General features: G+C 63.5%; 119 protein-coding genes, 2 pseudogenes and 2 riboswitches (2 of these 123 only partly in view). Of the genes and pseudogenes, 55 read left to right on the top strand and 66 right to left on the bottom strand.

All coding sequences use genetic code 11. The annotated features are described in order from the left end of the window. On the top strand, positions 1-25 hold the 3' portion of the coding sequence (gene greA, locus ABVQ20_RS01230) for a transcription elongation factor GreA (RefSeq protein ID WP_354457682.1). The gene continues 458 nt to the left of window position 1, outside the view; only the last 25 of its 483 coding nucleotides appear in the window; the start codon falls outside the window, past its left edge; the stop codon is at positions 23-25. A gap of 203 nt (positions 26-228) precedes the next feature. After that, positions 229-669 (top strand): lipid-binding SYLF domain-containing protein, encoded by a 441-nt coding sequence (locus ABVQ20_RS01225; RefSeq protein ID WP_354457681.1) that lies wholly within the window; start codon positions 229-231, stop codon positions 667-669. 99 nt (positions 670-768) lie between these two features. On the opposite strand, the gene ABVQ20_RS01220 is transcribed toward ABVQ20_RS01225, so the two are convergent. Continuing rightward, positions 769-1,527: an alpha/beta fold hydrolase gene (locus ABVQ20_RS01220; RefSeq protein WP_354457680.1), complete on the bottom strand. Its 759-nt coding sequence runs from the start codon at positions 1,525-1,527 to the stop codon at positions 769-771. A gap of 119 nt (positions 1,528-1,646) precedes the next feature. Here ABVQ20_RS01220 and ABVQ20_RS01215 point away from each other — a divergent pair, with 119 nt between their 5' ends. After that, the gene (locus tag ABVQ20_RS01215; RefSeq protein ID WP_354457679.1) at positions 1,647-2,039 is read left to right on the top strand and encodes an ArsR/SmtB family transcription factor; all 393 of its coding nucleotides are present in this window, start codon (positions 1,647-1,649) and stop codon (positions 2,037-2,039) included. Beyond that, positions 2,026-2,475 (top strand): SRPBCC family protein, encoded by a 450-nt coding sequence (locus ABVQ20_RS01210; RefSeq protein ID WP_354457678.1) that lies wholly within the window; start codon positions 2,026-2,028, stop codon positions 2,473-2,475. Before ABVQ20_RS01215 ends, ABVQ20_RS01210 begins: the two co-directional genes overlap by 14 nt. 211 nt (positions 2,476-2,686) lie before the next feature. Here the strand turns inward: ABVQ20_RS01210 and ABVQ20_RS01205 are convergent, their stop codons facing one another. Continuing rightward, the gene (locus tag ABVQ20_RS01205) at positions 2,687-3,433 is read right to left on the bottom strand and encodes an MEDS domain-containing protein (RefSeq protein WP_354462080.1); all 747 of its coding nucleotides are present in this window, start codon (positions 3,431-3,433) and stop codon (positions 2,687-2,689) included. On the opposite strand from ABVQ20_RS01205, the gene ABVQ20_RS01200 reads away from it, so the two are divergent. Further along, positions 3,320-5,443: a putative bifunctional diguanylate cyclase/phosphodiesterase gene (locus ABVQ20_RS01200; protein WP_354457677.1), complete on the top strand. Its 2,124-nt coding sequence runs from the start codon at positions 3,320-3,322 to the stop codon at positions 5,441-5,443. The two genes, ABVQ20_RS01205 and ABVQ20_RS01200, sit on opposite strands and share 114 nt — an antisense overlap. 987 nt (positions 5,444-6,430) lie before the next feature. Here ABVQ20_RS01200 and ABVQ20_RS01190 read toward each other — a convergent pair. The 3 genes and pseudogenes from ABVQ20_RS01190 to ABVQ20_RS01180 all read right to left on the bottom strand — a co-directional run bounded on the left by ABVQ20_RS01190 (position 6,431) and on the right by ABVQ20_RS01180 (position 8,328). Beyond that, entirely contained in the window at positions 6,431-6,664 is a 234-nt protein-coding gene (locus tag ABVQ20_RS01190) for a hypothetical protein (RefSeq protein ID WP_354457675.1), read from the bottom strand. Between the two features lie 176 nt (positions 6,665-6,840). Beyond that, positions 6,841-7,188: pseudogene (locus tag ABVQ20_RS01185) on the bottom strand (LysR substrate-binding domain-containing protein); the annotation flags it as partial. Between the two features lie 165 nt (positions 7,189-7,353). Then, positions 7,354-8,328, bottom strand: coding sequence for a helix-turn-helix domain-containing protein (locus tag ABVQ20_RS01180; RefSeq protein ID WP_354457674.1), 975 nt, complete (start codon positions 8,326-8,328; stop codon positions 7,354-7,356). Positions 8,329-8,681: 353 nt separating this feature from the next. Between ABVQ20_RS01180 and ABVQ20_RS01175 the strand changes: the two genes are divergently transcribed. From ABVQ20_RS01175 to ABVQ20_RS01165, 3 genes and pseudogenes are all read left to right on the top strand, one after another. Continuing rightward, complete coding sequence (locus tag ABVQ20_RS01175; protein ID WP_354457673.1) at positions 8,682-9,506, top strand: hypothetical protein; 825 nt, start codon at positions 8,682-8,684, stop codon at positions 9,504-9,506. 57 nt (positions 9,507-9,563) lie between these two features. Further along, positions 9,564-9,758, top strand: a pseudogene (locus ABVQ20_RS01170) (SRPBCC family protein); the annotation flags it as partial. Positions 9,759-10,121: 363 nt separating this feature from the next. Further along, the gene (locus ABVQ20_RS01165) at positions 10,122-11,096 is read left to right on the top strand and encodes a nucleoside hydrolase (protein ID WP_354462079.1); all 975 of its coding nucleotides are present in this window, start codon (positions 10,122-10,124) and stop codon (positions 11,094-11,096) included. Between the two features lie 327 nt (positions 11,097-11,423). On the opposite strand, the gene ABVQ20_RS01160 is transcribed toward ABVQ20_RS01165, so the two are convergent. The 5 genes from ABVQ20_RS01160 to ABVQ20_RS01140 form a co-directional block, all read right to left on the bottom strand. Continuing rightward, a complete protein-coding gene (locus ABVQ20_RS01160; RefSeq protein ID WP_354457672.1) occupies positions 11,424-12,056 on the bottom strand; it encodes a class I SAM-dependent methyltransferase in 633 nt (210 codons plus the stop codon). 107 nt (positions 12,057-12,163) lie between these two features. Beyond that, a complete protein-coding gene (locus ABVQ20_RS01155; RefSeq protein ID WP_354457671.1) occupies positions 12,164-12,577 on the bottom strand; it encodes a nuclear transport factor 2 family protein in 414 nt (137 codons plus the stop codon). A gap of 75 nt (positions 12,578-12,652) precedes the next feature. Beyond that, complete coding sequence (locus ABVQ20_RS01150; RefSeq protein ID WP_354457670.1) at positions 12,653-13,252, bottom strand: NADPH-dependent F420 reductase; 600 nt, start codon at positions 13,250-13,252, stop codon at positions 12,653-12,655. Between the two features lie 31 nt (positions 13,253-13,283). Then, positions 13,284-14,036, bottom strand: a complete 753-nt coding sequence (locus tag ABVQ20_RS01145; protein ID WP_354457669.1) for an SDR family NAD(P)-dependent oxidoreductase — start codon at positions 14,034-14,036, stop codon at positions 13,284-13,286. Positions 14,037-14,084: 48 nt separating this feature from the next. Next, complete coding sequence (locus ABVQ20_RS01140; RefSeq protein WP_354462078.1) at positions 14,085-14,819, bottom strand: SDR family NAD(P)-dependent oxidoreductase; 735 nt, start codon at positions 14,817-14,819, stop codon at positions 14,085-14,087. Between the two features lie 221 nt (positions 14,820-15,040). Here ABVQ20_RS01140 and ABVQ20_RS01135 point away from each other — a divergent pair, with 221 nt between their 5' ends. Beyond that, positions 15,041-15,964 (top strand): LysR family transcriptional regulator, encoded by a 924-nt coding sequence (locus tag ABVQ20_RS01135; protein ID WP_354457668.1) that lies wholly within the window; start codon positions 15,041-15,043, stop codon positions 15,962-15,964. Positions 15,965-16,328: 364 nt separating this feature from the next. Then, positions 16,329-16,709 carry a hypothetical protein gene (locus tag ABVQ20_RS01130; RefSeq protein ID WP_354457667.1) on the top strand — a complete coding sequence of 127 codons (381 nt, stop codon included), beginning with the start codon at positions 16,329-16,331 and terminating at the stop codon, positions 16,707-16,709. A 110-nt stretch (positions 16,710-16,819) separates the two neighbouring features. On the opposite strand, the gene ABVQ20_RS01125 is transcribed toward ABVQ20_RS01130, so the two are convergent. From ABVQ20_RS01125 to ABVQ20_RS01110, 4 genes are all read right to left on the bottom strand, one after another. Next, positions 16,820-17,734 (bottom strand): nucleoside hydrolase, encoded by a 915-nt coding sequence (locus tag ABVQ20_RS01125; RefSeq protein WP_354457666.1) that lies wholly within the window; start codon positions 17,732-17,734, stop codon positions 16,820-16,822. 78 nt (positions 17,735-17,812) lie between these two features. Further along, complete coding sequence (locus tag ABVQ20_RS01120) at positions 17,813-18,796, bottom strand: ABC transporter substrate-binding protein (RefSeq protein WP_354457665.1); 984 nt, start codon at positions 18,794-18,796, stop codon at positions 17,813-17,815. Between the two features lie 53 nt (positions 18,797-18,849). Further along, positions 18,850-19,662: an ABC transporter permease gene (locus ABVQ20_RS01115; RefSeq protein ID WP_354457664.1), complete on the bottom strand. Its 813-nt coding sequence runs from the start codon at positions 19,660-19,662 to the stop codon at positions 18,850-18,852. A 19-nt stretch (positions 19,663-19,681) separates the two neighbouring features. Beyond that, complete coding sequence (locus ABVQ20_RS01110; protein WP_354457663.1) at positions 19,682-20,485, bottom strand: ABC transporter ATP-binding protein; 804 nt, start codon at positions 20,483-20,485, stop codon at positions 19,682-19,684. A gap of 297 nt (positions 20,486-20,782) precedes the next feature. Here ABVQ20_RS01110 and ABVQ20_RS01105 point away from each other — a divergent pair, with 297 nt between their 5' ends. Further along, complete coding sequence (locus ABVQ20_RS01105; RefSeq protein ID WP_354457662.1) at positions 20,783-21,778, top strand: LacI family DNA-binding transcriptional regulator; 996 nt, start codon at positions 20,783-20,785, stop codon at positions 21,776-21,778. A gap of 39 nt (positions 21,779-21,817) precedes the next feature. On the opposite strand, the gene ABVQ20_RS01100 is transcribed toward ABVQ20_RS01105, so the two are convergent. Further along, positions 21,818-22,531 (bottom strand): helix-turn-helix transcriptional regulator, encoded by a 714-nt coding sequence (locus ABVQ20_RS01100; protein WP_354457661.1) that lies wholly within the window; start codon positions 22,529-22,531, stop codon positions 21,818-21,820. Positions 22,532-22,626: 95 nt separating this feature from the next. Between ABVQ20_RS01100 and ABVQ20_RS01095 the strand changes: the two genes are divergently transcribed. The 3 genes from ABVQ20_RS01095 (at position 22,627) to ABVQ20_RS01085 (ending at position 25,696) form a co-directional block, all read left to right on the top strand. Further along, a complete protein-coding gene (locus tag ABVQ20_RS01095; RefSeq protein WP_354457660.1) occupies positions 22,627-23,037 on the top strand; it encodes a VOC family protein in 411 nt (136 codons plus the stop codon). A 114-nt stretch (positions 23,038-23,151) separates the two neighbouring features. Then, entirely contained in the window at positions 23,152-24,543 is a 1,392-nt protein-coding gene (locus ABVQ20_RS01090) for a DUF1800 domain-containing protein (protein ID WP_354457659.1), read from the top strand. A 4-nt stretch (positions 24,544-24,547) separates the two neighbouring features. Next, positions 24,548-25,696 (top strand): DUF1501 domain-containing protein, encoded by a 1,149-nt coding sequence (locus tag ABVQ20_RS01085; RefSeq protein WP_354457658.1) that lies wholly within the window; start codon positions 24,548-24,550, stop codon positions 25,694-25,696. On the opposite strand, the gene ABVQ20_RS01080 is transcribed toward ABVQ20_RS01085, so the two are convergent. After that, on the bottom strand, positions 25,674-27,125 hold the full coding sequence (locus ABVQ20_RS01080; protein WP_354457657.1) for an amidase: 1,452 nt from the start codon (positions 27,123-27,125) through the stop codon (positions 25,674-25,676). The genes ABVQ20_RS01085 and ABVQ20_RS01080 overlap by 23 nt on opposite strands. 128 nt (positions 27,126-27,253) lie before the next feature. Here ABVQ20_RS01080 and ABVQ20_RS01075 point away from each other — a divergent pair, with 128 nt between their 5' ends. After that, on the top strand, positions 27,254-28,030 hold the full coding sequence (locus ABVQ20_RS01075; RefSeq protein WP_354457656.1) for a helix-turn-helix transcriptional regulator: 777 nt from the start codon (positions 27,254-27,256) through the stop codon (positions 28,028-28,030). A 415-nt stretch (positions 28,031-28,445) separates the two neighbouring features. On the opposite strand, the gene ABVQ20_RS01070 is transcribed toward ABVQ20_RS01075, so the two are convergent. After that, positions 28,446-29,777: an APC family permease gene (locus ABVQ20_RS01070; protein WP_354457655.1), complete on the bottom strand. Its 1,332-nt coding sequence runs from the start codon at positions 29,775-29,777 to the stop codon at positions 28,446-28,448. Between the two features lie 452 nt (positions 29,778-30,229). Between ABVQ20_RS01070 and ABVQ20_RS01065 the strand changes: the two genes are divergently transcribed. Together ABVQ20_RS01065 and ABVQ20_RS01060 are read left to right on the top strand one after the other, a co-directional pair. Continuing rightward, positions 30,230-31,108: a protein-L-isoaspartate O-methyltransferase family protein gene (locus ABVQ20_RS01065; RefSeq protein ID WP_354457654.1), complete on the top strand. Its 879-nt coding sequence runs from the start codon at positions 30,230-30,232 to the stop codon at positions 31,106-31,108. Positions 31,109-31,309: 201 nt separating this feature from the next. After that, on the top strand, positions 31,310-32,446 hold the full coding sequence (locus ABVQ20_RS01060) for a flavin-containing monooxygenase (protein WP_354457653.1): 1,137 nt from the start codon (positions 31,310-31,312) through the stop codon (positions 32,444-32,446). 25 nt (positions 32,447-32,471) lie between these two features. Here ABVQ20_RS01060 and ABVQ20_RS01055 read toward each other — a convergent pair whose 3' ends face one another. Next, positions 32,472-32,672 carry a hypothetical protein gene (locus ABVQ20_RS01055; protein WP_354457652.1) on the bottom strand — a complete coding sequence of 67 codons (201 nt, stop codon included), beginning with the start codon at positions 32,670-32,672 and terminating at the stop codon, positions 32,472-32,474. 418 nt (positions 32,673-33,090) lie between these two features. On the opposite strand from ABVQ20_RS01055, the gene ABVQ20_RS01050 reads away from it, so the two are divergent. After that, a complete protein-coding gene (locus tag ABVQ20_RS01050) occupies positions 33,091-33,813 on the top strand; it encodes a Crp/Fnr family transcriptional regulator (RefSeq protein ID WP_354457651.1) in 723 nt (240 codons plus the stop codon). Between the two features lie 120 nt (positions 33,814-33,933). On the opposite strand, the gene ABVQ20_RS01045 is transcribed toward ABVQ20_RS01050, so the two are convergent. Further along, positions 33,934-34,353 (bottom strand): hypothetical protein, encoded by a 420-nt coding sequence (locus ABVQ20_RS01045; RefSeq protein WP_354457650.1) that lies wholly within the window; start codon positions 34,351-34,353, stop codon positions 33,934-33,936. Next, the gene (locus tag ABVQ20_RS01040; protein WP_354457649.1) at positions 34,350-34,637 is read right to left on the bottom strand and encodes a hypothetical protein; all 288 of its coding nucleotides are present in this window, start codon (positions 34,635-34,637) and stop codon (positions 34,350-34,352) included. The genes ABVQ20_RS01045 and ABVQ20_RS01040 overlap by 4 nt, the downstream gene beginning before the upstream one ends. Positions 34,638-34,900: 263 nt before the next feature. Here ABVQ20_RS01040 and ABVQ20_RS01035 point away from each other — a divergent pair, with 263 nt between their 5' ends. Further along, on the top strand, positions 34,901-35,662 hold the full coding sequence (locus ABVQ20_RS01035) for a helix-turn-helix transcriptional regulator (protein ID WP_354457648.1): 762 nt from the start codon (positions 34,901-34,903) through the stop codon (positions 35,660-35,662). A gap of 238 nt (positions 35,663-35,900) precedes the next feature. Here the strand turns inward: ABVQ20_RS01035 and ABVQ20_RS01030 are convergent, their stop codons facing one another. The 3 genes from ABVQ20_RS01030 to ABVQ20_RS01020 form a co-directional block, all read right to left on the bottom strand. Beyond that, a complete protein-coding gene (locus ABVQ20_RS01030; protein WP_354457647.1) occupies positions 35,901-36,497 on the bottom strand; it encodes a YdeI/OmpD-associated family protein in 597 nt (198 codons plus the stop codon). A gap of 32 nt (positions 36,498-36,529) precedes the next feature. After that, entirely contained in the window at positions 36,530-37,759 is a 1,230-nt protein-coding gene (locus ABVQ20_RS01025) for an aromatic ring-hydroxylating oxygenase subunit alpha (protein WP_354457646.1), read from the bottom strand. Between the two features lie 173 nt (positions 37,760-37,932). Next, on the bottom strand, positions 37,933-39,639 hold the full coding sequence (locus tag ABVQ20_RS01020) for a peptidoglycan D,D-transpeptidase FtsI family protein (RefSeq protein ID WP_354457645.1): 1,707 nt from the start codon (positions 39,637-39,639) through the stop codon (positions 37,933-37,935). A 90-nt stretch (positions 39,640-39,729) separates the two neighbouring features. Here ABVQ20_RS01020 and ABVQ20_RS01015 point away from each other — a divergent pair, with 90 nt between their 5' ends. Next, positions 39,730-40,287 carry a TetR/AcrR family transcriptional regulator gene (locus ABVQ20_RS01015; RefSeq protein ID WP_354457644.1) on the top strand — a complete coding sequence of 186 codons (558 nt, stop codon included), beginning with the start codon at positions 39,730-39,732 and terminating at the stop codon, positions 40,285-40,287. Positions 40,288-40,364: 77 nt separating this feature from the next. On the opposite strand, the gene ABVQ20_RS01010 is transcribed toward ABVQ20_RS01015, so the two are convergent. The 3 genes from ABVQ20_RS01010 to ABVQ20_RS01000 all read right to left on the bottom strand — a co-directional run bounded on the left by ABVQ20_RS01010 (position 40,365) and on the right by ABVQ20_RS01000 (position 42,774). After that, positions 40,365-41,426, bottom strand: coding sequence for a homocysteine S-methyltransferase family protein (locus ABVQ20_RS01010; protein WP_354457643.1), 1,062 nt, complete (start codon positions 41,424-41,426; stop codon positions 40,365-40,367). A 13-nt stretch (positions 41,427-41,439) separates the two neighbouring features. Next, a complete protein-coding gene (locus ABVQ20_RS01005) occupies positions 41,440-41,745 on the bottom strand; it encodes a hypothetical protein (protein ID WP_354457642.1) in 306 nt (101 codons plus the stop codon). A 115-nt stretch (positions 41,746-41,860) separates the two neighbouring features. Then, positions 41,861-42,067, bottom strand: a riboswitch (cobalamin riboswitch). A 74-nt stretch (positions 42,068-42,141) separates the two neighbouring features. After that, a complete protein-coding gene (locus tag ABVQ20_RS01000; protein WP_354457641.1) occupies positions 42,142-42,774 on the bottom strand; it encodes a TetR/AcrR family transcriptional regulator in 633 nt (210 codons plus the stop codon). 103 nt (positions 42,775-42,877) lie between these two features. On the opposite strand from ABVQ20_RS01000, the gene ABVQ20_RS00995 reads away from it, so the two are divergent. The 3 genes from ABVQ20_RS00995 (at position 42,878) to map (ending at position 44,620) form a co-directional block, all read left to right on the top strand. Continuing rightward, positions 42,878-43,282, top strand: a complete 405-nt coding sequence (locus tag ABVQ20_RS00995) for a VOC family protein (protein ID WP_354457640.1) — start codon at positions 42,878-42,880, stop codon at positions 43,280-43,282. A gap of 358 nt (positions 43,283-43,640) precedes the next feature. Then, the gene (locus ABVQ20_RS00990) at positions 43,641-43,847 is read left to right on the top strand and encodes a ParD-like family protein (RefSeq protein WP_354457639.1); all 207 of its coding nucleotides are present in this window, start codon (positions 43,641-43,643) and stop codon (positions 43,845-43,847) included. Continuing rightward, positions 43,844-44,620, top strand: coding sequence for a type I methionyl aminopeptidase (map, locus tag ABVQ20_RS00985; protein ID WP_354457638.1), 777 nt, complete (start codon positions 43,844-43,846; stop codon positions 44,618-44,620). The genes ABVQ20_RS00990 and map overlap by 4 nt, the downstream gene beginning before the upstream one ends. Before the next feature lie 115 nt (positions 44,621-44,735). On the opposite strand, the gene ABVQ20_RS00980 is transcribed toward map, so the two are convergent. From ABVQ20_RS00980 to ABVQ20_RS00970, 3 genes are all read right to left on the bottom strand, one after another. Next, positions 44,736-46,250: an FAD-dependent monooxygenase gene (locus tag ABVQ20_RS00980; RefSeq protein ID WP_354462077.1), complete on the bottom strand. Its 1,515-nt coding sequence runs from the start codon at positions 46,248-46,250 to the stop codon at positions 44,736-44,738. A 336-nt stretch (positions 46,251-46,586) separates the two neighbouring features. Continuing rightward, positions 46,587-50,396, bottom strand: coding sequence for a methionine synthase (metH, locus tag ABVQ20_RS00975; RefSeq protein ID WP_354457637.1), 3,810 nt, complete (start codon positions 50,394-50,396; stop codon positions 46,587-46,589). A 115-nt stretch (positions 50,397-50,511) separates the two neighbouring features. Next, positions 50,512-51,084, bottom strand: a complete 573-nt coding sequence (locus ABVQ20_RS00970) for a histidine phosphatase family protein (protein WP_354457636.1) — start codon at positions 51,082-51,084, stop codon at positions 50,512-50,514. 408 nt (positions 51,085-51,492) lie between these two features. Then, a riboswitch (adenosylcobalamin (AdoCbl) riboswitch) is annotated at positions 51,493-51,579 on the top strand. Positions 51,580-51,624: 45 nt separating this feature from the next. Here ABVQ20_RS00970 and ABVQ20_RS00965 point away from each other — a divergent pair. The 3 genes from ABVQ20_RS00965 to ABVQ20_RS00955 all read left to right on the top strand — a co-directional run bounded on the left by ABVQ20_RS00965 (position 51,625) and on the right by ABVQ20_RS00955 (position 53,478). Continuing rightward, on the top strand, positions 51,625-51,834 hold the full coding sequence (locus ABVQ20_RS00965; protein WP_354457635.1) for a CbtB domain-containing protein: 210 nt from the start codon (positions 51,625-51,627) through the stop codon (positions 51,832-51,834). Between the two features lie 161 nt (positions 51,835-51,995). Then, positions 51,996-52,742: a CbtA family protein gene (locus ABVQ20_RS00960; protein ID WP_354457634.1), complete on the top strand. Its 747-nt coding sequence runs from the start codon at positions 51,996-51,998 to the stop codon at positions 52,740-52,742. 130 nt (positions 52,743-52,872) lie between these two features. Beyond that, positions 52,873-53,478, top strand: a complete 606-nt coding sequence (locus ABVQ20_RS00955) for a hypothetical protein (protein WP_354457633.1) — start codon at positions 52,873-52,875, stop codon at positions 53,476-53,478. Here the strand turns inward: ABVQ20_RS00955 and ABVQ20_RS00950 are convergent. After that, entirely contained in the window at positions 53,465-54,799 is a 1,335-nt protein-coding gene (locus ABVQ20_RS00950; RefSeq protein ID WP_354457632.1) for an aromatic ring-hydroxylating oxygenase subunit alpha, read from the bottom strand. The two genes, ABVQ20_RS00955 and ABVQ20_RS00950, sit on opposite strands and share 14 nt — an antisense overlap. A 107-nt stretch (positions 54,800-54,906) precedes the next feature. On the opposite strand from ABVQ20_RS00950, the gene ABVQ20_RS00945 reads away from it, so the two are divergent. The 3 genes from ABVQ20_RS00945 to ABVQ20_RS00935 all read left to right on the top strand — a co-directional run bounded on the left by ABVQ20_RS00945 (position 54,907) and on the right by ABVQ20_RS00935 (position 56,910). Further along, positions 54,907-55,932, top strand: a complete 1,026-nt coding sequence (locus tag ABVQ20_RS00945; RefSeq protein WP_354457631.1) for a LysR family transcriptional regulator — start codon at positions 54,907-54,909, stop codon at positions 55,930-55,932. Between the two features lie 332 nt (positions 55,933-56,264). Next, a complete protein-coding gene (locus ABVQ20_RS00940) occupies positions 56,265-56,537 on the top strand; it encodes a hypothetical protein (RefSeq protein ID WP_354457630.1) in 273 nt (90 codons plus the stop codon). 37 nt (positions 56,538-56,574) lie between these two features. Further along, complete coding sequence (locus tag ABVQ20_RS00935; RefSeq protein ID WP_354457629.1) at positions 56,575-56,910, top strand: hypothetical protein; 336 nt, start codon at positions 56,575-56,577, stop codon at positions 56,908-56,910. A 149-nt stretch (positions 56,911-57,059) separates the two neighbouring features. Here ABVQ20_RS00935 and ABVQ20_RS00930 read toward each other — a convergent pair whose 3' ends face one another. Further along, positions 57,060-58,166, bottom strand: a complete 1,107-nt coding sequence (locus ABVQ20_RS00930) for a transporter substrate-binding domain-containing protein (protein ID WP_354457628.1) — start codon at positions 58,164-58,166, stop codon at positions 57,060-57,062. Positions 58,167-58,585: 419 nt separating this feature from the next. Between ABVQ20_RS00930 and ABVQ20_RS00925 the strand changes: the two genes are divergently transcribed. Next, complete coding sequence (locus ABVQ20_RS00925; protein ID WP_354457627.1) at positions 58,586-59,314, top strand: SDR family oxidoreductase; 729 nt, start codon at positions 58,586-58,588, stop codon at positions 59,312-59,314. Positions 59,315-59,328: 14 nt separating this feature from the next. On the opposite strand, the gene ABVQ20_RS00920 is transcribed toward ABVQ20_RS00925, so the two are convergent. After that, on the bottom strand, positions 59,329-60,303 hold the full coding sequence (locus ABVQ20_RS00920) for a LysR family transcriptional regulator (protein ID WP_354457626.1): 975 nt from the start codon (positions 60,301-60,303) through the stop codon (positions 59,329-59,331). Between the two features lie 17 nt (positions 60,304-60,320). Beyond that, positions 60,321-61,226: a S1C family serine protease gene (locus ABVQ20_RS00915; RefSeq protein WP_354457625.1), complete on the bottom strand. Its 906-nt coding sequence runs from the start codon at positions 61,224-61,226 to the stop codon at positions 60,321-60,323. A gap of 405 nt (positions 61,227-61,631) precedes the next feature. On the opposite strand from ABVQ20_RS00915, the gene yghU reads away from it, so the two are divergent. Both yghU and ABVQ20_RS00905 read left to right on the top strand, forming a co-directional pair. Then, a complete protein-coding gene (yghU, locus tag ABVQ20_RS00910; RefSeq protein ID WP_354457624.1) occupies positions 61,632-62,498 on the top strand; it encodes a glutathione-dependent disulfide-bond oxidoreductase in 867 nt (288 codons plus the stop codon). A 320-nt stretch (positions 62,499-62,818) separates the two neighbouring features. Then, positions 62,819-63,097: a hypothetical protein gene (locus ABVQ20_RS00905; protein ID WP_354457623.1), complete on the top strand. Its 279-nt coding sequence runs from the start codon at positions 62,819-62,821 to the stop codon at positions 63,095-63,097. Positions 63,098-63,150: 53 nt separating this feature from the next. Here ABVQ20_RS00905 and ABVQ20_RS00900 read toward each other — a convergent pair whose 3' ends face one another. Beyond that, complete coding sequence (locus ABVQ20_RS00900; RefSeq protein WP_354457622.1) at positions 63,151-63,915, bottom strand: hypothetical protein; 765 nt, start codon at positions 63,913-63,915, stop codon at positions 63,151-63,153. 200 nt (positions 63,916-64,115) lie between these two features. Then, entirely contained in the window at positions 64,116-65,312 is a 1,197-nt protein-coding gene (locus ABVQ20_RS00895; RefSeq protein ID WP_354462076.1) for an aminotransferase-like domain-containing protein, read from the bottom strand. 186 nt (positions 65,313-65,498) lie between these two features. Here ABVQ20_RS00895 and ABVQ20_RS00890 point away from each other — a divergent pair, with 186 nt between their 5' ends. Continuing rightward, positions 65,499-66,719, top strand: a complete 1,221-nt coding sequence (locus ABVQ20_RS00890; protein ID WP_354457621.1) for a lipase family protein — start codon at positions 65,499-65,501, stop codon at positions 66,717-66,719. Positions 66,720-66,932: 213 nt separating this feature from the next. Beyond that, positions 66,933-67,673: a sulfotransferase family protein gene (locus ABVQ20_RS00885; RefSeq protein ID WP_354457620.1), complete on the top strand. Its 741-nt coding sequence runs from the start codon at positions 66,933-66,935 to the stop codon at positions 67,671-67,673. Between the two features lie 317 nt (positions 67,674-67,990). Here ABVQ20_RS00885 and ABVQ20_RS00875 read toward each other — a convergent pair whose 3' ends face one another. Next, positions 67,991-68,083, bottom strand: coding sequence for a putative RiPP precursor (locus ABVQ20_RS00875; protein WP_354457618.1), 93 nt, complete (start codon positions 68,081-68,083; stop codon positions 67,991-67,993). A 592-nt stretch (positions 68,084-68,675) separates the two neighbouring features. Here ABVQ20_RS00875 and ABVQ20_RS00870 point away from each other — a divergent pair. The 5 genes from ABVQ20_RS00870 to ABVQ20_RS00850 all read left to right on the top strand — a co-directional run bounded on the left by ABVQ20_RS00870 (position 68,676) and on the right by ABVQ20_RS00850 (position 71,478). Continuing rightward, positions 68,676-68,975, top strand: a complete 300-nt coding sequence (locus ABVQ20_RS00870; protein WP_354457617.1) for a DUF982 domain-containing protein — start codon at positions 68,676-68,678, stop codon at positions 68,973-68,975. 62 nt (positions 68,976-69,037) lie between these two features. Continuing rightward, positions 69,038-69,490 carry a GNAT family N-acetyltransferase gene (locus tag ABVQ20_RS00865; protein ID WP_354457616.1) on the top strand — a complete coding sequence of 151 codons (453 nt, stop codon included), beginning with the start codon at positions 69,038-69,040 and terminating at the stop codon, positions 69,488-69,490. A 267-nt stretch (positions 69,491-69,757) separates the two neighbouring features. Continuing rightward, the gene (locus ABVQ20_RS00860) at positions 69,758-70,750 is read left to right on the top strand and encodes a DUF535 family protein (protein WP_354457615.1); all 993 of its coding nucleotides are present in this window, start codon (positions 69,758-69,760) and stop codon (positions 70,748-70,750) included. Positions 70,751-70,848: 98 nt separating this feature from the next. Continuing rightward, the gene (locus ABVQ20_RS00855; protein WP_354457614.1) at positions 70,849-71,073 is read left to right on the top strand and encodes a hypothetical protein; all 225 of its coding nucleotides are present in this window, start codon (positions 70,849-70,851) and stop codon (positions 71,071-71,073) included. Between the two features lie 192 nt (positions 71,074-71,265). Next, the gene (locus ABVQ20_RS00850; RefSeq protein ID WP_354457613.1) at positions 71,266-71,478 is read left to right on the top strand and encodes a hypothetical protein; all 213 of its coding nucleotides are present in this window, start codon (positions 71,266-71,268) and stop codon (positions 71,476-71,478) included. Between the two features lie 162 nt (positions 71,479-71,640). Here ABVQ20_RS00850 and ABVQ20_RS00845 read toward each other — a convergent pair whose 3' ends face one another. The 3 genes from ABVQ20_RS00845 to ABVQ20_RS00835 all read right to left on the bottom strand — a co-directional run bounded on the left by ABVQ20_RS00845 (position 71,641) and on the right by ABVQ20_RS00835 (position 74,196). Continuing rightward, the gene (locus ABVQ20_RS00845; RefSeq protein WP_354457612.1) at positions 71,641-71,898 is read right to left on the bottom strand and encodes a type II toxin-antitoxin system Phd/YefM family antitoxin; all 258 of its coding nucleotides are present in this window, start codon (positions 71,896-71,898) and stop codon (positions 71,641-71,643) included. Positions 71,899-71,989: 91 nt separating this feature from the next. After that, positions 71,990-73,207, bottom strand: coding sequence for an amidohydrolase family protein (locus ABVQ20_RS00840; protein WP_354457611.1), 1,218 nt, complete (start codon positions 73,205-73,207; stop codon positions 71,990-71,992). 437 nt (positions 73,208-73,644) lie between these two features. Next, a complete protein-coding gene (locus ABVQ20_RS00835) occupies positions 73,645-74,196 on the bottom strand; it encodes an isochorismatase family protein (protein WP_354457610.1) in 552 nt (183 codons plus the stop codon). 131 nt (positions 74,197-74,327) lie between these two features. Here ABVQ20_RS00835 and ABVQ20_RS00830 point away from each other — a divergent pair, with 131 nt between their 5' ends. Beyond that, the gene (locus ABVQ20_RS00830) at positions 74,328-74,738 is read left to right on the top strand and encodes a hypothetical protein (protein ID WP_354457609.1); all 411 of its coding nucleotides are present in this window, start codon (positions 74,328-74,330) and stop codon (positions 74,736-74,738) included. Positions 74,739-74,899: 161 nt separating this feature from the next. Continuing rightward, entirely contained in the window at positions 74,900-75,043 is a 144-nt protein-coding gene (locus ABVQ20_RS00825) for a hypothetical protein (RefSeq protein WP_354457608.1), read from the top strand. 48 nt (positions 75,044-75,091) lie between these two features. Here ABVQ20_RS00825 and ABVQ20_RS00820 read toward each other — a convergent pair whose 3' ends face one another. The 5 genes from ABVQ20_RS00820 to ABVQ20_RS00800 all read right to left on the bottom strand — a co-directional run bounded on the left by ABVQ20_RS00820 (position 75,092) and on the right by ABVQ20_RS00800 (position 81,713). Beyond that, the gene (locus ABVQ20_RS00820; RefSeq protein WP_354457607.1) at positions 75,092-75,730 is read right to left on the bottom strand and encodes a transglycosylase SLT domain-containing protein; all 639 of its coding nucleotides are present in this window, start codon (positions 75,728-75,730) and stop codon (positions 75,092-75,094) included. 211 nt (positions 75,731-75,941) lie between these two features. Beyond that, positions 75,942-77,987, bottom strand: a complete 2,046-nt coding sequence (locus ABVQ20_RS00815) for an amidase (protein WP_354457606.1) — start codon at positions 77,985-77,987, stop codon at positions 75,942-75,944. A 149-nt stretch (positions 77,988-78,136) separates the two neighbouring features. Continuing rightward, positions 78,137-80,554 carry a choice-of-anchor D domain-containing protein gene (locus ABVQ20_RS00810; protein ID WP_354457605.1) on the bottom strand — a complete coding sequence of 806 codons (2,418 nt, stop codon included), beginning with the start codon at positions 80,552-80,554 and terminating at the stop codon, positions 78,137-78,139. A 1-nt stretch (position 80,555) separates the two neighbouring features. Beyond that, entirely contained in the window at positions 80,556-81,317 is a 762-nt protein-coding gene (locus tag ABVQ20_RS00805) for a hypothetical protein (RefSeq protein ID WP_354457604.1), read from the bottom strand. A gap of 123 nt (positions 81,318-81,440) precedes the next feature. Next, on the bottom strand, positions 81,441-81,713 hold the full coding sequence (locus ABVQ20_RS00800; RefSeq protein ID WP_354457603.1) for a hypothetical protein: 273 nt from the start codon (positions 81,711-81,713) through the stop codon (positions 81,441-81,443). A gap of 451 nt (positions 81,714-82,164) precedes the next feature. Between ABVQ20_RS00800 and ABVQ20_RS00795 the strand changes: the two genes are divergently transcribed. After that, positions 82,165-82,851 (top strand): outer membrane protein, encoded by a 687-nt coding sequence (locus ABVQ20_RS00795; RefSeq protein WP_354457602.1) that lies wholly within the window; start codon positions 82,165-82,167, stop codon positions 82,849-82,851. A gap of 124 nt (positions 82,852-82,975) precedes the next feature. Further along, positions 82,976-83,827, top strand: a complete 852-nt coding sequence (locus ABVQ20_RS00790; protein WP_354457601.1) for a GNAT family N-acetyltransferase — start codon at positions 82,976-82,978, stop codon at positions 83,825-83,827. A 319-nt stretch (positions 83,828-84,146) separates the two neighbouring features. Here ABVQ20_RS00790 and ABVQ20_RS00785 read toward each other — a convergent pair whose 3' ends face one another. Both ABVQ20_RS00785 and ABVQ20_RS00780 read right to left on the bottom strand, forming a co-directional pair. After that, a complete protein-coding gene (locus ABVQ20_RS00785) occupies positions 84,147-85,721 on the bottom strand; it encodes a WD40 repeat domain-containing protein (RefSeq protein ID WP_354457600.1) in 1,575 nt (524 codons plus the stop codon). Continuing rightward, on the bottom strand, positions 85,718-85,966 hold the full coding sequence (locus ABVQ20_RS00780; RefSeq protein WP_354457599.1) for a hypothetical protein: 249 nt from the start codon (positions 85,964-85,966) through the stop codon (positions 85,718-85,720). The genes ABVQ20_RS00785 and ABVQ20_RS00780 overlap by 4 nt, the downstream gene beginning before the upstream one ends. A 223-nt stretch (positions 85,967-86,189) precedes the next feature. Between ABVQ20_RS00780 and ABVQ20_RS00775 the strand changes: the two genes are divergently transcribed. After that, positions 86,190-86,447 carry a hypothetical protein gene (locus ABVQ20_RS00775; RefSeq protein WP_354457598.1) on the top strand — a complete coding sequence of 86 codons (258 nt, stop codon included), beginning with the start codon at positions 86,190-86,192 and terminating at the stop codon, positions 86,445-86,447. 31 nt (positions 86,448-86,478) lie between these two features. Here ABVQ20_RS00775 and ABVQ20_RS00770 read toward each other — a convergent pair whose 3' ends face one another. The 7 genes from ABVQ20_RS00770 to ABVQ20_RS00740 form a co-directional block, all read right to left on the bottom strand. Next, positions 86,479-87,249 (bottom strand): exodeoxyribonuclease III, encoded by a 771-nt coding sequence (locus ABVQ20_RS00770; RefSeq protein ID WP_354457597.1) that lies wholly within the window; start codon positions 87,247-87,249, stop codon positions 86,479-86,481. Between the two features lie 305 nt (positions 87,250-87,554). Continuing rightward, complete coding sequence (locus ABVQ20_RS00765; RefSeq protein ID WP_354457596.1) at positions 87,555-88,196, bottom strand: alpha/beta hydrolase family protein; 642 nt, start codon at positions 88,194-88,196, stop codon at positions 87,555-87,557. 232 nt (positions 88,197-88,428) lie between these two features. Next, complete coding sequence (locus tag ABVQ20_RS00760; RefSeq protein WP_354457595.1) at positions 88,429-89,553, bottom strand: tetratricopeptide repeat protein; 1,125 nt, start codon at positions 89,551-89,553, stop codon at positions 88,429-88,431. After that, the gene (gene ku, locus ABVQ20_RS00755; protein ID WP_354457594.1) at positions 89,550-90,455 is read right to left on the bottom strand and encodes a non-homologous end joining protein Ku; all 906 of its coding nucleotides are present in this window, start codon (positions 90,453-90,455) and stop codon (positions 89,550-89,552) included. The genes ABVQ20_RS00760 and ku overlap by 4 nt, the downstream gene beginning before the upstream one ends. Positions 90,456-90,659: 204 nt before the next feature. After that, entirely contained in the window at positions 90,660-90,989 is a 330-nt protein-coding gene (locus tag ABVQ20_RS00750) for a hypothetical protein (RefSeq protein ID WP_354457593.1), read from the bottom strand. 87 nt (positions 90,990-91,076) lie between these two features. Further along, positions 91,077-93,578, bottom strand: a complete 2,502-nt coding sequence (gene ligD / locus ABVQ20_RS00745; protein WP_354457592.1) for a DNA ligase D — start codon at positions 93,576-93,578, stop codon at positions 91,077-91,079. Between the two features lie 264 nt (positions 93,579-93,842). Further along, a complete protein-coding gene (locus tag ABVQ20_RS00740) occupies positions 93,843-94,067 on the bottom strand; it encodes a hypothetical protein (RefSeq protein ID WP_354457591.1) in 225 nt (74 codons plus the stop codon). 185 nt (positions 94,068-94,252) lie between these two features. On the opposite strand from ABVQ20_RS00740, the gene ABVQ20_RS00735 reads away from it, so the two are divergent. Then, entirely contained in the window at positions 94,253-94,564 is a 312-nt protein-coding gene (locus tag ABVQ20_RS00735) for an EthD family reductase (RefSeq protein ID WP_354457590.1), read from the top strand. Between the two features lie 4 nt (positions 94,565-94,568). Here the strand turns inward: ABVQ20_RS00735 and ABVQ20_RS00730 are convergent, their stop codons facing one another. The 5 genes from ABVQ20_RS00730 to ABVQ20_RS00715 form a co-directional block, all read right to left on the bottom strand. After that, complete coding sequence (locus ABVQ20_RS00730; protein ID WP_354457589.1) at positions 94,569-94,895, bottom strand: hypothetical protein; 327 nt, start codon at positions 94,893-94,895, stop codon at positions 94,569-94,571. 109 nt (positions 94,896-95,004) lie between these two features. Continuing rightward, a complete protein-coding gene (locus tag ABVQ20_RS40455; RefSeq protein ID WP_435528313.1) occupies positions 95,005-95,094 on the bottom strand; it encodes a putative RiPP precursor in 90 nt (29 codons plus the stop codon). A gap of 385 nt (positions 95,095-95,479) precedes the next feature. Then, entirely contained in the window at positions 95,480-96,220 is a 741-nt protein-coding gene (locus ABVQ20_RS00725) for a Stf0 family sulfotransferase (RefSeq protein ID WP_354457588.1), read from the bottom strand. 30 nt (positions 96,221-96,250) lie between these two features. Next, the gene (locus ABVQ20_RS00720; protein WP_354457587.1) at positions 96,251-96,559 is read right to left on the bottom strand and encodes an EthD family reductase; all 309 of its coding nucleotides are present in this window, start codon (positions 96,557-96,559) and stop codon (positions 96,251-96,253) included. 90 nt (positions 96,560-96,649) lie between these two features. Then, complete coding sequence (locus ABVQ20_RS00715) at positions 96,650-96,997, bottom strand: hypothetical protein (RefSeq protein WP_354457586.1); 348 nt, start codon at positions 96,995-96,997, stop codon at positions 96,650-96,652. Between the two features lie 191 nt (positions 96,998-97,188). Between ABVQ20_RS00715 and ABVQ20_RS00710 the strand changes: the two genes are divergently transcribed. Next, positions 97,189-97,410, top strand: a complete 222-nt coding sequence (locus ABVQ20_RS00710; protein ID WP_354457585.1) for an alkylphosphonate utilization protein — start codon at positions 97,189-97,191, stop codon at positions 97,408-97,410. Between the two features lie 46 nt (positions 97,411-97,456). Here ABVQ20_RS00710 and ABVQ20_RS00705 read toward each other — a convergent pair whose 3' ends face one another. Continuing rightward, on the bottom strand, positions 97,457-97,687 hold the full coding sequence (locus ABVQ20_RS00705; RefSeq protein ID WP_354457584.1) for a hypothetical protein: 231 nt from the start codon (positions 97,685-97,687) through the stop codon (positions 97,457-97,459). 396 nt (positions 97,688-98,083) lie between these two features. Here ABVQ20_RS00705 and ABVQ20_RS00700 point away from each other — a divergent pair, with 396 nt between their 5' ends. Further along, the gene (locus tag ABVQ20_RS00700; RefSeq protein ID WP_354457583.1) at positions 98,084-98,398 is read left to right on the top strand and encodes a hypothetical protein; all 315 of its coding nucleotides are present in this window, start codon (positions 98,084-98,086) and stop codon (positions 98,396-98,398) included. A 167-nt stretch (positions 98,399-98,565) separates the two neighbouring features. Here the strand turns inward: ABVQ20_RS00700 and ABVQ20_RS00695 are convergent, their stop codons facing one another. Beyond that, positions 98,566-99,402: a hypothetical protein gene (locus ABVQ20_RS00695; RefSeq protein ID WP_354457582.1), complete on the bottom strand. Its 837-nt coding sequence runs from the start codon at positions 99,400-99,402 to the stop codon at positions 98,566-98,568. 227 nt (positions 99,403-99,629) lie between these two features. Here ABVQ20_RS00695 and ABVQ20_RS00690 point away from each other — a divergent pair, with 227 nt between their 5' ends. Beyond that, positions 99,630-100,313: an outer membrane protein gene (locus ABVQ20_RS00690; RefSeq protein ID WP_354457581.1), complete on the top strand. Its 684-nt coding sequence runs from the start codon at positions 99,630-99,632 to the stop codon at positions 100,311-100,313. Positions 100,314-100,901: 588 nt separating this feature from the next. On the opposite strand, the gene ABVQ20_RS00685 is transcribed toward ABVQ20_RS00690, so the two are convergent. The 3 genes from ABVQ20_RS00685 to ABVQ20_RS00675 all read right to left on the bottom strand — a co-directional run bounded on the left by ABVQ20_RS00685 (position 100,902) and on the right by ABVQ20_RS00675 (position 102,807). Next, positions 100,902-101,507, bottom strand: a complete 606-nt coding sequence (locus ABVQ20_RS00685) for a DUF6456 domain-containing protein (RefSeq protein ID WP_354457580.1) — start codon at positions 101,505-101,507, stop codon at positions 100,902-100,904. Between the two features lie 315 nt (positions 101,508-101,822). Beyond that, the gene (locus ABVQ20_RS00680) at positions 101,823-102,122 is read right to left on the bottom strand and encodes a hypothetical protein (protein WP_354457579.1); all 300 of its coding nucleotides are present in this window, start codon (positions 102,120-102,122) and stop codon (positions 101,823-101,825) included. After that, positions 102,043-102,807, bottom strand: a complete 765-nt coding sequence (locus tag ABVQ20_RS00675; protein WP_354457578.1) for a YdaU family protein — start codon at positions 102,805-102,807, stop codon at positions 102,043-102,045. Before ABVQ20_RS00675 ends, ABVQ20_RS00680 begins: the two co-directional genes overlap by 80 nt. 206 nt (positions 102,808-103,013) lie before the next feature. Here ABVQ20_RS00675 and ABVQ20_RS00670 point away from each other — a divergent pair, with 206 nt between their 5' ends. Both ABVQ20_RS00670 and ABVQ20_RS00665 read left to right on the top strand, forming a co-directional pair. Beyond that, entirely contained in the window at positions 103,014-103,292 is a 279-nt protein-coding gene (locus tag ABVQ20_RS00670; protein WP_354457577.1) for a DUF982 domain-containing protein, read from the top strand. A gap of 117 nt (positions 103,293-103,409) precedes the next feature. After that, positions 103,410-103,715 carry a DUF982 domain-containing protein gene (locus tag ABVQ20_RS00665; protein WP_354457576.1) on the top strand — a complete coding sequence of 102 codons (306 nt, stop codon included), beginning with the start codon at positions 103,410-103,412 and terminating at the stop codon, positions 103,713-103,715. A gap of 322 nt (positions 103,716-104,037) precedes the next feature. On the opposite strand, the gene ABVQ20_RS00660 is transcribed toward ABVQ20_RS00665, so the two are convergent. Together ABVQ20_RS00660 and ABVQ20_RS00655 are read right to left on the bottom strand one after the other, a co-directional pair. Next, positions 104,038-104,796, bottom strand: a complete 759-nt coding sequence (locus tag ABVQ20_RS00660) for a GcrA cell cycle regulator (protein ID WP_354457575.1) — start codon at positions 104,794-104,796, stop codon at positions 104,038-104,040. A 530-nt stretch (positions 104,797-105,326) separates the two neighbouring features. Beyond that, positions 105,327-105,581 carry a transcriptional regulator gene (locus ABVQ20_RS00655; protein ID WP_354457574.1) on the bottom strand — a complete coding sequence of 85 codons (255 nt, stop codon included), beginning with the start codon at positions 105,579-105,581 and terminating at the stop codon, positions 105,327-105,329. A 103-nt stretch (positions 105,582-105,684) separates the two neighbouring features. Between ABVQ20_RS00655 and ABVQ20_RS00650 the strand changes: the two genes are divergently transcribed. Both ABVQ20_RS00650 and ABVQ20_RS00645 read left to right on the top strand, forming a co-directional pair. Next, positions 105,685-106,380, top strand: a complete 696-nt coding sequence (locus ABVQ20_RS00650; RefSeq protein ID WP_354457573.1) for an XRE family transcriptional regulator — start codon at positions 105,685-105,687, stop codon at positions 106,378-106,380. A gap of 121 nt (positions 106,381-106,501) precedes the next feature. Then, on the top strand, positions 106,502-107,596 hold the full coding sequence (locus tag ABVQ20_RS00645) for a nucleotidyltransferase family protein (protein WP_354457572.1): 1,095 nt from the start codon (positions 106,502-106,504) through the stop codon (positions 107,594-107,596). Positions 107,597-107,678: 82 nt separating this feature from the next. On the opposite strand, the gene ABVQ20_RS00640 is transcribed toward ABVQ20_RS00645, so the two are convergent. After that, entirely contained in the window at positions 107,679-107,981 is a 303-nt protein-coding gene (locus ABVQ20_RS00640) for a hypothetical protein (RefSeq protein WP_354457571.1), read from the bottom strand. Between the two features lie 194 nt (positions 107,982-108,175). Here ABVQ20_RS00640 and ABVQ20_RS00635 point away from each other — a divergent pair, with 194 nt between their 5' ends. From ABVQ20_RS00635 to ABVQ20_RS00625, 3 genes are all read left to right on the top strand, one after another. Beyond that, entirely contained in the window at positions 108,176-108,316 is a 141-nt protein-coding gene (locus ABVQ20_RS00635; protein WP_354457570.1) for a hypothetical protein, read from the top strand. Next, positions 108,313-108,672 (top strand): hypothetical protein, encoded by a 360-nt coding sequence (locus ABVQ20_RS00630; protein WP_354457569.1) that lies wholly within the window; start codon positions 108,313-108,315, stop codon positions 108,670-108,672. Before ABVQ20_RS00635 ends, ABVQ20_RS00630 begins: the two co-directional genes overlap by 4 nt. 536 nt (positions 108,673-109,208) lie before the next feature. After that, a protein-coding gene (locus tag ABVQ20_RS00625) for a serine hydrolase domain-containing protein (protein ID WP_354457568.1) crosses the window boundary here: on the top strand, positions 109,209-109,550 show its 5' portion. It continues 792 nt past the right edge of the window; the window shows 342 of its 1,134 coding nt (coding positions 1-342); its start codon is at positions 109,209-109,211; its stop codon lies beyond the right edge, outside the window.

The following is a 109,550-nucleotide window of genomic DNA, read 5'->3' as shown; positions in this document are numbered from 1 at the left end:
ACTCGAGATCCTGTCGATTTCCTGAACGCGAGGCCATTGCACCCGCCGCTACTGCATCGAGAGTGCCAACTCTACCGCGAGCCCTTCATTCTGCGCCCGACGGCCGCGAGCCAGGGCCAGATTCAGGCCGCGCGATTGGAACCAATGACAGGCGAGATTGTTCCGTTGTAACTTTGCTACGACGCTGGCGAACCCGGCCGGGTAAGCGGCGACCTCGAGGAGCCCATCATGAAGATTTCGTCCAGTTTTCGTTCAGTCGCGGTTGCCGCCATCGCCACCGCGGGAGTTGGCTTTGCCAGCGCCGCGCATGCCGACAGCGGCACGATCAGCTTCGCCGTATACAAGGCGGCCTTCTTCGTCGGCGGCTCCGGCGGCGACGGCACGCTGACCTTCCATGGTCGCAAATATCCCATCTCGATCGGCGGCGTCTCGGGCGGCCTCGCCTTCGGCGTTTCCAAGACCTATTTCCACGGTACCGTGCGCCATATCCGCCGGGCCAGCGATGTGACAGGGGTGTACGGCGCGGCGGGCGGTGGCGGTGCGGTCGGCAAAGGCGCCCAGGTGATCGTCATGACCAATGACAAGGGCGCCCAGCTCGAACTCTCGGGCAGGCAGGTAGGCCTGCAGGTCAACGCCGATCTCAGCGGTATGGCCATCACGGTGAAGTAGGGGCTCACCCCAGTCAGCCTTGAGGGCTGGCGAAGCAGCCATCACGGCCGCCCGTGGCGCGGGCGACCGTTCAAGGCTCCCTGTCAATCGTGTTGGGGGTTACTGGGCGGACGCCTTGGCAGCCCGCTCGATCAAACCAGCCACTTCATCTGGCCTGGAAAGGTAGACCGCGTGGCTGGCTGGAACCTCGATGGTTTCACTGCCGGCCCGCTTGGCCATGCTGCGCTCAAGATCGGGATTGATGTTATGGTCGAGAGTAGCAACTAGCGCCCAGCTTTTCTTCTGGTGCCAGGCGGCGTCCGTCACTGCCGCGCCGCCGGCGGCCTTGGCCAGCATCTGCTGGGAATGTGCCATGAAGTTCGCCAGGACCGGCGTGACGTCGGCCGCGAAATCGGCAGGGAAAGCGGCCGGCTCAAGGTACAGGAAATCGTCCTTGGTGGCGCGCATGTCCTGGTTGGCGGCGGAGGCTTGCGACAGCAGCCCGACCGCACTCTCGCCCTTGTCGGGGATGAAAGCGGCGATGTAGACGAGGCCGACGACATTTGGTGCCTTGCCCGCTTCGGTGATGACCACCCCGCCATAGCTGTGGCCGACCAGAATTGTGGGGCCCTGCTGCAGATCCAGCACCCGTTTCGTCGCCGCGACGTCGTCGGCGAGTGATGTCAGCGGCTCCTGCACAACGCTGACGGAATAGCCGTCCCTGCCAAGAATGTCGGCGACATCCCGCCATCCGGAACCGTCGGCGAAGGCACCGTGGACCAGGACGACGTTCTTGACCGGCTCGGCCCGCGCCGGGGCGACGGCGGCTGACAGAAGTGCGACCGCAGCGGCTGCGGCGGCAAGGGGTTTATGTGGCATCGCGCTCTCCTTCACCATCAAATTGCTCAACCATCAGGTTGAATAAAGCGTTGCCTTGACAGATTGTCAACCGTTGGGTTGAATATTTTCAGAATGGAGAATCGAGCTGGCTAACCACCATGGTTGAGATCGAAGCGTCGAACGAAACAGCTTCGCGCACCGTCCGCCTCGACGCGGTATTCGCCGCGCTGGCCGATCCGACGCGGCGCGCGATTATCGAACGGCTCTCACAGGGTGAGGCGCGTGTGACCGAGATTGCCGAGCCCTTCGACATGTCCTTGAACGCGGTGTCGAAACACATCCGCGTGCTGGAAGCGAGCGGCGTGGTCGAGCGGCACCGGAAAGGCCGCGACCACATTCTCTCCATCAACGCCCGTTCTCTGGACGAGGTCGATGGCTGGATCGAGCGGACGCGCCGCTATTGGGAAGAGCGCCTGGACGGCATGGAGCGCCTGCTGCAGGAACTCAACAAGGATCACGCGCCAAAGGATCGCAAGCATGGTTCGCAGTGATACGACGGCCCCGACGGTGCAGATACGCCGGCGCGTGAGAGCCGGTGCGGAGCAGATCTTCGACCTGTGGACCAAGCCCGATCTGATGGTCCGGTGGATGAGCCCCTTCCCGGGTGCGGTCAATTGCGAGGCAAGCTCCGACCTGCGCCCCGGCGGAGCCTTCAGCCTCGTCATGTCATCGGGGGAAGCAAGCCGCGAAGTGTCCGGCACCTATGTGCAGGTCGACCGGCCACGCAAGCTCGTGTTCACGTGGATTGGCCCGCTGACGAACAATGTGAATACGCTGGTAACCCTCGAACTCAATCCGCACGGCGATGAAACCGACCTCGTGCTGACCCACGAGCGCCTGCCGACGACGGCAATTGTTGAAGGTCATACCAGGGGCTGGGGAACCATATTGGACCATCTGGCGGACGCGGTTTCAAAGGACTTCTAGGTCGAAAGCTCACATTTGGACCGACATGCTGGGTGAGAGCTTTGTGGAGCCAGCCTTCGGGTCGGGAACGGCCATGTCGGTTCGCCGATAGGACATACCTGGAACCTACCGCATAGTGCCGTGTCATCGCCGCCCAAAACAGCGCTCGCAGGCCGCGCTGAGCGCGGGCTCCGGTCCAGTTTCCCATCGCAAGAGCAAGTCCGGACTTGTGCTACTCGCCAAGAACCATGCGCAATAGGTGGACCGTGCTTCGTGCGTTGGTTTTCTTGAGGAGATTGGCCCTATGGAACTCGACCGTTCGCGGGGCAATTCCCAGGGTGCGGGCAATCTCCTTACTCGAATAACCCCTGACGATCTGCGCGAGCACGACACGCTCGCGGGCAGTGAACGCGGCATGGCCGGTATCCGCGAGGACATCCAGTGCGCCATTCAGCTTCCTGATTTCCTGCTTGGCGGCCTGAAGCTCCGGCGTCTCGAGAAATTCCCATTCCCCCTTTCGCCGGGTGATGGTGAATTGATGGGCGCGCGCGACATCGAGCAGGTCCACAGCCCTGCTCTTCGACAGGGAATAAGTGCATAACACGACCATCTTCTGGCCTGCCAGTGACCGGTCGAGTTCATGCTCATATTGGCAAAACTCCTTCCAGTGGCTTGTCCCGATCCAGAATGCGTTACCGCTCACTCTCATCCCAGCGAAGCCTTTTTCCAAGGCTGCGCGCAGCTTCTCATCCCAGCCTCCGGTGATGTGCTGCATGTCGAACTCCCCGCCCGGAAGATACCAGTCAGTGGCAGGGATCATCTCCATCTGGCCGGCCATCAGGCGTGCATCGATGTCGGGGATTGAGTGCCGCAACGCATCTTTCGCCGTCTCTGGATCGATCGGATCGGAGACCGCCCAGATGCAGAATTCGTTGTCCTCCAGGCCAGCCGCGAAATAGGAAGCATTGGTGGCAAGCAGGTCCTGTTCCGCTTCGTAGAAGACGCAGATATGTGTGCCCCAGGATATCTCGCCCATGACGCGGATGCCGGACTTGCGGGGCGCATAGGCAGGCTCATCGCTCATGTCGATGCCACTTTCCGGATGCACGAGTACTTCACCGACCCACTAGATCGGTCGCGGCCGACGCGGCCCCACGCTACGTCGACCATTCCGTTACGGAACCTGATGATCGTACCAGTAGAATGTGTGCGGCAGCTGGCCCTTTATGGGGCGTGCACCTCCGGAGAGGCTATCAGCTGTGGCACCAACATGACAGAGATTTTCAAGGCCGGGTTCGGCAGTCTGATCCGCAATGCCGCAGCCGACAACCCGCGTCGCTCAGGCGTGCCGGAAGCGATCGTGGCCCGGCTACCCAATCTATCGAGGGATGGTTTGGCCATCAGCGATCTGCGTGAAAGGGGTATGGCGCTCATCTATGTCAACAGCGCTTTCCAGGACATCACCGGCTATTCTAGTGACGAACTGATCGGGAGAAACTGCCGCTTCCTGCAGGGCAGCGATCGCCTTCAACCCGAAATCCAGTTCATCCGCGACGCAATCGCCCGGCGTGCGGATGTTGCGGTGACGCTGAAGAACTACCGCAAGGACGGTCGCTGGTTCTGGAACGAACTCCGGCTTGCGACCATGAGCATCGCTGGTGGCGAGCCGACGCACTATGTCGGACTGATCCGGGACGTGACGGCGAGCAGGGCCGCTGCCGCACAAATTGCCCAGAGCACCCGCGCCGACATGCTGACCGGTGTGCTCAACAGATATGCCTTCGTCGAGGACGTCGACATCCTGCTAAGTAAAGGGGAACGGCCGATCCTAATTGCGAAGATCGACATGGCCCGGTTCCATGACATCAACGAAGGTTACGGATATGACGTTGGCGACCAGGTGCTGATGCAGATTGCCCGACGCCTGACCAACACTGGCGCGGCACTGGTCTGCCGCACGGGATCCAACGAGTTTGCGCTCGCCCAGCCTCTAAGCCATGCCGACGAGGCTCGAGCGACAATTGAAATGATCCGGCAGTCCCTGGCGCCGCGGTATCTCGTTGCGGGCGCAACAATCAGGATACGTTTCGCAATGGGCTATGTCGTTGGCAACCAAACGACGGACGCCATGACGCTGGTTCGTCGTGCCGGCGCCGCTTTGCATCGGTCGAAGTCGTCCGCGTTCCTAGATGTCTGCGCATTCAGCTCCGAGGACGACAGGCGCGCGCGAAACCGACTGCGAATGACCAGCGAAATGCAACAGGCCCTGGAACATGACGAGTTCGATTTGCACTACCAGCCGCAGGTCGACCTCGCCACGGGAACTATTGTCGGCGCTGAGGCCCTATTGCGATGGCACCATGGCCTGTTTGGGATGCAGTCGCCGGACAAGTTCATCGGCCACGCCGAAGACACGGGTCTCATACTCGACATTGGCGCCCGTGGTCTTCGAACCGTCGCGGACTTTGCCGCGCGCATGAACAGGGACCGACAAGTGCCGATAGGCTTCTCGTTCAATGTTTCGCCGATCGAGTTCAAGCTTCGCGATATGCCGAAATTCGTCTCCGACGTGCTGACAGCCAGCGGCGCCGATGCCGCATCGATCAAGCTTGAGCTCACCGAGAGCTTGATGGTCGAGAGTTCCGCGGAAATGCTGTCGATCATGAGAGATTTGCGCGAACTGGGCGTCGGACTATCGATCGACGATTTCGGTACCGGTTACGCAAATCTGCGCTATCTCGAAGATTTCCCCCTCACGGAAATCAAGATCGATCGAGGCTTTGTCAAAGGGCTAGCGCAAAGCCGGTCCAAGCGGGTCATCATTGAGTCGATCATCAGGATTTCCAGAGAACTCGGCTTTCATGTCGTCGCCGAGGGAATAGAGACAGAGGTGGAACGCACGCTCTTGCGCGACATGGACTGCGATTTCGGGCAAGGATTTCTGTTCGGTCGGCCGGTCAACGCTGCAGGATTTGAATCGCTGGTTTGAGGACTCGCGCGGTGTTCCGGAGAGCGTCATGATCACCAAGCCCTTCTTCCAGCCTCAGATCATCACGGCCCTGTCGACACTACTGAATCAACAGCATACCGAACACAGCTGACTGCCTGCGCTTGATGACGCTGCGCTCTGACCGTTGCATGATACCCTTTGCGTGCCGACCTTGACTTGGACGAGGCGCTGCCACCGACCACCCAACCCGTCCCTGTCCACATAGCTCCTCCTGGCGTAGCAGGGACCTCCAGTGGTCGCCTTAGATGTCTGCTTTGCGGAAACCGCAAAGTTGGTCACTACGTCCAGGTTGAGGCGCATTGCTGCCATTCGCAACACGAACAATGGACAAGGTCACCGTTGGGTCGAACCCCGCCTTTCGGAGCGATTTGGGTTTTGGGGCGAGAGCCCTTCTATCACGGTGCTGAGCGTGAACGGCATGGGCGCCTGTTAGGGGCCTCACAAAGCCGCTACACCCCGCCGACAAACCCCGACAGGGCTGATGCCGAGGTAGCCTACGGTGACACTTGCCTGTACGTTCTTGCTCGCGCAGGTGTGGCCTTAAGTCGCAAACTATTGGCTTCTTATGGCAGGGCCTCGGGCTTCATTGATGCTGCGACCAACACCATATGGTGATCCAGCCTTTCAAAACGAAAGAAGCTCGCTTCGGCGCGGTCGCGCCGCGGCCGTCAGCCGGCATCGGCTTATGAACCAGGAACCTGAAAACCATCATGCCTGAAAATATCAGACTGACTTCGAGAGACGTCCCACTTATTCAGCTAGGCGTCTATCAGTGCCGCTTCCCGGTGAGCGAAGACCCATCAGTACCCGGCGGTTACCGTTTTTGTGCCGGGCCAACTTCGACGGATCGCGTCTACTGCGATCACCACCACAGCATCGTGACTGCCGTCGACCCTCGTCGAGCCCGTTCGGGTCCCCACTTCGCTCAACGGCGCGCCGCGTAGGTACGTTCGCCCGCGCGGGGTTCTACTGGCCCGAAAACGTCACGCTCACGCCGCGCTGCCGAAAATAAGCCTGCATCAACTTGCGGCCCGAGCGGTTGTTCTGCACCAGTTTGGTCGGATCGAACACCGCCTGTTTCATCCCCTCTCGGGTCAGCGCTGCCTTGAGCGACGCTATATGTGCGTCGATGTCGGCATTGTCCGCCCGGAGCGAGGCATAGATATTTTCGGTCGCCTCGGCCACTGTCAGTTCGCTCACGGATGTCGTCCTTTTAATTGGTTGGGCGGCGGCTTAGCACAGATTCGCCGCACGCCGATACCGATGAGACCATCAGTGCACAGTGCCCGGGTAGGCGACAACGGTGTCGCTTCGAACTTGCAGGGCTAGGACGCGCCGACTATGGCGATGGCTCCCGACTGGGACGCCGCCCCCGACTATCCCCTGAACCGCTGCACATGGTCGATCAGCGCTCTCAGCTTGGGCGCGATGTTGCGGCGGCTTGGATAGTAGAGATAGAAGCCGGCAAAGTATGGGCGATAGTCTTCCAGCACGGGCACGAGGTCGCCGCGCTCGAGCGGCGTGCGAAAGCTCTCTTCCATGCCGAAGGCGATGCCGGCGCCGGCTATCGCCAGCTTGATCATCAGCGCCATGTCGTTGGTGGTGATGTGCGGCGGCACGGTGACACTGAAATCCTTGCCGGCTTCCGTGAATTCCCAGCGATAGGGCTGCACCCTCGGCGCGCGGCGCCAGCCGATGCAACGGTGGGCGGCGAGGTCGCTCGGTCCGCAACACGACGCACAAGAACCGGGCAATCAACATGCTGTCGGGCTTCGCCGGGGCGACCCAGAACGCCCTGATTGGGGCCGGTTGCGGATCGTCCGGTTTCTGGAGCGATATGTACCTAAAGCGGCCGTTTTGTATCTGGCCTTGAGTGCACGTCGAGGCCGTCAGGAATGGACGTCCTGCCTCAGGTCGGAAGGTGTCATGGCATAGGCATTGCGGAATACGCGGTTGAACGTCACGAGGTTACGAAACCCGCATGCAAACGCTATGTCGATGATGCGATGCTGCCGAAAGGCCCCGTCACGCAGCATGGTCATGGCTCTATCCAGCCTCTGCTCGCGGATATAACCTGCGATGCCCAGACCTGCCCGCTCGAAGTCCTTTCGCAACTGGCTCGTCGATACACAGACATGGGTGGCAATGGCCTCTTCACCCAGGTGCGGATCGTCCAGACGCTGGGCGATGAAGCTGAGGGCGGACAGCAGACGCCCCCTGCTCGAGGCTCCAAAGCGGGCCGTGTCCTTTTCGAGAGAAGCGCACTCCATGGACACGGCGGCCGCGATGAGATCGGCAATGTGTTCCGGTGCGAAATGCCTGATAAGCGGAGAGGCGGACTGCTGTTCGATCAGGACATCCACGTAAGCGCGCAGCAACACACTCGACATCGACGGACCTGGCACTGGTTTCATCAAGCGATCTTCGACGTTGGCGCACCGTTGACGGATGCGCTCGCGCCCAGTCTGCACGGCCATGAGGTCACATCTGCCGCCAGCCACCCTTATCAAGGATGGTTCGCACTGTTCGATGAGCACGGCGCCTCCGGGCTGGAGCTCTACAGAACGGCCGGACTGATCAACGCAGACCGTGGATTCCCCCGCATTCGAGAGCAACACGACATTGTTGGTGTTCTGCGCGGCAATATCATCGGCGGTTCGCGATATCGATTTCACCGTGCCGCGAATGGTACCGACTGATACCTCACCGGTTCGGGCAATTCTCAGTTCACCCTCAAATGAAGTCTCGGCGACAGGATCGGCTTGTAGATGGACATAGCCCGACGAGAGCGAGGAAATCCATTGCTCCTTGCGCAATGCTTCGTCGCCGATGAGATCATCCGATCTGTAGACAATCCTCTCCACGGATTACACAGAGACGGCAGACGTGCGGTCAGCGACGACCGAAAGGTGAAATCGGATCTTCATGATTGCTGAAATCTTTTCTCGAGATTGTTGCCGAACCTGAGCAAGTTCTACAGGCAAGCTAGCAAAATTGCAGAGGCCGCTCAACTTGCGAATCTAATTTCGCCAATCTCTCGCCTGCGCAGTACAGCCTGCCCGGCGCGACAAGCCGCAGTTTTATTTTGGCCTCATTGGTCAATGCCGGCTGTAGCGATCGTGAGAAGTATGAGATTTGACTATGAAATTTGACACTTTTGATGAGATGGAAGCGACGTTCGCATCTATCGTCCCGCGGAATGTCGAATGGGGACTTCATGCATCGTTTTCTGATTGCAGCAATTTCATTTTCAGTGACGACTTCTGCTTTGGCAGCCGATGCTGTGCAGGCGACTACAGAAGCTCCAATTATGAAGCCGCAGATTTCCGGCTATGGGGAAATTTATCTAGGCGGGCTCAAATTCTCTGACGAAGGCGACACGCTTCGGACAGGGGGCGGCACGGCACGCGTCAATATTCCGTTTGCGCAACGCTGGAATATCCAGATCGACGGAACCTACGATCGCGTCTGGGATCGCTTCAATCGCACCGACGGGATTGGCGGCGCCGTCCACGCATACTACCGCGATCCAAACCTCTTCGCAGCCGGCCTGTTCGCGTCCATAAAAGATTTCGGCGGCAATATCGACGGGGTCTATGATTACGCTGGCGGACCCGAGGCGCAGCTCTATTTCGGCAATCTTACCCTTTACGGCCAGGCCTATTACGGCAAGGACCACGTCGGCGATTTCACCGACGATCTTGACGAATGGGGCGTGCGTGGGGTTGCACGCTACTTCGTGCAGAAGAACCTGCGGCTCGATGCCGAAATTGCCTATAACGTGACGGACGCCGGATCCGTGAGCTTCGATACTGTCGGCATGTCCGTGCAGGCGATGTACCGGTTCGACACCACGCCCTGGTCGGTATTCGGGCGATACCAATTCGACCGCTTGTCCATCGAGTCCAACGACATCGATACCAGCAAATTCCTGATTGGCATCCGCGCCAGCTTTGGCTCGAAATCTCTTTTCGACGAAGACCGCAACGGCGCGACGATGGACACTTACCATCCAAATATCCTGGCGATCTCTGTGAAGTAGTTGGCAATCGAAGAGTGCTTTCGGCAGCCGCGACGATTGGGCCAAAGGATCGCAAGCATGCTTCGCGGTGACACGACGGCCGCGACCGTGCGGATACGCCGCCGGGTGCGGGCCGGGGCGGAGCAGATCTTCGACCTGTGGACCAAACCCGATTTGATGGTTCGGTGGATGAGCCCCTTCCCGCGTACGGTCAATTGCGAGGCAAGCTCTGACCTGCGCCCTGGCGGAGCCTTCAGCCTTGTCTACCGACCACGGCAATTGTCGAAGGTCACACGAGGGGCTGGGGAACCATATTGGACCATCTGGCGGACGCGGTTTCAAAAGACTTCTGGGTCGATTTCACATCATGGACTGACCGTGCCGGACGACTGCTTTCTAGAAGCCGGTCGGGAACGACCGACAAGGGGCGCTTCTCAGACAGGCAGCCTCCGGGCCGGTAGTCGGCTATTTGCCGCGGCAATCGTTGGACGGACGTTCCGCCGACCCACCGTTGCGGGCCGTGCCACCATGCCTACGCAGGCAGCGGCTGGCCTGCCCAGGTCGAGCACCGGAACCTTGACTGCGCGGGCGCGGCGGTCTCTTGTCCACAGGCTCGGCGACAAGGGAGGTGCCACCGTGGAAAAAATCATCCTGGACTGCGACCCCGGCCACGATGACGCCATCGCCATCCTGCTGGCGGCAGGCAATCCAAAGATCGATCTCCTCGGCATCACCACGGTTTCGGGCAACCACAATGTCGAGAACACCACGCGCAATGCGCTCTCCGTATGCACCGCCTATGGCATCAAGGTGCCGGTGGCGAAGGGTTCTCCCGGCCCGCTCATTGTCGATCAGGTGCTGGCCGTCGAGATCCACGGCGACACCGGGCTCGACGGCCCCGTACTGCCGCCCGCCTCGTTCGAGCTCGACAAGCGGCATGCCGTCGACTTCATCATCGACACCGTCATGGCGCATGAGCCGAAGACCGTCACGCTCGTGCCGGTCGGTCCGTACACCAACATCGCGCTCGCCATCCGCAAGGAGCCGCGCATCATCGAGCGGGTGAAGCGGGTGGTCGCGATGGGCGGAAGCTTCACGCGGGGCAACATCACGCCCCCGGCCGAGTTCAACGTCTATAGCGACCCGGAGGCCGCCGACATCGTTTTCCGCGCCGGTTGGGACGTCACCATGGTGGGGCTCGACCTCACGCACCAGGCGCTGGCCACCCCCGAACTGCAGAACAGGGTGCGCGCCGTCGGCGGCCCGATCGCCAAGTTCATCCTCGATATCTGGGAGTTCATAGCGACCACGCATGGCGGCCTGCTGCAGATCGAGTATCCTGCCGTCCATGACGCATGCTGCGTCGCCGCGATGATCGACCCGACCGTCTTCACCACGGAGAAGGCCGACATCCGCGTCGAAATTGCCGGCCGCTGGACCAAGGGCATGACGGTCTGCAATTTCGAGAAGATGGGCGGCATGCATCATTTCGGCGGCACGGCGAGCGAGCAGGTCGACTTCCGCCACACCGTGGCGATGAAGCTCGACCATCCCAAATTCTGCGACCTGATCGTCGACGCGCTTGAGCGCCTTGCAAGGCAGAGGGCGTGATCCGGGCTTCGTCCGGACGACCTGGTTGAAACGAGCGGCTTGGCGCAGTCGAGCGTCCGCCTGCCAGGGCAGCCAGGTCGAGCAACTGGCGAAACACATCGGCAAGCGGCTCCCGGATGCGGGTCGCGACGAGGGAAAATCGCCTTGCATCAAAGGTCGCCATCCGAGCCCCGGATTGACCGCTGTGGGCTGGTTGTGGATCGTCCGGTTTCAATCAACTTTCTGCGGTAAGCTGTCGTTCCGAAACCGACCCACAATCGGTCATCGCGCTTGTCAAAGCCGCCTCCCATAAAAGAGCCGACCTCATCGTTGGGGAATGGGTCAATGTCAGATCTTCAAAAATCGATAGGCGAAGCGATCGGTCTCGCCCTTGATCGAGGGATCGAACACCTTGATCGAGTGCGGATCATCCTTGTTCGCGAGCATGGTGCTTTCCGCGTCCAGCACGAAGCCGGCAGCCTCCACCTCCTCGCGCACGGAGGCAGGGTCGATCCGATGCAGCGACTGGGCATCGCCCGTGCCTGCCCCGGCGGCGGCGGCGTGGTCGACGATGACGTAGGACCCACCGGGCTTCAGCCGCTCGTAGACAGCTCGATTGAAGAGGCCCGCGGTCGCGCCCCTGCCCTGGATCAGCGCGGTGTGGAGATCGTGATAGAACAGGTGCAACCACAGGACATCCGCTGGCTGCGTAACCTCCGGCATCGCCACGAGGTCTGCTGAGACGGCTTCGACGTTCTCTCGGCCCGGCTCCTTCGCGAGTGTCCGCATGCGGCCGACCGGATCGTTCTTGAAGTCGGCGACTTCGGCCGGCACGAAGCTGTAGACCCGTCCTTCGGGTCCCACGATGTCGGAGAAGAGACGGGTCCAGTCGCCGTCGCCTGGGTAAACGTCGATCACGGTGGAGCCGGCATCGATGCGTGCGAACCGGATCAACTCGGATAGCTTGGATCGGTCGTACATCGGAATCTCCCTTACGGTTAGGCATTCGACGAGCGGGCGGCGTGCGAGGGGGCAATCCACGGCTGATCCACAGTCTACCCCGACCCGATGGCCGCAGATGGCCGGCGCTACGCCAGCCCGGACGCGTCCATCTGCGCAGCCCGGGCCAGCGCTTGCGTGTCGACATACTCCCGGATGTTCGTCAGTCTGCCATCTCGAACGGTAATGGCGAAGACCCAATTGTCCTCGAACGTCTTATTCGTGGCTTTGACTTTCCCCTTCGCGAAGCCGAGCACGAGGACCCGGTCTCCTTGCGCCACGAACTCCCGGGGTTCCGTGGACGTTTCTATCGACTTGGATGCCGTCTCAAGCAAATCCGCCAGCCCGGCGTGTCCGTGGCGCGTTCCGGCCAGCGGCCAGTCCTCGCCCGGAATGATCCACTCGATGTCTTCGGCGACCAGCGCCAGCAGAGCCTCCCTGTCGCCGCGGCCGATCGCGGCGAAGAAGTCCTTCACGGTCTGGATGTTCTCCTCGATACTCATAGGAATTTCTCCATTTCGCACGGATCGCATCGCGCTCCGTGCATCGTGGCCCTGCCGGTTGGCACGTCGTGTTCATCAGTCGAACTTGACCAGGTCCTTGAAGATCAGATGCCCCCAGCTATTTCCGCGCGCCTGGACCAGCAGCCCACCTTCCGACAGCCCGCCAAGTTTGATCGGCGAGAAGCCGAGCTTTTCCGCGAGCGCACCAATCTCCGCTGCGGCAGCGTCATCGTCGCTCGCCAGGAACACGACTCTCCTGCCACCATGCACGGCCGGGTCCTGATCAAGGACGGTAGCGACCACATGGTTGAAGCCCTTGACTAGTTTTGCACCAGAAAATGCCTGTGAAACGAACTTGGAAGAAGGCTGTCCCCCCAGTTTTTCAGGAGGCACGCCGTAGGCATTGGTCACATCGATGATGGTCTTCCCCTGCCAGGTGGGCAGCGCCTTCGCGACCTCAGGGTGCGACTCGAAACGAACAGCCAAAAAGATGATGTCCGCCTTGACGGCTTCCGCCAGTGTTTTGGGAATGATCGTGGGGCCGATCGCGGCCGCGGCGGATGCAAAGCTCTCCGGGTCGCGCGTGGTTGCAACGGATACTTCGATGCCCTTACGGGCAAACGTCTTGGCCAGGGCCTTGCCGATGTTGCCGAAGCCGATAATTGAATAGCTCACAATGCTCTCCGATCTTGTTTTAACGCCGGGGTCAGACCTGCGCCATGCCTCCGTCGACGGCGAGATCCACGCCAGTGATGAAAGAACTTTCATCGGAGGCGAGGAACGTGACGGCAGCCGCGATTTCCTCTGGTTTGCCCCTGCGACCCATTGGGATCTGTGACGCAAACTGGGCGGCCGCTTGCTCGGCTTGCTCAGGGGTAAGGCCAGTCGTTGTCTCCAAGGCCGGCGTCTCGATTGCTCCGGGACTCATTGCATTGACGCGGATTTTGCGGTCTTTGAGCTCCAGTGTCCAAGCGCGCGCGAAGTTGCGTACAGCCGCCTTACTCGCGGCGTAGGCACTAAACCCTGGAAGCCCCAACACGTTCGACACTGAAGAGTTCAGGATGATCGAACCGCCGTCTTTGAACAGGGGAAGGGCCTTCTGCACCGTAAAGAACAGACCCTTCACGTTCACATCGAAGGTCTGATCAAAATGTGCCTCAGTGGCGACCGCGAGCGGTGCGATTGTCCCCGCGCCCGCGTTCGCGAAGAGAATGTCGATGTGACCATGTTTCTCCTTCACGACGGCATAGAGGCGATCCAGATCTCCCAAGAGCGACACGTCACCCACGACCGCCGTGACGTTTCTCATGATGAAACCCGCAGCCTCCTTCAACTCTTTCTCCCGTCGCCCGGTAATCACGACGTGCGCACCTTCCTCCACGAAGCGCTTGGCGGTGGCCAACCCGATCCCGCTGCTTCCGCCCGTGATGACTGCGACTTTGCCTTCAAGTTTTTTCATGATGTTCTATCCTTCGTTGTGTTGCCCAGACGCGGGACCGCGCTGGGGTCAAAGTTGCGCCAGGCCGCCGTCGACGGCGACCTCGCTGGCGGTCATGAAGCTGCTGTCCGGCGACGCGAGAAAGGCGGCCACGGCCCCGATCTCCGCCGGATCGGCCATGCGCTGGAGCGGAGTCATCGCGCCGTAGGCCTTCTGGCCCTCCTCGCCCAGCGCTTCCTTCGCGAGTTCGGTCGCCGTCGCCCCGGGCGACAACACATTTACCCGGATGCCGGTGCCCTTCAGGTCCTCCGCCCAGGTCCGCGCGAGATTGCGCACGGCCGCCTTGCTCGCGCTGTAGGCGGTGAATGCCGGGGCGCCCGTGGTACCGGCGCTCGATCCGGTCAGGATGATCGAACCGCCCGGGCCCAACAGCGGCAACGCCTTCTGGACCGTGAAGATCGTGCCCTTCACATTGGTGTCGAAGGTTTCGTCAATGTGCTCGGCGGTGATCTGGCCGAGCGGAAGCGGGCTTCCCGCCCCGGCATTGGCGAAGACGATATCGAGGCTTCCGCGCTCGGCCTTCACAGCCGCGTAGAGCCGGTCGAGGTCGGCCTCATTCGAGACCGAGCCTTTCACCGCGCGGGCATTGGGCCCGAGGTCCGCCACAGCGGCGTCGAGCACTTCCTGTCGGCGGCCGAAGATGAAGACGAAGGCGCCCTCCTCGACGAATCGCTTCGCTGCGGCGCGGCCGATGCCGGTGGCGCCGCCGGTGATGACGGCGGTCTTTCCATTCAGTCTGGTCATGTCGTGCATCCTTCCAGGCTTCCGCCTTGGTCATCCGGGAACGCCCCGAGACCCTCAAGATGGGTCTGCCGGGGTCAGGCGTTCAGTGAGGAAGCGCGCACATCGGTGGTGCGAAATAGATCCGGCTGGGCGACTGATGTCAGTGTGACGATCGCCATACCTCTGGTCGATGTGCTAGATACGGGCTTTGGAAGGCGCACCGTGCGGTGCCGGATTGCACCATGATCGACTGGGATGACGTTCGCTACTTTCTTGCCGTCGCACGCGGAGGCTCGGTGCGGGCCGCCGCCAAGCGCCTCGGTGTGAACCACGCGACCGTGCTGCGACGCATCGCCCAACTCGAGGACCGCCTCGGGGCGCACATGTTCGAAAAGCTGCCTTCGGGCTACCGCCTGACGACTGCGGGGGAGGAGGTCCTCGAACTCGCGGAACAGATGGAAGCGTCGTCGCACCAGCTGGAGACGCGCGTCTTGGGGCGCGACCAGAGCGTGCGCGGGCTTCTGCGCGTGACACTGGCACCGACCCTCGCGACACATCTGCTCATGCCGGACTTCGCCGATTTCGCGCGTCTGCATCGGGACATCGAGATGGAAATCTTGTCGTCCGGCGAACTGGCAAATCTGACCAACCGAGAGGCCGACGTCGCGATCCGCGTCGTCTACGACCGCAAAACCCTGCCGCTCAATCTTCACGGCCTGAAGGGACCGGAGCTGTTCGGCGGCGTCTACATGTCCCGGGATCGACTAGCCGCGTGGCGTGCGGGCGCGCCGGATCCCATCCGGTGGATCGTCATAAGCATTCATGACATCCCGGACTGGGCCAGCGAGGGTGAGGTTCGCACCACGGGGGTTCCATTCAGGACCACGGACGGCGAGGCGCAGATCGTTGCCGTACGGCAAGGGATCGGGATGACGACGCTGCCGTGCTTCATCGGCGATGCCGACCCCCTGCTGGTGAGGGTGCCGGGTACCGACCTGCACATGTACGGAACGGTTTGGCTTCTCACACAGGGGGAGACACGCAAGACGAAGCGTGTGCGGCTCTTCACCGAGTTCGTATCCCGCAGCCTCGCCGCGTACGCGCCGCTGCTCGGGGGACTGTCCGTATCGCGCGAGGCGACGGTGCAGCCGTCGCCGGCCAGATGACCGAATGGCGGCTTTTAGGAGCAAAGAAACTTTGGCACGAATGACCGAATGAGGGCGCGAAGCGGTCATCCATGCCTCGGCTGGTGTAAGTCAAGGCTCCCCACCCTGCCCCCCTGAACGCTGCACATGATCAATCGGGAGGGAAGACAGGTGTGGCATGCTGAACACGCCGGCATGATCCCTGTACCGGCGGTCATGGGCCGTGGCCGGTAGATGAGCTGGAACATGGCATCTCGCCGCCGGCGCATGGACGCGTTGGAATCCTCTTCGCCGACGACGAAGCGCTTTCGCCTGTCAGCCAGAGACCTTGTCAGCCAGGGACATAGATGGTTTCCTGACGTCCGGACCAAAGGAGGCGCACCAGATGAGCGATCGACGTCACTCGGGCCTGAAGTTGGCTGCCTTTGCAGGACTTTGTCTGGTGGTTGCAGGCTGCGCCACCAGCGCCAGACGGGATGACGGCTGGCTGACCACGGATCAGGCGAACGCCGAGAGCAAGCAGATGCAAGCAGATGGCATGATGCCTGTCGCCATCGACTGCTGGTCGGACAAAAGCACCTCACCCCCCGAATACCTGTTGCGTACCAAATGGGCGCCGAATCCCAGAAATCTCCTCTGGAGGTGGGATGTCGGCGACGCCAACTATATGAAACAACGCAAGATCGCCGCCGCCCGTGACAGATTGAAGATCGTCCAGTTCAGGTCCGACATCAATTCCTACTGCGCGATCTGGCGAAGCGCGTAACGCGGAAACTGTCCGAGGGGAGCGGCTTCGTCGGCGGCCCGGACGAAAGCCCGAAGCCTCCGACGCATCTTTTCCGAGGATAATGGCGGCCGCAGGCGCCTCAGCTGCAACTACAGAAGCCGCAGCCGCTGGTCGATGAGCTGGAACAGCCTGGAGTCATCCACCTCGGTGATGACATGGCAGACCGGAAGGCCCTGGCCCGCGCCATTCTCGACCGCCCGCGTGCGGCCATAGGCGCCCTTGGGATCGCAGTCGACCTCAACCACCGCATCGACGCCCTTGAACAGGGTGGGGTCGATCAGGAAGGCGGTCACGCAGGGGTCATGCAGGCTGGCGTCGCCGCTGCCATAGTAGCGCATCATGGCGATGGCCGTCTTCATGATCGGGCTGCTGTCGCGCTCCAGCTGGTCGAACCGCTCCTGGGTCAGCGTGGCATGCCGGGTCACGTCCAGTCCGAACATGGTCATCGGGATGCCCGACGACAGCACGATCTGCGCCGCGTGCGGATCGATCCAGATGTTGAACTCGGCATCGGTCGCGGTGTTGCCCGGATTGAAGACGGCGCCGCCCATGAGGACGATGGCCTTGATCTTGGCCGCAATGGACGGCTCCTTGATCAGCGCCAGCGCGATGTTGGTCAGCGGCCCGATCGGGCACAGCGTGATCTGGCCGGGCTCGCGCATCACGGTGTCGATGATGAAGTCGACGGCGTGCTGGCGCTCAGCCTCGTGGGTGGCATCGGCCACGCCGAGATCGCCAAGGCCGTCGAGCCCGTGCACCGAGGGCTCCCTCGGATGACCCGGCATGATCGGGCGGCTGCAGCCGGCATGGACCGGAATATCCTGGCGGCCGGCCATGGCGGTGATGCGCAAGGCGTTGCGCGTGGTCAACGGCAGCGAGACATTGCCGTTGACCGTCGTGATGCCGACGATCTCGATCTCGTCGGGCGAGGCAAACGCCAGGAGAAGCGCGATGGCGTCGTCCACGCCGGGGTCGCAATCAACGATAATTCTGCTCTTGGCCATGCAAGTCCATTTCCTGTGTAGCGGTAAAAAGGGTCACCCCGCTTGGGGTGACCCTTGTCGTGAGAGGCGATGTCGCGCCTATTTCAGCAGTTCGTTGGTGTAGTATTTCGAGGCTGGGAGGACGTCCTTGATCTGGTCGGTGTCCTTCAGCGCCTGGGCGATCGGCAGCCAGTTCTTGTCTTCCTGCATCATGTAGCCGGTGTCGCCCTTCATCAGCGCGGCGGTCAGCTTCCAGCCGGAGACGTTGTAGGCAAGGCTGCCGCCTTCCGGGTAAGCCTTGGTGAACATATCGGCTGCTTCGTCGGGATGTTCGACGGCCCATTCGGTCGCCTTGATCGTGGCGCGCATCCACTTCTTGGCGACGTCGCCATGAGCAGCCAGGTAGTCGGTGGAAGCGGTGTAGGTCCACACCGGCACGTCGGGCGCGCCGGCGGCCTTGCCGACAAGCGCGGTCGGGTCCTTCTTCAGCGTCTCCTGAACCTGCGGCACCAGGTAGTTCTCGGTGTTGGTGGCAATGTCGATCTTGCCGGCGAGCAGCAGGTTGGTGTCGGAATCCTGCGCGATGATCAGCTTGACGTCGTCCTCGGTCAGCTTGGCCGCCTTGAGCACGAAAGGCATCATCGCCTTGGTCCAGGAGTCGGTGTAGATGGCGATCGACTTGCCCTTCAGATTGTCGAGCGAAAGCGGCTCGCCGGGACGGCCGAACAGGCCCCAATTGTTGCTCTTCGTGTAGAGGCCGATCGAGGTGATTGGGATGCCCTGCGAAGCGCCGAACACGACGTCGGTGGTGGCCTCGAAGCCGATCTCGGCCTGGCCGACGGCGAGCAGCCGCGCGGTGGTCTGCGAGTCCGGCGGGAAGATGACATCGACCTTGAGGCCCTCGGCTTCATAAAAGCCCTTCTGCTGGCCGACCAGCGTCGGGATCAACTCGAAGTCGGCACTCGGCCAGTCATAGACGAAGCGAACCGTGGTGAGGTCGGCGGCAGCGGCTGGTGCCGCACCAAAGGCAGCACCCAAGGCAAGCAGGCCCACGGTTGCCGAGATCATCCTTGTATAGGTCATATCAACTAACTCCTCCGGTTATCGTTGGTGGTATTTCGAGATGGGTGGCCGCTTCACGCGGTCCGCGCTGGCTTCCACTGCGCCCATGCCGGTGCGGTGGAGCGCGAGCGCCATGGCGTCATCAGCACTTCGAGCCCGAACACCAGCAGGAACGAGCCGACGCCGATGACGGTCAAAAGCAGCATGGCCGCGTAGACGCCGACGGTGTTCATCTGCGCGTTGGCGGTCAGCAGATACGTGCCCAGGCCCTGCTTGGACGATGCCGTCCATTCGCCGATCACCGCGCCCGTCACCGCATAGGTGGCGCCGATCTTGAGGCCGGAAAACAGCGGGCCGATGCAGGCCGGCAGCTTGACGATGGCGAAGGTGCGCAACCCGCCGCCGCCCATCAGGCGGGCGAGGTTCAGCATGTCGCGGTCGACCGAAGCCAGTCCGTCGAGCACGTTGACGACGACCGGGAAGAACACGATCCAGGCGACGATGATCAGCTTTGGCGTCAGGCCGAAGCCGAAGACGATGACCAGGGGTGCTGCGATGGCGACGATCGGCACGGCCTGCGAGATGATCAGTGCCGGCATGACCAGCCGCTGCACCACGCGGATCTGCCCCATCGCGAGGGCGAGCAGGAAGCCGATGAGCGCGCCGAGCAGGTAACCAACAGCGGTTTCATAGAGCGTCTGGCCGGTCAGCACCGAAAGCCGGGGCCAATTGTCGAACAGCGTCGAGAAGGCAAGCGCCGGCGGCGGAATGACATAGGGCGGCAGCCCGGTGACCCATACCAGCACCTGCCAGGAGGCCAGGATCAGCACCATGGCCACGACCCAGATCATGAACGGCCCTGCGGCCGCTCCAAACCGTGTGTTCATTTCGGTGACCTTCCCTGGATCAGTGGTAGAGGTGCTTCATGATCTGCCGCTTCAGGCCGACGAAAACGTCGGTCGTCAACACTTCCAGCGGCCGTGGCCTGGGCAGGTCGACGGTCAGGATCTCGGCGATGCGGCCGGGGCGCGGCGTCATCACCACGATGCGGTCGGCAAGATAGATCGCCTCGTCGACGTCATGGGTGACGAACAGGATGGTGCGGTTGAGGTCGCGCCACAGCTGCAGCAGCCATTGCTGCATGCCAAGGCGCGTCTGCGCGTCGAGCGCGCCGAACGGTTCGTCGAGCAGCATCACCTGCCGTCCCGCGGCGATCGTGCGCATCATGGCGACGCGCTGGCGCATGCCGCCCGACAGTGCGTGCGGATAGTGGTTGAGGAAGTCGCCCAGGCCATAACGCGTCGCCAGTTCGGCTGCCTGTTCCTGGTCCCTGGCCGTGGCACCACGCGTCAGCGACGCCGCCAGCGTGATGTTGCCGAGCACGGTGCGCCAGGGCAGCATCAGATCCTTCTGCAGCATGTAGCCGACCTGGCCGGGACGGCTGCTGACGTCCTGGCCGTCGAGCACAATCTTGCCCGACGTCGCCTGCAGCAGTCCCGAGACGACATTGAACAGCGTGCTCTTGCCGCAGCCGGAGGCGCCGAGGATGCAGACGAATTCGCCATCGGCGATGTCGAGGCTGACATCGCTGAGCGCGGTCACCGACCCGAAACTGACATTGAGTTTCTCGATCGACAGTTTGGTCACGGGTGATGTTCGCAATCCGGTAGCCTCCTCGCCGACAGCGCCCGGCTCAAGCGTTTGTCGCATTCAGAAATCCCTTCGATGCAGGCAGGCGCCGTCTCGAAAAAGCATAAATCCCCCAAGACACACCCGACCCTCCCCGGATGTGCCTGGTAACCAACGGAAGCCTTCCGACGCGTAGAACGACGAAGAACTTGCGTAGGTAAACGTTTACCTAGATGCTAATATCGCGGTTGTCAATCGCGCGGCGAAGGCTGTCGATCGCGCGACCTGTTTCTCGGAATCGGTATCCGTGCTAATCGCGGATCGACGTTGCGATGGCGGCTGGAGACAGGCTGTCGCTGGTCGAGGTGGCGAGGGAATGTGGCAACGACGATCAAGGATATCGCCCGGCGGGCTGGTGTATCGACCGCAACGGTTTCAAAGGTCCTCAACCGGAAAGACCAGTTCATAAGCGAGGAGACCCGGGGAAAAATCCGGGCCCTGGTCAAGGAACTCAACTACACGCCCAACTCGATTGCCCGCTCGCTGATCACCCGCAGTTCGCGCGTCATCGGCATCATCGTGCCGGATATCCTCAATGCCTATTTCACCGAGCTGGTCCGCGCCTGCGACGAGGCCGCGCGCGAGCGCGGCTATTCGACAATCCTGTGCAATTCCGACAGCGACCCCGAAAAAGAGGCGTCGCATCTGACCTTCCTCGCCAGCCACGGTGTCGATGGCATCGTACTCGCCGCCAGCGACCTGATTCCGGATGCCGGGCTGCTGGAGAGGCTTCGCATCCCCCTGGTGTCGATGGACCGGGAGGTTCCCGACCTCGATTGCCTCGCCGCGCGCATCGACACCGATTACGAGATCGGCGCCTTCCTGTCGGCCAGCCATCTGATCGCCAACGGACACAGCCGCATCGCCTTCGTCAGCGGCAACCCCCTGGCCTCGAACACCCGGATCAGGCGCGCGGGGTTCGAGCGGGCGCATCGCGAGGCCGGGCTGCCGGTCGATCCCGACCTGATCGAGTGCGGCGCCTTCAACCATCGGTTCGGACTGCTGGCGACACGCACCCTGCTCGACCGCACCAGCTTCTCCGCCATGTGCTGCATGAGCGACATGCTGGCGATGGGCGCCACCGTGGCGCTTCGCGAACGAGGCCTGAGCGTTCCCGAAGACTGCGCGGTGATGGGCTTCGACAACATCTACATCGCGCCGCTTCTCGTCCGGCCCCTGTCGACGATCGAAAGGCGCATTTCGGAGGCCGGCCATCTGGCGATCGGCGCGCTCATCGATTTCCTGGATGATCCCACCCATCCGCGCCGGATGGTGCTGATGGAGCCAACGGTGATCCAGCGCGAGACGACATAGCGCGAAGAACCGGTCACCCGCCTCCCCGATCGCCTCGCGTCAGAACAGGCTGACGCGGCGCTCGGCCTCGAAGTGGCGCGTCCATTGCGCCTTGAGATCGACGGGCCGGCGGCCGTGGCGCTCGTCCAGGAATTCGGCGGCGATGATGCGATCCATCCGAAAATGCCGGAAGGTCGAGCGCAGCTCGCACCAGGCGGCGAGCAGCCGGACGGTTTCGGCATAGCCGATGATCACCGGCCAGATCGTCCGCTCGCTCTCCCTGCCCTGGTCGTCGCGGTAGCTTATATGGATCTTGCGGCCGCTGCGGATCCACTGCCGGGTGCGCGTGACATCGATGCCGTCCGGCGCGGTCCCTCTGCCCGGCGGCGCGCCCATGGTCGGGCCGATGGTCGGGTTGGCGATGAAGGGGCGTAGATGTTCGGGAACGCCTGCCGATATCTTGGCGATCAGGTCGCGCGCGGCCGCCGCCAGCACCGCGTCGCCCTTGTCCGCCACCCATTGCGCACCCAGCACGGCCGCCTCCAGCTCGTCGGGCGTCAGCATCAGCGGCGGCATGTCGAAATCCGGGTCGAGCACGTAGCCCAGACCCGCCGCGCCCTCGATCGGCACACGCTGTCCGATCAGGTCGGCGATGTCGCGGTACACCGAGCGCTTCGACACTTCGAGCTCCTCGGCCAGTTGACTGGCCGTCACCGGACGGCTGGAGCGCCGCATGATCTGGATGATCTGGAACAGTCGATCGGCGCGGCGCATTGCGTCCTCCTGTTGCCACTATGCTGGCAGCAGCCCCGGTTTACCAGTCGGTTACAGGCCCGGTCGCGGGCTTCAGCCAACAAGGGAAGACCATCATGAATTTCGTCTCGATCCGCGTCATCACCACCGACGTCCAGCGCCTGGCGCGCTTCTACGAGGAGATCACCGGCATGGCCGTGACGATGTACACGCCCGACTTCGGCGAGCTCGTGACACCGGCCTGCACGCTGGCCATCGGCAGCACGCGCACCCTGCAGCTGTTCGGCGGCGATATTGCCCGCCCCGCCGACAACCACACCGCCATCCTCGAATTCCGCGTCGGCGACGTCGATGCCGAATTCGACCGGCTGTCGGGAACCCTCGCCGGCGCCATCGTGCAGGAGCCGACCACCATGCCCTGGGGCAACCGCTCGCTCCTGTTTCGCGATCCCGACGGCAATCTGGTCAACTTCTTCACGCCTGTCACCGCCGAGGCAATCCGGAAGTTCGACAAGCAGGGTGCGTAGAATTCGCGCCTGCCGGCCCAGCCGAGACGCAAACTAAATTTGGCCCGCCGCGACGGATCGACCGCCACCATCCGTTCAACCTTGCAACAAGCCAACCTTGCAGGGATTGCACACATGGCCACTCCCCCCAATGCCGACCAGGCCATCGCGCTCAACCGCTTCGGGCTGGGCGCGCGCGCCGACGACACGGCGCCCGCCGACCCCAGGCAGTGGCTGCTTGGGCAGATGGACCACTATGAGGCGGCGCCGGCCGCCTTTGCCTCGGCCGACACCTCCGCCGCGATCGCATCGCAATACCGGGAGGATCGCGCCGACCTGAAGGCTGACGCGAAGGACGACGATGCCGACGCCAAGGCCGCGGCGCTGAAGGCGCTGCGCCAGAAGGGCCAGGAGCTCTACCGCACTGAGGTCGCCATGCGCGTCGCCTCGGCACTGACGACCCCTACCCCGTTCCTGGAACGGCTCGTCTATTTCTGGGCGAATCATTTCGCTGTCTCCGCCGACAAGCCGCAGGTGACGATCCTGGCCGGGGCCTTCGAGCGCGAGGCGATCCGGCCGCATGTGCTGGGACGTTTCGAGGACATGCTGATCGCTGTCGAGCGGCATCCGGCGATGCTGTTCTTCCTCGACCAGGTCCGATCGGCCGGGCCGAACAGCAAGCTGGCCGAGCGCGTCGAGCGCAACGGCAACAAGCGCAAGATCGGCATCAACGAGAACCTCGCCCGCGAGATCATGGAACTGCACACGCTGGGCGTCCGCACCGGCTACACGCAGGCCGACGTCACCCAGTTCGCGCTGGCGCTGAGCGGCTGGAGCATCGGCGGCCTCAATGCGAAAACCGAAGGCGACGAGACCGCCGGCTTCAAGTTCCGCCCGCCCATGCACGAGCCCGGCCCAAAAACCATCATCGGCAAGAGCTACCCGCAGCAGGGCGAAGGTCAGGCCCGCGCGGTGCTGCACGACCTGGCGTCTTCCGACGCCACGGCGCTGCATCTGGCGACCAAGCTCGCCCGCCATTTCATCGCCGACGATCCGCCCGATGAGGCGGTTGCCGCCCTGCAGGCCGCCTTCATCTCGTCGCGCGGCGATCTGCCGACGGTCTATCACACGCTGATCGATCTGAAGTCGGCGTGGACGCCGCAGCCGGTGAAATTCAAGACGCCATGGGAATGGACGATTTCCGCCTTGCGCGGACTTGGCATGACCGATGTGACCGACATGCCGGTGGCGCCGATGCTGAACCAGCTTGGCCAGCCCGTGTGGCGGCCGCGCTCGCCCGCCGGCTATGACGATATCGCCGCCAGTTGGGCCGCGCCGGACGCGCTGGTGCGCCGGGTCGAGGTCGCGCAGCGGCTGACCCGCAAACTCGACATCGATCCGCGCCAGCTCGCGCCACGCATCTTGCCTGCTGTCAGCACGATGACCGCCACCGAAGTCGGCCGCGCGGAATCGCTGCACACCGGCCTCGCGCTCCTGATCGTCTCGCCCGATTTCCAACGGAGGTAAGACCATGATCCACCGCCGCCAGTTCCTCCGCTTCGCCGCCGCCGGCGCCGGATCGCTGTTGCTTGCCCCGCACATCGTCTTCGCCAATGTCGCGACCGAGCGGCGCTTCGTCTTCATCATCCAGCGCGGTGCTGCCGACGGGCTGAACACCGTCGTCCCCTATGCCGACCCCGCCTATGCCGGTCTGCGCGGCGACCTCGCCATCGATCCGGCCACGGCGCTGAAACTCGACGGCACCTTCGCGCTGCATTCTTCGCTGGCCGAGCTTGCCAAGATGTATGCGGCCAAACAGGCGCTGTTCGTGCAGGCCGTCGCCTCGCCCTATCGAGACCGTTCGCATTTCGATGGCCAGAACGTGCTGGAGACCGGCGGCGTCAATCCCTACCAGCTCAAGGATGGCTGGCTGAACCGGCTGGTCTCGCTGATGCCGAAATCGAAGGGCGATGCGATTGCCTTCGCGCCGACCATTCCGCTCGCCTTGCGCGGCGGCGCCGAGGTCACCTCCTACGCGCCCTCCAACCTCAAGGAGGCCGACGACGACCTGCTGACGCGCGTCAGCACGCTCTACGATGCCGACCCGCAATTGCACGCGCTGTGGAGCGAGGCGATGCAAGCGCGCGGCCTTGCCGACCAGCAGAAGGCCGGCCAGAGCCCACAGGATGTCGGCCGCACCGCGGCGACCTTCCTTGGCCGCGCCGACGGACCGCGCATCGCCATGATCGAGACCAATGGCTGGGACACGCACAGCGCCCAGGCCGGGAGGCTCGGCAACCAGCTGCGCGGCCTCGACGCGTTGATCGCGGCACTGCGCGACGGCCTTGGCGACAACTGGGCCCAGACCACCGTGTTCGTGGCCACCGAGTTCGGCCGCACCGCCGCCGCCAACGGCACGCAAGGCACCGACCACGGCACGGCATCGGCCGCCATGGTGGTGGGCGGCGCCGTCAAGGGCGGCCGCATCCTCTCCGACTGGCCGGGCCTTTCGGCCAAGGCGCTCTATGAGGGCCGCGACCTCGCCCCGACCCTCGACCTCGACGCGCTGATCGCCACCGTCGCCGCCGAGAGCCTGCATCTCGACCCGGAACTGACCATGCGCACTTTGTTTCCGGACCGGCCGTTCAACAAGGCGCTCAGCGGGTTGATATCAGCCTGAGCGCTGCGTCAGTGTGAGTAGCTATCGGTGCCGCGCTGATGCTGGCGGCGGTGAGCCGCGCCTCCACGGCCGTCGCCATCGACAGCACCTGTTCGTCGGCAAAACGCCGGCCGACGATCTGCAGGCCGACCGGCAGTCCGTCCGCCGCGAAGCCGGCGGGCAGCGACAGCGCCGGCAGTTGCGGCAGCATGTTGAAGGGACAGGTGAGGTCCAGCCCCTTGAAACGGCCATCGGGCAGCGTTGCGGCATAGTCGTCGTCGTTCTCGGTCACCGGCGGCGCTGTGATGGCGCAGGTCGGGCACAGCAGCGCATCGTAGTTTTCGTAGAGCCGCGCCATATCCCGCCACATCGTGGTGCGCAGCAGCTCCACCCGCTTGTAGGTGGTCGCGTTCATCGCCAGGCCGCGTTCGATCATCGAAACCACCGACGGGTCCATGTGGTGGCGATGAACTGTGAGTTCGTCGCCGAAGAAGGCCGACATGAAGACGCACCAGAGATCGAACCACTCGTCGTTGACGGCGCGCGTCCAGCCCATCGGCACCTCGTCGACGACGGCCCCTGCCCGACGCATCTCCGCCACGGCCTGCCGGATGACGGCTTCGACCTGTGGCTGGATCTGGTAGTAGCCGAGATCGAGCGACAGCGCGAAACGCTTGCCTTCGAGCCCGCCAATGCCAGCCGCCGCGCCGTCAAAACCGATCGGCAGCGAGGCGATGTCCTCGTCGCTGCCGCCCGCCGCCGCTTCCATGAAGGCGACGGCGTCGCCGACGCTGCGCGCCAGCGGGCCGAAATGCGAGATGTTGTCGAACACGCTGGGCAGGATGGTCATCGGGATGCGACCGAGGCTGGGCTTCAGCCCGACGACGCCGCAGAAGGCGGCGGGAATGCGCACCGAGCCGCCCATGTCCGTGCCCTCGGCGAAGGGCACCACGCCCGTCGCCACCGCCACGCCGGCGCCACCGGAAGAACCGCCACTGGTGCGCTCCGGGTTCCACGGGTTGCGGGTCACGCCCCAGCGTGGGCTGTTGGTGAAGGAGGAGAAGGCGAATTCCGGCGTCGTCGTCTTGCCGATCAGGATCGCGCCGGCGGCTTGCAGGCGGCGGATGCACAGCGCCGTCTCCGTCGGCACCCAATCGCCCTTCGTCCATGACCCCAGCGTCGTCAGATCGCCGGCGGTCGGCGTCAGGTCCTTGGCCGCGAACGGTACGCCATGCAGCGGCCCGGTGGCCTCGCCCAGCGCTACGGCCCGGTCGGCTTGGGCAGCCGCTTCCAGCGCCTGCTCCTCGCGGATGACGGCAAAGGCGTTGAGCCTCTCGCCGACTGCCCTGGCGCGGCGGATGGACTCTTCAACCACCGTCTGCGCACTGAAGGCGCCGGATCGGACACCGTCGGCGATGGCGTTGGCGTTGAGGTCCAGCGGATGGGTCATGGTTCGGTTCTCCGGTGAATTCATGCCGGTTGGCTTTGGTTTTTGGAAGGAAACGGAAAGCATTCTTGCCCCGCGACGCCGGACCTGCACAATCTCGCCAACGCTGGAACAGAGGACCCGCCGTTGCCATGAAATCCGCCGACAAAGGCCCGCATCCGTCCTTCGATGCCTGGAATGCCGGCCTTGGCGCCGCGGCGGCCGCAATCGGCGCGCGCGGATTTCCCGATGCGCTGGCGGCGGCACTTCGCCTGCTGACGCCCTTCCAGATGATGAACGGTTTTATCTATTCGCCGGCCGGGCGCGCCTTCGACCTCTACAATGAGAAGATCGTCGCCGAGCGTTCGATCATCGTCGACCGCTACCTTGCCGGCGCCTATGTGCTGGACCCATTCTACGACGCGGTACGCGGCGACGGCACAGAGCGCATGATCGTAATGCGGGAACTCGCGCCCGACGATTTCGCGCACACCGAATATTATCGGCGCCACTATGCGACGACTGAGATCATCGACGAGATCGGTTTCGTGCTGAAGCTGGAGAACGGTTTTGCCGGCGTGCTGTCGCTGTCGCGAACAGGTTCCGCGCCGCTGTTTGCCGAAGACGAGCTGGAGCGGCTGAAATCCGCCGCGCCCATCGTCTGCGCGCTGGCGGCGCGGCACTGGTTTCATGTCCCCGGCCTCTCGCTCGACATCAAGAACGCCGCCCCGGCGGCGCGGATCGAACATCCACTGCTGACCAGGCGCGAGCTCGAAATCGTCACTTTGGTCCTCAAGGGCCATTCCAACCTCTCGCTCGCCGCAGTCCTGTCGCTGTCGCCCAACACGGTGAAGGTCCATCGCCGGCAGATCTATTCGAAACTTGCCATATCCAGCCAGGCGGAACTGTTCCGACTGTTTTTGGCCTAGGTTTGAACTCAAGCAGATGGCCGCCGCCAGCTTTGTGTGCACATTCTCGGAACGAATCGCTCAGCATCAGTGGGTTATGAATCGCGCTTTCGAGCCAGGAGTGATCGATGAGTAGTAGCTCTCAGATGGAAAGATATGTCTGGGCCTCTGTCCTGTATTACGCCGTGGTGATTGTTGCTTGCGTGCTTCTTGTCGCCATGGGTAATCTCGGTGTTCTGTGGAGCATGCTTGCCATATTGGGCTACGGTGCGTTGATGATAACTCTCAATGCATGGCGACGCAGGAGACATCCGCGAAGTGTCTATCAAGTAGAATTGGCCAAATCGGATGTCGAAACGAGAGCCGAAAATTCCGATTCCCGAACAAGCAGATAAAGCGGCGGCCTGACTCACTGTAAGAGGCCGCCGCTCGTGCCCTATTCGGCGAAATCCATCTCCGGCGGTGCGACCTGGAAGAAGCTGGTCAGGTAGGCGAGATAGACGATGCCGACCGCCAGCCAGACCAGGCCGAGCACCTTGGCATTGCCGTCGAGGTTCCACAGCAGGAAGAGGTCGCAGACCGCCGCCAGCGCCGGGATGATCAACCCGATCAGCATGCCGAGCGGACGCACCTGCTGGTCATGCTTCAGGTAGAGCGCGATCACCGAGACGTTGACGGCGGTGAAGGCGAGGAAGGCGCCGAAATTGATGAACGAGGTCGAGGTGGTGACGTCCATGGTCAGCGCCGCAAGGCCGACGATGCCGACAAGGATCAGGTTGAGGATCGGCGTTTGCCACTTCGGATGCAGATTGCCGAAGAACGAGACGGGCAGCACCGTGTCGCGCCCCATGGCGTAGAGCAGCCGGCCGACGCTCGCCTGCGCGGCAAGACCCGAGGTGAACTGCGCCACGACCAGCGTTGCCAGGAAGATGGTGACGAACAGGTCGCCGCCGATCGCCTTGGCGATTTCGGTGGCGGCGGCGTCGACCGAGACGAAATCCATGCCGGGATGGGCAAGCTGCGTGACATAGGCCGAGGCAATGAAGATCAGGCCGCCCGCCAGCGCGATGATCAGGATTGCCTTCGGCATGGTGCGCTTTGCATCCCTGGTCTCCTCGGTCAGCGTCGACACGGCGTCAAAGCCAAGGAACGAATAGGCGGCGATGGCCGCACCCGCGACCGAGGCCGAGAACGGCACGCCTTCCTTGAAGAAGGGCGTGACCGAAACGAGGCCGCCGGGTCCGTTCAGCGCCACCACATAGCGGGCGGCTAGGAACAGGAAGGCGGCGAGCACGCCGAGCTGCACCAGCATCAGGATGAAGTTGACGCGGTTGGCGAAGGCGATGCCGACGACATTGACCACCGTCGTCACCGCGATGAAGCTGACGATCCACACCCAGGTCGGAACCGCGGGGAAGGCCGAGGCGAGATAGGCGGCACCAATCAGCCAGATCACCATCGGCAGGAAGAAATAGTCGAGCAGCACCGCCCAGCCGACAAGGAAGCCGATGCTGGGGCTGATCGAGCGGCGGGCATAGGTGTAGGCCGAGCCGGCGACCGGATACACCCGCGCCATGACGCCGTAGCTGATGGCGGTGAGCAGGATGGCCGCGGCAGCTATGAGATAGGCCATGGCGGTCGTTCCCTGGCTTGCCGCCGCCAGCGCGCCAAAGGTGCCGAAGACGATCATCGGCGTCATGTAGGCCAGGCCGAAAAGCACGACGGACCAGAGTCCGAGCGTGCGGTCGAGTTTGACAGTGTCTTGCATGGTTCCGCCTCCGGAAAGATGTGTTCGATGCCTTTTCCGGAAACTGGCCGTAACGCAGGCCTCCGGTGGCATTTCTTGAAGTTGACGCAAAACATGACTTAGCCGGCGCAGCGCGACCATAACCCCAAGGTACTATGCGAAATCGCGCCTGTCCCAGGCGGCTGGCGCGCTCGCCGCCCCAAGGAAGATGGTGCGTATCGGAACCTCAAAAGCATCGGTCGGGGGTGCGTTCGACCTGTCGTGGAAGGCCGCGCGAGCCATCCGCGATTGAGCCGCCCGACTTCGCAAGCCTTACCCTTTTGTATGGTTGCGGCAATCTGGCCTCAAGCTACGCCATCTAGGCTTGGTTCAACGGACGATCTCCGTGGCCTGTCCGCGGCCGCGGCTGAAGCGGGTTGACCGACGGCATGTATTGCTTCACGCTGTCCGGGGACCAGAAAGGTCAAACGCCCATGGCACTGAGCCGGCGCGAATTGATGCTTTGCGGTGCGGGAGGCTTGGTTTCCGCAGCCTTTGCGACCAGCGCCGCCGCCAAGGTTCCGGCGCCCTTGAATACAGCCGACGGCCCTCCTCTGACCGGCAAGTCCGAATACATCCAGTGGATGCAGAAGAATCGCGGCGAAGCTGCTGATTTCCTGGGCCAGCGCTGGGACCGCTTCGAACAGCTGATCGCTCACAAGGACGTGTGGGATACCAGCAACAAGCGCGCCTACCTGCTGACCCCACGCGAACGCTTCGTCACCAAGGCGAACGTCGCGCGCGCCTATGAATGGCATTATCTCGACATCGGCTATGGCGTGACCATCACCGGCCCGCACACCGTTGCCCGCATGACCAATTCCATCGACGTGCGCCATGGCGACAAGGTGCTGGAGATCGGCACCGGCTCGGGATACCAGTCCGCCTATCTTTCCTATCTCACCGACAAGGTCTATTCGATCGAGATCATCAAGCCGCTGGCCGCCCGCACGCGCGGCATCTATGACGGGCTCATCGCCGAAGGCTACACCGAATACAAGCACATCTCGACCCATACGGGCGACGGCTATTACGGCCTGAAGGAAGAGGCGCCGTTCGACAGGATCATCGTCACCTGCGGCATCGACCACATCCCGCCACCCCTGCTGCAGCAACTGCGGCCCAACGGCATCATGGTCATCCCTGTCGGACCGCCGGGCGCCCAGCATGTGCTGAAGGTCACCAAGAAGCAGTCCGCGGATGGCAGCATCTCCGTCGCGCGTTCGGACATCTATCAGGGCGGGACCTTGTCCTTCGTACCGCTGACCAAACTCGGCGACGCCGGCATCAGCGGCACCCACAATGGCGATTGATGCAAGGCGGCCCGGATGCCTGCGCCCAGGGAGCACGGCTTCGGTGTCAGGTAACGGCAAATTGTACAGGACTGCCTGCCGCCACGCTGGCTGTCGCCACAAACTAGGCATATCAGCAACTTGACCGGTACTACCGGGCGGTTGTGCTTGATGAGGTTGGGTGGTCGAGCGCGGCTTTTTTTGTTGTTGCCGAGGCCACCCATGCATGGAACCAGGACTTTCGACGGAGTCATTGTGATCGGCGCGGGCGCGGCTGGTCTCGCCGCCACACACGCCCTGATCATGGCCGGCGTCTCGGTCCGGCTTCTGGAGAAGGAAGACCGCATCGGCGAGCCGTGGCGGCGTCGGCACCATGACCTGCATCTGAACACGCATCGCTCGCTTTCGCGCCTGCCCGGCGTCGACTACCCGGCGGGCACGCCGGCCTTCCCGGACAAATCCGTGGTTATCGATCACCTCGACCAGTTCCGCAGCCATCACCGGCTGCCGATCGAATTTGGCGTCTGCATCGACGAGATCGCCTTCACCGGCAGCCACTGGACGATCGCCACCAACATGGGGACGCGGACCGCCGCCCATGTCGTCATCGCCACCGGGCGCGACCGCACCCCTTACATTCCAAAGTGGAAAGGCATGGCGGAGTTTCCCGGCCGCATCATCCATTCGGCCGATTTCGGCAATGCCGGCGACTACGCCAACAAGAAGGTTCTGGTTGTTGGCGCCGGCAATTCGGGCTTCGACGTGCTCAACCATCTGGGCGGCATCGAGACCTCAGCCATCTGGCTGTCGGCGCGGCACGGGCCAACGCTGCTGCCCAAGCGCATCTTCAACATCCCGGTTCATCTGATGTCGCCCTATATAGCGCGCCTGCCGGTCCGGCTCGCGGACGCGCTGCTGCGGGCGACCCAGCGCATGGCCTTCGGCGACCTGACGCGGTTCAACCTGCCGGCCGCCTACGTCGGCGGCGCCAGCCGCCTGGCCGGCGACTATGTGGCGATCGCGTCCGATGACGGCGCGGTCGACGCCATCAAGGCCGGCAAGATCGAAGTGGTGGCGGAGGTCGGCCAGTTCGACCGCGATGGCGTGATCCTCGCCAATGGCCAGCGGGTACGCCCCGACATCGTCATCGCCGCCACCGGCTATCGCACGGGGCTCGAACAGATGGTTGGCAAGCTCGGCGTGCTCGACGCCAAGGGCTATCCGCTTTTCAACGGCGCCGGCAACGATCAGCGCCTGCCCGGCCTGTGGTTCATCGGCATGCGGCCGAGCATCCGCGGCTGCTTCGCCAATGCGCGGCTGCAGGCCCGTGCCATCGCGGCGGCGATCACGGCCGGCTGACGGGAACCATCCGCCGCCGGGGCGCTCAATCGTCGCGGATCACCAGGCGTATGTGCCATTCGCGCCAATGCGTTGGCTCGACGCCGATCGGCTCGTCGGTCACGGCATGCACCCAGCCGGCCCCGGAGAGCCGGCAGGGAAAACGCAATGGTGTCAGCTTGCCGGCACTGGCGACGGCCACTTGTACAAGCCGATCCGGCGGCGCGCTGGCGATAGGCTCCCACATTGATGCCGCGATAGCACATCAGGGAATGCTGAAATAGCGTGATGCCGCGATTGTGACGCAAGTTTTCGGGGGCTTGGCGGGGCCAGCGGCAGGCCGACAAAACCCGGGCCTGAGCGGCAAGCACCGGAGTGGCGAACGGCTATTCGCCATAACGGCAAGCCTTCTCGTAAGCCGGCTAATTTCCGGTGTGTTTGGCTCAGAACTATGTCGCTTTTATACCAATGGGGGTTGGTGCGATTCCAACACTAACGTTCAGATCGATCTTTTCGTATTCGGGCGATGGGGGTCGCCGTGAATCGAATTCAATGCCGCATTCTTGAGTCTTTCTGTTTCCATTCCCCATATGCCGAGGAGTGCCAACGCGTTGCGCCGGGCATGGCGGAGGTTGGACGGTTCGTGCCCCCTGTCGGACCGCGCCATGTCTGATCCCCGACCGTACCGGAACGAGCTGTTGCGGCGGATGATGCCAGACGATCTGGCGCTGATCGAACCTTATATGACGCGCCGCAACCTGCCGTTGCGGGCCATGCTCGTCACTCCCGACACCCCCATCGAAGCCGTGCATTTCATGGAGCACGGCATAGCCGCCGTGATTGCCAGGACAGCGAGCGGACATGGCGCGGAGGTGGGTTTCATCGGCTTCGAAGGCATGACCGGGGCTTCGCTGGTGATGGGGGACGACCGTGCGGCGCACGCATGCTCGATGCTGTTTGAAGGCGAAGCCATCCGCATCGACGCCGTCCATTTCAATGCCGCGCTGGCGGCAAGCCCGACCTTGCGTCTCTACCTGCTGCGCTTCGTCAACTACATGCAGACCCAGACCGGCTGCACCGCGCTGGCCAATGCCCAGTTGAAGCTCGAGGAACGCCTGGCCCGCTGGCTGCTCATGTGCGACGACAGGTTGCCCGACGAACGCATGGCCATCACCCATGAATTCCTCGCCAGCATGCTTGGCGTGAGACGGCCTGGCGTGACCATCACCCTGCAACTGCTCGAGGGTCGCTCACTCATCCGCTCGCGCCGTGGCGAGGTCATCATCCGCGACCGCGCCGGGCTCATCGAGCTGGCCAATGGCAGCTATGGCGAGGCGGAAGCCGAATATGCCAGGCTTATCGGAGACATCGGCGCCGCCCAGGCATGACTTCAAGTCAGGCCCCTGGCGTCTGATCCGGAGCGGATCGGATCTTCGGAAAGATCGCATCCAAGAGAACGGCGATTCCATCCAATGACGCAATCCGCGGACAAGCCGCCTGCGGCCAGGTCACTCTCCCGGTTCGCTTTCGGACTCTGCCGGAGCTGCCTCGGTGGGATCGGTCTCAGCCGAATCCCGAACAATCGGGTTCGGACCCGGCCAGAAAGGCAGGCTGATCTGCCCGCACAATCCTTCGAATTCCTCCAGCGGACCCGGATGCTCGAAGAAGGGGGCAGAAACCATCAGCGGCGTCACGTCGAACCGGACTCTTGTCCTGACCTGCTCGACGACGACATGCTTGTCGAGAATGGCGCCATGGAGGATCAGCCAGCCCCTCACCGCCTTGAAGCCCGCCCTTTCGGCGACGAAGGCTTTGACATTCTCATCGGGCTTGTCCGCTTTGGGAATGCCGGATTCCAAAAGCACGAATTTATAGGGGATCACACTTGCCGAAACGCTGCTGGCGCGAAGTCTCGTGAACAGGCTCAAGGGCACCGCCTTGGCCGTGGTGAAACACCCTGCCCTGCCCTGCCTGACGCAAGCTTGCCCGGCGCCGCCACGCCGTCATCGACTGCGTCAATACGACGGCCCATCGGCATGTCGCCGCCATTCAGGCCGGCAAGTTTGCATTTCGCCTGTTCGGCGGCGGCGCCAACCAGGCAATCGATGCTGAACATCGTCCTGGCATGCCCGCTTGCCGCGACAGCCTTGCGAATCGTGTTCAACTGGGTATGCGTAAATTCAAGAAGGTCGCGCAGGTTGGTATTGTCCACACCGCTCTCCATCCCACGATGTCGAGAGGCCGGTCCGCAAAAACGGGTCGCTCTTGCAACCGGAGATACGCCCATTCTGATCATTTGCCTAGCCAAAATGTCGGAAACGTACGGTTTCTCGCTCTTTTGCGGGTTGCAGACATATGCCCGGTCATTTTTTTTCGCGAGGCGATCGCAGTGGATGAAAATTGGTGCAATATTGGTTGGGGATTAGGCGAGTAAGTGGTTCGAGTTCGGACGTCTGTCGCGGCGGGGACGATGTCGTGCCAATTCGCAAGAATATTTCGGAAAACCTGAAACGGCTCTGCGAAAGCCATGCCTCCGTCAGTGCTGTCTGCCGCGAGCTTGATATAAATCGAACACAGTTCGAGCGATACCTGCAGGGCACCACCGTGCCCAACAGGAAGACCGCCAAACTGATCTGCGACTACTTCGGCATCGGCGAAGATCAACTCTACCAGAACCAGAGCGAGCCGGGAACGCGCATTCCGGGCCTGCCGCCGGTTTCCAGAAGCCTGTTCGAGAGCTTGACGCGGCCCCCAACTCCAGCGATCGCTGGCGGCCTCTATTTCACCTATTTTTCGATTCCGGGCCAGGCCGACCTCCTGATGCGATCGGTGACATTCGTGCGGCGCGACGCCGAGCTGGTCACGTTCCGGAGGGTCACCGGCTGGGTGGAGCGCCATGGGCCGGCCACGCTGGCGCGTGCGCGCGGCAACCATTATGGCGTGGCCATCTCGCGCCTGAACTGGGTCTATTTCAACGGCGTCAACCGCCGGCAGGTGGGGGAACCATCGCTGATGGCCGTGCAGTGGGCGCCGATCTCGGAACCGGTTCTCCGGGGCACGGCCATGGTGCTGACCGGCTCCGGCCCCGCCTTCGTGTCGGTGATCATGCGCCAGCACCTGACCAGGATCCGCCCGAGGGACGCGATCCGCATGGCCCATGTCGTCAGCCTTGACGATCCCGGCGTGGATCAGCTCGTGGTCAGCCTGACGCGGGAAAGCCAGGCATCAGGCAGCTAAGCGGCAGTCGCTAATATGCCTGAAACCGCGTTCTGTCGCGCCACCCTCTGTCCTGCCGGACATCTCCCCCTCAAGGGGGGAGATTGGCTGTCATTGCGGCTTTCGCCAATCATCAACGTTGAAGAATGTGCGACGACATTGAAGCCGCCAATCTCCCCCCTTGAGGGGGAGATGTCCGGCAGGACAGAGGGGGGCGCTCAAGCGCTAGCGATACAAATTGCATCGCCTGCCCAAAGCCTCACTTGCCCTGCGGATGGATCGTCTCGCCGCGCTTCAGCATCTCGACGAAAGCCTCGATCCTCTTCCTGCGGCCGGCCTCGGTCTTCAAATTGTGGATGCGAAACGCCAGCGAGAAACGGTTCTGCGCGCTGAGCCGCGCCAGCATCGCCCTGGCCTCCGGCACGGCATCGATGGCCGCCTGCAGGTCGTCGGGGATCTGCAGGCCCTTGCCGCTGCCATAGGCGCGGTCCCAGCGGCCGTCGGCCTTGGCCGCCTCGACCTGTTTGAGGCCATGGCCGGTCATGCGGCCTTCCTCGACCAGCCGGGCGACATTGTCGATGTTGATCTTGCTCCAGATGCTCTTCTTGCCGCGCGGCGTGTAGCGCTGCAGGAAGCTCTTGTCGTCGAACGACTTGCGCACCGCGTCGATCCAGCCGAAGCACAGCACCACGTCGATCGCCTGCTTGGCCGTGATCGACTTCAGGCCTGAATCCACCTTGTGGATCTTGATCCAGACTTCGCTTTCCGCGTCGTGGTTCCCCGCCAGCCAGGTGTAAAAACTGGCGGCGTCCTCGAACTCCCTGACCTTGTCGGGGTCCACCTTGACCGGCGCCATCAGCCGACCCTTCCCATGTCAAGCATCATCGGTCAGGCGCGCGCGATCTCTTCGAGATACCAGTTGATGTAGCGCAGCTCGTTATATTCCATCGGCGCGATAGGCCCCGGCACGAAATAATGCGAGCGCACGCCACGCGAGGTGTGCTCGATGATCTTCTTGTCCTCGTCGGTGGTGACCTTCCACAGCCAGGTCAGCTTTTCGAGGTCGTAATCCTCGCCCTCGACAGCGTCGCCACGCACCAGCCAGATCAGTTCCATCTCGCAGGTGTCGGCGGTCTTGGGAATGAAGCGGTAGATCATGCCGTGGTCGGGATAGCAGACCAGGAACGTCGTGCCGCCGAGGTGGATGGAAGTGACGCCGCCATCATAGTCGGTGAAGCGGCCCATCAGCGGCGCCACCGGCGAGCCGTCCTGGCTGCCGCTCGAAACGCCGTCATAGAGCGCGTAGCGGAACGTATCGATCGCTTCCTGCCCGGCCGCCGAATTCTGCCAGCGGTTGCCGCTGTGGATCTCGATGCCGAGCGCGCAGGTGCGCTGCTCCATCGCGGCGTTGAGCTGCTCGATCATCTCCTTGGGCTTTTCCAGCGCGTGCGTCTGCGAATATTCCGGATGCGCCGGGCCGCAATGATAGCACTCGACATAGTTCTCGACGGCGAGCTTCCAGTTGGCGTCGACCGGATAGCTCTGCCGGTGCGCGACCTTCGCATCCGCCCAGCCATACTGGCCGCAGCTGGTGCGCAGCGACTGCTCGATCGGATCGAAATCCAGCGGCGTCTCGGCGAAGGAGATGAACACCAGGCCTTCGGCGACACGGACATGCAGCTTCTTCAGGCCGTGCGCCGCGCGGTCGAAATCCTTGGGCATCAGCCGCGCCGCGCGCAGCGATCCATCATTGGAATAGGTCCAGGCGTGGTAGGGGCAGACGAACATCTTCGCATTGCCCTTCTCCTTGGTGCAGACCTCGGCGCCGCGATGGCGGCAGACATTGAGCATGGCATGGATGGTTCCATCCGTGCCGCGCGTCAGGATGACGGCCTCGTCGCCCAGCTTGAACAGTTCGAAATCGCCGGGGTTGGGAATGACGCTGGCATGCGCCAGGCAATGCCAGTGGCGGCGGAAGACGCGCTCCATGTCGCGCGCATAGATGGCGGGGTCATGATAGAAGGCGCGGACCAGGCCATGGCCCGGCCGGTGCGACGCGACCAGCTGGTCGATGGCGTCGCCTTCGGTGTGGGTTTGCTGGAGAGGACGCACGCTCATCTGCCGTTCCCTTATCTGGCTGTTTGTATTGTCTGGCGGTTTGTATGCCGGCGATGGTAACCGGCCAGCGCCGGGATGTCGACGCCGGGCCGCGGCCCTCACCGGCGGATTCCGTTGGTACAGCCGACGGAATGTGACGGCAGGCGAGCCGCGTCACCTGTCGAAAGCGGCCATCACCGCAGACTGTTGACCGTGAGCTGGGTGTCATCGGTGAAATCCGGCCGCACGCCAAGCATCGCGGCCGTCCTTTCGATGATCGCGCCTGCCACCGGCGCGGCATTGGAGGCGGCGGTGATGCCCATGCCGGAGCGCTCCGGTCGCGGATCGTCGACCACGACCAGGACGACGAATTGCGGATCGTTCATCGGAAAGGCCGCCGCGAAGACGTTGAAATTGTGGTTCTTGGCATAGCGCCCGGCAATGACCTTCTCGGCCGTGCCGGTTTTGCCGCCGACGCGGAAGCCCTTGATGTTGGCGCGCCGGCCCGAGCCCTTTATCCCGTTGAGGCGATAGAGATAGCGCATGCTCCTGCTCGTCTCTTCACTGACCACGGTCTGGGCGAGCGCACTGGCCTGCTCCTCGGATCTGCGCACGAAAGTCGCTGGAACCAGCTTGCCCCGGTTCAAGATGGCCGCGATGCCGACCGCCGTCTGAAGCGGGGTCGTGGCAAAGCCGTGGCCGAAGGCGGCGGTGATCGAGGTCGCCTGCTTCCATATTTTCGGCTGGACGGGCCGGGCCACCTCCGGGAGCTCGGTCGTCATACGCGACAGCAGCCCCATCCGCTCCAGGAACTCGCGATGCCGCTCCACGCCAACCATCATCGCCTCCTTGGCTGAACCGATGTTGGAGGAAAACAGGAAGACCTCTTCCAGCGACAGGGGCCGCCCCTTGCCATGGGCGTCGCGCACCCTTTGCCGGCCGACAATGATGGGCGCGCTGGCGTCGAACATCGTCGAGATGCCGGCGCCACCGATCTCCATCGCCATCGCGGTCGTGAACGTCTTGATGGTGGAGCCCATCTCCGCCGTACCGGCCGACATGCGATTGAGCCGGTCTTTTTCAAGCGCGTTGAACGGGTTGTTGGGGTCGTAGTCCGGAAGCGAGACCATGGCCATCACCTCGCCCGTCTTGACGTTCAGGATCACGCCGCCCGCCGCCGTGGCCTTGTAGCGTTCCATCGCGCGCGAAAGCTCGTCATGGACGACATGCTGGACACGCGCGTCGATCGACAGCTGGACCGGCTGGAACGCACCGCTGCCCCCCAGGCCTGCCCCGCGCAGGTCGACAAGTCCTTGATCGTCGATCCATTTCTCCATTCCCGACAGGCCCACATTGTCGATGTTGGTCAGTCCCAATACGTGCGACGCCTGGACGCCACCTGGATAGAAGCGCTTGATTTCCGGGCGAAAGCCGATGCCGGGAATGCCCAGCGCCAGCACATCCTGCTGCTGCCGGGGGGTAAGCTGCCGCTTCAGCCAGATGAAGCCCGACCCGCTCCTGAGCTTGTGATAGGTCTGCTCGTAGTCGAGCTCGGGCAGCACGCCGGCGAGCTTCTCGACCGCTTCGTTGGCGTCCACGATCCGCCGTGGCTCGGCATAGAGCGACGCCATGCGCAGATCGGTCGCCAGTATAGTCCCGTTGCGATCGATGATGTCTGGTCGCGCCGCGCCGACCGGCCGCGCAAGAGCATCCGGCGCGTGCGGTGTGGACGAACCGTAGAACACCAGTCGCGCCCCGATGATGCAGAAAATAGCCGCAAAGGCGGCCATCGTGATCGCCATGCGCCGGCGGCCGCGCTTGCGCTCGCCATCCACGGAAGGGTTCCCCCGGCGCGGCCGCAACAGCGAAAACGGAAAGATATTGGAACGAAGAGAATTCATCTGCTAAGGCCTTGGTCAGTCGATGCGAAGGGCCATTGCCCGTCGCCTTAATGCAATTCCTTAGCTTTAATCGATTAACGGTTTTTTACCATGTCCGGCCCTCCCCTGATCCGACCGGGTGGACGCAGCGAGCGGATACAGAAAGCCGTTCATGAGGCCGTGAAAGCCCTCAAGGCTGAAAACGAAGCGGTCGAGCTCAGCGTGCCGATGATCGCCGAACGGGCGAACGTCACCCCGTCGACCATCTACCGGCGCTGGGGGACGGTCGGCGAGCTCCTGGCTGATGTCGCCGCGGAGCGTTTCCGGCCGGACGCCGACCTTCCTGATTCCGGGTCGTTGCGGGGCGATCTGGAAATATGGCTCGAACGCTTCGTCGACGACATCTCGACCGGCGTCGGCTTTGCGCTCATCCAGGAGCGGGTTGCCAATACAGCGCTTGCGCGCCGCGCCGCCGGATACGCCCAGGCGAATTTCGAGGTGCTGGTAAACCGTGCAACCGGCCGATCCGAGCCCGCACCGGACCCGAACCGGTTGATAGACCTGCTGGTTGCTCCGGTCATCTACCGTCTCGTCTTCGCGGGACAGCATATCGAGAAGCGCTACCAGCTCGAACTGATCGAGCTGGCGATGGGTTTGCTGCCCGGTTGAGGCGCCCCATGCATCGGCCGTCGATCAAGACGGCCGATTGATGTGCGACCAGGAGGCTTTCGCCCCTGGCCCGTCGGTCAGATCTCGACGCGCCGGCCCTTGTAGGCGTTGGGAATCGCCGCGTCGGTGCCGAAAAAAGCATGCTTGGACATGTCCGGCGAATAGCGGCTGCCGGGAACGGTGCGGCCGAGCGCCTCGGCCACGGCGCGGATGTGATGCGGCGCCGCACCACAGCAGAGCCCGATATAGCGCACGCCCATGTCATAGGCCTCGCGGGCATATTCGGCGCATTCGTAGCGGTTGCAGGTGAAGGGATCGAGCGCTGTCGGGAACGGACGTCCACCCGGAATGCATGAGCAGGCACGATCGGTCAGCGACTGGAAGGTTGGCTCTGCCTCCGTCGTGCGGTAGGGCACCGGCAGCGAAGCGACATGGCACGACACAGCATCGCGCACTTTGCGCACCACCGGCATCAGCGTCTTCGGCCCGCGCTGGCAGTTCAGCCCGACGACATCGGCGCCGGCCGCTTCCAGACGCTTGCAGGCATCGACGACCGACACGCCGTCGAACATCTTTTCCTCGCGATGGACCGAAAGCGTGACCACCGTCGGCAAGCCCGTCTTCTTCATCACGTCGAGCGCGATCTCGGCCTCGCCGTACCAGTCGATGGTTTCGGCGATCAGGAAATCCGCCCCCTCCTCCACCGCCCAGCCGATCTGCTCCTCGAACATGGCGCGCACGGCGTCGTGGGTCTTCCTGTCGCTGGCCTCATAGGCATTGGTGTTGCAGATATTGCCGGCCATCAGCCCGCCATTGCGCTCAGCGACATCCCTGGCGATGCGCAATGCCTGGCGGTTGATTGTCTCCAGAATGTCCTCGCGGCCGATCACCCTGAGCTTCTGGCGATGGGCGTAGTAAGTGAAGGCCTCGACCACTTCCGAGCCGGCATGGACGAAATCCTCATGCAGGCGCGTCACCGCTTCTGGATGTTCGAGGACCACTTCCGGCACGAACGGACCGGCCTGCAGGTAGCCGCGCCGTTCGAGTTCGAACAGATAACCTTCGGCGCAGATGACGGCATCGGTATCGAGGCGTTCGAGCAGGCCGCGCTTGGGGGTGGGCGTATTTTGGGTGTTCATGGAAAATCCTCCTTCAGACATTGCGGATATGTTTCGGCCAGACGCCGGTTCCGGCGATGACGGCCAGCAAGGTGCGCAGCCGGAAAACGTCGGGATGCAGCGAGCCGCGGCGGTCGATCAGCGCGATCTTGCGTCGTGCCGCGACCTCCAGGTCGGCGCCATGCGGCACCGACATCAGCCAGTCGATAAACACCTCCTCGGGCGGCGGCAGCGGCGAGATGGCACGCATCGTCGCCGCGTCGAGCGGGCGCGGCTCGGGCGGGCCGGATCCTTCCGGTCGGCCAGGGATAAGCTTGGGCATTTCGTTGTGTGAATCCATGTTCGTCCTGCGGTTGAGGACTGAACCTGGTGGTGATGGAGGAAAGCCACGGGCACCATCGGTCACGCTACCGGCCCGCATCACTTAGCCTCTTGACCGCCCACCGCGATCAGTCGAGTTTCATGTGATCGAGGCTGGTTTCCGGGCTCCGAAGCTGTCCTTGCGGACCGGTTCCGACACCTTCCCAGGCGTGTTGCCCAGTGGCTTGTCGTCGGAACCTAAGCTTCGCTACCGTTGCGGGGGCAGCGCCGGAATTGAACCGGCTTCCCAATTATCCCTCCAGCCGAGTCGGCCGAAGGGCACCTTGAACGCGGTGATCTAAACATCGATGCCCGGCCGCCGTCTACATGAAAGCGACACCGCCCGGAGCAAAAGACGACAGGGTGAAGGGCGCCACTATTTCGACGGCACCCCATAGGCGACAAGAAACGCCTCTACCGAGGCATCGGCGTGCCGTTCAAGCTCGGCCTTCGAGCGTGGGTTGCTTCCCGTGAACATGGCTTCGTTCATGGGGATCCAGAGAAGCATTCCAAAAAAATGACTGGCTGCCAGATGGGGGTCATTGGTTTTCATCAGGCCTCGACTGGTGAGCTTTTGAAAGCAAGACGCCATTGAGGCGAGCATGCGCTCAAAACCTTTTTCGTACCAACTGCGGCCAAGCTGCGGCATTCGATCCGCGTTGGCGATGATCAGGCGTCGCAGCTTCAACAACTCTTCATCCATGAGCATCGCTATCAAACATCGGGCAAGCTGCTGCAGGCCACCCTCCATGAATTTCGCCTCGGAAAGCAGCGTCGTCACGGACTCGATGACATCGTTGGCCTGGGTAGCGGTCGCCAGAACGACCTCGCCGAAAAGCGTCTCCTTGTCCGTGAAATGCTTGTAGACGGTCTGCTTGGAGGCCCCTGCCCTGGTGGCGATTTCCTCCATGCTGGTTCCATCATAACCCTTGCTGATGAACGCCACCGTGGCCGCCTGGATGATTTCACGATCCTTGCGTGCTGATCTCGTCTCACCGTCGATTTTCATGGCGCTCCTTAACCAGTACTAGACGGTACCGTTCCCGCATGATAGCCATGAAAACGGTACTGGACTGACTAGTACCTGTCAACGAAAGCAAGGCTTTGGACCGATGACCAAGATGATCTTCCTTAATCTGCCGGTGCGCGATCTGCAGGCAGCGACCAACTTTTATCTCGCGATCGGGGGCACGCTGAATCCGCAGTTCTCGAGCGACCAGGCCAGCTCGATCATGTTCTCCGACGCGATCGGGGTCATGTTGCTAACGCACCAGCACTACAGCCAGTTCACAGCGCGGCAGATCGGCGACCCCAAGCGTGACAGCCAGATGCTGATCGCGCTCACCCTCGGCAGCAAGGACGAGGTCAATGCCGTAATCGACAAGGGCGTGGCGGCAGGCGGCCGGGCAGATCCCAACCCTGCGCAGGATCTCGGTTTCATGTTCAACCGCCACATCGAAGACCCCGACGGCAACGTCTGGGAGTTGCTGTGGATGAACCCCGCCGCCATGCAATAGCCTGTCGGGACCTGAGCTTCGCTACGGTTGCGGGGGCGGCGCCGGAATCTGACCGGCTTCCCAATTATCCCTCCGGCCGAGTCGGCCGAAGGCACCTTGCCCGCCTGCCGTCCATAGGAAAGCGACACCGCCGGGAGCAAAAGACGACAGGGGGGAAGAACTGCAAAGACGCCTTAGGCGCGCTTGCGCTCCCTGTCTTTTGCAAGATGATAAGGCCGCACAAGGACTTCCGCTGGAATGTGCCATTCCTTGTTGAGCTTGAAGACCATATCCATGGTCAACGCGCTCGACCGCCCCCTTGGCTTTCCTGCATACAACCTATATACGTTTAATATACGAATCGTATATGGAGATCCCGATGGGCATTGTGAACATAGATGATGATCTGCATGACCTGCTGCGCAGGGTGAGCAAGGTGTCGTATCGTTCGATCAATGCGCAGGCCACCTACTGGATCAAGGTCGGTATGCTGTGCGAGACCAATCCGACGCTCAGTTTCACCGAGATCATCAAGCGGGAGCTTGGTGACGCGGGCGTTTCGGCTCCATCACTGGCCGAAGCATGACGAAGCAGCCTCAGGAACTGGCGTTGCTGGCCGAATCCGGCCGGCTGCTGGCGTCCGTGTTCGGGCTGCTGGATCGAACCGTGCTCGCTGGCATATCGACACTTCAGGTCAATGAGATGGTCGAGCAGTTCATCGTCCGTGATCTTCAGGCCCGACCCGCGAGCAAGGGCCAATATGGCTATGGTTTTGTGTTGAATTCCTCGGTGAACGATGTGGTCTGCCACGGCGTTCCGTCGCAATCGAACGTGCTTCGGGACGGCGACATCGTCAATTTCGACATCACGCTCGAGAAGAACGGCTATATCGCGGATTCCAGCAAGACGTATCTCGTTGGCGCGGTCAATCCAGCCGCCAGGAGGCTGGTGCAGACCACCTACGAAGCCATGTGGATGGGCATCCGGGCGGTTCGCCCGGGCGCGCGGCTGGGAGACATCGGCTGGGCGATCGAACGGCATGCCAGGCGTAACGGCTATTCCGTGGTGCACGAATTCTGCGGTCACGGCATCGGCCGGGAGATGCATGAGGAGCCGCAGATCCTGCACTTCGGCAAGCCGGGAACCGGCCTCGCCCTGCGCGAGGGCATGGTCTTCACGATCGAGCCGATGCTCAATCGAGGCCGACGCAGTGTGAGAACCGAGGCTGACGGCTGGACTGTCGTGACGCGAGACGGCTCGCTGTCCGCGCAGTTCGAGCACACCGTTGCCGTCACGGCGTCCGGCGTGTCGGTGCTGACACTGCGGCCCGACGAACTGGCCTCGGCGCCGCGTCCTTGACCGCCGCTTGAGCCGAAAATGAACAGGTGGGATGCGACGACCACGACGGCTGATCGATGCGAGCCACGGCCTTCGCGATCGCCCCTGGCATGGGCCGGTCGCCTGCTCTCGCGGATCAGCCAGGCCCATGTCCCGCAACGGGTGGTCCGAACCAGGTGGTCAGCGCGTCAGCGAGTCCCAACTGGGTCGAGTCTCCCACCCAGGCCACGTATCCATCGGGCCTGATCAACACCGCGCCGGGGGCGGCGACCGGGCCAAGGACCGGAAGCTCCCACTTGCCGGCATATCTGGCGTCGATCTGCTGGACCCGATCCGCCCAAGGCGCGATGTCGAGGCCGCCAGGCTCACCGAGATTGAGCAGCACTGGCCGGGCACCCTGCAGCAGGGTGAAGACCCGCAGCGGGCCGTCGGCGGTGACAATGTCGAGGTCGGGCACGCGGCGTCCGAGCAGCGGATGCCCTGCGCCGAGATCGTAGTGAATGTCGAGACCCGCCATCATCGCGGCGAAATGCTTGCGCGGCTCCTCCATGCCCAGGAGCTCGGTCATCGTGTCGCGCAGGGCCTTCGTGCGGTCGTCCTCACGGCGAAGGGTGACCGAGGCCATCGTGTTGCGCAACACGCGGGCAGCGACCGGGTGGCGCTCGGCGTGGTAGGTGTCCAGCAGGCTTTCCGGGGACGTCCCCTTGACCACCTGGGCCAGCTTCCATCCCAGATTCATCGCATCCTGCACACCGGTCTGCAGGCCCTGGCCGCCGTCCGGGGGATGTACATGCGCGGCGTCGCCGGCGATCAGCACGCGCCCCTTGCGATAGGTCTCGGCCTGCCGGGTCGTATCGGTGAACCGGGAGATCCAGGTCGGAGAATGAATCCCATAGTCGGTCCCGTACACGGCGATGAGCGTCTCACTGACATCTCTCAGCGTGGGTTCGGTCGTGGCGCCGACATGCCGTTCGGTCACCAGGACGCCGACCGGCCCCTCATCCGCGTAAACCACCTTGCCGTCGCGGATCGTGTACTCCACCCTACCGAGAGCATGGATGCCGAGGGCGTCGCGGCGGATTCCCCATTCTGGCGGCTCCTCGGCCAGTTCGGCCTCGGCGATCAGATTGCTGATTGTCGGATCCGACCCCGGGAACGCGATGCCGGCGGCCTTGCGGATCAAGCTGCGTCCGCCGTCGCACCCGACGAGATAATTCGCCCGCAGCGATCGGCCATCGGACAGTTGGACATCGACGCCGGCATCGTCCTGCGCGAAGCCCGTCACCTCGGTGCCGCGATAAATGGGCACCGCCAGTTCGTCGACCCAACCGGCCAGGATGCGCTCGATGTGGTTCTGGCGCAGCCCGAGCCCGTAATCGTGCCGGGTGGGAAAGTCGCTGATGTCCAACTGGATTCCGGCGAACATCCCGACCTGAGCCTTCTGCCCCTCCGAGAGGAACCGGTCGGCGATCCCGCGCTGATCAAGGATCTCGATGGTGCGTGAGTGCAGGCCGCCCGCGCGCGAGCCGGCGAGCTCCTGGCTGGCGCGCCGCTCGACAATGGCAACGTCGACGCCCGCCAGCGCCAGTTCGCCCGCCAACATCAGCCCGGTGGGACCGCCGCCGGCGATAGTTACCGCATGGCCGGCCATTGCGGCGCGACGGCCGGTCATCGCGACACCCCTTTCGGCGCCGGCGGTACCCCGACACAAGGTCGAACCACTGTGCCGGATCCCGGCGGCGGCTGCACGAATTCCAGCAGCGGTTCGAGGTCTCCGCGCGATCCCGTCGGCAACAACAACAGCATTTGGTGACTCCCGTTTCCGTGGCCTCGCTTAGGCGGGCGGTTTTACGGCAGGAGCCGGGTCTTGAAGCAAGTCCCTTGTGCGCCATATGTATGAAGTGGAGAGGGGTGGTTACTGCCCTTTCCAGGTCGGTTGTGACCAGGAATCGTCTCGCGTGACGACAGCGCGACCCGCCGACGGGCTCTACTCCGCCGCTTCGGCATAATTCTCCGGAACATAATTCAGGATCGGCCCGAGCCAGCGCTCGACCTCGGCCAGCGGCATGTCCTTGCGAACGGCATAATCCTCGACCTGGTCGCGCTCGACCTTGGCGACGCCGAAATAATAGCTTTCGGGGTGCGCCAGATAGATGCCGGACACCGACGAGCCCGGCCACATCGCATAGCTTTCGGTCAGGCTGACGCCGGCATTGCGCTCGCCGTCGAGCAGCCGGAACAGCGTCTTCTTCTCGGTGTGGTCGGGCTGCGCGGGATAGCCGGGCGCCGGGCGGATGCCGCGATAGGGTTCGCCGATCAGTTCGTCGGGTGCCAGCTTTTCGTCGGCGGCATAACCCCAGAACTCTTTGCGCACCTTCTCGTGCATGCGCTCGGCAAAAGCCTCGGCGAAGCGGTCGGCCAGCGCCTTGACCATGATCGAGGAATAGTCGTCATTGGCGCGCTCGAAACGCTCTGATATCGCCACCTCCTCGATGCCGGCGGTGACGATGAAGCCACCGATATAGTCGGGCTTGCCGCTGTCGGCGGGCGCGACGAAATCCGACAGCGCGACGTTGGCTTTGCCGTCGCGCTTGGTCAGTTGCTGGCGCAGCGTGAAGAAGGTCGCCAGTTCCTGCGATCGCGCCTCGTCCGTGAACAGCCAGATGTCGTCGCCCACCGCGTTGGCCGGCCAGAAGCCGATGACGCCGCGCGGCGCGAACCACTTTTCCGCGATGATCTTGTTCAGCATCGCCTGCGCGTCCTCGAACAGCTGGCGCGCGGCCGGCCCCTGCGCCTCGTCCTCCAGGATTTTCGGATAGCGGCCCTTCAACTCCCAGGTCTGGAAGAACGGCGTCCAGTCTATGTAGCGGGAGAGCTCCGCGAGGTCCCAGTTGTCGAACACTTTTACGCCAGTGAAGGTCGGCTTCGGCGGCGCATAGGCCGACCAGTCGATCCTGTGCGCGTTGGCTCTCGCTTTGGCCAGCGGCAGCCGCTGCTTGTCGGCTTCCGAGCGGGCATGCGCGTCGGCCACCTTCTTGTACTCGGCCCGCACCCCGTCGACATACTCGGCATTGGCATCGTTGGACAGCAAAGCGGAGACCACGCCCACCGCCCGGCTGGCGTCGGCGACATAGACAGTCTGCCCCCTGGAGTAGCGCGGATGGATCTTCACCGCCGTGTGCACGCGGCTGGTCGTCGCGCCGCCGATCAGCAGCGGAATGTCGAACCCTTCGCGCTCCATCTCGGCGGCCATGTGCGCCATCTCGTCCAGCGACGGCGTGATCAGGCCGGACAGGCCGATAATATCGACTTGTTTGTCGCGAGCCGTTTGCAGGATTTTTGCCGCCGGTACCATGACGCCGAGGTCGATGATCTCGTAGTTGTTGCAGGCCAAAACGACGCCGACGATGTTCTTGCCGATGTCGTGGACATCGCCCTTCACCGTCGCCATCAGGATTTTGCCGGCCGTCTGGCGCTCGCCATTGTCGATGCCGTTGGCGGCATTTGCCAGCTTCTCGGCCTCCATGTGCGGCAGCAGTCCGGCCACAGCCTGCTTCATCACCCGCGCCGACTTCACCACTTGCGGCAGGAACATTTTTCCTGCGCCGAACAGGTCGCCGACGACATTCATGCCGGCCATCAGCGGGCCTTCGATGACATGCAGTGGCCGCTCGGCCGCCAGCCGCGCCTCCTCGGTGTCGGCGTCGATGAATTCGGTGATGCCGTTGACCAGCGCATGGGAAATCCGCTGCTCGACCGTCCATTCTCGCCAGGCGAGGTCACGCTCCCGCGCTTCCTTGCCCGCAGTGCCCTTGAAGCGCTCAGCGATCTCCAGCAGGCGTTCGGTGGCGGTGCCGCCGGCCCTGGGCACGCGGTTGAGCACGACATCCTCGCAGGCCTCGCGCAGCCCCGGTTCGATCGTGTCGTAGACGGCAAGCTGGCCGGCATTGACGATGCCCATGTCCATGCCGCGCTGGATGGCATGGTAGAGGAACACCGCGTGCATGGCCTCGCGCACCGGCTCGTTGCCGCGAAACGAGAAGGACAGGTTCGACACGCCGCCGGAAATATGGACATGCGGCAGCGTCGCGGTGATCTCGCCGGTGGCCTCGATGAAGTCGACGCCGTAATTGTCATGTTCCTCGATGCCGGTAGCGACCGCGAACACATTGGGGTCGAAGACGATATCCTCGGGCGGGAAGCCGGCCTGTTCGGTCAAGAGCTTGTAGGCGCGGGTGCAGATCTCGACCTTGCGCGCTCTGGTGTCGGCCTGGCCGGCCTCGTCGAAGGCCATGACCACCACGGCGGCGCCATAGGCGCGCACCAGCCTGGCGTGATGCAGGAACGCTTCCTCGCCTTCCTTCATCGAGATGGAATTGACCAGCGGCTTGCCCTGCACGCATTTCAGGCCGGCCTCGATGATCTCCCATTTCGAACTGTCGACCATCACCGGAACACGGGCGATGTCCGGCTCGGCGGCGATCAGATTGAGATACTCGACCATCGCCTTCTTCGAATCGATCAGCCCCTCGTCCATGTTGATGTCGATGATCTGGGCGCCGTTCGCCACCTGGTCGCGTGCCACGTCGAGCGCCGGCACATAGTCGCCCGCCGTGATCAGTTTTCGGAACTTGGCCGACCCGGTGACATTGGTCCGCTCGCCGACATTGACGAAGGGAATCTCGTCGGTCAGCGTGAACGGCTCCAGCCCGGAGAGCCGCATCTTGCGTTCGATCACGGGAATGGCGCGCGGCGGGTATTTCCTCACCGCCTCGGCGATGGCGCGAATATGATCCGGCGTCGAGCCGCAGCAGCCGCCGACGACATTGACCAGCCCTTCCCTGGCAAAATCCTCGATCTGCGCGGCCATGAACTCCGGGCTCTCGTCATACCTGCCGAATTCATTGGGCAGGCCGGCATTCGGATAGGCGCAGGTGAAGGTGTCGGCGGCACCGGAAATCTCGGCCAGATGCGCGCGCATGGCGTTGGCGCCGAGCGCGCAGTTGAGGCCGATGGTGAAGGGGCTGGCATGGCGCACCGAATGCCAGAAGGCGGTCGGCGTCTGGCCCGACAATGTGCGGCCGGAGAGATCGGTGATGGTGCCCGAAATCATCACCGGCAGGCGCACGCCCTTCTCGATGAAGATCTCGTTGCAGGCGAAGATCGCCGCCTTGGCGTTCAGCGTGTCGAAGATGGTTTCGATCAGGATGATGTCGGCGCCGCCATCGATCAACCCGCGCAATTGCTCGCCATAGGCGAGGCGCAGATCGTCAAAACTTACAGCGCGATAGCCGGGATTGTTGACATCCGGCGACATCGACGCGGTGCGGTTGGTTGGCCCCAGCGCGCCGGCGACGAACCGGCGCTTGCCGTCTTCCTGCTCAGCCCTTTTCGCGGCGCGCCGCACCAGTCGCGCGCCATCGCGGTTCAGCGCATAGACGGCGTCCTCCATGCCGTAATCGGCCTGGGCGATCGAAGTCGAGGAGAAGGTGTTGGTCTCGAGGATATCCGCGCCGGCAATGGCGTACTGATAGTGGATCTCCTCGATCGCCCCAGGCTGCGTCAGGATCAAGAGGTCGTTGTTGCCCTGCTGGTGGCAGGCGCAGCCGGCAAAGACCTCGCCGCGGAAATGATCCTCGTTAAAGCCGAGCCCCTGGATCTGCGTGCCCATGGCGCCGTCGAGGATGAGGATGCGTTCCCGTGCCGCCGCGGTCAGCGCCGCAAGCACCTCCGAACCGTCGGGCTTGGCCGCGACAGGGCCCAGGAGATCGTCCAGCGATGGCGAATTCTGCGACATTTTTTATCCTTGGGGCGACAGCTTAACCCAAGTCACATAAAGACATCTTTATGTCAACATACGCCTTCAAGCGTTGTTTGTCACGCCGCTTTCCAAGGCGTTGGTTGTCGTCCGCTCAATCGGCCTTCTCCGGCCTGGTGACCCGCAGCATCCAGCGGCGTCCGTCGCTGGAGAATTCGGTGACGCCCAGCGGCTCGATATCGATCCTGCGGCAGGCGGAAAGCGGCGCGCCGAGGACATGGACTATTGCCGCGCGGATGACGCTGGCATGCGTCACCGCGATCGTATGGCCATGCTCCGCCATCAGCCCGTCCATGAAGGCCGAAACCCGGCGCGACACATCGGCCAGCGATTCGCCGTCATGCGGGGCAGCATCGGGGTCGCCAAGCCAGGCCGCGATGCCCTCAGGGTCGTCCCCGTGAACCTCTTCAAGACTCTTGCCTGCCCAACGTCCATGGTCCTGATCCATCAGAAGAGGCTCGACGGAAGCCTGCAGCGCCATCGCCTCGGCGGTCTGCCGGGCTCGCAGCATCGGGCTCGTCAGCACCCGGTTAGCACGGCGCAATCCCGCCCCAACCGCCGCCGCCAGCCCATGCGCGCGCGGCTCCAGCGCCTCGTCGAGCGCGAACGCCCCCTTGCGCGTCGCCAGCGTTGCCCCGCTGCGGATCATGGTGAGGCGTACGAGCATGAGACTGCCTATTTCATTCACCGAGCGCAGGATTCCGCAGGTACGCCCGGACCTCTAGTTTCGTTGACATACTATATTCCCGGCGCCCCACCGTCGCACTTCGGGCAACGGCGATGATGGAAGTCCGAGCCATTGGCACCATAGACGTGTCCGCAGGCTTCCCGTTCACACTGGACGGCCCAGATATACTGAAGATGGTCCGTGCCCTTGAATTCAGTTTTGCGCAGCAAGCGCTGGTTATTCCGGTTCAGGTCGCCTTCGTCTGCCACGCCAATGCTCCGTGCTTTGCGTCAAGCATATAAGAATCGTGCCGGATCCGAGTAGCGCGCGTCTAATTTCAAACTGGCATACCGCCACCACCCACAATTCGTTGACGGCTATCGATCCGGTGGATATGGTCTTCAACGATACGGGTTTGGAAGCCGGTGTAAATCCGGCACGGTCGCGCCACTGTGATCGGCAATGTTGTTGCTGAAAGTCAGGCCTTCTCCCGTAGCTGAAGTTTGAGGAACGGGACGCAGCATCCCAGGAGAGGTCCATATGTCCAACGCTACTTTCGCACCCGCCTACGGTCCGGTTGCTATCCCTGTAAAAGAACTTTTGCCGTGGGCGATCTTCGGCGGTCTTCTCCTGATGCTGGCGATCTATTTCATCGGCGCGGAGCAAGGCGCGACCTCGCTGATCTCCGGCATGGGTGTGCACGAGTTCGTGCATGACGGCCGCCACCTGCTTGGCTTCCCCTGTCACTGATGCATTCCGCCCGGAAGCGCGCCGCGCTTCGGGCAATTGACATAGTGCTTTAGGCCGCGCGTCCTTCAGGGACGCGTTACGGTCTTGCAATGCAATGAACATGCAACAAACGCATGATCCCTGCCCAACCGGCAGCGCATCATGCCGTGGGGACAACGGTCATGGTTGGAAATCTTCTTCTTCGCGGGATGCTGGTCGGCATCTTCGCCGGCATTCTCGCATTCGGCTTCGCCAGGATCTACGGCGAGCCGCAGGTCGACCGCGCCATCGCCTTCGAGGAGGCCAACGCCCAGGCCGCAGGCGAAGCGCCTGAACCCGAAATCGTCAGCCGCTCGACACAGGCCGGCCTTGGCCTGTTGACCGGCGTGCTGGTCTATGGCGCGGCGGTCGGCGGGCTGTTCTCGCTGGTGTTTGCCTATACCTATGGCCGCGTCAGCAATTTCGGTCCGCGCGGCACCGCCGCCCTCCTGGCGCTGGCCGGCTTCGTCGCCATCGTCCTGGTGCCCTACATCAAATATCCGGCCAATCCGCCCTCGGTCGGCAACGGCGATACGATCGGCGCGCGCACGGAACTGTACTTCGTCATGCTGATGGTTTCCATCGCGGCGCTGATCGCCGCCGTGGCGCTGGCGCGGCGGCTGTGGGCGCAGTATGGCGCCTGGAACGCGACGATCATCGCCGGTGCGGCGTTCATCATCTTCATCGCCCTCGTCCAGTACGCGCTGCCGCCCATCAACGAAGTGCCTGAAAAGTTCTCGGCTGACCTGCTCTGGCGCTTCCGCGTCGCCTCGCTCGGCATCCACGTCGTGCTGTGGACGACCCTCGGCCTCGTCTTCGGCGCCCTGGTCGAACGCAGCTATGGCGGCCAGCTTAGCCGTCCGGTCTCCAAACGGCCGGCCATGCGCTAATGCATGTCGCCCAAAAGTGGCTCCGGTTTTGGGAGAACGACATGCACAAAAACAAAAAACTAAAGCGCGTCGCGCTTTAGCAATGCTTCGGCGCATTAACCGTTCAATGCGCCTTGCGGCGGCGTCCCTCGTGGGCGCCGTTCTGCTTTTCGCTTTTGCCGCTCCCGCCGCCGCCCATGGCGGCAGCGTCGGCGGACCGACCAGCGGCATTGCGATACCCAGCCTCACCCACGGCCAGATGGCTGTCATCCATGACTATCGCGGCAGGATCCTCGACCTTGCCGCGCGCCAGCAACGGACCGACCTGACGTTCCGGCGGCTGATGAACTACGGCAACATCCAGTACAGCTACTGCCTGTGGGGCCTGGTGCCCGGCAGCCTGCGCGACGAGGAAAGCCCCTTCAACGAATGCAGCCATGCCTATCTGTCGGCGGCGCAGGCGCTGCTGGTCTACATGCGGGAGATGGGTGACCAGAAGCAGGCCGTCGACGCACTGATCTCCGACATCGACGCCGACATGGTCCGCAACCAGGCATCGTTCGTGATGTGCCGGTTCAGCGGCGAAGCCTTCAACACCGCGAACGTGATCTCGCCCGGCTGGAGCGGCATTTTCTTCCACGTTCCCAGCCTGGTCACTTTCGCCATGCTGGCGCTGCTGCTCACGGCGGGCGTGCTGGCGCTTGCGGGTCCAAAGGCCCGGCGCCGCGATGATGCCAGCGGCGTCAATCCGGTCTAGTAGTTGCAAGCGGAGCCCGACCCGGGCTTGCCTGCAATTCCCCGGCCGGCGTGAGGTTGCTCACGACGGCGCCGGAGATCACGCCGCGCAGTTCGATTGGCCTTGCGTCCACGCCCGTGCGCGCCGCGATATAGTCCATGGCCTTGTCGCAATACCAGTCGGCGAAGGCCAGGACATAGGCTTCGTCGGGCAGGCTGTAGGGCCCGGGTACATACCCCACCGAGTTCACGCCACGCTGATTGACCTCCACCAGGTCCCGGTCCTGGAGATTGGTGACGTTCCACAAGGCGGTGAGATGCTCGACGTCGTAGTCGACGCCCTCGACCGCGTCCTTGTGGACGAGCCATTTGCAGGTCACCACCGTCTCTCCCGCCGCGGTCGGCATGGCGCTGAAATAGACCGTGGTATCGGCGGTCGAATGGCAGAAACTGTGCGGCTCGATGGCCCAGCGCAGCGAGCCGATGTCGCCGGCGCCCTCGACCATCAGCTTCCGGCAGGCAAGCGCGCCGTCGATGGTGAGCCCGACATGCCCCTTGTTGAGCGGAAAGCGCTCGACCTGCCACCATGGACCGGCGAAGGGGCCTATGCCGAGCCCGGCTTCTTCGACCCGGGCGGCGAAGGCCGCATAGTGCGAATCCGGCGCGAGCGCGAAATGCCCATCGGCGCTGACCCCGATGGGGAAGGTCAGGCACAGTTCGGGATGGCCGACCCCGCAATGGTAGCACTCCCGCGCATTCTCCATCACAAGCTTCCAGTTGCCGCGCTCGACCAGCGTGTTCTGGAAGGCGATCTTGGCCTCCTCCAGCCTGTGCGGGGCAAGCAACGGCTCGAGATCGGCGCGGAAGCGCGCGAAGGAAGGCGGCGTCTCGGCGAGACAGACGAACAGCGCGCCGGCCACATTCTCAAGATGCACTGGCCGCAGCCCGTGCTCGGCCCGATCGAAGGTTTCCGGCATGCGGGCATGGACCAGCCTGCCGTCGAGATCATAGACCCACTGGTGATAGGGACAGGTGAGGCGCGCCCGTCCGCCCGACCCGTCGGCGCAAACCTGCGCACCGCGGTGACGGCAGGAATTGTGGAAGGCGCGATAGACGCCCTCGCCGTCGCGCGTGATCACCACCGGGGAGCCGCCAATGGTGACGGCGAGATAGCCTCGCGGCCGCGGGATTTCGCAGGTGAATCCCGCCAGGATCCACGACTGGCCGAAAATGGCGTCGAGATCGAACTTGAACGCCTCGGGACTGTTATAGAGTTCCTGCGGCAGCGTATGACCGGGCCGTCGCTGGTTGACGAGGTCGCGGATTCTCTCCAGATCGAGCATGGCTATTTTCCCCTTTGGGTCACCTTCGCATCCAGGCTGGAACTGTTCAAATTGCGTTTTTAGATAGCCCTATCGAATGCGGGCAAACAGCGAGGCGGAGACGGATAATGGGTAACAAGGGAAGCAAGGGTTCGGCGCTTCCTCCCGCCGATGCGGCCGGCACCTTGGCTGCCGCCGAGTGCACTGGTGATCCGAAAAGCGGCCGGGTCTGGTTGCCGCTGAACGCGCTGCGCGCGTTCGAGGCGGTTGGCGCACGGCTGAGCTTCACCGGCGCGGCCGCGGCGCTGCATATTTCGCAGAGTGCGCTCAGCCGGCATGTCGGGCGGCTAGAGGACTATCTCGGCTGCCGGCTGCTGGAACGACGTGCGCAAGGCATGTCGCTGACCGCGGCCGGCGCTGCCCTGCTGCCGGTGGTGACGGGCTCCTTCGACCGCATGGAAGAAACGCTGAAAATGCTGCGGCGCGAGCCCGGACCTAGCGGCCGCATCCTCAAGGTTCACATGCCGCCGACCTTCCTGCATGTCGCGGGGCTGTCCCTGATCGCCGAGTTCCGCCGCGCCTTTCCCGACGTGCCGATCGACATATCGAGCAGCAACGGCATCGGGCTGCCGGCAGGACGCAGCGTGGACATCGCGGTCGTTTTCGACCGTCCTCACGTTGGCGACGCCATCCGTGACCCGCTCTGGATGATCAACCAGACGCCGGCCTGCGCGCCCCAGATTGCCGCGCGGGCGCAGGGGCTCGGGCTCTATGATTTCCTGCGCACCAACGAACTGCTGCACGTCAAGCTGGAGGGTGAGCCCTTCGACGTCTTCTGGTCGATCCACGCTCGCCATTGCGGCATCGATCTCGGCGCCACGCGTGGCCTTGCCTTCGAAACCGAGGCGCTTGCCGTGCAACATGCCATCGCCGGCGGCGGGGTCACGCTGGTCGATCCCGACATGTTCGCCGCCGAGCTTGCCGACGGCCGCCTTGTCACGCCCTTCCCTGAGACGACCAGCCCCACCGGCTTCGGCTACTATCTTACCGTCCATCCCGACGACATGGTCGATCCCGCTGTCGCGCTGTTCCGGTCCTGGGTCGTGCGCCACTATGCGACGGTGGACGCCGAGTACGACGCCCCCGGCGATTGAACATCCTGTCTATCGATAGACGGACGCGCTTCCGCGAAGGGCACCGGGAGTTCTTGAGGGGCCGAGCCAGCGCTCGACCTCCTCTTACTGGCGATGTCGTCCATGAGACCCTGTCTGCCGCTGGCCGGTTGCTGGCTGCCAGCCAACGTGCCGCGACCCTATGTTGGATCGCATCCTGGCCCCCCGGGAAACAATCCAGAAACAAGATTCAATATTCGAGAAAAACTGGCGAAAGAATCCGCTGTCATAACCCTATCCGTGGGCGCCGGAGATACCGGTTGCCGCGAAAGCAGACGGGGCGATGGCTGACAATGCAACGATCGTATGGATGGATGGGTGCTCTGCTTGGCATGTCGTTCGCCATGCTTGCTGTCGGACAGCCCGCGCAGGCGGCCATCACCCGGAGCGAACATTGCGACAGGCTCAGTCTTCAACTCGACGAGGCCCTCGAAACCAAAGCCAACGCGACGCAGGCCGCGCAGGCAACGGCGCTTCAGCGGCGCGCATCCCAGTTTTGTGCCGACCATAAGCAGGCACAAGGCATCCGGACCCTCGCCAACGCCCTGAAGCTTCTTGGAGTGACACCGGACGACCAAGGCCAGTGAAGCTCTCAATCATCATTTGAAACAAGGAATGATCACAGTGAACAAGTCCATCCTCTCCGCCCTCGGCCTGGCCCTCGCCCTTGCCTTCTCGATGCCGGTCGTCGACGCCAACGCCCAGACGACCACCACCGCTCCGGCCACGACCGCCCCGGCCGCGACCACGACGACCACCACCCCGGCTGCTGCAACGCAGGCGCCCGCCAAGGCTCCCGCCCACAAGCGGGTCCGCAAGCACCACCGCCACCATGTGCGCAAGCATCACCGTCATCACCACCACAACAGGCATCACGTCAAGAAGCACCACAACCACAAGCACCACGTCCGCAAGCATCATCACCGCAAGCACCACGTCCGCAAGGCAACCAAGGCCTGATCACTCTCCCTCTATCGCCTGAGCTTTACTGAAGACCCGTTCCCGGTTTTCGGGTTGGAACTCAGGCATCCCTGACCTCCTCCCGCGAAAGGCCGCCTTGCGAAAGCAAGCGCGGCTTTTCGTGTTTGACGGATTGGCGCGGGCGGCGGCTATTTTTCACCCAGATACTGGAAGACGGCCTGCTTCCACCAATCGCTTTCGACGGTCTGCAGCAGGGCGACGTCGAGAGGCTTGCGCAAAGGGCTGCCGAGCGGCACCGCCATGGCATATTGCTGCTGGTCGAACGTCGCGTCGAGAACCTGCAAATTGCTCGCATAGTTCTGCCGCACCAGCCAGCCCAGCAGCGGCTTGTCGTGGACCAGCGCATCGATCTTGCCGGCACGGAGCGCCGCGAGGCCATCCTGGACGGAGGCAAAACCCTGGTGGTTGATATGCGTCGAATCCAGATAGGCCACGGTCGAGGAATTCTCGACATTGCCGACCCTGACCATGCCGAGATCGCTTTCGCCCTGCACCAGCCCTTCCATCTGCGTCACCGTCAGCACCGAGGTGACGCCGGCGGTGAACACGGCAATGGCGATGATCGATCCCATCATCCAGAGCGCGGCCAGCACACGGCCCGGCACGGTGCGCGGGCCGAAATCGCCGGTGCTGGCTTGCGTCGCCGCAACGGTCGACCACCACATGCTGGAGAACAGCCCCTTGGCGGCGCCGCCACCGAAATCCTCGTTGTGGCGACGCTCGAACAGCCAGATCAGCACGCCGACGACGACCGAAATCACGATCAGCGCCAGCACCGCCTGGAGGAAGCCGAAGGACGTCAATGCACGCACCACCGGCCGCCATGTCGGCTGGTTGTTGAGCGGCGTCGCAATGCCAAGGCCCGTGCTGAAGAAGGGTTGCGTGAAATCGACCGTCTTTTCGCGATCGGCCGTCACTGTGATCGCCGCCGTGGCGACATCGAACTTGCCGCTGGCAACGCCGTCGATCTGCTCCCGCACCGTCGGCACTTCGACATAGTGGTAGCGCAGATCGAGCCGGCCGGCGATCTTCTGCCAGAGATCGATGCTGAGCCCCGACCAGCTTCCGTCCTGCAGCTTGAAGGCGAAGGGCGGCGCTTCCTTGATGCCGACCGCTATCTCCTTCGACAGGAGATCCGGGGCAGGCTGGGACTGGGCAAGAGCAGCAGTGCTCGCCCAGAAGCCGACGAAGGCGGCAACAATGAGCGCCGCCGTCCACGAAACCACACTCCTCACGGCACGAAACTCCTCGATTGCCGCGAGATCATCGCGGCGCGGCGCGAAAGGTAGCCAGCATAGCTCTGTTCGTCCACCGGCGATGTCGGCGCGGAACGTTTCCACGCCGCCGACGGGAATCTCATTGGTGAGTGCTGAGCGGGAGTAGTAAAGCGCCTTCCCTTCTCCCTTGTGGGAGAAGGTGGCCTAGCGAAGCGAGGTCGGATGAGGGGTGTTCCAGAAAACACCAATGCCTCATTCCTTCCAGCACCCCTCAACCGTCTCGGCGCTGCGCGCCGATCCACCTTCTCCCACAACAAGGGGAGAAGGAGAGGCGCTCAGCCCATCGGCAATGCCGATAGCACCATCGGTTTCTTCCGTTTCCACGCGGCGCCGCCAGCTGCCAATTCCCTATCCATCGAAACAAAGGCAGAGCGGATATGAGCATCTCCAACACGAAAATCCTGGTTGTCGGCGGCGGTTCCGGCATGGGCCTGGCACTGGCAAGGCGCTGTCTCGAAACCGGTGCGCGGGTCGTCATCGCCGGACGCGGCGAGGACAAGCTGCGGCAGGCGCGCGAGACGCTGGGCAATCCCGCCAGCCTGGACATGGCCATCGTCGACATCACGCGGGAAGACCAGATCGCCGCCCTGTTCCAGCAACTCGGCGGCCTCGACCATATCGTCAGCACGGCGGCCGACATCGAGGGCGCCTATCAATTGTTGCCGGCGCTGGAGCTGAAGGCGGCGCAAAGGGTGGTGGAGAGCAAGCTCTACGGGCCGCTGCTGCTGGCCAAGCATGGCGCACCGAAGCTTGCGGGGACCGGCTCGATGACCTTCGTCTCCGGCATCGCCGCCTACCGGCCCGCCGCGCGCGGCTCCGTTGTTGCCGCCGTCAATGCGGCACTTGAAGGGTTGGTGCGCGCGCTGGCGGTCGAACTGGCGCCGATCCGCGTCAACGCGGTGTCGCCGGGCTGGGTCGACACCTCGATCTGGGCGCAGGTGGCCGGTGACAGGAAGGACGCGACTTTGGCCGATATGGCCGAGCGGTTGCCAGTCGGACGGATCGGTCAGCCCGATGACATCGCCGACGCCATCGCCTTCCTGATGGGCAACGGTTTCACCACCGGAACGACGCTGCATGTCGAGGGTGGCCACCGTCTGGTGTAGCCGGCCAATTGCCGTCAGGAATTGTTTGGAAACAAGGCCTTGGAATGATCCGCCGATTCAAGTCCTGAACCCGTCTCGCCGCGCGAGGTCGCCGGCGCCAGCGTGTCACCGGCGGCGGCGAGCAATTGTCGCAGCGCTGGCGGCTGGACGCGCCGACGCCGCCAGATCATCGTCAGCGGTGCCGTCTGCATCGGGCCGGGCCATGGCATTTCGATGAGCTCGCCGCGTGCCAGCGCGTCGCTGACGGCAAGGCGTGGAACCAGGCCCAAGCCAGCGCCGGCGGCCACCAGCCGCGCAATCGCGCCGATGCTGCCGACCTCCGCGGCAAGCCTTGGCGCTTCGACACCCGCCTCGGCAAAGGCGGTGTCGAACAAGTGCCGGTAGATGCATCCGGGCTCCGTCGCCACGAATGGCCGCGCGGCAAGCGCGGCCAGATCGCATGGCGCGGTGCCCTGCCCGGCAGAAGCGACCAGCACCAGTGGTTCGGCCGCGATGGTGCGCCGTGCCAGGCGCTCGTCGGAGGCGCCATTCGTGACATCGCGGCGGCCAAAGCAGAAGGCGACGTCGATGTCGCCATCTTCCAACTGGCGCAGCAGCGTGCCGCTGTCGGCCACCTTCATCCGCACGGTGACGCCGGGATGGCCGGCCTGGAACCCAGGCAGCCATGGCGCGAGCCTGGCCGAGGCGATCGTTTCCAGCGCGCCGATGGCCAGCGCTCCGCTGGTATGCCCGGTTGTTGCATGCACGGCGGCCCGCGCCTCGTCCGCCAGCATCAGCATCTCTTCGGCGTAAGGCTTCAGGGCCTGGCCCGCCGGTGTCAGCTCCAGGCCCACCTTCGAGCGCGTGAACAGAGCAGCACCCAGCTCGGCCTCCAGCGACTGGATCTGGTCGCTGACGCTCGATTGCGCGAGGTGAACCGCCTCCGCGGCGCGCGTGATGTTACGGCTTCGCGCTACCGCGAGAAATGTCTTGAGCAGTCTCGGATGCATGCCCTGCCGCTTGCCGCCTACTGCAGATGCGGCTTGCGCAGGAAACTCGCCCGGTCAGCCGACTTGACGCGCAGCCAGGTTTCGCGGCCGTCGCGCACCACGCGCATCGGGATTTCGGCGCCGGCCGGGCCGCTGTCCCACAGCTTGCGATAGAAATCGGCAAGGCCGTCGACTTCGCCGTCGCGCACATCCGAGATGACGTCGCCCTGGCGCAGGCCGGCCTTGGCGGCGGGGCCGCCTTCGGTGACGCTCATCACCACCACCTTGCCGTCGCTTTCGGCCGAAAGCGCGCCGAGCCACGGGCGCGGCGGCCGGGCGACCTGGCCGCGCGTCAGGAGATCGTCGAGGATGGGCGGCAGGAGGTTGATGGGCACCACCATGTTGATATCGGCGACATCGCCATTGCGGCTCATCTGCAGGCGCAGCGAGCCGATGCCGAGCAGCTTGCCATCCTCCCCGAACAGCGCGGCACCACCCCATGACGGATGCGCCGGCGCGATGAAGATCGCCTCGTCCAGCAGATATTCCCAATAGCCGGCGAATTCCTGCTTGGTGACGATGCGGGACTGCACGGACTGGCCGACACCGTCCGTCAGCACCACCGCGTCGCCGACCTTGGCCTTGGCGGCGTCGCCGAGGGTCACCGCCGGCAGGCCGAGCGGCGCCAGCGCCTGCACCAGGCCGAACCCTGACTCCTGGTCGTAGGCCAGCGCATGCGCCGGCACCACGCGCCCGCTATGGTCGGTCAGCCAGACCTCCTCGGCCTCGGTGATGAGATAACCGATGGTCAGCACCAGCCCGTTGTCGCGGATGACCACGCCGCTGCCTTCCCGACGCGTGCCCAGCGCACTGGCCGTGAAGGCGTCATCGGGAACGGTGGCGCGCACGGCAACGACGGAGCGCAGATGGGGGTTGATGGTCATGCTTCTGTCCTGGGCGGGCTTTGCTGTCATGTTCTATAGGTATGCCACGCGCGGCAAGGCGCAAGGGGTTGTGGGAATGCCAATTGTCGATGTCGGCGCTGCCCCTCATCGCCCTGCCGGGCACTTCTCCCCGTATAGTGACGGGGAGAAGGGATCTGGCCGCAACGCTGGCAACTTGTTTGCAACGTTGGAGATTGGCGAAATCATCTGCACAGCGTCTTTCTCCCCGTTCTACGGGGAGAAATGTCCGGCAGGACAATGAGGGGCGGCGCCCACATTGACAATAGTTCAACGTAAGTTGAACTTCCCCCTTTGCAGCCCGCCCTGTCCTACCTACCTGTAGCCAACCCTGGCCCATCAACCCCGAAATCATCCTTCGTCCACCCAAACACGAGGCCTTCCGAGATGACCGAATACACGCCCCCGAAAGTCTGGACCTGGAAACAGGGCAATGGCGGCACTTTTGCCAACATCAACCGGCCGATCGCCGGCTCCACGCATGACAAGGAACTGCCGGTCGGCGAGCACCCGCTACAGCTTTATTCGCTGGCAACGCCCAATGGCGTCAAGGTGACGATCATGCTGGAGGAGTTGCTGGCCCGCGGCCACAAGGGCGCCGAATATGATGCCTGGCTGATCAAGATCGGCGATGGCGACCAGTTCGGCAGCGGCTTCGTCGAGGTCAATCCCAACTCCAAGATCCCCGCCTTGATGGATCGCAGTGGCAAGACACCGGTCCGCATCTTCGAATCCGGCTCGATCCTGGTCTACCTGGCGGAAAAGTTCGGCGAATTCCTGCCGACCGAGCAGCCGGCGCGCGCGGAGGTGCTGTCCTGGCTGTTCTGGCAGATGGGCTCGGCGCCTTATCTTGGCGGCGGCTTCGGCCATTTCTACGCTTATGCGCCGGAAAAGTTCGAATACGCCATCGACCGTTTTTCGATGGAAACCAAGCGGCAGCTGGACGTGCTCGACCGACGGCTGGCCGAGAACGAGTATCTGGGCGGCAGCGACTACACCATCGCCGACATGGCCGTTTGGCCCTGGTATGGCGGGCTGGCGCTAGGCCGCATGTATAATGACTCGGCCGAATTCCTTTCCGTGCACGAATACGAGCATGTGCAGCGCTGGGCCAAGGCGATCGACGAGCGGCCGGCGGTGAAGCGCGGCCGCATGGTCAACCGCGCTTTCGGCGAACCCGCCATGCAGTTGCACGAGCGCCACGACGCCGGCGATTTCGACACGAAGACGCAGGACAAGCTGGCGGCCGAGTAAGCCGAGCCGGACAGGGCCTCCGCGCCCTGGCGCAGCTACACTGCGGCGATCCCGCGCCCTTCCCGATCAAAAACGGAAGCCCGCCACCTCACGGTGACGGGCCCCGGTTCCTCGACAGGACCTGTGAGACCAGACGCACCAAGCAGGCTGGCCACAGCAACAATCGCGTCAGCGGCCAAATGTTCCCTGTCCCCCGGCGCCGTCACGCTCACCGAAACGTGACCAGCAACCAATATCAGCTACCTCTAAATCAATCGTCCAAAATGATATTGATAATACCTGCCCTCATCCGGGGGGCAAAAAACAGGGAAGAGGTAATCATGAACATCAAAACCGTCTGCCTGGGAGTATTGGCTGCATCAGTAATCGCCGGTTCTGCACTAGCCGGCATCCTCGATGAGCCGAAGATGATGGCACCCTTCTTCACCGACAAGACGATGAAGACCATGAAGTCGGATGCCGACATGAAGAAGGTCTGGATGAAGATGTCCAAGAAACATCAGACCGCCATGATGAAGGAATGCAACGACGCCGCGATGAGCAAACCGCATGCCGAGTTCTGCGCGAAGATGCACGCGTTGGGCGGCGGCAAGGCGTAATTCTTGCAGGGATCACGAGAATGGCGGGCCCTGTGGCCCGCCATTCGTTTTTGTCAGGGGCTTTCCACCGCCGAAATCCACATCCGGTCGATGTCGGCGAGCGGCCGCTCGTCGATCTCGTCGAGGTGGTTCCAATACATGCCGTCCTCGTAGAAATAGCCCAGCTCCCGTTCGGCCCTTTCAGCCTTTTCCGCCTGGTCGAGCCGGATGCCGGAGAGGATTTGCGACCGCATCGCGGCGATCCGCTCCGGTGACAGGCCCGTCAGTTCATCGAATGACAGCCTCGGGAAAGTCAGCCGGCTGCGCGGCAGCTCCGACAGGTTGACGCACAGGCAGTCGCGCTTCAGCGCCTGGACGAGCAGCCGGTTCGACTTCGCCTCGAGATTGCGCAGCGTCACGTCATCGCGCAGCGGATCGGGGCGGCCGACACCGTAGAAATGCGTCTTGTCCGGCCTGTCATAGATCATGTCGCAGCCGAGGAACGCCAGCACATCCGGCCTCTGGCTGTGGATGGTCCAGTAGGCCGCCGTCAGCGCCATGGTGGCGCCGGCATAGACGAAGCCGCCAAAACTGTTCTGCGCCGGCACATAGTGCGAGGCGCTGAAGATCTGCGCCTGCCGCAGCCTGGCATCGCGTGGCAGCCGGTCCGCCGGGAAATCGCCGGCATGGACGAGAAGATCCCAGTCAGGCCGCACGCGCCAGGCATTGTTGATGGCAACGATCCGGCTGAACGCAGCCTTCGGCCACGCCTCGCAACGCACCACATCGGGCGCGCTGCCGAGCAGCAGGATGATGCGGGGTGACGGGGCGCTGGGCATGGTCTCTCTCTCGGCCGCGGTGGGGCGTGCCGGGCCACCGCCAACCTGTCACTTCCCACCGGATGGCTCAAGGGGTGAGGCGTGGTCCGCGCAGCGGACGGAAAGTCAATTGCTTGGCTTTCCGAACAACGAACGCCCGAAGCGACAGCGCAGGGCCGGGGTCCGGCGCGACGAGATCGGCAGTTTCGCCGTCGCGCTTATTACTTGAGAAGCGCCGCCAGCCTCGGAATCCCCTCGCTCACCGCGCGATGATCAGCCAGCGTGAAGGACAGGCGCAGCGTGTTGCGGCCGGTGCCGTCGGCATAAAACGCATTGCCGGGCACGAAGGCGACGCGCGCCTCCTTGACCGACCGCGCCAGAAGCTCGGTGGCGTCGGTGCCTTCCGGCAGCGTCACCCAGACGAACATGCCGCCTTCCGGCCGGCTCCACGTCACGCCATCGGGCATATGGGCCTCGAGCGCGCCGAGCAGCGCATCGCGGCGGGCGCCATAGGCGCCGATCAGCTTTTCGACCTGGCCCTCGAAGACGTTCTCGGCGGCACGGTGCATGACCATCTGGTTGATCGACGGGCTGTGCAGGTCCGACGCCTGCTTCATCAGAACGAGCTTTTCGATGACGGCGCGCGGCGCGCAAATCCAGCCCACCCGCATGCCCGGCGACAATATCTTCGAGAACGAGCCGCAATAGATGGTGCGCGCCTTGTCGATGCCACCCGAACGCGCGCAATCCAGCGCCAGGATCGGCGGCACGGCCTCGCCATCATAGCGCAGCGCGCGATAGGCGGCGTCCTCGATGACGGCGATGTCGAGTTCGCCGGCAAGGTCGAGCACCGCCTCGCGCTGCTTGCGGTTCAAGGTCTCGCCGGTCGGGTTGGCGAAATCCGGTACCAGATAGGCGAATTTCGGCCGCCCGCCATTGGCCGCCGCCCCCGCGCGATAGGCCGCCGGCGTCATGTTGCCGCCATCGGGCGTCAGCCGGTCGTAGCGCGGCTCATAGGCGTTGAAGGCCTGCAGCGCGCCGAGATAGGTCGGCCATGTCACCAGCGCGGTGTCGCCCGGCGAGAGAAAAAGCTTGCCCAGATAATCCAGCCCCTGCTGCGAGCCGGAGGTGATGAGGATGTTGCCCTCGTCGCAAGCCACCCCAAGCTTGCCCATCAGGCCGACCAGCCAGCGCCGCAGCGGCAGATAGCCCTCGCTGACCTGGTACTGCAGTGCGGCCCCCGCCTCCGCGCCGGCGAGCACCGAGGCATAGGCCTCGGTGATCGCAGCGGACGGAAACAGCGAAGGGTCGGGAATGCCGCCGGCGAACGAGATGATGTCGGGCTGGTCGAGCAGTTTCAAGAGCTCGCGGATTTCCGACGCCTTCATGCGCGACGAGCGCGACGCCAACAGGTCCATCAAAGTCAACACGACCTCCCAGTCGGTGGTAATTAGGTCAATCTCGCTGACCTATTATCACCGACCGTTGCCCTCTGGAATAGCCAGAAGGTCGATATGATCGCGCCAGCCTCTGACATTTGCCGTGGAACTCCATGTGGAAACAACCTGTTTTCATGCCACAATCGCCGCAACCGAGGGGACCATATGGCAACAAGACGGCGTAGGATCTTCGCGCGCCTGGCCCGCGCCCTGGCCTGGATCGGGTTCACCGCCTGCATCCTGATTGCGCTGGCATGGTGGTATTGCGAGCCCGCCACGCCCGACGCCTTCTATTCCAGGGTTTCCGATCCGGCCGCCCCGGCCGGAACGCTGATCGCCAGCGAGCCGTTCACCCGCGATGTTCCCGATAACGCGCAGGCTTGGCGGATCCTCTATGCGACGACCCGGGCTGACAATGCGCCGGCCGTGGCCAGCGCCATCGTGATGGTGTCGCGGCAACCGGCCGCTGGCAATCGGCCCGTCATCGCCTGGGCGCATGGCACGACGGGCATCGCAGCGGGTTGTGCTCCCCCGGTGATGGGGCACCCCTTCGACAATGTCCCGGCGCTGCAACCGCTGCTGGATGCCGGATGGGCCTATGTCGCGACGGACTATATCGGCCTTGGGGTTCAAGGTGGCTCTGGCGGGCACGCCTACCTGGTCGGCGACGAGGCGGCGCGCGCGGTGCTCGACGCGGTGCGCGCCGCGCGCCGGATGGACGAACCGAGGCTGGACGACAAGCTTGTGATCTGGGGCCATTCGCAAGGCGGCCACAGCGCACTTTGGGCGGGCATGCGCGCGCCCGATTACGCGCCGGAGCTCAAGCTCGCCGGAGTTGCCGCGCTCGCCCCGGCCAGCGACATCAAGGAGCTTGTCGAGGACGGGCAGTCGACGATCCTTGGCAAGATCGTGTCGGCCTATGTCATGCACGCCTATTCGGCCGCCTATCCGGACGTTCGGCCTGTCGACTATATGGGATGGTGGTCGAGAGCCCTGGCTGATGACATCGGCCGCCGCTGCCTGGGTGGCACGGAAACGCTGTTCTCGGTGGCCGAAACCGCGTTGCTGCCGCGCGGCGGCGCGTTCTCGCAAGACGCCGCATCCGGCCCGCTTGGCGCACGGCTGGAGCAGAACACGCCGCGCGGCGCAATCAATGCGCCGCTGCTGATCGCGCAGGGCGAGGACGACGACGCGGTCCTTCCGCTGATGCAGCGGACCTATGTCAAATCGCGTTGCGCCGCCGGCCAGCCCGTCGATTTCCTGTCCTACCCCGGCCTAGGCCATCTTTCGCTGGTCGCGGAGGGGTCGCCCCTGACCGCCGACCTGATGGCATGGACGCGGGACCGTTTCGCCGGCCTGCCGCCGGCGCCGGGCTGCGTCGATTGATCTTGCCGGCCAGGCTTGGGCACTGTCCAGGATGGCGGCAACGCCAACCCATTCCAGATGAAGCCGGATTGACGACATGTCTGTAGTGTTTTTCCCCACTGACGAGGAAATTCATTGCGCACCAATCCATGCCGGGGCAACATGAGCCCGCACTGAAATAACCCGCGAAAGGGGGGCAACGGCCAAGGGGACGGCCAGTGAGGGGATAGGAAAATGACGCTCAAGGTCATCGGGGCCGGCTTCGGTCGCACCGGCACGTGGTCGACTTTTGCCGCGCTGAACAGGCTCGGCTTTCCCTGCTATCACATGCAGGAAGTGATCATGAACAAGGCCAACAAGGGCCATCTCGATTTCTGGCGCAAGGTCGCCAACAGCCCGCCGGGCAGCCAGCAGGACTGGAACCAGGTGTTCGCCAACTATACGGCCACCGTCGACAATCCCGGCTGCTGCGTGTGGAAGGAATTGCTCACCGCCTACCCCGACGCCAAGGTGCTGCTGACCCTTCATCCGCGCGGCCCCGCCGCCTGGTATGACAGCACCATCGACACGATCTACTTCACCAAGAATGTCTGGCAGTTCAAGATCCTGGAATGGCTGACGCCGTTCGGCTGGAAATTCGGCGACATGTCGAGCAAGCTGGTGTGGGGCCGCACGCTGAACGGCGTGATGGACGACCGCGACAAGGCGATCGCGCGCTACAGGGCCTATATCGAGGAGGTGCAGGCGGCAGTGCCGCCGGAGAAACTTCTGCTGTTCAAGGTGACCGAGGGCTGGAGTCCGCTCTGCCGCTTCCTGGACGTGCCCGAGCCCGACGAGCCCTTCCCCAACCTCAACGACCGCGCGACCATCAAGAAGATCATCGCCGAGATCATCAACGGCTCCTACATCATGCTGGGCCTGTCGATCGCCGCCATTGTGCTGCTACTCGCCGCCCTGCTGCTGTCGCTGGGATAGAGCGGACCAGAGCGACGCGACCGCTCGGCAAAAATTCAAGTCCTGAAACGAAGAAACCGCGACCTTGCGGGGCGCGGTTTCTTGGAAACGATCAAGGCGGCGAAACGATCAAGGCGGCGAAGCAGATGTGTTCGAGGGCGGCGTACCGGCCGTGACCTTCGACAGTTTTTCGCGGCGAACCAGAACCGGCTTCTTGTAGATTTTCTTCATTCCCAAATCCCCAAGTGAAGGCGGGCGGAAATTCGCGCCCGGCTTGCCCGATGTCAATGCGGTCCCGCAGTGCGCCACCTTGCGGGTGGCGGACTGACGAAGAATCGTCAGGTCGGATTACCGCTAGGCAACGGAGCCGCCGTGACCTTTGACAGCTTTTCGCGGCGAACCAGCACCGGCTTCTCGTAGATTTTCTTCATCCCCGACTCCCCAAAATGGATACGGTCGGCAGACTCGCGTCCAGGTTGCTTCATGTCAACCCTATCGCGGCGCGCGAAGGCTGGAAAATTGATTGTTCCAGGCTGCCGATGCAAGGGGCTGCCGATGCAAGGAAGCCCCACCGGACGGGGAGGCCGGCGGGGCTGTACTTGGGGCTTGGGATCGCGAGGGGGAGCGATCCACGTACAAAACGCCCCGATGGCCAGAAGGTTCCATCAGGTTCTGTCGTCGCATTTGCGTGAGTGATCCGCAGGCATCGCACGGGGGTATCGCTCTCCAGCCCCGGTGCCGCCTTGGACCAACGCCCTGGACCGCCCCCTGCCCTGCACGACGAATGCCGCCACCTAGCCAATTCCGCCAGCCGGGCGATGCAACCACTTGGCCGAAGTGACGTTACATTTCCGGTTTGCAGAACGGCATTCCCAGAAGCAGAAGGTGACCTTGCGATGGCTCCGCGACCCTCGATGACCAGACACCCGTTGACGATGATGCTGGTGTTTCTCGTTCTCGTGGCGCCCTTCGCTGGCCTTGCCTGGCGCACGCGCGAGTGGCTCGGCTGGTGAGGCCGGCGCCATGCGCGCCCTTCCCGCCCTGACCATCCGCTTCATCGACGCCCGCTCGATGGTGGTCACCTCGATCCCCGACGCGCGCAAGGCCCTTGAAGGCCATTGGTGCAACAAGGAAGCGAAGAGCTACAAGACCGCGGCACAGCTCCTGGCCGCCGCCGAAAACGGTGCAAGCCGGCCGGCCGTCGCGTGGTCCGCCTTCGAGCGCGCCGCACGCGAACAGGGCCTGCTCAAGGCAAAAGAGCGCCCCACCGGCCTGCGCGCCCAGATCGCCGCCTCGCTGTTCGTTTCCCGAAGAGATGTGTAGCGGTCGGCTTGCCGACTCCTGCTGTGTTTATAAGATGTCAGGGGCGGTTGGCGGAGGCCTTGATGGAGTTCGGGGTTAGAGTAGGCCACGAAAACGATGCCGCAGGCATAAGCGCGGTTATCTTGCGGGCGCTGCGGGAAATCAATGCCAAGGACTACGCCGTGGACATTATCCAGCGCGTGGAGTTGAGTTTCAGTCCATCCGCCGTTCGGGACCTGATTGGCAAACGCAAAGTCTTCGTCGCTGAGATTGCCGGCCGGATCGTTGGCACCGCCAGTCTCGATGGCGGAGTCGTCAGGACCGTGTTCGTGGATCCCGATGCCCAGGGCCAAGGTGTCGGCAGACGGCTCATGGGCGAAGTCGAACTCGCCGCGCGAAGGGCCGGCGTGACGATGCTGACGGTGCCCTCATCCGTTACCGCGGAGGCTTTCTACGTCAGATTAGGGTTCAGGGCCGTGCGCGACAGCTACCATGGCGAGGAGCGCACCATCATTATGGAGCGCGCGCTCAAGTAGGTCCGCACTCCACCACTCCCTCTACTTCACCCGCCCCTCCATTCGAAGCCGCTGATCTTTACCAATCCGTATAGCCCCGGACATTTCCCCGAAAGGTGTAATGCGTAGGCAATGTTCGGGGGATAGCAACCACGTCGTTGGGTCTTGAGACCATGACCGCGTTGCGGATGGGGTGTTTGAAGACTGCTTTCATCGTCGGATTGATTGGGAAACGGCGAAGTGCAGTGGCGATTTGCCTTTGCGCTGGGAAGATATGTGGGACAGATCTTGAGCACTGACACGAGCAAGGAGCCGGATTTTCCCAGCTGGCCGCGGGAGGCCGCCGGCGTTGCCGCGCAGCTTGGCAGCCTCTGCGCTCGCATGGGCGCGCAGCGCTCGATGGTCTTCCTGTCCCGGGTCGCCTGCAAGCCGGTCAGCTTTTTCAAATGGTTCAGGTTCCTGTCCAGGTTCAGACGGCAGCACCGGCTGGGCGATCCGGACGACCATCTGCTGCGCAAGAAGGCCTACAAATTCTTCGCGCTTGGGCTGCCGGCCGGCCGCGGCTTCGACCTGCTTGCCGATCATTTCACATTGGCGGCGACAATCTTGCCGCGCGACCGGTTGGAAGCGATATGGCATGGCAACTCGATGGACATCGGCATGGTGGCCGGAAAGCGCGATGCGTACACACTGACCATGCGGCTGGCCGTTCATTCCGCCGCCAACCATGAGGGCGCGTTTTCGATCAAGCTGACGCGGCAGAGCGATCGGCTCGATCTGGTCAAGCTGAGCTTCATTTTGTACAAATTGCCCGGCGGCTATACCGCCGCCATCGGCGGAATCCAGGGCAGCAAGTGGCAGGAATCAAAGCGTGCCGTAGTCGATGCCACGCGCGACATGGGCGGGCTCAGGCCAAAGGACGCGGCGCTGCTGGTCATCGAAGGCATTGCGCTGCGCGGCGGCGCCGATCATTTTCTCGGCGTGTCGAATGCCACGCATACGATCAATTTCCGCGTCTCCAGGAACCGTGTGCGCAAACATGCGGACATGGACGAGTACTGGCTTGACCGGGGCGGACGGGCCGGGGGCGAATTCGGCTTCGTGATCCCCGTGAAGAACGCCGGGATCGCGCCCTTGACCCGGCGCGATATCGCCAAGCACGAATTCCTGGAGATCGGCAGGAACCTGTTCTTGGCCCAGCCCCTTCCGCCTGGGCCAGCCTGGAGCGCCTGTTCCGCGTCCTCGCCGGACCGGGCGATGCCGCCGTTGCCTATCGACTGATCGCAACATTACCAAACTGTAATGTTGCCGCAAGGCATCGGACAGATCGCTTCGTCACAGTGTCCATGGGCGATAAGGGCCAAGTGGAGGAAAATAAAATGTACAAGAAACTTCTTTCCGCAGCGATTATGATGATGTTTGCAGCCGCCCCCGCGCTTGCGGCGACAGAATATTTCGTCGCCCAGAAAGCAAGCGACAAGACGTGTTCCGTTGCGACGACCAAGCCTGACGGCAAGGCCACGATGATGGTCGGAAAATCGTCTTACAAAACCGAAGCTGAGGCGACAGCAGCCATGAAAACCGCTGCGGAATGCAAGAAGTAGCAAGCTCTCGAGAAACGCCGATGGCGGACGCCGTGTGTCCGCCATCGAAGGCTCTTTTTCGAGCATGATCTTTTCCGAAAACCGGTCTCCGCCCTCGGGTCAAGCCCAAGGGCATGCTCTTCGGAATTATGCCTGGACACCGGGCCGGCCCGTTCGGCGAGGCCCAAGCTCATCTGTGAAGGAAATGAACCCATGAAGAAATCCATCCTCTCGGCTCTCGGCCTCGCGTTCGCGCTGGTCATCTCGATGCCGGTTCTCGAAGCCAATGCGGCCGCCACCACCGCCGCCGTGACCGCTGCCGCCACCACGGCTGCCCCGGCCGCCGTGGAAAAGGTCGCGGCCAAGAAGCACAAGAAACACAGGAAGCATTCCAGGAAGCACAAGACGGCCGCTAAGGCCTACTGATACCCGGCGGTCATCGCCTGCGAAGACCAAGGCCCATCCTGGTTCCACCGGGATGGATGATGTTTGGACGATGTTTAGCAGCTTGCCGTCCTTCGCCACCGCCCTGCCCGGCGACAGGGTGATAGACGGTCCGCCCTTGGGCACCGCCACCACCGACGGCAATTATTCCGGCAAACCATCGGCGCGATAAAGGAAATCCTGGCTGCGGGCAGCACTTGGCCCGGCGGATACCTTTGCCGCAGCGGAGGCCGGCACCGTTTCCAGCAATGCCCGACGGGATTTCCTGTCCGGCACCGCGCTGGCGGGCACCAGCCGCACCACGGCATGGCCATGGCGGGTCAGGATGACCTCGTCGCCGGCTTCCGCGCGCCGAACCAACTCCGTCAACTGCCCCTTCGCCTTGGTTACCGATACCTGCATTGCAGCACGTCCTGTTCTGGACCAGATACAGGTCCAATATCCGGAGATATCCAGACCATTCCACGCTCCATATCAACCGGCAACTGGCGGATCACCCCAGCAGCTTCCCGTCCTTCGCCACCGCCCTGCCCCGGCGATAGACGGTCCGTCCCTTGGGCACCGCCACCACCGCTTCCGGCACATGTCCGGCAGCCAGCGTCACGAAGTCGGCGCTGGCGCCCACCCCGATGCCGTAATTGTCCAGCCGCAACGCCCTGGCGCCGGCATAGGTGACCACGTCGAAGGCCGCTTCCAGTTCGTGGTCCTCGTAGAAGCCCGAGCGGTAGCCAATCATGTTGGCGCGGTTCAGCATGTCGCCATCGCCATAGGGCCACCAGGAATCGCGGATGTTGTCGGAACCGCCGAACACGGTGACGCCGGCTTGGCGCAGTGCCGCGACCGGCGGGAAAGCGTGGTCGCCCGGCGCGTTGGTCATGATCGAGATGCCTGAGGCCGCCAGCATGTCGCCGGCCTTCTTCAGCACATCGCCGGAAAACTCGCCCAGCGCATAGGCGTGGCTGACGGCGACGTGCCCCTGCATGCCCAATGCCCGTGTCCGCGCGGCGATCTCCTCGATCTCGAACAGGCCGAGCGTGCCGCCATCGTGCAGATGGATGTCGACGCCGACGCCATGCTTTTGCGCCAGGCCGAAGACCACGTCGAGATGGCCCTTCACGTCGCGGTCGAAGCTCGCGGGGTCGAGCCCGCCGATCAGGTCGCAGCCGAGCTTCAGCGCCTCCCCCAGGAATTCGGCCGTGCCGAGCGACGACAGGATGCCGCTTTGCGGGAAGGCGACAAGCTGGACGTCGATGAGGTCGCGGTGCGCTTCGCGCACGGCGAGTATCGCCTCCAGATGCTTCAGCCCGACCGAGCCGTCGACCATCACATGGCTGCGCATGCTGAGGCTGCCATGGACAACGCACAGTTCCAGCTGGTTCTTGGCCCGCACCGCGATGGGCGCGGCAGCCGTGAGATTGCGCGCCTGGAACGCCACGCGCTCGCGCACGTCGAAACCGCCGGTGCAGGGAATATGCGGCCGCCAGGCGTCACCATAAAACGAGGTGTCGAGATGGATATGACCCTCGACGAAGCCGGGCACCGTGAGCTGGCCGCCGAGGTCGATGGTCTCGATGGCGGGGGTCTCGGTGGCGAGCGCACTGTCGCCGGCCGGCGCGATGGCACTGAAGCGGCCATCGGTGACGGTGATATCAACCAGCGCGCCATCGGCCAGCCTGGCATTGGTAAAGTGGGTGTTCGGGAGGGCAGTCACGGCATCACCATTTTCGGGGTCGTTGCCACAAGGCTACACCATGCGCGCTGGGCAAGGGTCAACACGGTAAAAGATGGAAAGTGTTTCGTGGGCCTGATGTCCGGAGGCGAAAAACATCATGCCGAACAGGAGGATGCGGGAGAACAATGAATCAGGATGGGAGGGCGGCGAGCACCGCCTTTATGATTCCTGGACGGAGAAATCCCGTCCAATGCTGGTGCCGCCCCTCATTGCCCTGCTGGGCATTTCTCCCCGTATAGTGACGGGGAGAAAGACGCTGTCGTTGACGGTTTCGCCAATTGCCAACCTTGCAAGAAGGGCGCCGAGGTCGCGGCAAGCTCCCCTTCTCCCCGTCACTATACGGGGAGAAGGTGCCGGCAGGCGGATGAGGGGCAGCGCGAAGTTCGAAGGGAAAGTGCTTCCGCCGAAGCGTGCCCTCACCGGCCCACCAATGCCTCCGCGGTCACCAGCGTCGCGCCCGCCCCGGCAAACTCGGCATTGTGCCGGGCGATGATCTCGCCAGCCGTCTCGCTGGCACTGTCCAGCGTCGAGTGCGCATCCTTGACCACGGTGACGCCAAGCCCTCTCGCCATCGCGCCCTTGACGGTGGCGGCCACGCAAAAATCGGTCTGCGCGCCCGCCAGCACCACCGCGCCGGCGCCCTGTCCGGCCACCCAGTCGGCAAAGGCGGGATTGCTGAAGGCATCGCGCACGGATTTGGCGAAGGTCGGCTCGTCGCCTGCCTGGCCGAGCGCCGGCCATACCGGCCAGCCCGGTTCGCCGGGCGCCAGCGGGTCGCCCGCCGGCCCGTCATGGCGGATGAAGGCAACCTTGCGCCCACCCCGCCGCGCCCACTCGATCAGCGCCTTTGTGCGCTCGACAACGCCCTCGGCATCATGGATCGGCGGCTCATGCACGCCGTCGAACATGCCGGTCTGGAGGTCGATCACGACGAGCGGGGCGGAGGAAGGAAGGGCTGGCTCTGACATCGGGGTTACATAGCATGACGGGTCGGGTGATCAAGGATGGGCTATTGAGAGAAGCACCTGCAAAGCAGTCAGCCAGCTGGAAAATTCGACTTTAGCGCATTACGGTTCGGATGACGCCAAAGGGGGGAGAAATGGCAGAACAGCGTAGTGTGTTCCTTATTGGTGGAGGCACCGGCCGGGATGAGCAGGCAGTATTTACACTGGATCGAAACGGCACCGGTTGCAGCCTGACCTGCAGCTATCGAGACAAGGTGGTCGAGGCAGAGGAGGACGACTTTTTCGAAGCCTTGTGCCAGATACGTCAGCGCCTCGAAGTCGATGGCCTGCTGCCCTTTTGTTACGGCGCGAGCGCAAATGTCTATCCGGAAGAAACCATCATCGAGATGAGCCGAGGATTGATGGCTTGCAAAGTGCAGATGGGACAAATTCCCCAAAAGACCGATCTGGTCGACATATTTGATGAAGGCCCCGATATCATCCCTGTTTTCGTCAGTATGCACCAGGAATTCTGGGATGCATGGCTGGCCTCGCTACCGTCATGACCAACGACAATTGGCCCTTCGACGAACTCGCAATCTCGCGGTCATCACGGCACGCCGGATCATGAACGGCGAACATGCCATCGACTATGTGACGCACGAGAAAGATGACGGAGCATGGCAATTCCTGAACTGGGAAGCCGGTTTCGAAACTAAAGGAGGCCATGCTTGTCGGCCTTGAAGAGGTCATGGCGATAGACAAGTCGCTGCTACAGATCAGCGACCTGCCCCTGGGATGGTTCGCCCGCAGGGAGCGCAAGGGCGGGCAGTGGCACAAGGCAATCAGCGATGGCTGCGACAACCCTTGAGGTCGTAAGGCACCTGCCATGCCGCAGCCCCAGCCGTCCGGCCTGATCCTAAGAGCTTCGCCCGTCGCCCTTGCACATGTCGATCGCTCTCGTGGCCTTGATCAACTGGATCCGCACCGGCAAGGGCTGCCGTAGGTTCTGCCAGTAGGCAGCCGCACCCTTCATCTCGTGTCCGGCGCCGCCGCCGATCGCCCCGTCCGCGCTGACCAGAATGGTCATGACCTTGATGCCGCAGACAAGGTTCCTGTCGGGATCGGTGATCTCGGCTTCAGACTTGAAGCCGCATTTGTATCTGGGCTCGTCTGCCAGCGAGAGCTGCATGAGGCCGATGGAGTATTGGCCCTGATCCTCTTCCCAGAAGGCGGCCGCACTGTTGTTGACGGATTCCGCGTGGACCAGGGCAGCCAGCAGCGTGCGCCAGAACACCGCACGGCCCTCGCGGTCCTGCCTGAGATAGCCGGGGCAGAACTCGCCGATGTCGGACGGCTCGAGCGCGGTCAGCGGATGATCGGCGTCGATCAGCGCCGTCATCTTGCGGGCGATGGCCTTGTCGTCGAACTGCCTGGCCACCACGCCTTGCGCCTCCAGGCACTTCTTGGCGAAGGCCTGCGCCTCAGGCTGGTTGGTGTGGCCATGCGCGAGCCATTGCGCGGTGCAGGATGGACGGGCTTCGATGGGAGGGGCCATGGGAACCGCGCTTTCAATAATGCGAGGGCCGGCGCAGCCCTCGAGCATGCCCACCAGGGCGGCGGACACCACAAGAGCCTGCATAGATCTCGAACGCAAAACCGCAATCAGCGGAGCTGACCCGTACGCATGCACACACCCCTCCCGAGCGCTGCTTGAAAAATGCATCGAACGCCCGGCCTTGTTAACTTGGCAGATCAGGGTTCGTCTGTCACCCGATCCCGCCCGTCACCGCATAAGCCCCGGCCGTGCGCCCGTCCTCCGTCCGCACCACGGCCGTCACGATCGAGCCATAGGACCCGCGCCAGACGCTGTGGACCCTGCGATGCTCGCTGGCTGGAACCAGCGCGACGCCGCTGAAGCGGACGCTGCCCTTGGGCGTTTCGACCGGCGGCGCCTCGCTGCGCCGCATCTCGACCGGCCTGCCGTTGACATGCGCCCGCACGCTCACCGACGACGAAACATCGCCGGAGAGATCGAGCGTCACGACGATCTCGTCCTCATCGCCGGCACTGAGCGTATCGGCGGCCAGCACGACCGCCAGCGGCGTTGTGCCCGCCCTGGCGATGCCGTCCGCCTGCGCCGCAAACACATCATCGGCCAGTTCAGGCGTGCGCGGCGGGCTGGTGCGGCGCTGAGTGTCGCGCTCGTAGTCGCCGGCGAGGCAGAGCAGCCTTGTGTCGTCATAGGCCTTGCCGGCAAAAGTCAGCCCCACGGGCATGCCGATGTCGGCCATGGTCCCCATCGGCACGGTGACGGTAGGGATGCCCAGGTGCCGCCACACCAGATTGCCGTTGGCGACCCAGGTGCCGTTGCGCCAGGCCAATACCGCTGACGCTTCGTTGACATCGGCATCGGCCGGCCCGACATCGGCGGCGGCCGGCAGCACCACCGCATCGAGGCCTTGCGCGTCCAGCCAGTCCTCGAAATCGATCCGCCTCGTCGCCTCAAGCCCCTTCAGCCCGTCTTCCAGCGCCGGGATATCGGCGATCTCAGCGACGCCGAGCTTCGCCCGCTCGACATAGTCGGCAACGCTGAAATCACCGGCATAGCGGTCGGGCAACGTGCCCGGCGGCTGCGGAAAAATGTTCGGGCCATCGACGGAAGCGAGATCAGGGATGTTCGGATCGGCATTCGCCCGCAGGAAATCATCCCAGCCGAAAATGCAGAGGTCCCAGATTTCCCGCTCGGCGAAATCCAGGGGCACGATGCCGCGATCGACCATGGTTTGCGCGCCGGGACGGTCGCGCTCGTAATTGGAGACGACAGGAAAATCGACCTCCACCACCTCGGCGCCGAGCCGCCTGAGATCATCCGCCGCCTGCCGCCACAGATCGAGCACCGAGGCGCGGGTTTCGATCGGCCTGGTCGCCTCGGCATCCCGCCCGATATACATGCGCGGCACGCCCAGCCGCTTGCCCTTCAATGCGCCTTCCAGTGGCAGCCCGGCATAGCTTGGCGGCCTGACCGCCGAACTCACGGGCAGCGCCACCCAGGGCTGCGCGCGCCAGAAATCGCCCTGCGTCTGCGCATCGTCAGCCACGATCACGTCGAGCAGTTCCAGCATGTCGGCAACGTTGCGCGTATGCGGCACCACCACATCCATGGTCGGCACCAGCGGCCAGTTGCCGCGAACCGAAATGACGCCGCGCGACGGCGTGTAGGCGACAACGGCGTTGTTGGAGGCCGGCGCGCGGCCCGACGACCATGTCTCCTCGCCCAGCCCGAAGGCGGCGAAGCTCGCCCCTGTCGCCGTGCCCGAGCCGTTGGACGAGCCGGATGCGAAGGCGGCGGTGAGGTAATCGGCATTATAGGGGCTTTCGGCTCGGCCATAGACGCCGCGCTGCATGCCGCCATTGGCCATCGGCGGCATGTTGGTGAGGCCGATCAGCACCGCGCCGCCGGCCCGCAATTGCGCGATGGTGAAGGCGTCCTCATTGGCCGTGAGATGTTCGAAGGCGGGCGAACCGGCGGCCACAGTCAACCCCGCCACCTTGTAGCTGTCCTTGGCCGTATAGGGGATGCCGTCCAGCGGCCCGAGCAAAGCCCCTCGCTGGCGGCGCAGGTCGGAGGCAGCGGCCTCCTCGAACATTTTCGGGTTGAGCACGGGAACCGCATTCAGCGTCATGCCATGCCGGTCATAAAAACCGATGCGCCGCAGATAGGCGCCGACCAGCTCGACGCTGGTGACAGCGCCCTCCTCCAGCGCGCGCCGCAACTGGGCGATCGTCGCCTCGACGATGTGAAGGTCGGTCATGGGATTCTTCCGGTGTTGTGTGGAGTGCCCATATTGGCCGTGAAAGTGCCGAGGTAAAGGCCCCCATTTCACCGGTGGCGTCACGACAGTTGAAAACCGCGGGCTGCCATCACCGGCAGCTCGCGGCTCAATGTCTCCGGCAAGGACAGCTATTCGTCGTCGTCCTCCTCGTCATCGTCGTCGCAGCAATCGTCGCAGCATTCCTCGCAACCGCATTTGTGGTGCTCGTGGCCTTCATGCTTGCAGCCGCATTCCTCCCAGATCGTGTAGGCCATCACGTCCAGCGTCTTGACCGGCGTCGCCGGATCGTCGCTGGTGATGATCAGTTCGCAGGCGCGCGGGCACTTCTCGTTTGCCTTGTAGCAGACGGTCAGCGCCAGGCACGAACCCGCATGCAGCGTCGCCGGGAACGGGTTGTGGACCAGCTTCCAGTGATGGCTCTTGCGCTTGAAGGCGACGCTCGTCACGTGCAGGGCGCATTCGCCGATATTGCAGATCGAGATCACCCGCTCCGTCCGGCAGCACGCCTTGACCCCGCCGAAGCACAGCGAGCCGGTGACGGCGAGCTTGCCGCTCGGCGCTTCGCCCTTGACGGCGATGTCGTGCGGACTGCCGGGATCGGTGCTGGTGACGGTGATCGTCGCCCCCTTGGCGCCAAAGCTCTTCGGCGCGAAGCGGATCGGCAGCGGCAGCGAGGCGCCGGCCCCGATCAGCAGCGGATAGAACAGCGCCTCGGGAACCAGGAAGTCCGGCGAGGACGATGTCGCTCCGGTCACCGTCAACCCGCAATGGCTGCCATTGTTGAGGATGAGCGGCTCGTCGCGGAACGACCCGACGCAGACCTTGCCGAAATTGCCGGTGTCGGCGATCAGGAGGTTGAGTTTCGGCCCCTGCGCCAGCCCAGATACGTGTACCTTGTGCGGCCCGGCCGGATCGTTGCTGAACACGGTGATGATCGCCGCCTTGAGGCCGAGGCTGGTCGGCTCGAACCGGATCGCCAGGTCGATGGCGTCGCCGACGCCGAGCTTGATCGGATAGGACAGCACGCTCGGCGTGAGGAAATCCGGCGATGACGAGACAATGTTGGTGATCGACAGCATCGCCGTGCCGCCATTGTCGATGGTCAGTTCCTCGTCGGTGAAGGAGCCGAGGCAGACATGGCCGAAATTACCCTTGTCGGCGATGCCGGTGACCACCCTGCCGGTTCCGGGCGCGACCTTGAAGAAGAACGGGTCGATGGATACCGCCACCGGGGTGACGTTGTCCGTGGCCAGCAGCGTCTTGGTGGTGAAATTGGCGTTGCGCTGGAATTTGACTCCGTTGGGGAAGTTGGCGTGGTCCGGCGTGTTGTTGGCGCTGAAGATGCCGTAGAACGAGCGCCCGACGGCCATCATGTAGAGATAGTCGCCGATATAGGGCTGGAAGCTCGCCGCCGGCGTGCTGGCCGGCGTGTTGGCCAGCGTATAGGTGTTGATAGAACCGAAATCGTTGGTCGTCAGTTCCAGCATCGTTTCCCAGCGCTGGCTGGGCGCAAGGCCGGTGACCTGCTGGTAGACGAAGCCGAGCCGGCCCGCCTCGTTGATGGCCAGTGCCGGATTGGTCGCATTGGCGATGCTGCGCAGATTGCCCGACCAGGTTGCCCCGGAATCGGTCGACTTGCGTATGTAGAGCGTATAGGTGCCGCCCGTCTGGTCACCCCAGCAGGCATAGACGACGGCGCTGTTGTTGGGGTCGACCGCGATCGAAAGATCGCCGCCGATGCGCTGCTGGCCGATGTTGAGGCCCAAGAAAGGGTTGTTAACGTTGGTAGCGATGCGCAGGCCCTGCTTGAGGTCGCCCGGATCGATCAGCGCGGTGTAGGGCGTGGCGCTGCTCGCCCAGTTGTCGTCGCGCACGATCACCACGTCAAAGGACGCGAAGCCTGGCAGGACCGCGTAGAACAGCGCGTAGACGGTGCCGTTCAGGTGGATGGCCGGCCGCGTCTGGAAGCCGTCGCGCGCAACGGTGCGCCCTTCGATGACGAAGGTGCTGGTCGCCGGCGCGGCGATTGCCGCGTCAAGCGACTGGTCGACCGTCGCCGGGATGTTGGCCGGCGCGTGGTCGTTGCTGCCGACATAGACGCGGTCCTTGCCGGCGCCGGAGCCGGAAGGAACCGTCGCCGCCTGTATGAAGGGCTGGTCGTCGTTCTTGCGCGTCGCCATTCTGAACATCGTCGTGGCGCCGGAGAAGTCGTTGGTGCGCAAGATGTCGAAATTGATCGACGAGATGCCGCCGCCGCCCCACAGTACGCCAGCGTAGAGATTGCCGCTCGTCGTCGCGAAGCGCAGTGTCTGGTCGCGTACCGGCGTGCCGGCGATGAGGTCCTTCAGGCTCCAGGTGGAGCCGCCATCGTTGGAAAAGAAGATCGGCGAATTCTTGCTGCCGGCATTAGGGCTCGGCGTGAAGGCGGTTCCGGCGATCTCCAGCGGATTGGCGGGATTGACCGCCAGATTGGGTTCGCTGTCCTGGTTGGTTTCCCCGCTCGACAAATTGGGGATCATGTTGACGACTGTGAGGACGTCCGACATCTCAGCGGCCTCCCTCTTGATCGATCAAGCGCCGCACATCGGCCTCGCGGTCCGTGGGCAGGAAATCGAGCGGATCGATCGCCTTGTGGATGGGTCTGGGCAGGTCGCGCGGATGGTCGTCCTCTTCCTCTTGCCCTGCCAGGTGCAGCAGGAAGATCCCATGCCTGCCTTCATGCAGCTTCGGCGATTTGTACCAGGCGATGTCATGGCTGTTGGCAAAGAGGACTTCGACATCTCCCTTGGGTTTCTTCCCCTTGAGAACGGTTCGCACGGCGATGCGCGCGACGCCCCATTCCGGGTCGTGCTCCGAGCGCGGCGGAAACGGTCGCTCGAGTACCCTGGAAGCCGTGACTTCGCCGGTCACGATCAGCTCGGCATGTCGCACGCGCTCGGCCAGCGGCCGCTCGACGGCGACGCGCAGCGTCTCGGCAATCTCCTCGCGCGCTTCGGTGGTGGCGCGGCGATGGCCGAGTTCACGCACCACCAGATGGTTGCCCAGGGACACGACGTCGGTGAAGAAGACGAATTCCTCACCGCTTTCGAAGATTGCCCTGTCGTCGCTGATCACGAAGGCGTCGCGGCCGCCGAGGTCGCGCAATTCGGGAGTGCTGTGCAGCACCTCGTCGATGTGGATCCTGATGGTCTTTTCCGCATCGGCGCGGCGTTCGGCGTCATCGTCATGGGTGGGGTGACCACGGTCCGGCATGGACCTGCCCCGGAATACGAAACCGGCTTCCTCCGGGCGTCGTTCGTCGGTGCTCATGGCGCACTCCTCCCTCCGGACGAAACGTCCGCAATGAAACGATGGCTATGGCCGTCCCGAAAACCCGGGCGCGCAGGCGCCGAACCCCCGGCAAACAAATCGCGCCGGCGCCCAGCCGGAACGTTAGCGCTGTGCGCGCGCCGATATGTCGGCCGCCCGCCTTGGCAGGAAGAAACGCACAAGCGCGATACCGATGACGAGGCCAAGCGCGGCTTCGCTGAAATCAATCAGAAAATAGACCCAGCTCAGCTGGAATTCGCCGCTCAGGATGGTCGCGAAGGCGCCTGCGGCGACAACCGCCAGAACGGACAGAATGGCCCGCATTCGGCCGTTCGTGGTGCGCCAGACCAGCGCTCCCAATACGGCTCCAAGGATGACAGGCACGATTTCGTCCATGACATAACCCTCCCGTCAGCGGGCTTTGTTTAAAGTCGCCAAACGTCATCGGGATATAATAGGCTCACAAAATCGTATTGCCGGGATAATATACACCCCGACTTATGATCTGTCACTAATATTTGAGCGGAAGCGAATTGTTGAACAATACACAAATCTAACCGTTCAATTTTTATTTCATATTGCCGAAAATCATTGATACGCAGAAATGGCATCTTAGCCAGCTTAACGTCGCGCGCCGAAATCATCGAGACGCGCCATGACGGCCTGCCCTACGGCAATCGGTGCGCTGGCGAACGGCCGGGCAAAGGTCGGGAGGCCCACGACCCGGAAATCCGGCGTCTCCCCTTGTTCGACGCCCCCGTCAGCTTATTTATCCGCGCGTTGCCAATAGGTTACAGACTCGGCGCCGCGACGAGCCTAGAACTCGACCCGCTGAGGGTTGAATTCGATGCGCATTGCACTGGCTATCGGGATGTCCTTGCTCGGAATGGGCACGGCCTATGCCGCCGATGTGCTGGAACCGGCAGCCGCCGCCCCGTCGTTTTCCTGGTCCGGCGTCTATGTGGGCGTCCAGGGCGGATTTTCGTGGGTCGATACCAGCATCACGCTTCCCGGTACCGCAGGCATCGAGAGCTCACCCTCACCCAACGCTTTCACCCTGGGCGGCCAGGCCGGATATCGCTATCAATTCGACAACAACGTCGTCCTCGGCGTCGAAGGCGATCTCTACAGCTATTTCAACAAGGAAGATGGCGCACCGTTCAACATACCCCCCGGCGGTGAGTCCGTTACCGTCAACTACGGCGGGTCGTTGCGCGGCCAGGCCGGCTACGCCTTCGACCGCTTCCTGCCCTACGTCACTGGTGGCGTGGCGTTCATCAACTATGATGGCGGTGCCAGTACTACCTTCCCCGGCCCGATTGTTCCCGGAGGCGGCTACAGCGGAACCAAGGCTGGATGGACCGTGGGTGCGGGCCTTGCCTACGCCTTCACCGATCACTTCATCGCCAATGTCGACTATCGCTATACCGACTTTGGCAGCACGAACTTTGACACTCCGGGGGCCGGCAACGGCAGCACCGACGTGGAGCTGAAGGAAAACGCTCTCAAGATCGGCTTCAGCTACAAGTTCTGAGCCCTGGCCGGGTCGAGCCGCTGAGATATGACTTCCCGGCCTTCCTCGGAATTCCAGCATCCTTCAGCGCCACGGGCCGAACGCTTGCGCAAATCGAGATCGGCCTCGACATGATGGACCAGCCATGAAACCGACCATCCGCACGCTGTCGCTGCCGGAACTGGCTGAACTCATCGACTGGGCGGCGGCCGAAGGCTGGAATCCCGGCCTGGACGATGCCGCCGCCTTCCAGCCCGCCGACCCCCTGGGTTTCATCGGCGCCTTTGTCGGCAGCGAAATGGTCGCCGCCATCTCGGCCGTCGCCTATGGCGGCGATTTCGGCTTCATCGGCCTCTACATCTGCCGGCCCGACATGCGCGGCAAGGGCTATGGCAAGGCGGTGTGGAACGCCGGCATGGCCAGGCTCGCCGGCCGCACCATCGGCCTCGACGGCGTCGAGGCGCAGCTGGCCAATTACCGCCGCCAGGGGTTTCGGCCGGCCTACGAAACCATCCGCTTCAGCGGGCGCGGCGCGATCCCGGCCGTCAGGCGCGAAGGCCTGCACGCGGTGACCAGGCAAATCGTGCCCGACATCATCGTCCCCGACATCATCGCCTACGACGCCTGTTGCTTCCCCGCGCCCAGGCATGCCTTCCTGCAGCGCTGGCTGCTGGCACCCCACCATGGACTGGCGGCGATCGGCGCACGCGGCACCACCGGCTACGCCGTCGCGCGCCGCTGCCGCTCGGGCTTCAAGATCGGCCCGCTGTTCGCCGACGACCTCGACACCGCCCTGCATCTGCTGGACGGGCTGTCGGAAGCCTGCCAGGGCGGAGACCTGCACATCGACGTCCCCGCTGAAAACACCCCCTTCATCGCCGCCCTCGAAGCGTCGGGCTTTGCGCCCACCTTCACCACCACGCGCATGTACAAGGGCCCGGCGCCGGCGCTCGATGCCTCGCGGATATTCGGGGTGACGACGCTGGAGTTGGGGTGATGGGAGTTTGGGAATAGTATTGTGATCTCTAGGCGTTAGCACCGGGACTTAACGATCCAAAGCCAGCGCCGCCCCTCATCGCCCTGCCGGGCACTTCTCCCCGTACAGTGACGGGGAGAAGGACGCCGTCGCCTATGATTTCGCCAATTGTCAACGCTGCAGAAAGAGCGCGGAGGGTCGCGACAGCGCCCCTCTCCCCGTCACTATACGGGGAGAGGATGCCGGCAGGCAGGTGAGGGGCAGCGCGAGTGTGGACAGGTCAAACTCCCCGCTTCAACGCTGAATCATCTCACTGGATTCTCCACAACGCTCCGCCCCCTCACCCCGGCGCGCCCGCAAACAGCACCACGCCATCGCCGCCGGCCGCCGGCCAATCCCTGATCGTGCGGTCGTAGCCGCCGGTCAGCACTGTGCCGTCCGGCGCGAAGGCCACCGCGTAGATCGGGCCGGAATGGCTGTCGAACTCCGCAAGTTCGTTGCCGGTGTCGACATCCCACAGCCGCGCGGTGCCGTCGAGCGAGCCGGACAAGAGGCGCTTGCCGTCGGCCGACAGCGCGAGCGCGTAGACCGTGCCCTCATGACCTTCGAAGCGGCGCAGCTCGCGCCCTGTGTCGAGGTCCCAGAGTTTTATGGTCAGGTCGCCGCTGCCGGTGAAGACATGGTGGCCATCGGCGGTGAACACCGCGCCATAGGTGCCCTGCTCGTGGCCGTGCCAGCTGCGCAGCTGCTTGCCGGTTTCGACGTCCCACAGTTTCAGCGTGCCCTCGATGCTGCCTGACAGCGCCTGGCTGCCGTCGGGCGAGACGGCCACCGCGCTGACCGACCAGTCATGGCCGGGCATGACATGCAGCACCGTGCCCTTGTCGATATCCCAGACGATGACCGCGCCGGTCTCGTGGCCGCTGACGGCGCGCTTGCCGTCCGGCGTGATGGCGAGCTTGTTGGCGCCGCCATTGCCGCCCGAGGAAAACACCCGCAGCACCGTACCGTCAGACAGTTTCCGCAGCACGATCTCGCCATCGTCGCCCGCCGTCAGCGCGCTCACCCCGTCGGGCATGAACAGCGCCGTGCGCGCCATGTCCTTGTGCATGCCCAGCGTGCGGATCAGCCGCTTGCCATCGATATCCCACAGCTTGATCATGTGATCGGTACTGGCGCTGAGGATCGAATGCCCGTCGGGTGCCACCGAGAGCCAGACCACGGCGTCGCGATGACCGTCGGCCAGCGCCGGCGCGGGCGGCGGATTTTCCGGCAGCGGCGCAACGGTCGGAGCCGGCGCGGCCGGCGGAATGGCCGCGACCTCGGGCGGTTGCAAGGGCGGCGACGGCGCCATTGGCTGCGCGGGCGCAGGCGTCTTTGCCGCCTGCTCGGCTGATGAAGCAGCCGGTGGTATCGGCTGAACTGGCACGGTCGGCGGGTTTGCCGGTGGCGCGCTGGCGACCTCCTGGCTCTTCGGTTCGCCAGCCTTGGCTTCGCTGGCCTCGCCGGTCTTGGTCCGACTGGGCGACGCCACCTCGCCGCCGGAATGATCAGCCCACCGGGAAGCAAACCCGTCCGCAGCCAGCGCCAGAACGGCAACCATCGGCACCACCAGAAAGGCACGCCGCAGGCGCGGCCGGCCTGTGTCCTGTGTCTCCGCCGCCCGGCCGAACAACGGCGCCCCGGGCTGATGGCTGGGCCGTCCCGGCAACAGGCCGGCCCAGAACATGACAGCGCCGATGAGGCAGGCGAGCGCCGCCGTTGCGAACACCACCACGCGCAGGGTGGCGGGATCGCGCCACGAATGCCGAAGGCTGCTCCAGGCGAAATCCGCCGGCGGCCAGGCATGCACAAGGCAGGCGATGGCGGCCGCCAGCGGCAAAAGCGCAAACACCCTGTCGGCAACCTTGTTCATCGCGGCTCAGCGTCCGGCGGCGGAACATCGTCGCGGCTGTCCAGCAGCAGTGACAGGCGCCGCGTGGAGGCGCTCTCGACAATCAGTTCTTCCAGGTCATGGTCGGAAAGGTCCGTCTTCAGCCGCCGCCGAACCGCAGCGATTGCCCTGTGCATCGACACGGGAACGTTGTGCGCCTGGTCGTCCAGATAGGCGCCGATTTCCAGCACCGCATCGACATCGATATTTCGCGGCAATGATCGCATAGAGAATTACCCCACGCCGATCTTACGCAGCGTCGGCAAAGAGTCGAGTACCAGCCCAGGTCAGGATGACATCTGTCGTCATCGTGATCCGGCTCTTCATGCTCAGGCGCGCGACGGCCTCTACACGCCAAGCTCACGAAAATGCGACGGTTATCAATCTGGAAAATCCGGAACCATCGCCTCGTTTCGACGTTGGGCCGGGCATTCGACCGTGAGGCAAATCTTGATTCCTGTCCCGAAGAAGCCGACCCCGAAGGGTTCCACGAGCCTGCCCGCCAACGACAACAAGACGCCCGTGGGCCAGGAAGTCCTGGACTTTCTGCGGGTGCTGATCCCGCAGGACGATGCGGCCGCCGATGCGCTTTGCCGGCGTGGCGAGCGCACGGCGAACGTTGTCTTTGTCGTGATGTGTATCTGCCTCATCGCCATTCCCCTGCTCTTCGCCAGTGTGTTCTATGTCGGAGTGGCCGTTGTTCCCTAGACACGCCAGCTGGTACGAGTGATCTCTTCGCCTACTTCAATTCCACCCACACCGGCGCATGATCGCTGGCGCCGTCCTCGCTCCGCACGTGGCGGTCGATGCCGGCGGCGGTCAGCCGGCGCGCCAGTGTCTTCGTTAAAAGGATATGGTCGAGCCGCAGGCCCGCATCGCGCGGCCAGCGGTTCCGGCGATAATCCCAGAACGTATAGAGCGTTTCCTTCGGATGCTTCTTGCGCAGTGCATCCGTCCAGCCCTGCTCGATCAGCGCGGCGAAGGCGGCCCGGCTTTCCGGCTGCACCAGTGCGTTGTCATCATAGGAGCGCGTGGCATAGATGTCGCGTGGCTCGGGCACGATGTTGAAGTCGCCGGCCAGCACCACCGGCAGCCCGGTGTCGAGGAGCTGTTCGGCATGCGCCTCCAGCCGTGCATGCCAGGCGAGCTTGTAGGCGAATTTCGGCCCTGGCCGCGGATTGCCGTTCGGCGCATAGAGACAGGCGATGACGATGCCGTTCACCGCCGCCTCGATGTAGCGGCTCTGCTTGTCACCGTCGTCGCCGGGCAAGGCATCGCGCGTCAGCACCGGCTCCGCGCCACGCGCGATGATCGCAACCCCGTTCCATGTCGGCTCCCCCTTCCACACCGCGCCATAGCCGGCATCGGCAAGCACGGTGCGCGGAAACTGCATGTCGCGCGCCTTCAGTTCCTGCAGGCACACGACATCGGGTTTCGCCACGGCCAGCCATGCCAGCAGGTTTTCCAGCCGGCTGTTGATGTTGTTGATGTTGAAGGTGGCGAGTTTCATGGGGGGTATGAAAGCAGGAAGGCGAAGCGGGGGGCAAGGGTGGTTGCGGCGCGCTCGGCGTTTGGCGTTGCTTCCCGGCCAATGTCGGCGCCGCCCCTCATCCGCCTGCCGGCACCTTCTCCCCGTATACTGACGGGGAGAAGAGAGCTGTCGCAACCCTCGGCGCCTTCTTTGCAACGTTAGAGATTGGCGAAATCAGCAATGACAGCGTCTTTCTCCCCGTCACTATACGGGGAGAAATGTCCGGCAGGACAATGAGGGGCGGCGCCAACGCTGGAAGCAAACGATCCAACCCGACGCAATCGCTAGTCTAAATCCTGCACCCAATCCCTCACCGTCTCCGCCAGCGTCTTCAAATGGTCGCCAGTGGAAAACCCCGAAACGCTCTTGCGCGGCTTGAGGTCATGGTCGCCATCCTCCAGCCAGACCACCTCGATCTGGTCAGACAGCCCATAACCGGCCACCTCGTCCTTCGTGCCGAACTCATCCCGCGTGCCCTGAAAAATCAGCGTCGACGTCTTGAGCCCCACCAGGTGTTTCGTCCGCAACTGCTCGGGCTTGGCCGGCGGATGGAAGGGATAGCCGAGGCAGACCAGCCCGGCGATCTCGCCCTTGGCAAACATCTCGTCCGCAACCATCGAGGCGACGCGCCCACCCATCGACTTGCCGCCGATGATGAGCTTGCCCGTAACGCCCCTGGCCCTCAGATCGGCGATCGCCTTGATGTATTCCGGGTTCACCGTCTCGGCCCGCGGCGGCGGCTTGCGGTGGCCGTAGCGGCGCGCAGCCATGTAGTGGAATTCGAAGCGCGCGACCTGGAAGCCCGAGGCGGCCAGCGCCTTGGCGGTAGCGGTCATGGAGGGGGAATCCATCGACGCGCCCGCGCCGTGGGCGAGCAGGATGGTTGTTGGCGCAGTGTCGTCACCGTCGAAGAGGAAGGTGGTCATGGTGTGATCTCCCGCGCGACGGCGACGCTGCCAATCTCCCCCCTTGTGGGGGAGATGCCCGGCAGGGCAGAGGGGGGCGCGAAGGAATGCCAGCCTTCGGCCAGGTTTGCGTGCGGGAAAACGCTCTGAAATTGGCCGGTCTGTCGGCGGGACAGCGCCCCCCTCTGTCCTGCCGGACATCTCCCCCACAAGGGGGGAGATCGGCTGTCATCGCGGCTTTCGCCAATCATGATCACCCCGCCGTCCGCGCCAGTTGCATATCCACGAACTGCACCCCCTTGGCCGCCACGCCGGCCCATTCCGAATCCGCGTCAAGCTCCAGATACCGCGCCCATAGCCGCCGCGCCTCGGCGAGGTTGCCGGCGTCGAATTCCAGCCTCGCCAGATTGAACACCGGATCGGCATAATTCCTGTCGAGCGCGATGGCCTTCTGCAGGTGCCGTCGCGCCGAGGCGTCGCGGCCTTGCTCGCTCATCAGCCCGGCGAGGTTGAACCAGGCTTCGACGAAGGCCGGGTCGAGCTTGATCGCGCGGGCATAGTCGTGCGCGGCTTCAGCCGCATGGCCGCCGGCGCGCAGGCAGTTGGCGCGGTTGAAGGCGGCAATCGCATCGGTCGGGTCGATGGCAAGGCAGCGCTGGTAGAGCGCGGCCGCACCATCATGGTCGCCGGCCTCCTCCGCCGCTTCGGCCTCGGCAAACAACTCTTCCAACGTGTCGTCGCCATGTGCTGCGCTACCCAGATCGAACAGCAATTGCCCGTCAAGCTCGCTCTGGCCGCCTTCGAGATAGATCGCGTCCGCGCGCCCAAATGCCGAGCCGACATTGAGCGACTTGGCGGTGAGCGAGGCCACCGGGCCGGAGCGATGCACGGACCGCGCGATCGCCCCCCAGGTCGCCCCGCCTGCCACCAGCCCGGCATATTTGCGCGCCAGGATCAGGTCGCGGAAGGAATAGGGTTCCGCGTCATGCTCGAAGGCATCGAACAGCGAGAGCAGGTCGAGATCGGCGCCGGAGAGTCGCGACTGGTCGATCAGCGACTGCCGCGACAGCGAAGACGCCTCCGGCGCCTTCATCAGCTCGAGCAGGCGCAGGAAACCGTTCTCGCTGATCAGTATGCGCCCGGCCGCACGCTCGGCGGCGACGCGGCGCTCGATCCCGGCGTCGCCGTTTTTGGTCAGCGCCGCCTTGACGAGCAGTGTGCGGCCAAACACGACATGCGTGGTGCGCCTGGTGACGCCGCGTCGCAACTGGCCGTGCTGGCGCTCCACCTCGCGCGCGGCGAGCCTGAGTGGAAACGCCGCCAACGCCCCGATGCTGCCAAAGACGGCCCCAGTGACCGTGACGGCCGGTGCCGTCACTTCTTGCTCTTGCCGACCGCCTTGAGCAGACTGGCCTTCAGCGGATTTTCAGCCGCGCCACCCGCTGCCACCTTCTTGGCGGCGGGTTTTGCTGTTTCGTCGGCCTTGCTCTTCGACTTGGCCGGCGGCTTCGACTGCGACAGGCTGGCCTTCAGCGCATCCATGAGGTTGATGACATTGCCGCGCTCGGGTGCGGCCGCGATGATCGGCTTGTGGCCCTTCAGCTTCTCGCGGATCATCGCCATCAGCGCGATCTCGTAGCGGTCCTCGTAATTCTTCGGATCGAAGGTGGTTTCCTTCTGCTTGATCAGCGCTTCGGCGAGCTCAAGCATTTCCTGGTCGGGCTTGCCAGCTGGGATGTTGCCGAAATACTCAGCCGTGCCACGCACTTCGTTCGGGTTCCTCAACGTGCACACGAACATGCCGTTCTCGCGCGCGCCGATCGTCACCACCCGCTCGCGGCTGGACAGCACCAGCCGGGCGATCGCCAGCTTGCCGGATTTGCGCATGGCTTCGCGCAGCACGGCAAAGGTTTCCTCGGCCATCGCGCCGTCCGGCGCCAGGTAGTAGGGCGCGTCCTGGTAGATGACGTCGACCTCGCCCTCGTCGACGAAGGCCTCGATGTTCATCGTGTGGTTGGATTCGATCCTGACCGCGTCGAGGTCGGCATCATCGATGATGATGTACTGCTTGTCCTCATACTCATAACCCTTGACCAGGTCCGAGCGCTCGACGAGCCCCAGTTCAGGATCGACCGGCTTCATGTTGATGCGGTTATGGGTCTTCTTGTGCAGCTGATTGAACGAGATGCGCTCGCTGGTCGTCGTCGCCGGATAAAGCCGGACCGGACAGCTGACGAGGCTGAGCTTGAGGTAACCCTTCCAACTTGCCCTGGGCGCCATGATACACTCCTACGCGGCCATGCACTGTCACACCGGTGCAGCGCTGTTCGTCCGCAGGACGAATAAGGCTGCGTAAATCCTACACCGACCCCGCACAATACCGGCAAATTCCCAACGAAGTGTTTTAGGGCGCCGGAAGGGTCGCGGGCGGAGGATAGTTCAAATTGTAGCGAGCGTCGATGGATCTGGCGGGCGGGTAGTGCGTCAGTTTGAATTCTCGTGCCTGAAGACGCGAGTCGCTCCTTCTTCGGGCTCGATCACCAGCACGACGTTTTCTGGGTTTTGCCAGGGCAGCGACATCACGTAGGTCGCAAAGTCGTCTTCAGGGAAATGTTTGAAGCCGCCGCCGGCTACAAACATTTGCGGGTGCTTGCTGCCGCCAAAGCTATCCTCGACGCTGTTAAGTTGTTGGAAGGGGCCGGCGCGCTCAGCCAGCCATTCCTGTATGCGCTCAAAGAGAACAGGCCGACCGTTCGGGCTCGAACAGTCTTCGGCAGAGGATGTACAAAGCACCACACCGCTCACTACACTCACTTTGGTGCCTCCGAGGATAAGCGCGCTTTTCACACAATTTACACGCTGCAGGACAGAGGGGGCGCGAAGGAACTCAACGTTTCTCGCTTATCCTGACTTGTCCACCGCCGGCAAATCCCGCGCAAACTCATCAATCTCCGCCCACGGATCGCCCGACGTCTCCAGCAGCCCCGGCAGCGAGGAATAGTTCAGATCCTGCGGCGCATCGATCGCTTCCAGGTCCGCCCAGCTTACCGGCGTCGAGGCCGGCAGATTGGTCCGCGCCCGCAGCGAATAGGGAGCGGCAGAGGTGTGGCCGCGTGCGTTGCGGTGATAGTCGATGAAGATGCGCCGCTTGCGGTTGTCCTTGCCCATGGTGGTTGTGAAGGTGTCGGGCGCGGTTGCCGCCAGATGCGTGGCGATGGCGCTGGTTGCCTGGTGCAGCTTCTTCCAGTTCTGTTTCTGCGTCACCGGCACGGTGATGTGGATGCCGCTGCCGCCCGAGGTCTTGGCGAAGGGCACGAGACCCAGCCCCTCCAGCTCGCCCTTGATGTGGACGGCGGCCTCCACCACCTCACGCCACGAAATCCCCTCGCCCGGGTCGAGGTCGAAGACGATCTGGTCGGGCTTGTCGAGGTTTGTCCGGTGCGTGCCCCAGGTGTGGAACTCGACGACACCGAACTGCGCCAGCGCCAAAAAACCCTTGGCGCCTTCGACCGAGAGGTAGGATTTGGTCTCGCCTTCGGAATTGGTCGCCTGGAACGTCACCACCGAGGGCGGCATGCCGGTGAAGGCGTGGCGCTGGAAGAAGCAGTCTTTTGGCAGGCCGGTCGGGCAGCGCACCAGCGACACCGGGCGGCCGAGGATGTGCGGCAGCATGAAATCGCCGACCAGCGCGTAATAGACGGCAATGTCGAGCTTGGTTGGCCCGGTCTTGCCGAACAGCCGCCGCTCCGGATTGGTCACCCAGATGGTGGCAAGGTCAGCCTCCGAGATCAGCCGCTTGCGTTTGGCCGACACCGGCGTCGACAGGCCGACATCCCTGAGGCCCTTGAACACGGCATGACGCAGCGCGTTGTCGGCGGTGCGGTTGGCATAGTGGATGTGCGCCGAAAACAGCGGCTTCACCCAGTGCATCTCCCGCATGATCTCGCGCGGCACGCCTTCGGGCGGTGTCGCCCCGGCGGTGAGCGGCTCCAGCCGTGCCAGCAGGTCTGCGGCGGTTTCGGCGTCGAAGCCGGTGCCGACCTTGCCTCGGTAGTGCAGCTCTCCCTCCTCGAACTCGGCAAGACCGAGCGCGGCCAGCCCTTCCGCAGCGTCGGAAACCGTGTAGCCGGCGATGACGAAGTCGCCATTCTTCAGTGCCTTGGTCTTGGTCCAGCTCTTGCTGCGGCCACTCTGGTAAACAGCGGTGGCCCGCTTCGACACCACGCCTTCGAGACCGAACTCCGTTGCCTGGTCGTACAGTCCCTGCCCCGAGCCTTCGACATGGTCGGAAAACTGGATAGCGGAGTTGGCGCCAAGGCCGCCAAGCAATTCCGCAAGCAGCGCCTTGCGCCGGATGAGCGGCGCCTTCGTCAGGTCCCAGCCATCGAGATGCAGCAGGTCGAAGGCATAGAAATGCAGCTTGCTGCCGGCACCCTCGGCCAGCGCATCCTGCAACAGCGCGAAGCGGCTGATACCCTTGCCATCGAGCACGACGATCTCGCCGTCGATGATGGCGTCCCGGCACGGCAGTTTGGCGAAGGCATGCGGCAGGTCGCCATAGCGCTTCGTCCAGTCGATGCCGCCCCGGGTGATCAGCTTGACCACGCCATCGGCCAGATGCGCCATGGTGCGATAGCCGTCGAACTTGATCTCGTGCAGCCAGGATTCGTTCGTATGCTCGGCCGGGCCCTCGCCGCCCGGCGGCCTCAGTACCTGCGTCGCCAGCTGCGGCTCGATGCGGCCGGGCGCCGGGGCCTTCACCGCGCCCGGCAACGCACCGGGCTTCAGCGAGCCCGGCTTGGGCGCGGCCTTCGCCGCCGGCTTCGCGGCCTCCGCCAGTTCCTCGATGCGCAGGCCGGATTTCACGCTTTCCGGCCGCGCTTCCAGGATATCGAGCCTGGTATCGGAAGCGAGATCGCGCTCCTTGAACAGCAGCCAGTTCTTCTTCTCGCTGTCCTCGCCGGGCTTGGGCTTCAGCCGCGTCAGCATCCAGCCGCCATTGAGCTTTTCGCCGGCAAGCCGGAACTTGAAGGCGCCGGTGCGCAGGCTTTTCTCGACATCGTCCATCGGCGCCCACGTGCCGGTGTCCCAGACGATCATCGGCCCGCCGCCATATTCGCCCTCGGGAATGACGCCCTCGAAGTCGATATATTCGAGCGGATGGTCCTCGGTCTCCACCGCCAGCCGCTTGTCGGCCGGATTGAGCGAAGGCCCGCGCGGCACCGCCCAGCTCTTCAGCACATCGCCAACCTGTAGTCTGAGGTCGTAATGATCAGCGGTGGCATGGTGCTTGTGCACGACGAAGCGATTGCCGTCGGCAGTGATGAGCCCGCCGGCTGGTTCGGGCGTTTTGGTGAACTCGCGCTTGGCGCGGTAGGGTTGGAGTTTGGGCGGGGTGGTCATGGCATGCACCCCGCTCCTTCGCGGCATCGTTGCGCAAACCTCGCGGTCGTCATCCTGGGGCTTGACCCGACGATCCATGCCGTGATGCCAATCGCAAAATGCAGCGATGCAGAACCTGGACCGCCGCAGCGCTTCGATGTCACGGCCTGGATCCCAGGGTCTCCGCGACGTCGCTTCGCTCCTGCTCCGCCCTGGGATGACGAAAAGAAAGGAGCGTCTGGCATCAGGCGCTGCGTCTCACTGGTAAGTTGCAGCTCACCAAGCTCAATCGTCGGCAGCCGGCATCAACTCGAGCTCGGCTGGCGTCAGCCCTTCCCGCAGCTGGGCGAGCCGGAATTCATCCACCCAGTAGGCCTCGCCATCGACCAGCACCCGCGCGCTATACGTGCCGGCCGAAAAGCTCTGCGCGGTGATGTAGACCTTGTGGCGGTCGAGCGCCTTGCGCACCGCGGCGCGTTTGGAATTCTGGCTGGTGACGGGACTGGCCATGCACATTGCCCTCGGCCGCCCCTGAACTCAACGCCTGGCGACCTCGAGCAAGGATGGCCGAGACGGGGAGTTCTGTCAATTTCGGCGATGAAGGGCAGCAACACGAACACCACTGGCGCCTGTCGAAATCCGCTTTGCTTGAACGACATTGGCCAGCAAGCGCCAAACAACCAGGAGACACCGCCATGGCCAAGATGCTCGTCATCTACAAGATGCCCCCCGATCCCGCCGCCTTCGACCGGCATTACTTCGATATCCATGTGCCGCTGGCCAAGCAGCTTCCCGGCCTGCACCGCTACGAGATCAGCCGGCCCCCGATCGTCGACATCACGCAGGGCGAGGTGCCCTACAGGGTGGCGACGCTTTATTTCGACAGTCTGGAGGCCATGCGCACGGCCTTTGCCAGCGACATCGGCAAGGCATGCGCGGTGGACCGGCGCAAACTCGCAGGAGACGATGCCGTGACGATACTGCTTTTCGATACCGAGGCCGTGTGAACAGTCATTTCGCCGGACAAGGCCACAGGCGCATGAACGCTTCCAGCTGCAGGATGTTCTTGTCGCCATCGGCGAGACCCGGTTTCTCGGCGACAAGGCGGCGCATGGTGTCGAGCCAGGGCGTGATCGGCGCGTTGACGTCGATGCGCGGCGGGCACGCCAGTTGGCCTTCGTTCACGGCTTGCAAGCCGGCCTCGTATTCGCTGCGACAGGCAGGATCGGGACGCTGGCACCGCGCCAGGAATTGTCCCGCCGTCTCCTGCTCATCGGCCCCGGCTGGCAGCGCCACCATCGCGAGGCACATCGACAGGAGAAGGATGCGGATCGGCATGCGGGCCTCCCAGGCTATCCGGGGATCATACGCCTTTGCCCTGGAACCGGATCGCAAAAAAACCCGCCGTCTGCCGCGGCGGGTTTGGTTGCGATCACCGGCCGGATGATCACTTCACGCTTGATGGAGATGCACCCGCCGTGACACGCGAAAGCTGTTCGCGCTTGTTGAGCGTTGGCCTTTCGTAAATCTTCTTCATGATTATCCCCACAGCCCCAAATGGCTGTCTGGACGATGATACTTGCAACGCGGCTTTGTCAAGTCATCCCTGGAATACAACACAATCCAAAAGAGCCCTATCCAAGCCCACGCTGCCGCTCGCCGGACGGATGATCAGCGTAGATTTGAGGTGACCGCCGTTGCCGTGGCGCTTGAAAGCTTCCGGTACTTGTTCAGCATCGGCTTTTGGCAATCTTCTTCATCGATATTCTTCAAAACCCGAAATATCCGTCGAACGGTGATGCAGGCAGCACTGGTCCGTCAAGCCAGCGCTAGAATACAGATGCGTGAACCCGAGCAATCCTGTTCCAGCTGGCACCGCCCCTCATCGCCCAGCCGCCAGCCAGGGCCGGCGCGGTGCTGCGTCACCGACGGCGCCAGAACCGCCAGCGCCGACGCGCCTTCGGCAGGCGGCCGTCGAAATCGTCGGGGTCGCCGGCCTCGGCAATGAAGCGCCGGCGCCACGCTTCGTTGACCGCACCGCGCCGGCGCAGCAGCACCGGCGGCGCCGGCATCGCCGTCAATGTCAGGCCCAGCCTGTCGGCAATCATCCGGCACGCGTCGCCGGCGTCGCCAAGATCCTCATAGATCAGTTCCAGCGGCTCGATCCCGTGGCGCGCGAAGAAGACCGGCCAGCGCGGCTCCACCAGTTGCTGGAGCGCCTGTTCTATGCCTTCGCGTGAATAGACGGCGGTCCCGACCGCCTTGTTGTCGGAATTCCAGGCTCTGTCCTGCATGGCGATGGCCAGCGAGATCGCCTGCCCCAGCAGGTCGCGGCGGCGCAGATGCACCCACACTGGATCGGGGAACCAGTCGCTCAGCCGGACGTCCCGGCGCAGCCAGTCGAAATGCAGCGGAAACAGCTTCATCGACACGACGCCGTTGGCCGAGCGCCCCTCGTTGAGCACCAGGCGGCACCGGTCGGCCGGGGTCAGGCCTGGCGCCCAGCCGGGCTCGAAGTACTCGTCGGGCTTGCCCAGGCAGCCCGTGCTCGCCATCATCTGGCCGGCATCGTACTGCCCGAACGGGGCGTCGCCGCGACGATCACCGTCCTGTCTGTCGGCACACCGGTCATGATGCATGGCCCCCGAAATTACTGACGCCATGGACGGCTAGCCGGCGCAGTTCGAGACGCCTCACACTTCCTCGCTATCGAAAATGAACATCTCCGCGCCGCCCGTGGCGAACACCTGCACGTCGACGGCGGCCTTTTGGCCCTCGGCGCTGGCAAAGGCGGCCTGGATGGCGGCCAGGTCATCGAACAGCAAGGTAGCAACCAGGTGATATTTTGAAGGCCCTGCCGGCGTCACCACCGGCCCGCGGCTGATCTCATAGCGCCGCAGGCCCGGAATGGCCTTGGCGATGGGAATATGGGTTTCGCGGTAGTAGCGGTCGAAGGCCGCCGCGTCGCTTGGCGTACCGTACATCACCACAAGACTGGCCATCATCGTCCTCCCGAAAGCCGTTGTCTCCCGGCAGCGTGGCCGCCTTGTGCCGGTTCTGTCAATCCGCGCCTTGCCAATCCGCCCGCCTCGTCAGCACGTCAGCGCCTTGAGGATAGCCGCCTGGATGGCGGGGGTGATCTCCTGGTCGTCGGGCATGTCGGCGGGGACGTGGTCCAGCACCTGGTCGATCAGGGTCGGTATGCGCTCGCCGAAATCCATGCACAGCTTTGGCCCCTGCCGGGCGGCCAGCGTCACGGCGGCGTCGATCTGACCAAGCAGATAGTTGGTGCAGTCACGCTCCTTGCAGATGTCCAGCTCGCGGTCATGGCACATGCCCCAGAAATCGCCGGACTTGATGAGAGTATAGGCCTGATCCGGCGCGGCGACGGCGGGTGCCACGCTGGGCAGGGCCACAACCAGGGCAGACGACAGAACCATGCACCGACGCCGCATCCCAAAAACCTTCTCTCAACCGCCCCGGCACCTTGCAAGCCACCAAAAGCGATGGCTGGCGGCAGGGTGTTCGTCAATGCGCTGGACGAACAGGCTGGGGATTTCTACAAGCGCCGAAGATCGGCGGCCGGCATTGCGGCGGCCAGAACAGACGCCCTCAGTTGGAAAGACCGGACATGACCGACACGATCGTGAGAGACAGCAACGGCGCCCAGTTGAATGACGGCGACAGCGTCACCCTGATCAAGGACCTCAAGGTCAAGGGCACGTCGGAGACGATCAAGCGCGGCACGATGGTGAAGAACATCCGCCTCAACGGCAATCCCGGCGAGATCGAATGCAACACCAAACAGGTCAAGGGCCTGGTGCTGAAGACCGAGTTTGTGAAGAAGGCCTGACCACCGGGCCGCCCGCATACGGCCTGCTACCACGCCGGAGCCGCTGTCAGCCGGTACGCAGAAGATAGACCTGCTGGCGCGATCGCATTTCGGCCAGCAGCGCTGCTTCATTCGTCATGCCGTTCTGGAACAGGCCGAGCAGCGCCGCAGCCAGTATCTCCGCTTCCGGCGACGCCGCATCGTGGCCGCCAGCGGCGCAGACTTGATTGAACACGCGCTGGAGCATCGCCAGGTCGCAGGGGTAAAGCACGCATTGCTGGAAATGTGGATTGACCATCTCACGCCTCGTAACAGGGCAAGAGTACGATCTGCGCTCCCAAGCACCGGCCGCCGCGAGCTAGATCCGGTGATGCCAACATTAAGCAGGCATTCCGGCACGCCGTCTATTCACTTTGACATAGGGGCGCAAAAAAGCCCGCTATCCGAGGGGGACAAGGACGCGGGCTCTTCTACAATCGATACTTTCCGGTGACCGATCAGACAGACAACCGCCTCGCGGGGCTTTGGTTCCATGCCCCGGCTCTGTCGAAGCCGCACCGCCCTGCGGCGGCGAGCTGCCAACCCCGTCTTCACGTCTTTCTTACGATGCCGCGAACAAATCTTACCGATTTGTATGGGAACGACATGCCGTCTCAAAACTTTATATGCATAACCGCTAAAGGAGGACGAAACTATGAAGACCCTTTTGATTGCATCCCTGATGGCCGTTGCTTCGGCCACCGCAATGATCGCCCCGGCCAGTGCCGCGAGCATTATCCTCAGCCCCGACGGAGCCTATGTCGACCAGAACAATTACGACAACGGTGACCAGTATTACCACCGGCATCGCCATCACTACGATGACAACGCCCAATATGACGACAACGCCCAGTATGGCGGCTACGACAACGGCTATCGCCGCCACCACCGCCACAATTGCCGTATCGAGCAGGTCGTGCACTGGCGCCACCACCACCGCGTGGTCGAAGAAGTCCGCGTCTGCGGCTGAGCCGGGGTGGGAAGGCGGTCTGGCTGGCGCAAACCGGCTGGGCCGCTTTTCGGCCTGGTAAAGGGCGTTGTTCTCCACGCAGCCGGCAGCGCCTCAAAACTCCAATATGTCGGCCTGCGTGCGAGCGACGAAAGACTGGCCGAAACCCATGCCTTTGGGTTGCATCCTCACTCGTCATATGGATCAATGAGCCTGCCGGTGGCGACATCGCGGCGCTCACGCCGAATGACGGTTGCACGAAGCTCCAGTCCCAATGCACTGCGATCAAGCCGGATGGACTCGGCAAGTGACAGGCCATCGGCAAGTTCGATATGGCCGAAGCGCCCTGTACGGACGATCTTTCCCTTTGCCGCCTCCGACAGATCGAACAGCTGAACTTTCCAGGTTGAATCGTCACCCCAGATGCAGCCGGCGACGAAACCGGTGGTCAGCGATAGCCATGGGCCGATCGTCCATCCATAGGAATAGGCGTTGTCCTCCGGCACGGTGAACGTCTCGGCCCTGTCTTCAAACCGCCAGTCCACCCTCTCCTCGCCGCTCGCCCTGTCCGTCCGTGTCACCTTGCGATAGCGCGGCACGTAAAGTTCGACGGGACAGAAGCCGTCGGAGGCCGGCTCTTCGCCACCAATATCCCTGCAATCCGGCAGGCTCATCACGCGAGTGGCCGTATAGTCGCTGGAATAGAGCGCATACCAGGCGCCATCCAGTTCGAACGGCTCGAAGGTCTCCTCGCCAAAGCTCGGATAATTGCGAGCGTAAGCGCCAATCTGGGTGTCGCCCTCGAAGATGTTGACGGTCGCCTGCCCCCAAAAACCTACCGGCTCGGCTCCTCGACCGCCACCGCCCGAAACCGCCTCGCACCCAAACTCGCTTTCATGGCCGATCCATACACGCGCCGGTGCGTGCTTTCCAGGGCAGGCGTGGGCCTCAGCTCCTGTGGCCGTGAGGTTCCGGAGACCATCTCTTTCGAAAGCTGAGGAAACAGGGTGGCGCACCACCCGCATAGGTTACGGACCAAACGGTTGGAAGGGCCAGGCACGGCCGTCAATACCACGGATTACAAGGCATGACCGGCCTGTTCTCCTGCAGTTTTGCAGTCTGGAATAGTAGCGATCACGAAAATGTTACACAAATGCAACAGTCGCATCGATTTTGGATCAAGCAATCTTCTTTAGGTTTCCTTTAGCCAGGATTTTGCTAGGCAGGCACCCGTAACGGGGAGCTTGCCTTTATGATGAAATTTCTACTTGCCACCGCATGCGTTCTTTCTCTCGCCTCTGCTGCATCCGCGGCTGATGTTGTTATCGAGTCGGGCGCGGCGGCGTATAATTGGTCTGGCGTCTATGTCGGCGGAAACATAGGCTGGTCACAGCTGAAGAGCGATTGGCACGATGTCGACGACGATTGGGGTGGCGACACCTACGGCGCAGGGTCCGACGGCCTGCTCGTCGGCGCAGTCATCGGCTACAATCAGCAGTTGGCCAACAACATCGTGCTCGGCATCGAAGCCGACCTGGCCTACACGTCGAACAAGCGCAGCTTCGATGCACCGGATTCCGGGGATGTGAGCCTTGAGAACAACATGGATATGTTCGGCACCGTGCGCGCGCGCGCCGGCTATGCGTTCGATCGGTTCATGCCTTACATCACCGGCGGTCTCGCTGTGGCCCACTTCAAGCACCAGTGGACCGAGGATGGCGATCCGACGGACAGCTGGCCGGATTTCGGCGGCACCAAGGCTGGCTGGACCATCGGTGCGGGCGCCGAATACGCGCTCAACGACCAGTGGACAGTCAAGGCGGAATATCTTTACGCCGATTTCGGCGACGTGACGTCGATGAACGAAGACGGATACCGCATGAAGGTCGACCGCTCCGTCAACACGGTGCGCTTCGGCATGAACTACAAGTTCTAAGCCTTCGGCGGCATCGCCGCCAACGGAAGCCCGCTGCCGAAAGGTGGCGGGCTTTTTTCATGGCCGGGAACAAGACGGCCCCTTGACCAACCACATCGTCCCAAGGCCAGCACCGCATACCGGTCAACACGAATGATGTAATTTCACCGAACGAGAGGGGTGGGCCGATATGTTAGCCGAAGTTGAGAAGCGCGCGGCAGCCAATCGCAAGCGCTCCGAAACTATGAAAGCGAAGGCTGCGGCAAGAAGAACGGAGCGACTGGCTCGACCGCCTGTTGATCTCGATGAAGCGTGGCGCCGACACGCCGACCAATGTCCATATCCACCCTTCTCCAAGGCAGCCTCGGCATGGTTTCGAGAGAACAGCAGCTTCGAGTTTGATGGAACGTCGTGGCGTCGCGAGCAAACATTCCAAGACACGAATTCCGGCAAAGGCAGGCGCGTGCGCAGTATTGTCTAGTATGGTCAGGACGGGCGCGTTGAAACCACTTATGACGAAGGCCCGAACCGGCGCAACGACCCAGCTCGCAACTGGGGCCTGCCAGACTAGAAAGCGGTCTCTGCGCGGCCAAACACAGGGTTGCCCCCTCACCCCACCTTCCTCCCCAGCATCATCCCGTAGTGCACAGCCAGAAGATCCAGCCCGACTTTCAGCAGCTTCGTCATCACATCCCTGCCCTCGCCGGTCTGTTCGGCCAGGCTTTTGATCGAACCGCCGGCGCAGCAGACGGCTTGCACCACGGTGGCCACCTCCCAGTGGGCGAGCGCTCTGGTGGCGGCGGCGTGGGCGCGGCCGGCGTCGAGCACGCTGTCGGCGATGCCGCCGCCCTGGCGGCCACCGTCGACGCGTTCCGACCAGCGCATCGGCTTCACGCTCGCCTGCTGGCTGCACTGGAAATCCCCGCGGTAGCGCTGGCCGGCTTCCCGCTGCTGGCATGACAGCGAGGTGATGCCCATGAGCGGGTCGACATTGCGCACCCGCACGATGCCGCCGGTGGCGGTGTGGCCGTCATTCGACACCTCGTAGACACGCCGCGCTTCCTGCGTGCCGGCGACCAGGCGCTTGCGGCCATGGGCGTCGTCCCTCAGCGCGAAATCATGGCCGATCTCGCGGCGTATGCGCACCTGCTCGGCCTCTCCCTTCGGCAGCTTTGGTGCCGGCGGCTTGGAGGCTTTGGCGGTTTTCTTGCTCATGGGTGGCTCCTGGGTTGGGATTGATTTGTTGGGAGGCTGGCGATCCTTCGCGCCCCCCTCTGCCCTACCGGGCATCTCCCCCACGAGGGGGGAGATTTGCGCGTCGGCCTCAGCGCCTTTCTAGCGGCGATGACAATTGGCGAAGGCCGCGAGGAAATCCGATCTCCCCCCGTGTGGGGGATAAGGAGAGGTCCGCGCAGCGGACGGAAAGCCAATTGCTTGGCTTTCCGAACGACGAACGCCCGAAGCGACAGCGAAGGGCCGGACCGGCAGGCCAGAGGGGGGCGCTGTCCCGCCAGCCTATCGACGGGATCGTCACACCTTGCCCAGCTTCACCCCCGCCGCGCGTCTCGCCAGCAACTCGCGTATCGTCCGGCGCTCGCGCACCTCGATGCAGAGCTGCGCGCTGGAGGGGCAGAACTGGGCGTTGCCGGCTTTCACCTCGCCGCGCATGAAGCGCTGGATGGCTGATTGCAAATCGGCAAGATCGGCATCCTGCACCGAGGCCAGGTAGCCGCGCATCTGCATCTCCACGTCAGCGAGCGCGGATTGCGGGAAGCATGAGAACATCGCGGCCAGCGCCTTCGTCGCCTGCTGCAATTCGGCTGCGGTCATGGGTCAGGATCTCCTCGATGATGGTGTTGGCGGCGTCCGTGTGGGTTTTCGGCTGATGCCAGCCGGGCGGTTTCTTGGGTCTGGGCTGGGAGTTTGACGAACCCCAAAAACGCTGCGCGTTTTCAGGGGGGCGGTGCTCAGCAAAAGCCGGAGACTTTTTGCCGGAAAAATGCTCCGCATTTTCGCTGGATGAGCCCGAAAAACGCTGCGCGTTTTCGGGGAGTTGGCTCCGCGAAAAACGCTTTGCGTTTTCGCTGGGGTTTTCGCTGAAAACTTTTTCCTTCTGGTTTCTGGACTCTGGAAGATGCTCTGGCAAACGGCTGTCGTTTGCCAGCCCAGACTCCCGTGTTTTCAAGACCTTGGCGGCACCGCCCAGCGCTCCGGCGGCGGCCCTCGCCTCGCTTTTCACCAGGCTTTTGCGCAGCTCCTTCGTCAGCCGCTTGTGGCTGATCTCGCCACTGGCGCGCTCGAAGAAGGTCAGGAGATCGGCGCTGATCGCCCGCCATTTCTTCACGGACATGCGCACCACGCGCGACAGCTTCACGTCGTCGTCGGGCAGCGTGCCGCCGGCGTTCCACATCGCCATCAGCATCAGCATGTAGGCGCCGATCTGTTCGGTGGAGAGTTGCAAGGTGTCGCCGACGAAATCGGAGACATAGAGCTGCATGAAGGGCCGCTCGCTCATCGCAGCGCCTCCCGCGCCGCACCGACGGGATTCAAGCGTTGGCTGATGGAACCACCGCCGCATTTCGACGTTGTGTCGCGTCGAAGGCATGAGCCTGATGCCCGCGAGGGATTGGCGGACAGGTTTGTGCATGAATTCAAGATGTTGGAGCGTGTCCCGCGTGCCCGTCGGCGCGCGCGCCGCGCCATGAGAGGAGGCTTCCCACGATGACGACATTCCATCCGGTTACGCTGCGATTCTGCGACAACAAGACCATGCTGGTCGGCTCCGTGGCCGAGGCTGCCACGGCACTCGGCCAGCAATGGCCGGACAAGACCAAGCTGAGCTACCAGGCCGCCGCGCGGCTCGTGGCGCTTGCCGTCGACGGTACCTGCAGCCAGCGCCCGGCTTTCGATGCGCTGACCAGGGCCGCGAGCGAACAGGGCCTGCTGATCAGGAAACCAAGGTCGCGTGCCAATGAATGGCTCGACGCTGTCAGCCCCTGAGACGGGCAACCCGACCGGCAAACCGGCTGAAAATGTGATGCAACCACCCGGCCCCGTCGCGCGTTGACCGGCGTGAGGGTTTGCATAACAACAAGGGAGAAGAATGCTTTGGGTACGATGAAAACCAGCCTTACGGTCAGGGTTTGCCTGGACGGGCAGACCGAAGACATCGAAAACGTCAATCATGCCGCCGATTTCCTGCAGCGCTGGCCGATCGAGCGCCGCGGCCATGTCTACCGCACCGCGCTCAACGCCTGCAGCGCGGCAATAGCCGCGCAGATCTCGGCGTCCGATGCCATGAAGGCCTTCGCCGGCTTTGCCAGGGTCAGCGGCATTCTGGTACCGAGTGGCGAAGCCATGGTGCTGGAGCCGCGGACGGTGCAGATCCGCATGCCCAAGCAGGGCCGCCATATGCTGAAATAGGCGTCTTGCGCCGCGCTCCATGGGCCGTGTCTTTCAAGTCAGCCGGTTGGGCAAAGCCTGGCCGGCGGTTTTGTTTTTAGGGGCAGAAGATGAGGCAGCGTCGGCGAGTTTCTCCCTTCTCCCCGTCACTATACGGGGAGAAGGTGCCGGCAGGCGGATGAGGGGCGGCGCCGAGGTGGCCAGTTCAATCGGAAGGCGCGTCCGGCGTTGCCGCTCTCATTTCGAACCGTCAGCGCTGCCCCTCACCCTTACCCTCTCCCCGTATAGGGACGGGGAGAGGGGGACGTCATCGTTGGCGCCTCCCGGCAGAAGTCCAAAGCCATCACCCCAGCCCCGCGCGCTCATTGGCCAGCAGCGTGCGGCGGTGGTCGTGGAAGCGGGCCTGGTGGTAGGCGCAATAGCTTTTGAGCGCCTTGGTGCGCAGGCCGCAGCACAGCATTTCCGGTCCGGGCCGGGCGCCCGTATCTTCGTTTTCCGGGTCTTCCCGCGGCGTCAGGTCCAGCGGCGCGCGGCAGCGGGAAAACAGGCAATCGATGAAGCGCATGGCGGCGACCTGCGGCGGGCGTCCGGGGGTGACGGGGCGCGGCGCCGGCACTTTCAGGCGAAAGGCCTCGCCCTCCGGCACCAGCCCGGTCTCGCGCAGGAACAGGCGGGGCGGAAGCCACGCTGGCGGTGGCAGTTTGTGGTGCCGGGCAGGCTTCGACGTACCAGGCGCGCCCTGCCCGGCTTCGCTTTGCTCCGGCTGCGGCCCATTTTGCCTGGCTCGCCCGCCTTGCCTGGCCCGCTTGCTTTGCGTAGCCCGCTTGCTTTGCATAGCGCGCTTGCCAACGCTGCCCGCAAATCCGTCCTGCATCGCCGCTGCCGCCAGCTTGCGTGGCCGCCCGCCCGCCCTGCCGCCCTTGGGGTTGGCAAAGCCGATGCCGCGCAGCGCATTGTTGCGGTGGACGATGCCGATGATGGCGTTGCGCGACACGGCACTGCCGCGCAAGGCGCTGAAGCGCGTGGCGATCTTCGAGGCGGAAAGCCCGTCCTTCAGCCAGGCGGCGATCTCGTTCAGTTCGGTATCGGTATAGGCGCTCACGGTCTTGATCCTTGTTTCGCGCAGCCTCCGGCCGCGCCGAAAAGACGCTGGGGAGGCCCATGTCGGGAATTCAGCCGGCGTCAGGGCCGGCGGTTGTCAGCTTTGTCTGGTCCAGCCGCTCGCTTAGGTCGGCCCGCCGCCCATTCAGGTCGGCGTGTCGCCGGCATTCGGGTACGCCAGCCGAAACGCGGCCTCGGCCTGCACCACCGTGGCGGCGGAAACCGCCCTGCCCGTCAGCCGGTCAAACAGGATGACCGTTCCGTCCTGCGTGCGGATGCAAGACCTGCCCGGGTGTACGCGCGAAGCGCGCCAGGCGGCGCGGTCGCGGCGGAAAAGGGGGCCGGAGCCGAGGGGAGCGTCGGCTCCGGCCGTTCCGGTCGCCGATAAAGGGCGAACCGGACCCGAGGCTGCCGCATGGCGTACGGACCCGGTTTGCGGGTGGCGGCATGCATTGGAGGGAGCCTCGGGCTTCGCCCCGGCCGGGGAGGAGGACGGCCGGGACGGAAGGGAATGGGGTCGGGTTCTGCTGTTCATGCGGCATCTCCCATCAGGTCGATCATCGCACCGTCCGGCGCGCTGCTCTGGGACACGGCACCCTGGAGAGCCGGCCCAAAAATGTCGGGGCGCAGCGCATGGCGCGACACACCGGTGAACCGCTCGACCTCCAGCACGCGGCGCGCCGGCACGTCCTGCCATTGCAGCACGGCGGACGGTGTCACCTGCAACAGCCGGGCAAGCGCGCTGGCGCTGCCGGCCCGCTGCAGGGCGAGGTCGAGTGCGGACAAAGGGCGATGCGTCTTGTGCATGATCAAATATAAGCATAACTCAAAAACTGATGCAAGCGATTCTTTCATAGACGAGAACCACTTTCATCGCTCACATGGCGCCATGGCGAAAACGGAACTGTCGATCAAGGTCGGGGCGGCGATCCGCAAGGCGCGCAAGCAGCGCGGCATGGTGATGCGCCATATCGCCGAGCACAACGACACCGATGTCGCCGCCGTCGGCAACTGGGAAACCGGGCGCAATTTGCCCAAGACCGAGAACCTGTTGAAGACCGCTGCCTTCCTGCGCGTCGACCCGGTGGCGCTCGGCAAGGGCGAGGTCGTCTTCCTCGAGGATGCCGGCACTGTCGCCGACGCGGAGATCGTCACCGATGCCGCACCCCTGCCCTCAGGCTCGATGGACATCGAGGTCCTGGGTGCGGCGGTCGGCGGCGACGACGGCGACTTCACCTTCAACGGCGAGCCGGCCGGCTACGTCCAGCGCCCGCCGGGTGTGCGCAACCTGCCAAAAGTCTTCGCGCTGCACGTGCTCTCGGATTCCATGGTGCCGCGCTACGAGCCCGGCGACCTGATCTATTGCGGCGGCCGTGACGCCGTGCCCGGCGACCATGTGGTGATCGAGACGTTTCCGGAAGAAAACGAGCGCAACGGCAAGGCCTTCATCAAGAAGCTGGTCAAGCGCACCGCCGCCGAACTGGTGGTCGAGCAGTACAATCCACCGAAGACCCTGACCTTCAACCGCTACGCGATAAAGCACGTCTGGCGCGTCATCCCGCTCAAGGAACTGCTGGGATATTGAGGAGCGCCTTGCCGCCTTCCCGTTGTAAATTTTTCGCAAAAACTTTACAACGGCTTGAATTCCGCCACCTCGACAGCTACAGTTGTACATAATTTGCAAAAACTTTACAACCGAGCTTCGAATGAAAGAAGTCGATATCGTCTACAGGACCATGTTCGCCGAGCTTGATCAGCGAACCTTCGACGCGGCCTTCGCATCGGATTTCTCCAGCGACGGACTTTTCGTGAAGCAGAAGTCCAAGAACCAGGAGTTCTGGTATTTTCAGACCAATGTCGACGGAAAGCCCGTCAGGAAATATGTCGGCCCCAGTTCCAGCAAGGAGATAGACGACCGGGTCAAAACGTTCAAAGAGCTGAAGAACGACCTGAAGAGCCGCCGCAAACTGGTGTCGACCCTCGTCAGGAATGCTTACCTGCCCGCCCCCGAACGATTCACCGGCGATGTCGTGGCGGCGCTCTCAAATGCCGGCCTGTTCAGGCTCAGGGGCGTCCTGGTCGGGACGGTCGCCTACCAGTGCTACCCCGGCCTTCTCGGAATTCGCCTGCCGTCAACCGCCATGCAGACGGGCGACGCCGATTTCGCGCAGTTCCATTCGATTTCCGCCGCCATCGAAGACAGTCTTCCGCCGATACTGGACGTGCTCAAGGCGATCGACCCGACCTTCCGCGATATTCCACACCAATCGGACGGCAAGTTCAGTACCCAGTTCGAGAATGCCGGGAAATTCAGGGTCGAGTTCCTGACCCCGAACACGGGGAGCGAAGAATATTCGGGGCGCGCGGCAAAAATGCCGGCGCTGGGCGGGGCCGCCGCTCAGCCCCTCGGATTCCTCGACTTCCTCATTCAGGATCCGGTGCGCACCGTCATGCTGCACAAAAGCGGCGTCCCCGTCACGGTCCCCGCAGCCGAGCGCTATGCGGTCCACAAGCTGATCGTCAGTTCGCGGCGACGCAACGATGCTCCGGGCTACACGAAGCGCGCGAAAGATATCCTGCAGGCTGCTTCCCTTGTCGAAGCCCTGGTTCAAACACGCCGCCATGGCGACCTCGCCATGGCCTTCGCCGAAGCCTGGAACCGAGGCCCTTCGTGGCGCGAAGGGATTTCCACAGGCCTGTCCTATATCGAGGACAACAAGCGCGGTCTTGTGGAGGACGGACTTCGAAAAGGCTTGCTTGAGATCGATGAAGATTCCAGGGACTTCAGCCTGGCCTCCTGAAGACCAGTCCCGGCCAACACTTCAAACGTTCGAAGCCCGCAAGGACAGGCAACTGGCTTTGCGTCGTCACACGGATCACTTCTCACGCCCTTTTGCCTCGCTCCAGCGGCACCTCGCGGCTATTCAGCATGCGCGCCTCGGCGAGCGTGCGTTGCCGGTCGTCGACGAACGCCGCCTGGATCGACACCGTCCCGCCCGGCAGGCCGTCGGCGCGGCAGGCCGAGCAGATGATACGACCTGAAAGGGCCGACAGCGGCGTCTGCCTAGTCACGCCGAAGCGCTTGAGCTGATCAGGCTTCCACCACCTGTTGCGGCCGCAATCGACGCATTCGACGGCGATCGACACGACATCGGCGATCGTTGGTTCCCTCCCCGGCAATGCCATCGCCCCTCCCTTATGTTCCTGATTTGTTCACATAATCGTGTGTTTCGGCGCGAGAGTCGAGTCGCGCCGCTCAAACTTTTACAAGAGTATCGCTTGTGCAATTTTTGAGTTTTGCTTATATTCTTTGGGCGAGCACGAGTCACCCGCGATGCTCCGCGCCGCCGGCCTCCGGCACATGGACGCATGAGGGACAGATGATGCAGGCCACCGCCGGTCATGGCCGGATCGCCACGCTGCTTTTCCAGTCATCGTGGCACACAAGGGCAGTCGCGCATCCACTGTCGCCGGGCCGCACCGGCCATGAACCGGCGCGCGCGCCGGAACTGCCGCGATGAGCTCCGGCTTCGCCCACGCCTGCGGCTACAGTGGCGACAGCCCTGCCCTGATCGAGGCCTTTGAGGCGATCCGCCAGTGCGGCATTCGCCAGGCGAGGCAGGAGCACCATCGGCGCAAAGCTATCATCGACCAGCTGAAACTCGGCGAAGACATGTTCCTGGCGGCCATCGGCCCGGCGCTGTCGGCTGAAGAAGCCATCGAGGACGCCACCCGCTTCATCGCCTTCTGGCTGGCTATGCCGTGCTGGCGCCAGGAACGGCGCCTCCCCGATCTCATGAGAGCCAGACAGCAGCTTCTGGTGGCGCGTTTCTTCCGCCGCCACGGTCACAGGATCTGGCAGCGCGAGGCAGCCTGAACATCTGGCGGCGCCGCCATATCATGATACGACAAGCGGTCTCGCCGGGTCGTTCACAAGTTCAGGAGAAAGATATCCAAGTCATTCTGAAAGCACAGGCCGCACGGATCATCTTCGGCGATCGACAACCAACTTGGGTCTGAATTGAACCATTTGGGGTCCACTTGCGTTGACTTGAAAAGGAAACGCGCCCAGTGCCCCCTTCTACCCCACGATTGGCCACACCCCGATTCGAATGTCTGCCGGATACCGACCGGACATGGATGGTCTGGGACAATGAAACCGGCGCGCCTGCGACGCTCGGCGGCTGCGAGCTTCGTGGACGGCAGAAGGAAAGGGCCGAAGTCGCCTGCGGCATCCTCACCCGCATTTTCACGAATCGCATGGATGCAAAGGCCGTCAGGAGCGATACGCGACGTCCCGACCGCAACGGGGCGGAAGCAGACCGGACAGATTGAGGCCCCGGCGGCCCCGATTGCCAAGTATGTGGCTCCATGACCTTCCGGATCTGACGGCTCGCGATTATAGGCGGGTATATGGACCGCAAAACCTACATATCGAGCCTCTTCACCGGCGCTGACCAGCGGCGAAACTTCCAGACCCTGGACACGGTCTTCCCGGTCGCGCGCATGTCGGCGTCATCGACGCCCTTTGTCTTTCCGCGCGGGCCGGCGATCACCCTTCCGGCCACCTACACCCACGAAGGCGTCGACCGTTCCATCGAAGCGCTGCTCGACGAGACCGAGACCATGGCATTGCTGGTGGTCAGGGACGGATCGATCGTCTTCGAACGCTATGCGGACTGGGGTGGGGCGCAAGCCCGCTGGAAATCGATGTCCGTCGCCAAGAGCGTCATTTCCGCCGCACTCGGCATCGCC

Source organism: Mesorhizobium shangrilense (genome assembly GCF_040537815.1).
Taxonomy (GTDB): domain Bacteria; phylum Pseudomonadota; class Alphaproteobacteria; order Rhizobiales; family Rhizobiaceae; genus Mesorhizobium; species Mesorhizobium shangrilense.
Note: the sequence above shows the minus strand (reverse complement) of the source record. Positions and strands in the feature narration are given on the sequence as shown.

Bases quoted from the DNA above. Each gene is read 5' to 3' on its own strand.
- ABVQ20_RS01225 (WP_354457681.1), top strand. From the start codon at position 229: ATGAAGATTTCGTCCAGTTTTCGTTCAGTCGCGGTTGCCGCCATCGCC.
- ABVQ20_RS01220 (WP_354457680.1), bottom strand. From the start codon at position 1,527: ATGCCACATAAACCCCTTGCCGCCGCAGCCGCTGCGGTCGCACTTCTG.
- ABVQ20_RS01215 (WP_354457679.1), top strand. From the start codon at position 1,647: ATGGTTGAGATCGAAGCGTCGAACGAAACAGCTTCGCGCACCGTCCGC.
- ABVQ20_RS01210 (WP_354457678.1), top strand. From the start codon at position 2,026: ATGGTTCGCAGTGATACGACGGCCCCGACGGTGCAGATACGCCGGCGC.
- ABVQ20_RS01175 (WP_354457673.1), top strand. From the start codon at position 8,682: ATGCATCGTTTTCTGATTGCAGCAATTTCATTTTCAGTGACGACTTCT.
- ABVQ20_RS01160 (WP_354457672.1), bottom strand. From the start codon at position 12,056: ATGTACGACCGATCCAAGCTATCCGAGTTGATCCGGTTCGCACGCATC.
- ABVQ20_RS01155 (WP_354457671.1), bottom strand. From the start codon at position 12,577: ATGAGTATCGAGGAGAACATCCAGACCGTGAAGGACTTCTTCGCCGCG.
- ABVQ20_RS01145 (WP_354457669.1), bottom strand. From the start codon at position 14,036: ATGAAAAAACTTGAAGGCAAAGTCGCAGTCATCACGGGCGGAAGCAGC.
- ABVQ20_RS01140 (WP_354462078.1), bottom strand. From the start codon at position 14,819: ATGACCAGACTGAATGGAAAGACCGCCGTCATCACCGGCGGCGCCACC.
- ABVQ20_RS01135 (WP_354457668.1), top strand. From the start codon at position 15,041: ATGATCGACTGGGATGACGTTCGCTACTTTCTTGCCGTCGCACGCGGA.
- ABVQ20_RS01130 (WP_354457667.1), top strand. From the start codon at position 16,329: ATGAGCGATCGACGTCACTCGGGCCTGAAGTTGGCTGCCTTTGCAGGA.
- ABVQ20_RS01125 (WP_354457666.1), bottom strand. From the start codon at position 17,734: ATGGCCAAGAGCAGAATTATCGTTGATTGCGACCCCGGCGTGGACGAC.
- ABVQ20_RS01120 (WP_354457665.1), bottom strand. From the start codon at position 18,796: ATGACCTATACAAGGATGATCTCGGCAACCGTGGGCCTGCTTGCCTTG.
- ABVQ20_RS01115 (WP_354457664.1), bottom strand. From the start codon at position 19,662: ATGAACACACGGTTTGGAGCGGCCGCAGGGCCGTTCATGATCTGGGTC.
- ABVQ20_RS01110 (WP_354457663.1), bottom strand. From the start codon at position 20,485: ATGCGACAAACGCTTGAGCCGGGCGCTGTCGGCGAGGAGGCTACCGGA.
- ABVQ20_RS01100 (WP_354457661.1), bottom strand. From the start codon at position 22,531: ATGCGCCGCGCCGATCGACTGTTCCAGATCATCCAGATCATGCGGCGC.
- ABVQ20_RS01095 (WP_354457660.1), top strand. From the start codon at position 22,627: ATGAATTTCGTCTCGATCCGCGTCATCACCACCGACGTCCAGCGCCTG.
- ABVQ20_RS01090 (WP_354457659.1), top strand. From the start codon at position 23,152: ATGGCCACTCCCCCCAATGCCGACCAGGCCATCGCGCTCAACCGCTTC.
- ABVQ20_RS01085 (WP_354457658.1), top strand. From the start codon at position 24,548: ATGATCCACCGCCGCCAGTTCCTCCGCTTCGCCGCCGCCGGCGCCGGA.
- ABVQ20_RS01080 (WP_354457657.1), bottom strand. From the start codon at position 27,125: ATGACCCATCCGCTGGACCTCAACGCCAACGCCATCGCCGACGGTGTC.
- ABVQ20_RS01075 (WP_354457656.1), top strand. From the start codon at position 27,254: ATGAAATCCGCCGACAAAGGCCCGCATCCGTCCTTCGATGCCTGGAAT.
- ABVQ20_RS01070 (WP_354457655.1), bottom strand. From the start codon at position 29,777: ATGCAAGACACTGTCAAACTCGACCGCACGCTCGGACTCTGGTCCGTC.
- ABVQ20_RS01065 (WP_354457654.1), top strand. From the start codon at position 30,230: ATGGCACTGAGCCGGCGCGAATTGATGCTTTGCGGTGCGGGAGGCTTG.
- ABVQ20_RS01060 (WP_354457653.1), top strand. From the start codon at position 31,310: ATGCATGGAACCAGGACTTTCGACGGAGTCATTGTGATCGGCGCGGGC.
- ABVQ20_RS01055 (WP_354457652.1), bottom strand. From the start codon at position 32,672: ATGTGGGAGCCTATCGCCAGCGCGCCGCCGGATCGGCTTGTACAAGTG.
- ABVQ20_RS01050 (WP_354457651.1), top strand. From the start codon at position 33,091: ATGTCTGATCCCCGACCGTACCGGAACGAGCTGTTGCGGCGGATGATG.
- ABVQ20_RS01030 (WP_354457647.1), bottom strand. From the start codon at position 36,497: ATGGCGCCGGTCAAGGTGGACCCCGACAAGGTCAGGGAGTTCGAGGAC.
- ABVQ20_RS01025 (WP_354457646.1), bottom strand. From the start codon at position 37,759: ATGAGCGTGCGTCCTCTCCAGCAAACCCACACCGAAGGCGACGCCATC.
- ABVQ20_RS01020 (WP_354457645.1), bottom strand. From the start codon at position 39,639: ATGAATTCTCTTCGTTCCAATATCTTTCCGTTTTCGCTGTTGCGGCCG.
- ABVQ20_RS01015 (WP_354457644.1), top strand. From the start codon at position 39,730: ATGTCCGGCCCTCCCCTGATCCGACCGGGTGGACGCAGCGAGCGGATA.
- ABVQ20_RS01010 (WP_354457643.1), bottom strand. From the start codon at position 41,426: ATGAACACCCAAAATACGCCCACCCCCAAGCGCGGCCTGCTCGAACGC.
- ABVQ20_RS01005 (WP_354457642.1), bottom strand. From the start codon at position 41,745: ATGGATTCACACAACGAAATGCCCAAGCTTATCCCTGGCCGACCGGAA.
- ABVQ20_RS01000 (WP_354457641.1), bottom strand. From the start codon at position 42,774: ATGAAAATCGACGGTGAGACGAGATCAGCACGCAAGGATCGTGAAATC.
- ABVQ20_RS00995 (WP_354457640.1), top strand. From the start codon at position 42,878: ATGACCAAGATGATCTTCCTTAATCTGCCGGTGCGCGATCTGCAGGCA.
- ABVQ20_RS00990 (WP_354457639.1), top strand. From the start codon at position 43,641: ATGGGCATTGTGAACATAGATGATGATCTGCATGACCTGCTGCGCAGG.
- map (WP_354457638.1), top strand. From the start codon at position 43,844: ATGACGAAGCAGCCTCAGGAACTGGCGTTGCTGGCCGAATCCGGCCGG.
- ABVQ20_RS00980 (WP_354462077.1), bottom strand. From the start codon at position 46,250: ATGGCCGGCCATGCGGTAACTATCGCCGGCGGCGGTCCCACCGGGCTG.
- metH (WP_354457637.1), bottom strand. From the start codon at position 50,396: ATGTCGCAGAATTCGCCATCGCTGGACGATCTCCTGGGCCCTGTCGCG.
- ABVQ20_RS00970 (WP_354457636.1), bottom strand. From the start codon at position 51,084: ATGCTCGTACGCCTCACCATGATCCGCAGCGGGGCAACGCTGGCGACG.
- ABVQ20_RS00965 (WP_354457635.1), top strand. From the start codon at position 51,625: ATGTCCAACGCTACTTTCGCACCCGCCTACGGTCCGGTTGCTATCCCT.
- ABVQ20_RS00960 (WP_354457634.1), top strand. From the start codon at position 51,996: ATGGTTGGAAATCTTCTTCTTCGCGGGATGCTGGTCGGCATCTTCGCC.
- ABVQ20_RS00950 (WP_354457632.1), bottom strand. From the start codon at position 54,799: ATGCTCGATCTGGAGAGAATCCGCGACCTCGTCAACCAGCGACGGCCC.
- ABVQ20_RS00945 (WP_354457631.1), top strand. From the start codon at position 54,907: ATGGGTAACAAGGGAAGCAAGGGTTCGGCGCTTCCTCCCGCCGATGCG.
- ABVQ20_RS00940 (WP_354457630.1), top strand. From the start codon at position 56,265: ATGGGTGCTCTGCTTGGCATGTCGTTCGCCATGCTTGCTGTCGGACAG.
- ABVQ20_RS00925 (WP_354457627.1), top strand. From the start codon at position 58,586: ATGAGCATCTCCAACACGAAAATCCTGGTTGTCGGCGGCGGTTCCGGC.
- ABVQ20_RS00920 (WP_354457626.1), bottom strand. From the start codon at position 60,303: ATGCATCCGAGACTGCTCAAGACATTTCTCGCGGTAGCGCGAAGCCGT.
- ABVQ20_RS00915 (WP_354457625.1), bottom strand. From the start codon at position 61,226: ATGACCATCAACCCCCATCTGCGCTCCGTCGTTGCCGTGCGCGCCACC.
- yghU (WP_354457624.1), top strand. From the start codon at position 61,632: ATGACCGAATACACGCCCCCGAAAGTCTGGACCTGGAAACAGGGCAAT.
- ABVQ20_RS00905 (WP_354457623.1), top strand. From the start codon at position 62,819: ATGAACATCAAAACCGTCTGCCTGGGAGTATTGGCTGCATCAGTAATC.
- ABVQ20_RS00900 (WP_354457622.1), bottom strand. From the start codon at position 63,915: ATGCCCAGCGCCCCGTCACCCCGCATCATCCTGCTGCTCGGCAGCGCG.
- ABVQ20_RS00895 (WP_354462076.1), bottom strand. From the start codon at position 65,312: ATGGACCTGTTGGCGTCGCGCTCGTCGCGCATGAAGGCGTCGGAAATC.
- ABVQ20_RS00890 (WP_354457621.1), top strand. From the start codon at position 65,499: ATGGCAACAAGACGGCGTAGGATCTTCGCGCGCCTGGCCCGCGCCCTG.
- ABVQ20_RS00885 (WP_354457620.1), top strand. From the start codon at position 66,933: ATGACGCTCAAGGTCATCGGGGCCGGCTTCGGTCGCACCGGCACGTGG.
- ABVQ20_RS00875 (WP_354457618.1), bottom strand. From the start codon at position 68,083: ATGAAGAAAATCTACGAGAAGCCGGTGCTGGTTCGCCGCGAAAAGCTG.
- ABVQ20_RS00870 (WP_354457617.1), top strand. From the start codon at position 68,676: ATGCGCGCCCTTCCCGCCCTGACCATCCGCTTCATCGACGCCCGCTCG.
- ABVQ20_RS00865 (WP_354457616.1), top strand. From the start codon at position 69,038: ATGGAGTTCGGGGTTAGAGTAGGCCACGAAAACGATGCCGCAGGCATA.
- ABVQ20_RS00855 (WP_354457614.1), top strand. From the start codon at position 70,849: ATGTACAAGAAACTTCTTTCCGCAGCGATTATGATGATGTTTGCAGCC.
- ABVQ20_RS00850 (WP_354457613.1), top strand. From the start codon at position 71,266: ATGAAGAAATCCATCCTCTCGGCTCTCGGCCTCGCGTTCGCGCTGGTC.
- ABVQ20_RS00845 (WP_354457612.1), bottom strand. From the start codon at position 71,898: ATGCAGGTATCGGTAACCAAGGCGAAGGGGCAGTTGACGGAGTTGGTT.
- ABVQ20_RS00835 (WP_354457610.1), bottom strand. From the start codon at position 74,196: ATGTCAGAGCCAGCCCTTCCTTCCTCCGCCCCGCTCGTCGTGATCGAC.
- ABVQ20_RS00830 (WP_354457609.1), top strand. From the start codon at position 74,328: ATGGCAGAACAGCGTAGTGTGTTCCTTATTGGTGGAGGCACCGGCCGG.
- ABVQ20_RS00825 (WP_354457608.1), top strand. From the start codon at position 74,900: ATGCTTGTCGGCCTTGAAGAGGTCATGGCGATAGACAAGTCGCTGCTA.
- ABVQ20_RS00820 (WP_354457607.1), bottom strand. From the start codon at position 75,730: ATGGCCCCTCCCATCGAAGCCCGTCCATCCTGCACCGCGCAATGGCTC.
- ABVQ20_RS00815 (WP_354457606.1), bottom strand. From the start codon at position 77,987: ATGACCGACCTTCACATCGTCGAGGCGACGATCGCCCAGTTGCGGCGC.
- ABVQ20_RS00810 (WP_354457605.1), bottom strand. From the start codon at position 80,554: ATGTCGGACGTCCTCACAGTCGTCAACATGATCCCCAATTTGTCGAGC.
- ABVQ20_RS00805 (WP_354457604.1), bottom strand. From the start codon at position 81,317: ATGAGCACCGACGAACGACGCCCGGAGGAAGCCGGTTTCGTATTCCGG.
- ABVQ20_RS00800 (WP_354457603.1), bottom strand. From the start codon at position 81,713: ATGGACGAAATCGTGCCTGTCATCCTTGGAGCCGTATTGGGAGCGCTG.
- ABVQ20_RS00795 (WP_354457602.1), top strand. From the start codon at position 82,165: ATGCGCATTGCACTGGCTATCGGGATGTCCTTGCTCGGAATGGGCACG.
- ABVQ20_RS00790 (WP_354457601.1), top strand. From the start codon at position 82,976: ATGAAACCGACCATCCGCACGCTGTCGCTGCCGGAACTGGCTGAACTC.
- ABVQ20_RS00785 (WP_354457600.1), bottom strand. From the start codon at position 85,721: ATGAACAAGGTTGCCGACAGGGTGTTTGCGCTTTTGCCGCTGGCGGCC.
- ABVQ20_RS00780 (WP_354457599.1), bottom strand. From the start codon at position 85,966: ATGCGATCATTGCCGCGAAATATCGATGTCGATGCGGTGCTGGAAATC.
- ABVQ20_RS00770 (WP_354457597.1), bottom strand. From the start codon at position 87,249: ATGAAACTCGCCACCTTCAACATCAACAACATCAACAGCCGGCTGGAA.
- ABVQ20_RS00765 (WP_354457596.1), bottom strand. From the start codon at position 88,196: ATGACCACCTTCCTCTTCGACGGTGACGACACTGCGCCAACAACCATC.
- ku (WP_354457594.1), bottom strand. From the start codon at position 90,455: ATGGCGCCCAGGGCAAGTTGGAAGGGTTACCTCAAGCTCAGCCTCGTC.
- ligD (WP_354457592.1), bottom strand. From the start codon at position 93,578: ATGACCACCCCGCCCAAACTCCAACCCTACCGCGCCAAGCGCGAGTTC.
- ABVQ20_RS00740 (WP_354457591.1), bottom strand. From the start codon at position 94,067: ATGGCCAGTCCCGTCACCAGCCAGAATTCCAAACGCGCCGCGGTGCGC.
- ABVQ20_RS00735 (WP_354457590.1), top strand. From the start codon at position 94,253: ATGGCCAAGATGCTCGTCATCTACAAGATGCCCCCCGATCCCGCCGCC.
- ABVQ20_RS00730 (WP_354457589.1), bottom strand. From the start codon at position 94,895: ATGCCGATCCGCATCCTTCTCCTGTCGATGTGCCTCGCGATGGTGGCG.
- ABVQ20_RS40455 (WP_435528313.1), bottom strand. From the start codon at position 95,094: ATGAAGAAGATTTACGAAAGGCCAACGCTCAACAAGCGCGAACAGCTT.
- ABVQ20_RS00725 (WP_354457588.1), bottom strand. From the start codon at position 96,220: ATGGCGTCAGTAATTTCGGGGGCCATGCATCATGACCGGTGTGCCGAC.
- ABVQ20_RS00720 (WP_354457587.1), bottom strand. From the start codon at position 96,559: ATGGCCAGTCTTGTGGTGATGTACGGTACGCCAAGCGACGCGGCGGCC.
- ABVQ20_RS00715 (WP_354457586.1), bottom strand. From the start codon at position 96,997: ATGGTTCTGTCGTCTGCCCTGGTTGTGGCCCTGCCCAGCGTGGCACCC.
- ABVQ20_RS00710 (WP_354457585.1), top strand. From the start codon at position 97,189: ATGACCGACACGATCGTGAGAGACAGCAACGGCGCCCAGTTGAATGAC.
- ABVQ20_RS00705 (WP_354457584.1), bottom strand. From the start codon at position 97,687: ATGGTCAATCCACATTTCCAGCAATGCGTGCTTTACCCCTGCGACCTG.
- ABVQ20_RS00700 (WP_354457583.1), top strand. From the start codon at position 98,084: ATGAAGACCCTTTTGATTGCATCCCTGATGGCCGTTGCTTCGGCCACC.
- ABVQ20_RS00695 (WP_354457582.1), bottom strand. From the start codon at position 99,402: ATGCGGGTGGTGCGCCACCCTGTTTCCTCAGCTTTCGAAAGAGATGGT.
- ABVQ20_RS00690 (WP_354457581.1), top strand. From the start codon at position 99,630: ATGATGAAATTTCTACTTGCCACCGCATGCGTTCTTTCTCTCGCCTCT.
- ABVQ20_RS00685 (WP_354457580.1), bottom strand. From the start codon at position 101,507: ATGAGCAAGAAAACCGCCAAAGCCTCCAAGCCGCCGGCACCAAAGCTG.
- ABVQ20_RS00680 (WP_354457579.1), bottom strand. From the start codon at position 102,122: ATGACCGCAGCCGAATTGCAGCAGGCGACGAAGGCGCTGGCCGCGATG.
- ABVQ20_RS00675 (WP_354457578.1), bottom strand. From the start codon at position 102,807: ATGAGCGAGCGGCCCTTCATGCAGCTCTATGTCTCCGATTTCGTCGGC.
- ABVQ20_RS00670 (WP_354457577.1), top strand. From the start codon at position 103,014: ATGACGACATTCCATCCGGTTACGCTGCGATTCTGCGACAACAAGACC.
- ABVQ20_RS00665 (WP_354457576.1), top strand. From the start codon at position 103,410: ATGAAAACCAGCCTTACGGTCAGGGTTTGCCTGGACGGGCAGACCGAA.
- ABVQ20_RS00650 (WP_354457573.1), top strand. From the start codon at position 105,685: ATGGCGAAAACGGAACTGTCGATCAAGGTCGGGGCGGCGATCCGCAAG.
- ABVQ20_RS00645 (WP_354457572.1), top strand. From the start codon at position 106,502: ATGAAAGAAGTCGATATCGTCTACAGGACCATGTTCGCCGAGCTTGAT.
- ABVQ20_RS00640 (WP_354457571.1), bottom strand. From the start codon at position 107,981: ATGGCATTGCCGGGGAGGGAACCAACGATCGCCGATGTCGTGTCGATC.
- ABVQ20_RS00635 (WP_354457570.1), top strand. From the start codon at position 108,176: ATGATGCAGGCCACCGCCGGTCATGGCCGGATCGCCACGCTGCTTTTC.
- ABVQ20_RS00630 (WP_354457569.1), top strand. From the start codon at position 108,313: ATGAGCTCCGGCTTCGCCCACGCCTGCGGCTACAGTGGCGACAGCCCT.